The sequence below is a fragment of the Kibdelosporangium aridum genome (assembly GCF_900176515.1).
In the GTDB taxonomy this organism is placed as follows: Bacteria; Actinomycetota; Actinomycetes; order Mycobacteriales; family Pseudonocardiaceae; genus Kibdelosporangium; species Kibdelosporangium aridum.
In genome coordinates, this window is record NZ_FWXV01000015.1 from 1 (window position 1) to 115,343 (window position 115,343).

Annotated in this window: 101 protein-coding genes and 3 pseudogenes (1 of these 104 running past the window's edge); 34 read left to right on the plus strand and 70 right to left on the minus strand. The window is 66.6% G+C overall.

Annotated features, from left to right (window positions below):
* Positions 1 to 289 precede the first annotated feature (289 nt).
* Complete coding sequence (locus tag B9C43_RS49460) at positions 290 to 1,501, minus strand: epoxide hydrolase family protein (RefSeq protein ID WP_143447157.1); 1,212 nt, start codon at positions 1,499 to 1,501, stop codon at positions 290 to 292.
* 83 nt (positions 1,502 to 1,584) lie between these two features.
* Between B9C43_RS49460 and B9C43_RS49465 the strand changes: the two genes are divergently transcribed.
* Positions 1,585 to 2,373, plus strand: a complete 789-nt coding sequence (locus B9C43_RS49465; RefSeq protein ID WP_084434248.1) for a hypothetical protein — start codon at positions 1,585 to 1,587, stop codon at positions 2,371 to 2,373.
* On the opposite strand, the gene B9C43_RS49470 is transcribed toward B9C43_RS49465, so the two are convergent.
* The 4 genes from B9C43_RS49470 to B9C43_RS49485 all read right to left on the minus strand — a co-directional run bounded on the left by B9C43_RS49470 (position 2,341) and on the right by B9C43_RS49485 (position 5,943).
* Positions 2,341 to 3,111, minus strand: coding sequence for a branched-chain amino acid ABC transporter permease (locus B9C43_RS49470; RefSeq protein ID WP_084434249.1), 771 nt, complete (start codon positions 3,109 to 3,111; stop codon positions 2,341 to 2,343). The two genes, B9C43_RS49465 and B9C43_RS49470, sit on opposite strands and share 33 nt — an antisense overlap.
* Positions 3,104 to 3,817, minus strand: coding sequence for an ABC transporter ATP-binding protein (locus tag B9C43_RS49475; protein WP_084434250.1), 714 nt, complete (start codon positions 3,815 to 3,817; stop codon positions 3,104 to 3,106). Before B9C43_RS49475 ends, B9C43_RS49470 begins: the two co-directional genes overlap by 8 nt.
* Position 3,818: 1 nt before the next feature.
* On the minus strand, positions 3,819 to 4,526 hold the full coding sequence (locus B9C43_RS49480) for an ABC transporter ATP-binding protein (protein WP_084434251.1): 708 nt from the start codon (positions 4,524 to 4,526) through the stop codon (positions 3,819 to 3,821).
* 172 nt (positions 4,527 to 4,698) lie between these two features.
* The gene (locus B9C43_RS49485; protein WP_084434252.1) at positions 4,699 to 5,943 is read right to left on the minus strand and encodes an outer membrane protein assembly factor BamB family protein; all 1,245 of its coding nucleotides are present in this window, start codon (positions 5,941 to 5,943) and stop codon (positions 4,699 to 4,701) included.
* A 143-nt stretch (positions 5,944 to 6,086) separates the two neighbouring features.
* On the opposite strand from B9C43_RS49485, the gene B9C43_RS49490 reads away from it, so the two are divergent.
* Positions 6,087 to 9,167: an ATP-binding protein gene (locus B9C43_RS49490; RefSeq protein ID WP_143447158.1), complete on the plus strand. Its 3,081-nt coding sequence runs from the start codon at positions 6,087 to 6,089 to the stop codon at positions 9,165 to 9,167.
* Here the strand turns inward: B9C43_RS49490 and B9C43_RS49495 are convergent.
* The 3 genes from B9C43_RS49495 to B9C43_RS57220 are packed head-to-tail and all read right to left on the minus strand — an operon-like array spanning position 9,122 to position 11,032.
* Positions 9,122 to 9,868, minus strand: coding sequence for an ABC transporter permease (locus B9C43_RS49495; protein WP_084434341.1), 747 nt, complete (start codon positions 9,866 to 9,868; stop codon positions 9,122 to 9,124). The two genes, B9C43_RS49490 and B9C43_RS49495, sit on opposite strands and share 46 nt — an antisense overlap.
* Complete coding sequence (locus tag B9C43_RS49500) at positions 9,868 to 10,815, minus strand: ATP-binding cassette domain-containing protein (RefSeq protein ID WP_084434253.1); 948 nt, start codon at positions 10,813 to 10,815, stop codon at positions 9,868 to 9,870. Before B9C43_RS49500 ends, B9C43_RS49495 begins: the two co-directional genes overlap by 1 nt.
* A gap of 58 nt (positions 10,816 to 10,873) precedes the next feature.
* Positions 10,874 to 11,032 carry a hypothetical protein gene (locus B9C43_RS57220; RefSeq protein ID WP_160097301.1) on the minus strand — a complete coding sequence of 53 codons (159 nt, stop codon included), beginning with the start codon at positions 11,030 to 11,032 and terminating at the stop codon, positions 10,874 to 10,876.
* A 38-nt stretch (positions 11,033 to 11,070) separates the two neighbouring features.
* On the opposite strand from B9C43_RS57220, the gene B9C43_RS49505 reads away from it, so the two are divergent.
* Positions 11,071 to 12,279 carry a cytochrome P450 gene (locus B9C43_RS49505; RefSeq protein WP_084434254.1) on the plus strand — a complete coding sequence of 403 codons (1,209 nt, stop codon included), beginning with the start codon at positions 11,071 to 11,073 and terminating at the stop codon, positions 12,277 to 12,279.
* Between the two features lie 2 nt (positions 12,280 to 12,281).
* The gene (locus B9C43_RS49510; RefSeq protein WP_084434343.1) at positions 12,282 to 12,476 is read left to right on the plus strand and encodes a ferredoxin; all 195 of its coding nucleotides are present in this window, start codon (positions 12,282 to 12,284) and stop codon (positions 12,474 to 12,476) included.
* Here the strand turns inward: B9C43_RS49510 and ispG are convergent, their stop codons facing one another.
* The 9 genes from ispG to B9C43_RS49555 form a co-directional block, all read right to left on the minus strand.
* On the minus strand, positions 12,477 to 13,631 hold the full coding sequence (gene ispG, locus B9C43_RS49515) for a flavodoxin-dependent (E)-4-hydroxy-3-methylbut-2-enyl-diphosphate synthase (protein ID WP_084434255.1): 1,155 nt from the start codon (positions 13,629 to 13,631) through the stop codon (positions 12,477 to 12,479).
* A complete protein-coding gene (locus tag B9C43_RS60010; protein ID WP_084434256.1) occupies positions 13,628 to 16,348 on the minus strand; it encodes a 1-deoxy-D-xylulose-5-phosphate synthase in 2,721 nt (906 codons plus the stop codon). The genes ispG and B9C43_RS60010 overlap by 4 nt, the downstream gene beginning before the upstream one ends.
* Before the next feature lie 4 nt (positions 16,349 to 16,352).
* Entirely contained in the window at positions 16,353 to 17,408 is a 1,056-nt protein-coding gene (locus tag B9C43_RS49525) for a polyprenyl synthetase family protein (RefSeq protein WP_084434257.1), read from the minus strand.
* 29 nt (positions 17,409 to 17,437) lie between these two features.
* Complete coding sequence (locus B9C43_RS49530) at positions 17,438 to 19,381, minus strand: KedN5 family methylcobalamin-dependent radical SAM C-methyltransferase (protein WP_084434258.1); 1,944 nt, start codon at positions 19,379 to 19,381, stop codon at positions 17,438 to 17,440.
* A gap of 21 nt (positions 19,382 to 19,402) precedes the next feature.
* Positions 19,403 to 20,566, minus strand: a complete 1,164-nt coding sequence (locus B9C43_RS49535) for a cytochrome P450 (protein WP_033387467.1) — start codon at positions 20,564 to 20,566, stop codon at positions 19,403 to 19,405.
* Positions 20,567 to 20,577: 11 nt separating this feature from the next.
* Positions 20,578 to 21,387, minus strand: a complete 810-nt coding sequence (locus B9C43_RS49540; RefSeq protein WP_084434259.1) for an alpha/beta fold hydrolase — start codon at positions 21,385 to 21,387, stop codon at positions 20,578 to 20,580.
* Positions 21,384 to 22,418 (minus strand): acyl-CoA dehydrogenase family protein, encoded by a 1,035-nt coding sequence (locus B9C43_RS49545; protein WP_084434260.1) that lies wholly within the window; start codon positions 22,416 to 22,418, stop codon positions 21,384 to 21,386. The genes B9C43_RS49540 and B9C43_RS49545 overlap by 4 nt, the downstream gene beginning before the upstream one ends.
* A 17-nt stretch (positions 22,419 to 22,435) precedes the next feature.
* Positions 22,436 to 23,212 carry a methyltransferase gene (locus tag B9C43_RS49550; RefSeq protein WP_051896541.1) on the minus strand — a complete coding sequence of 259 codons (777 nt, stop codon included), beginning with the start codon at positions 23,210 to 23,212 and terminating at the stop codon, positions 22,436 to 22,438.
* 166 nt (positions 23,213 to 23,378) lie between these two features.
* Positions 23,379 to 24,539, minus strand: a complete 1,161-nt coding sequence (locus B9C43_RS49555; RefSeq protein ID WP_084434261.1) for an FAD-dependent monooxygenase — start codon at positions 24,537 to 24,539, stop codon at positions 23,379 to 23,381.
* A gap of 44 nt (positions 24,540 to 24,583) precedes the next feature.
* Here B9C43_RS49555 and B9C43_RS49560 point away from each other — a divergent pair, with 44 nt between their 5' ends.
* Positions 24,584 to 25,555 (plus strand): UbiA family prenyltransferase, encoded by a 972-nt coding sequence (locus B9C43_RS49560; RefSeq protein ID WP_084434262.1) that lies wholly within the window; start codon positions 24,584 to 24,586, stop codon positions 25,553 to 25,555.
* Positions 25,556 to 25,609: 54 nt separating this feature from the next.
* On the opposite strand, the gene B9C43_RS49565 is transcribed toward B9C43_RS49560, so the two are convergent.
* The 12 genes from B9C43_RS49565 to B9C43_RS49620 form a co-directional block, all read right to left on the minus strand.
* Positions 25,610 to 26,440, minus strand: a complete 831-nt coding sequence (locus B9C43_RS49565; RefSeq protein ID WP_084434263.1) for a phytanoyl-CoA dioxygenase family protein — start codon at positions 26,438 to 26,440, stop codon at positions 25,610 to 25,612.
* A 37-nt stretch (positions 26,441 to 26,477) separates the two neighbouring features.
* Positions 26,478 to 27,665 (minus strand): cytochrome P450, encoded by a 1,188-nt coding sequence (locus B9C43_RS49570; RefSeq protein ID WP_143447159.1) that lies wholly within the window; start codon positions 27,663 to 27,665, stop codon positions 26,478 to 26,480.
* Between the two features lie 12 nt (positions 27,666 to 27,677).
* The gene (locus B9C43_RS49575) at positions 27,678 to 28,838 is read right to left on the minus strand and encodes a macrolide family glycosyltransferase (protein ID WP_084434265.1); all 1,161 of its coding nucleotides are present in this window, start codon (positions 28,836 to 28,838) and stop codon (positions 27,678 to 27,680) included.
* A complete protein-coding gene (locus B9C43_RS49580; protein WP_033387488.1) occupies positions 28,838 to 30,025 on the minus strand; it encodes a cytochrome P450 in 1,188 nt (395 codons plus the stop codon). Before B9C43_RS49580 ends, B9C43_RS49575 begins: the two co-directional genes overlap by 1 nt.
* Positions 30,026 to 30,069: 44 nt before the next feature.
* On the minus strand, positions 30,070 to 31,269 hold the full coding sequence (locus tag B9C43_RS49585; protein WP_084434344.1) for a cytochrome P450: 1,200 nt from the start codon (positions 31,267 to 31,269) through the stop codon (positions 30,070 to 30,072).
* 8 nt (positions 31,270 to 31,277) lie between these two features.
* Positions 31,278 to 32,606, minus strand: a complete 1,329-nt coding sequence (locus B9C43_RS49590) for a cytochrome P450 (protein WP_084434267.1) — start codon at positions 32,604 to 32,606, stop codon at positions 31,278 to 31,280.
* Entirely contained in the window at positions 32,603 to 34,309 is a 1,707-nt protein-coding gene (locus B9C43_RS49595) for a prenyltransferase/squalene oxidase repeat-containing protein (RefSeq protein WP_084434268.1), read from the minus strand. The genes B9C43_RS49590 and B9C43_RS49595 overlap by 4 nt, the downstream gene beginning before the upstream one ends.
* Positions 34,310 to 34,363: 54 nt before the next feature.
* Positions 34,364 to 35,380, minus strand: coding sequence for a class I SAM-dependent methyltransferase (locus tag B9C43_RS49600; RefSeq protein WP_084434269.1), 1,017 nt, complete (start codon positions 35,378 to 35,380; stop codon positions 34,364 to 34,366).
* Between the two features lie 3 nt (positions 35,381 to 35,383).
* Entirely contained in the window at positions 35,384 to 36,385 is a 1,002-nt protein-coding gene (locus B9C43_RS49605; RefSeq protein WP_160097303.1) for an NAD-dependent epimerase/dehydratase family protein, read from the minus strand.
* 4 nt (positions 36,386 to 36,389) lie between these two features.
* Positions 36,390 to 37,451, minus strand: coding sequence for a ParB N-terminal domain-containing protein (locus B9C43_RS49610; protein ID WP_143447160.1), 1,062 nt, complete (start codon positions 37,449 to 37,451; stop codon positions 36,390 to 36,392).
* Between the two features lie 323 nt (positions 37,452 to 37,774).
* Positions 37,775 to 38,503: an IclR family transcriptional regulator gene (locus tag B9C43_RS49615; RefSeq protein ID WP_160097305.1), complete on the minus strand. Its 729-nt coding sequence runs from the start codon at positions 38,501 to 38,503 to the stop codon at positions 37,775 to 37,777.
* A 90-nt stretch (positions 38,504 to 38,593) separates the two neighbouring features.
* Positions 38,594 to 41,497 carry an ATP-binding protein gene (locus B9C43_RS49620; protein ID WP_084434272.1) on the minus strand — a complete coding sequence of 968 codons (2,904 nt, stop codon included), beginning with the start codon at positions 41,495 to 41,497 and terminating at the stop codon, positions 38,594 to 38,596.
* 335 nt (positions 41,498 to 41,832) lie between these two features.
* Here B9C43_RS49620 and B9C43_RS49625 point away from each other — a divergent pair, with 335 nt between their 5' ends.
* A complete protein-coding gene (locus B9C43_RS49625; RefSeq protein ID WP_084434273.1) occupies positions 41,833 to 42,654 on the plus strand; it encodes an AfsR/SARP family transcriptional regulator in 822 nt (273 codons plus the stop codon).
* Positions 42,655 to 42,820: 166 nt separating this feature from the next.
* On the opposite strand, the gene B9C43_RS49630 is transcribed toward B9C43_RS49625, so the two are convergent.
* Positions 42,821 to 43,693 (minus strand): LysR family transcriptional regulator, encoded by an 873-nt coding sequence (locus tag B9C43_RS49630; RefSeq protein ID WP_084434274.1) that lies wholly within the window; start codon positions 43,691 to 43,693, stop codon positions 42,821 to 42,823.
* 91 nt (positions 43,694 to 43,784) lie between these two features.
* Between B9C43_RS49630 and B9C43_RS49635 the strand changes: the two genes are divergently transcribed.
* The 5 genes from B9C43_RS49635 to B9C43_RS49655 all read left to right on the plus strand — a co-directional run bounded on the left by B9C43_RS49635 (position 43,785) and on the right by B9C43_RS49655 (position 50,707).
* A complete protein-coding gene (locus B9C43_RS49635; protein ID WP_084434275.1) occupies positions 43,785 to 45,560 on the plus strand; it encodes a gamma-glutamyltransferase family protein in 1,776 nt (591 codons plus the stop codon).
* A 126-nt stretch (positions 45,561 to 45,686) separates the two neighbouring features.
* Positions 45,687 to 47,312 (plus strand): ABC transporter substrate-binding protein, encoded by a 1,626-nt coding sequence (locus tag B9C43_RS49640; protein ID WP_235039298.1) that lies wholly within the window; start codon positions 45,687 to 45,689, stop codon positions 47,310 to 47,312.
* Entirely contained in the window at positions 47,312 to 48,268 is a 957-nt protein-coding gene (locus B9C43_RS49645) for an ABC transporter permease (RefSeq protein WP_033387509.1), read from the plus strand. The genes B9C43_RS49640 and B9C43_RS49645 overlap by 1 nt, the downstream gene beginning before the upstream one ends.
* A complete protein-coding gene (locus B9C43_RS49650) occupies positions 48,265 to 49,140 on the plus strand; it encodes an ABC transporter permease (protein WP_084434277.1) in 876 nt (291 codons plus the stop codon). The genes B9C43_RS49645 and B9C43_RS49650 overlap by 4 nt, the downstream gene beginning before the upstream one ends.
* A gap of 10 nt (positions 49,141 to 49,150) precedes the next feature.
* A complete protein-coding gene (locus B9C43_RS49655) occupies positions 49,151 to 50,707 on the plus strand; it encodes an ABC transporter ATP-binding protein (protein WP_084434278.1) in 1,557 nt (518 codons plus the stop codon).
* On the opposite strand, the gene B9C43_RS49660 is transcribed toward B9C43_RS49655, so the two are convergent.
* The 3 genes from B9C43_RS49660 to B9C43_RS49670 form a co-directional block, all read right to left on the minus strand.
* Complete coding sequence (locus B9C43_RS49660; protein WP_033387512.1) at positions 50,704 to 50,910, minus strand: helix-turn-helix domain-containing protein; 207 nt, start codon at positions 50,908 to 50,910, stop codon at positions 50,704 to 50,706. The two genes, B9C43_RS49655 and B9C43_RS49660, sit on opposite strands and share 4 nt — an antisense overlap.
* Positions 50,910 to 51,389, minus strand: a complete 480-nt coding sequence (locus tag B9C43_RS49665) for a DUF2975 domain-containing protein (RefSeq protein WP_084434279.1) — start codon at positions 51,387 to 51,389, stop codon at positions 50,910 to 50,912. The genes B9C43_RS49660 and B9C43_RS49665 overlap by 1 nt, the downstream gene beginning before the upstream one ends.
* 208 nt (positions 51,390 to 51,597) lie before the next feature.
* Positions 51,598 to 51,999, minus strand: coding sequence for a tetratricopeptide repeat protein (locus B9C43_RS49670; protein WP_084434280.1), 402 nt, complete (start codon positions 51,997 to 51,999; stop codon positions 51,598 to 51,600).
* Between the two features lie 168 nt (positions 52,000 to 52,167).
* Between B9C43_RS49670 and car the strand changes: the two genes are divergently transcribed.
* The gene (gene car / locus B9C43_RS49675; protein ID WP_084434281.1) at positions 52,168 to 55,605 is read left to right on the plus strand and encodes a carboxylic acid reductase; all 3,438 of its coding nucleotides are present in this window, start codon (positions 52,168 to 52,170) and stop codon (positions 55,603 to 55,605) included.
* Here car and B9C43_RS49680 read toward each other — a convergent pair.
* The 4 genes from B9C43_RS49680 to B9C43_RS49695 form a co-directional block, all read right to left on the minus strand.
* Complete coding sequence (locus tag B9C43_RS49680) at positions 55,602 to 56,372, minus strand: D-Ala-D-Ala carboxypeptidase family metallohydrolase (protein ID WP_084434282.1); 771 nt, start codon at positions 56,370 to 56,372, stop codon at positions 55,602 to 55,604. The two genes, car and B9C43_RS49680, sit on opposite strands and share 4 nt — an antisense overlap.
* Before the next feature lie 131 nt (positions 56,373 to 56,503).
* Positions 56,504 to 57,868 (minus strand): 30S ribosomal protein S12 methylthiotransferase RimO, encoded by a 1,365-nt coding sequence (gene rimO, locus B9C43_RS49685; RefSeq protein WP_084434283.1) that lies wholly within the window; start codon positions 57,866 to 57,868, stop codon positions 56,504 to 56,506.
* 3 nt (positions 57,869 to 57,871) lie between these two features.
* On the minus strand, positions 57,872 to 58,081 hold the full coding sequence (locus B9C43_RS49690) for an uS12 family ribosomal protein (RefSeq protein WP_084434284.1): 210 nt from the start codon (positions 58,079 to 58,081) through the stop codon (positions 57,872 to 57,874).
* Between the two features lie 174 nt (positions 58,082 to 58,255).
* Positions 58,256 to 59,113 carry a M23 family metallopeptidase gene (locus tag B9C43_RS49695; protein ID WP_084434285.1) on the minus strand — a complete coding sequence of 286 codons (858 nt, stop codon included), beginning with the start codon at positions 59,111 to 59,113 and terminating at the stop codon, positions 58,256 to 58,258.
* A 224-nt stretch (positions 59,114 to 59,337) separates the two neighbouring features.
* Between B9C43_RS49695 and B9C43_RS49700 the strand changes: the two genes are divergently transcribed.
* A complete protein-coding gene (locus B9C43_RS49700) occupies positions 59,338 to 60,216 on the plus strand; it encodes a helix-turn-helix domain-containing protein (protein ID WP_084434286.1) in 879 nt (292 codons plus the stop codon).
* Here B9C43_RS49700 and B9C43_RS49705 read toward each other — a convergent pair.
* Positions 60,213 to 61,592 carry an FAD-binding oxidoreductase gene (locus tag B9C43_RS49705; protein WP_084434287.1) on the minus strand — a complete coding sequence of 460 codons (1,380 nt, stop codon included), beginning with the start codon at positions 61,590 to 61,592 and terminating at the stop codon, positions 60,213 to 60,215. The genes B9C43_RS49700 and B9C43_RS49705 overlap by 4 nt on opposite strands.
* Before the next feature lie 175 nt (positions 61,593 to 61,767).
* Between B9C43_RS49705 and B9C43_RS49710 the strand changes: the two genes are divergently transcribed.
* The 5 genes from B9C43_RS49710 (at position 61,768) to B9C43_RS49730 (ending at position 69,881) form a co-directional block, all read left to right on the plus strand.
* A complete protein-coding gene (locus tag B9C43_RS49710) occupies positions 61,768 to 62,160 on the plus strand; it encodes a hypothetical protein (protein WP_084434288.1) in 393 nt (130 codons plus the stop codon).
* 113 nt (positions 62,161 to 62,273) lie between these two features.
* Positions 62,274 to 62,732: a heme-degrading domain-containing protein gene (locus tag B9C43_RS49715; protein ID WP_084434289.1), complete on the plus strand. Its 459-nt coding sequence runs from the start codon at positions 62,274 to 62,276 to the stop codon at positions 62,730 to 62,732.
* Between the two features lie 60 nt (positions 62,733 to 62,792).
* Positions 62,793 to 63,296, plus strand: coding sequence for a DUF6069 family protein (locus B9C43_RS49720; RefSeq protein ID WP_084434290.1), 504 nt, complete (start codon positions 62,793 to 62,795; stop codon positions 63,294 to 63,296).
* Positions 63,297 to 63,532: 236 nt separating this feature from the next.
* Entirely contained in the window at positions 63,533 to 68,992 is a 5,460-nt protein-coding gene (locus B9C43_RS49725) for an ATP-binding protein (RefSeq protein WP_084434291.1), read from the plus strand.
* A gap of 49 nt (positions 68,993 to 69,041) precedes the next feature.
* Positions 69,042 to 69,881 carry an aldo/keto reductase gene (locus tag B9C43_RS49730; RefSeq protein WP_084434292.1) on the plus strand — a complete coding sequence of 280 codons (840 nt, stop codon included), beginning with the start codon at positions 69,042 to 69,044 and terminating at the stop codon, positions 69,879 to 69,881.
* Here B9C43_RS49730 and B9C43_RS49735 read toward each other — a convergent pair whose 3' ends face one another.
* Both B9C43_RS49735 and B9C43_RS56305 read right to left on the minus strand, forming a co-directional pair.
* A complete protein-coding gene (locus B9C43_RS49735; RefSeq protein WP_143447162.1) occupies positions 69,882 to 73,577 on the minus strand; it encodes an nSTAND1 domain-containing NTPase in 3,696 nt (1,231 codons plus the stop codon). It abuts the gene before it with no gap.
* A 245-nt stretch (positions 73,578 to 73,822) separates the two neighbouring features.
* Positions 73,823 to 74,008, minus strand: a complete 186-nt coding sequence (locus B9C43_RS56305; RefSeq protein WP_143447163.1) for a hypothetical protein — start codon at positions 74,006 to 74,008, stop codon at positions 73,823 to 73,825.
* Between the two features lie 366 nt (positions 74,009 to 74,374).
* Between B9C43_RS56305 and B9C43_RS49740 the strand changes: the two genes are divergently transcribed.
* The gene (locus tag B9C43_RS49740) at positions 74,375 to 75,961 is read left to right on the plus strand and encodes an ABC-F family ATP-binding cassette domain-containing protein (RefSeq protein ID WP_084434294.1); all 1,587 of its coding nucleotides are present in this window, start codon (positions 74,375 to 74,377) and stop codon (positions 75,959 to 75,961) included.
* A gap of 6 nt (positions 75,962 to 75,967) precedes the next feature.
* Here the strand turns inward: B9C43_RS49740 and B9C43_RS49745 are convergent, their stop codons facing one another.
* A complete protein-coding gene (locus B9C43_RS49745) occupies positions 75,968 to 76,627 on the minus strand; it encodes a sterol desaturase family protein (RefSeq protein ID WP_084434295.1) in 660 nt (219 codons plus the stop codon).
* Positions 76,628 to 76,709: 82 nt separating this feature from the next.
* Here B9C43_RS49745 and B9C43_RS49750 point away from each other — a divergent pair, with 82 nt between their 5' ends.
* From B9C43_RS49750 to B9C43_RS49765, 4 genes are all read left to right on the plus strand, one after another.
* Entirely contained in the window at positions 76,710 to 77,426 is a 717-nt protein-coding gene (locus B9C43_RS49750; RefSeq protein ID WP_084434296.1) for a FadR/GntR family transcriptional regulator, read from the plus strand.
* 79 nt (positions 77,427 to 77,505) lie between these two features.
* Complete coding sequence (locus B9C43_RS49755) at positions 77,506 to 79,590, plus strand: MMPL family transporter (protein WP_084434297.1); 2,085 nt, start codon at positions 77,506 to 77,508, stop codon at positions 79,588 to 79,590.
* Complete coding sequence (locus B9C43_RS49760; RefSeq protein WP_084434345.1) at positions 79,590 to 80,699, plus strand: sensor histidine kinase; 1,110 nt, start codon at positions 79,590 to 79,592, stop codon at positions 80,697 to 80,699. Before B9C43_RS49755 ends, B9C43_RS49760 begins: the two co-directional genes overlap by 1 nt.
* Positions 80,696 to 81,355 carry a response regulator transcription factor gene (locus B9C43_RS49765; protein ID WP_084434298.1) on the plus strand — a complete coding sequence of 220 codons (660 nt, stop codon included), beginning with the start codon at positions 80,696 to 80,698 and terminating at the stop codon, positions 81,353 to 81,355. Before B9C43_RS49760 ends, B9C43_RS49765 begins: the two co-directional genes overlap by 4 nt.
* Position 81,356: 1 nt before the next feature.
* On the opposite strand, the gene B9C43_RS49770 is transcribed toward B9C43_RS49765, so the two are convergent.
* Complete coding sequence (locus tag B9C43_RS49770; protein ID WP_143447164.1) at positions 81,357 to 81,881, minus strand: EF-hand domain-containing protein; 525 nt, start codon at positions 81,879 to 81,881, stop codon at positions 81,357 to 81,359.
* Between the two features lie 118 nt (positions 81,882 to 81,999).
* Here B9C43_RS49770 and B9C43_RS49775 point away from each other — a divergent pair, with 118 nt between their 5' ends.
* Positions 82,000 to 83,298 carry a family 43 glycosylhydrolase gene (locus B9C43_RS49775; protein ID WP_084434299.1) on the plus strand — a complete coding sequence of 433 codons (1,299 nt, stop codon included), beginning with the start codon at positions 82,000 to 82,002 and terminating at the stop codon, positions 83,296 to 83,298.
* Positions 83,298 to 84,194: an endonuclease/exonuclease/phosphatase family protein gene (locus tag B9C43_RS49780; RefSeq protein ID WP_200826061.1), complete on the plus strand. Its 897-nt coding sequence runs from the start codon at positions 83,298 to 83,300 to the stop codon at positions 84,192 to 84,194. The genes B9C43_RS49775 and B9C43_RS49780 overlap by 1 nt, the downstream gene beginning before the upstream one ends.
* Here B9C43_RS49780 and B9C43_RS49785 read toward each other — a convergent pair.
* A complete protein-coding gene (locus tag B9C43_RS49785; RefSeq protein ID WP_084434301.1) occupies positions 84,175 to 84,582 on the minus strand; it encodes a RidA family protein in 408 nt (135 codons plus the stop codon). The genes B9C43_RS49780 and B9C43_RS49785 overlap by 20 nt on opposite strands.
* A gap of 50 nt (positions 84,583 to 84,632) precedes the next feature.
* On the opposite strand from B9C43_RS49785, the gene B9C43_RS49790 reads away from it, so the two are divergent.
* On the plus strand, positions 84,633 to 85,247 hold the full coding sequence (locus B9C43_RS49790) for a TetR/AcrR family transcriptional regulator (protein WP_084434302.1): 615 nt from the start codon (positions 84,633 to 84,635) through the stop codon (positions 85,245 to 85,247).
* Here B9C43_RS49790 and B9C43_RS49795 read toward each other — a convergent pair.
* From B9C43_RS49795 to B9C43_RS57980, 3 genes are all read right to left on the minus strand, one after another.
* Positions 85,212 to 85,580, minus strand: a complete 369-nt coding sequence (locus B9C43_RS49795) for a cupin domain-containing protein (protein WP_084434303.1) — start codon at positions 85,578 to 85,580, stop codon at positions 85,212 to 85,214. The genes B9C43_RS49790 and B9C43_RS49795 overlap by 36 nt on opposite strands.
* 187 nt (positions 85,581 to 85,767) lie before the next feature.
* Complete coding sequence (locus B9C43_RS57975; protein WP_200826062.1) at positions 85,768 to 85,947, minus strand: hypothetical protein; 180 nt, start codon at positions 85,945 to 85,947, stop codon at positions 85,768 to 85,770.
* 36 nt (positions 85,948 to 85,983) lie between these two features.
* Positions 85,984 to 86,310, minus strand: a complete 327-nt coding sequence (locus B9C43_RS57980; RefSeq protein ID WP_200826063.1) for a hypothetical protein — start codon at positions 86,308 to 86,310, stop codon at positions 85,984 to 85,986.
* Between B9C43_RS57980 and B9C43_RS57985 the strand changes: the two genes are divergently transcribed.
* Entirely contained in the window at positions 86,304 to 86,723 is a 420-nt protein-coding gene (locus tag B9C43_RS57985) for a type 2 periplasmic-binding domain-containing protein (protein WP_200826064.1), read from the plus strand. The two genes, B9C43_RS57980 and B9C43_RS57985, sit on opposite strands and share 7 nt — an antisense overlap.
* Here the strand turns inward: B9C43_RS57985 and B9C43_RS49810 are convergent.
* Positions 86,699 to 88,924, minus strand: a complete 2,226-nt coding sequence (locus tag B9C43_RS49810) for a sensor histidine kinase (protein WP_084434305.1) — start codon at positions 88,922 to 88,924, stop codon at positions 86,699 to 86,701. The genes B9C43_RS57985 and B9C43_RS49810 overlap by 25 nt on opposite strands.
* Before the next feature lie 105 nt (positions 88,925 to 89,029).
* Between B9C43_RS49810 and B9C43_RS49815 the strand changes: the two genes are divergently transcribed.
* Positions 89,030 to 90,511, plus strand: coding sequence for a CehA/McbA family metallohydrolase domain-containing protein (locus tag B9C43_RS49815; protein WP_084434306.1), 1,482 nt, complete (start codon positions 89,030 to 89,032; stop codon positions 90,509 to 90,511).
* A 55-nt stretch (positions 90,512 to 90,566) separates the two neighbouring features.
* On the opposite strand, the gene B9C43_RS49820 is transcribed toward B9C43_RS49815, so the two are convergent.
* The 5 genes from B9C43_RS49820 to B9C43_RS49840 all read right to left on the minus strand — a co-directional run bounded on the left by B9C43_RS49820 (position 90,567) and on the right by B9C43_RS49840 (position 95,993).
* The gene (locus tag B9C43_RS49820) at positions 90,567 to 91,154 is read right to left on the minus strand and encodes a TIGR03086 family metal-binding protein (RefSeq protein WP_084434307.1); all 588 of its coding nucleotides are present in this window, start codon (positions 91,152 to 91,154) and stop codon (positions 90,567 to 90,569) included.
* A gap of 115 nt (positions 91,155 to 91,269) precedes the next feature.
* On the minus strand, positions 91,270 to 93,504 hold the full coding sequence (gene katG / locus B9C43_RS49825; protein WP_084434308.1) for a catalase/peroxidase HPI: 2,235 nt from the start codon (positions 93,502 to 93,504) through the stop codon (positions 91,270 to 91,272).
* 19 nt (positions 93,505 to 93,523) lie between these two features.
* Positions 93,524 to 93,955 carry a Fur family transcriptional regulator gene (locus B9C43_RS49830; protein ID WP_033387557.1) on the minus strand — a complete coding sequence of 144 codons (432 nt, stop codon included), beginning with the start codon at positions 93,953 to 93,955 and terminating at the stop codon, positions 93,524 to 93,526.
* Positions 93,956 to 94,065: 110 nt separating this feature from the next.
* Complete coding sequence (locus tag B9C43_RS49835) at positions 94,066 to 95,214, minus strand: Rid family hydrolase (protein WP_084434309.1); 1,149 nt, start codon at positions 95,212 to 95,214, stop codon at positions 94,066 to 94,068.
* 14 nt (positions 95,215 to 95,228) lie between these two features.
* Positions 95,229 to 95,993: an SDR family NAD(P)-dependent oxidoreductase gene (locus B9C43_RS49840; RefSeq protein ID WP_084434347.1), complete on the minus strand. Its 765-nt coding sequence runs from the start codon at positions 95,991 to 95,993 to the stop codon at positions 95,229 to 95,231.
* A gap of 249 nt (positions 95,994 to 96,242) precedes the next feature.
* Between B9C43_RS49840 and B9C43_RS59825 the strand changes: the two are divergent.
* Both B9C43_RS59825 and B9C43_RS49845 read left to right on the plus strand, forming a co-directional pair.
* A pseudogene (locus B9C43_RS59825) lies at positions 96,243 to 96,473 on the plus strand (oxidoreductase); the annotation flags it as partial.
* A gap of 98 nt (positions 96,474 to 96,571) precedes the next feature.
* Positions 96,572 to 97,237: an oxidoreductase gene (locus tag B9C43_RS49845; RefSeq protein WP_268811633.1), complete on the plus strand. Its 666-nt coding sequence runs from the start codon at positions 96,572 to 96,574 to the stop codon at positions 97,235 to 97,237.
* A gap of 215 nt (positions 97,238 to 97,452) precedes the next feature.
* On the opposite strand, the gene B9C43_RS49850 is transcribed toward B9C43_RS49845, so the two are convergent.
* From B9C43_RS49850 to B9C43_RS49855, 4 genes and pseudogenes are all read right to left on the minus strand, one after another.
* Positions 97,453 to 98,784: a M24 family metallopeptidase gene (locus B9C43_RS49850; RefSeq protein ID WP_235039299.1), complete on the minus strand. Its 1,332-nt coding sequence runs from the start codon at positions 98,782 to 98,784 to the stop codon at positions 97,453 to 97,455.
* Between the two features lie 31 nt (positions 98,785 to 98,815).
* Positions 98,816 to 98,947, minus strand: coding sequence for a hypothetical protein (locus tag B9C43_RS59830; RefSeq protein ID WP_268811634.1), 132 nt, complete (start codon positions 98,945 to 98,947; stop codon positions 98,816 to 98,818).
* A gap of 42 nt (positions 98,948 to 98,989) precedes the next feature.
* Positions 98,990 to 99,313: pseudogene (locus B9C43_RS60315) on the minus strand (hypothetical protein); the annotation flags it as partial.
* Positions 99,314 to 99,362: 49 nt separating this feature from the next.
* A pseudogene (locus B9C43_RS49855) lies at positions 99,363 to 100,304 on the minus strand (ABC transporter permease); the annotation flags it as partial.
* A 58-nt stretch (positions 100,305 to 100,362) separates the two neighbouring features.
* On the opposite strand from B9C43_RS49855, the gene B9C43_RS49860 reads away from it, so the two are divergent.
* Positions 100,363 to 101,052, plus strand: a complete 690-nt coding sequence (locus B9C43_RS49860; protein ID WP_033387576.1) for a helix-turn-helix domain-containing protein — start codon at positions 100,363 to 100,365, stop codon at positions 101,050 to 101,052.
* Between the two features lie 61 nt (positions 101,053 to 101,113).
* On the opposite strand, the gene B9C43_RS49865 is transcribed toward B9C43_RS49860, so the two are convergent.
* Positions 101,114 to 102,622: a sugar ABC transporter ATP-binding protein gene (locus B9C43_RS49865; protein ID WP_084434312.1), complete on the minus strand. Its 1,509-nt coding sequence runs from the start codon at positions 102,620 to 102,622 to the stop codon at positions 101,114 to 101,116.
* Positions 102,623 to 102,769: 147 nt separating this feature from the next.
* On the opposite strand from B9C43_RS49865, the gene B9C43_RS49870 reads away from it, so the two are divergent.
* Complete coding sequence (locus B9C43_RS49870; RefSeq protein WP_456077603.1) at positions 102,770 to 103,117, plus strand: YciI family protein; 348 nt, start codon at positions 102,770 to 102,772, stop codon at positions 103,115 to 103,117.
* A 42-nt stretch (positions 103,118 to 103,159) separates the two neighbouring features.
* On the opposite strand, the gene dmpG is transcribed toward B9C43_RS49870, so the two are convergent.
* The 3 genes from dmpG to B9C43_RS49885 are packed head-to-tail and all read right to left on the minus strand — an operon-like array spanning position 103,160 to position 105,857.
* Positions 103,160 to 104,164 carry a 4-hydroxy-2-oxovalerate aldolase gene (dmpG, locus tag B9C43_RS49875; protein ID WP_084434314.1) on the minus strand — a complete coding sequence of 335 codons (1,005 nt, stop codon included), beginning with the start codon at positions 104,162 to 104,164 and terminating at the stop codon, positions 103,160 to 103,162.
* Positions 104,161 to 105,066, minus strand: a complete 906-nt coding sequence (locus B9C43_RS49880) for an acetaldehyde dehydrogenase (acetylating) (protein ID WP_084434315.1) — start codon at positions 105,064 to 105,066, stop codon at positions 104,161 to 104,163. Before B9C43_RS49880 ends, dmpG begins: the two co-directional genes overlap by 4 nt.
* Entirely contained in the window at positions 105,066 to 105,857 is a 792-nt protein-coding gene (locus B9C43_RS49885) for a 2-keto-4-pentenoate hydratase (protein WP_084434316.1), read from the minus strand. The genes B9C43_RS49880 and B9C43_RS49885 overlap by 1 nt, the downstream gene beginning before the upstream one ends.
* Positions 105,858 to 105,958: 101 nt before the next feature.
* Between B9C43_RS49885 and B9C43_RS49890 the strand changes: the two genes are divergently transcribed.
* On the plus strand, positions 105,959 to 106,717 hold the full coding sequence (locus B9C43_RS49890; RefSeq protein ID WP_084434349.1) for an IclR family transcriptional regulator: 759 nt from the start codon (positions 105,959 to 105,961) through the stop codon (positions 106,715 to 106,717).
* A gap of 828 nt (positions 106,718 to 107,545) precedes the next feature.
* Here B9C43_RS49890 and B9C43_RS49895 read toward each other — a convergent pair.
* The 9 genes from B9C43_RS49895 to B9C43_RS49935 all read right to left on the minus strand — a co-directional run bounded on the left by B9C43_RS49895 (position 107,546) and on the right by B9C43_RS49935 (position 114,366).
* On the minus strand, positions 107,546 to 108,265 hold the full coding sequence (locus tag B9C43_RS49895) for a histidine phosphatase family protein (protein ID WP_160097309.1): 720 nt from the start codon (positions 108,263 to 108,265) through the stop codon (positions 107,546 to 107,548).
* The gene (locus B9C43_RS49900) at positions 108,262 to 108,864 is read right to left on the minus strand and encodes an HAD-IA family hydrolase (RefSeq protein ID WP_160097311.1); all 603 of its coding nucleotides are present in this window, start codon (positions 108,862 to 108,864) and stop codon (positions 108,262 to 108,264) included. Before B9C43_RS49900 ends, B9C43_RS49895 begins: the two co-directional genes overlap by 4 nt.
* 67 nt (positions 108,865 to 108,931) lie before the next feature.
* On the minus strand, positions 108,932 to 110,749 hold the full coding sequence (locus B9C43_RS49905; RefSeq protein WP_084434319.1) for a PEP-utilizing enzyme: 1,818 nt from the start codon (positions 110,747 to 110,749) through the stop codon (positions 108,932 to 108,934).
* A gap of 9 nt (positions 110,750 to 110,758) precedes the next feature.
* Complete coding sequence (locus B9C43_RS49910; RefSeq protein WP_084434320.1) at positions 110,759 to 111,727, minus strand: PEP/pyruvate-binding domain-containing protein; 969 nt, start codon at positions 111,725 to 111,727, stop codon at positions 110,759 to 110,761.
* On the minus strand, positions 111,724 to 111,972 hold the full coding sequence (locus tag B9C43_RS49915; RefSeq protein WP_084434321.1) for a EutN/CcmL family microcompartment protein: 249 nt from the start codon (positions 111,970 to 111,972) through the stop codon (positions 111,724 to 111,726). The genes B9C43_RS49910 and B9C43_RS49915 overlap by 4 nt, the downstream gene beginning before the upstream one ends.
* Positions 111,969 to 112,307, minus strand: a complete 339-nt coding sequence (locus B9C43_RS49920) for a BMC domain-containing protein (RefSeq protein WP_200826065.1) — start codon at positions 112,305 to 112,307, stop codon at positions 111,969 to 111,971. The genes B9C43_RS49915 and B9C43_RS49920 overlap by 4 nt, the downstream gene beginning before the upstream one ends.
* Position 112,308: 1 nt before the next feature.
* The gene (locus B9C43_RS49925) at positions 112,309 to 112,605 is read right to left on the minus strand and encodes a BMC domain-containing protein (RefSeq protein ID WP_033387599.1); all 297 of its coding nucleotides are present in this window, start codon (positions 112,603 to 112,605) and stop codon (positions 112,309 to 112,311) included.
* Positions 112,605 to 113,444, minus strand: a complete 840-nt coding sequence (locus tag B9C43_RS49930; protein ID WP_084434322.1) for a DODA-type extradiol aromatic ring-opening family dioxygenase — start codon at positions 113,442 to 113,444, stop codon at positions 112,605 to 112,607. The genes B9C43_RS49925 and B9C43_RS49930 overlap by 1 nt, the downstream gene beginning before the upstream one ends.
* The gene (locus tag B9C43_RS49935) at positions 113,437 to 114,366 is read right to left on the minus strand and encodes a DODA-type extradiol aromatic ring-opening family dioxygenase (RefSeq protein WP_084434323.1); all 930 of its coding nucleotides are present in this window, start codon (positions 114,364 to 114,366) and stop codon (positions 113,437 to 113,439) included. The genes B9C43_RS49930 and B9C43_RS49935 overlap by 8 nt, the downstream gene beginning before the upstream one ends.
* A 102-nt stretch (positions 114,367 to 114,468) precedes the next feature.
* Between B9C43_RS49935 and B9C43_RS49940 the strand changes: the two genes are divergently transcribed.
* On the plus strand, positions 114,469 to 115,242 hold the full coding sequence (locus tag B9C43_RS49940; RefSeq protein WP_160097313.1) for an IclR family transcriptional regulator: 774 nt from the start codon (positions 114,469 to 114,471) through the stop codon (positions 115,240 to 115,242).
* Here B9C43_RS49940 and B9C43_RS49945 read toward each other — a convergent pair.
* On the minus strand, positions 115,226 to 115,343 hold the 3' portion of the coding sequence (locus tag B9C43_RS49945) for a RidA family protein (protein ID WP_143447166.1). Its footprint extends 281 nt past the window's final position; only the last 118 of its 399 coding nucleotides appear in the window; its start codon lies off the right edge, out of view; its stop codon occupies positions 115,226 to 115,228. The two genes, B9C43_RS49940 and B9C43_RS49945, sit on opposite strands and share 17 nt — an antisense overlap.

A 115,343-nucleotide genomic window follows, 5' to 3' on the forward strand; every position in this document is an offset into this window, starting at 1 on the left:
GTGTGCGCGTTGGTCGATCACCTCGATCGTGGCTGATCGTTTGTGGGGGTCCATGCCGATGATCACCGTCACCGGGTTCCTCCTTGGCTGAGGTATGAGGTGTCAGCAAGGAGGGCACCGCTACTTCGAGCTGGGCAAACCCCTTTTGAGCCTCTCCTCACGCGGTGCCCGGCGAGACCGCAAGCCATGAGAGAGCCACGCCAACCAACCGGCGGGCAGCCGCAATGAGAGAGCGACTCGCCAGGCACCTGGACCGAGTCTGGCCAGACATCGGTCCTACGCCAAGTCTCTAAGTAGCCGCGAAGTGACCACCCTTGTCCACCTCGTTGAAGTAAATCAGCTCGTGGTACGCCCGTTCGGCCCAACTGCGTGGGGCACGGTAGATCTCGCCAGGGAACACCGTGATGCCCGCCGGGATGTCGATGTCCACGGCGTTGAAGTTGTTCGCGTTGTTCTCCCAGTACAACTGGGCCGAGGAGATCGCTGTACCGGTGAGCCAGTACAGCGTGATGTCGTCGAGCATCTCGTCACGGGTCAACGAACGCTCCGGTTCACCACCGCTGTAGGTCCACTGCGCGAACTTGTCGTACATCCACGCCGCCAGCCCGACCGGCGAGTCGAACAGTCCATAACCGACAGTCTGCGGCCGTGTCACCATCATCGCCGAATAGCCGGTGTTCTTGCGGTAGAACTCGTCCAGGGCGTCGAAGGCACGCTTCTCGTCGGGTGCGAGGTTCTTCGGCGCCGGGTCGCCGTTGTTGAGGATCCTGGCGATGACCGGCGGAACCGTCGCCGGCATGTTCACGTGAATGCCCAGCAGTCCGGGCGGTTTCTGCGCGGCGAGCTTGTCGGAGATCACCGCGCCCCAGTCACCGCCCTGGGACACGTACTGCTGGTAGCCAAGGCGCCGCATCAATTCGTGCCATGCCCGGGCGATCCGGTCCGGACCCCAGCCGGGTGTGGTGGGGATTTCCGAGAAGCCGTAGCCGGGCATCGACGGGATCACGAGGTGGAAGGCGTCCTCGGCCTTGCCACCGTGCGCGGTCGGGTCGCTCAGCGGCCCGATCACCTTGAGCATCTCGGCGATCGACCCCGGCCAGCCGTGCGTGAGGATCAGCGGCAACGCGTCCCGGTGCTTGGAGCGGATGTGCAGGAAGTGGATGCCCAAGCCATCGATCCTGGTTGTGAACTGGGGGAACGAGTTCAGTCTCGCCTCGAACCGGCGCCAGTCGTACTTCTTGATCCAGTGTTCGACCAGGGCCTTCAGCTTCGCCAGCTGAACGCCCTGCGACTGGTCCGCAACGGTCTGCTTGATCGGCCACCGCGTCGCGACCAGCCTACGGCGCAAGTCATTGAGTTGTCCCTGCGGGATGGCCACTGTGAACGGCCTGATCGCGGAGTTGGCTTCCGGCGCCGCTGAGGCTTGCCCGGACAGTGACACGGCCGCGATCGCGGCGGCCGACGTGCCGATGAAGGCCCGGCGTGGCATGTCTGTCTGCATGAGACGAATGCTGGCCCCGGAATGTTGACGGCGAATTGATTTTTCGTCTACGCCGATGACACGACACCGGTAATCTCACTGGAATGACGGCACAACCGGGCATCGCGCCCGCGGCGCAGCCAACCGCGGGCACCATGTTCGCCGCACTGTACGGCAAGTTCGTGCCGCATAATTGGCATGACCCCGAACACGACGCCTATTCGCTGTTCTACCACCGGTCGCTCGCCATGGGGTGGTTGGCCGACGGTGAAGCGCCCGGGCTGTGGGCGATGAACGACGCCGGATGGGACCACCCTCTCGCGGCGAACGCCGAGTTGGCCTCGTGGTTCCAAGTCGAAGCCAGTGCGGTGCCGAGTGATCGGCCACTTCCCGTGCAGCCGTTCCTGCGATGCGCCCACGACGCGACATCCAGGGCCGGAACGCTGGACCTTTCCGCGGTGCAGCTTCTCTTGCCGCTTCGAGGTCTGGCCGCCACAACACGCCCCGCGTACGCGAAAGTGCCGTCGATGCGGACAATCCCCTGGTTCACCAACCGCGATCCGCGCTCGGCCACACCTGTGGACGTGCGCGCCGACAGCGGCCAGGATTCCTCGATCCTCGCTGTCACGGACGAACTCGCCAACCGCCTAGGTCATCTGGACCAGGACGTGTTCGTGGGCACGTCTCACCACACCACCAGCCGCAGCGATGTCCTTCTGCCGCCGTTCGACGACAGTTTCTGGAACGGCCCGCCGCTCAACGGTGTGGTGCTGCGCGGGCAGCTTGCCGAGTGGTCGTGCGACGCGATTGGTTGGCTGGCTGAGGTCGTCGCCGAATCTGTCGCGCAGCTCGGCGTTCGTTCACCGTTGTTGTTCACTGTTACCCGCACCTAGTTCGTCAGATGCCATTGGCCGTCCCGGATCTCCAGGACCGCGAGGGCTGAGGGTTGCAGCCCGGAGTGGTTCTCCGCACTGTTCTGAATCCGGCCGGACGTCGATTGTCGCGTCCGGCGGCTGTAGTGGCGCGAGCACGGATCCCGCCGCGGCCGCGAGGGCCGCGGCGAGGCTGAACACGAGCAGTCCCATGCGGTTCGGCGAGATTCCGGTCAGCTGGGCCGCGCCGGGATCCATGGCGCTGGCCCGCATCGCGGTGCCGGTCGCCGTGCGCGTCAAGAAGAACCACAGCAGCGCCACGACGACGATGGTCACCCCGGCGCACCAGAAGTACTGTCGCGGCACGGCAACCCCGGCGAGACGCAAGGGTTCGCCGGGTGTGAACTCCGGCGCGAAACGCGAGTCGGCGCCGAAGATCAGCAGCGCGGCGCCCTGCAGGACAATGGAAACGCCGATGGTCAGGATCATCAACCGGTCGTGACCCGCCCGGCGCGCCGGAGCGATCACCAGCAGGTGTGTGAGGGCTCCGATCACAGTGGTGACGCCGACCGCGATCAGGACAGCGACCGGCGTGACGATGCCGTTGGCCCTCAGCGTGGCGAACACCAGGCCGCTGACCATCACGAAGTCACCCTGCGCGAAGTTGATCACGCCGGTGACCTGGAAGATCAACGCGATCCCGAGACCGACCATGGCGTACGTCGTGCCGGTCGCCAACCCGGTGAACAGTTCAGCCACGCGCTTCTCCCAGGTAGGCGGCGTGCACGCGAACGTCGTCCCGCAGGTCGTCAACTGAGCCGTCGGCCACGACCTGTCCGCGGTCAAGCAGGTAGCCACGTGACGCGACGCCGAACGCGACAGCGGCGTTCTGCTCCACGAGAGCGATCGTGACCCCGGTGTGGACCAGTTGCGTCAGCGCGTCGGCGACCTCACGCACGGCGAGCGGAGCCAGCCCAAGCGACGGCTCGTCCAGCAGAAGCAGCCGTGGACGGCCCATCAGCGCCCGGCCGATGGCGAGCATCTGCTGCTCACCGCCGGACAGCAGGCCGGCACGTTGGCGCCTGCGTTCGGCCAGCCGTGGAAAGAGATCGAACACCTCGGCCATCCGGCCGGTGACATCCCGGCCACGAGCCCGCCGGTACGCCCCGAGCCGGAGGTTCTCCTCGCTGGTCAGCCCGGCGAACACGCGCCTGCCCTCCGGCACCAGGGTCAGCCCTGCCAGCGCACGCCGTTCCGCTGACCAGCGGGTGACGTCCTGGCCGTCGAACACGACCTTCCCATTCCACGGTCGGAGCAATCCGGAGATCACGCCGAACAAGGTGCTCTTCCCGGCCCCGTTCGGACCGACCAACGCCACGGCCTCGTGCGGGGCCACCGTGAAGTCGGCTCCGTGCAACGCCTCGATGGCGCCGTACCCGGCAACGATTCCTTCCGCGTGGAGCACCTCAGTCCTCCTCGCCGAGATAGGCGCGCCGGACGGCGTGATCCGCGACGACTTCGTCAGGTGTGCCACTCGCCAGCACAGTGCCGCGGTCCAGCACGACAACGTGCCTGGAGACGGCCAGCACACTGCTCACGTCGTGTTCGACCAGGACGACGGTGATGCCGTCGTCGGCCAGGTCGGCGAACAGTTCCGCAGCCCGGTTACCCTCCACACGGGACAGTCCGGCCAGTGGTTCGTCGAGCAGCAGAAGCTCGGGTTCGGCTGCGAGTGCCCGCGCGAGTTCTACTCTGCGTTGCAGGCCGTAGGCCAGCGTGCCCGCGAGCCGGTCTGCGTGCTCGGCAATGCCCACCCGGTCGAGGACGGCCAGCCCTGCCGCACGGTCAGCGCCTTTGCCCAATGCCCAGCGCGGGACCAGTACGTTGTCCAGCACCGAAAGGGAGCCGAACACCTGGAGGTTCTGAAACGTCCTCGCGACGCCGAGTCTGGCCACCTTCTCCGGGCCGAGCCTGGTGATGTCGTTACCACGCAACCGGATACGCCCGGAGTCCAATCGCGACACATCGGACAACGCGTTCAGCAGGGTGGTCTTCCCGGCACCATTCGGGCCAATCAGACCTAGGACACCACCTGCGGCATAACGGAAACTGAGGTCGTCAACGGCTCGTACGCCACCGAACCGCATGGTGGCGCGCGTCACCTCGATGTCCATCCTGTGCCAACCTCCACCGAGTGTCTACTTGCGAACACCCGGCGCGGTCGACGGAACTCGCCCCAAAGGACCCGAATGATCATCACGTCTTGCCCCAAGCGGCCAGACGGTAGATTGTCTACAGCGGACAGCGTTCGGACGCCGCATCCCGTGCGGCGCCCGATTCGTGTGGTTAGTTGTTGTGTGTCCCGCTGTGCGGTGCATACGCCCACACAACACCTGCACCCTGCCCGGAGTTTCCGCCGCCGAGCAACACGATGCCGTTGGGCGCGACCGCTGGGCTGGTGTAGGCCACCGTGGGTGTGTGGGAGTAGTACAGCGTCACGCCGGTCTTGGCATCGAACGCCTGCAATGCTCCGCTCGCCCTGCCGCTGGCTTGCAAACCACCCACGTAGGCGACGCCGTTGACGACGGTCGGCGTGGTCGGCTGGTTGTCACCAGCGTCGGCGAGCGCTGTCCTGGCCCCGGTCTCGCTGTCGTAGTAGACGACGTTGACCTTGGTCGGGACGTAGACGATGCCGTCGGCAACCGCAGGTGCCTGCATCCGCCCGCTGTAGGTCGGATCGAGGCCGGTGTCACGGTCCCACCGGACGACGCCAGCGGTCGTCAGCGATACCGCGTGGACCCGGCCCACGCTCGGCGATGTCACGTAGTTGACCGCGGCGTACAGGTGGGTGCCGTTGGTGGCGAGCGTGTCGCTGATCCGGCCGCCGTTGAACTTCTTCAACTCGGTCACGGTCGCCGGGGCACCGCCCGTGGGCGGAGTCACGGCCATGACGCGCCCGTCGGACGTGCCGACGTAGACCTTGCCACCCAGCACGATCGGCGAGCCGAGCAGCGGGTTCTGGGCGTTGGCACCGCCGACGTTCGTCCGCCACCGCGGCGCACCCGTTTCCGCGTTCAAGGCCAGGATGTCGCCGTTGTGGCCCGACACGTAAATCGTGTCGCCGACCAGCACAGGCCCGTTGGCCCAGCCACCGCTCGGCATGGCCTGACGCCACTGAAGATCCGGGTCGGGATCCGTGCTGTCCTCGAACGCACAGACATAGCCGGCGATCGTGGAGACGTACACCTTGGCGTTCCCGACAGCGGGCTTCGAGAAGATGCTGTTGAAGCACTCGTTGGTCGACCAGGTCGGCTGGAACGTGGGCGGGGTCGCCGTCGAGGCGGTCCCCGTCCGCAGCGGAAACTTCGTGAGGTATCCGTTCTCGTCGCCGATGTAGACGAAGTCACCTGCCACAACCGGCGACGCCTGGTACTTGCCGCTGCCGAAGTGGCTGGTCCAGACAGGCGCCAAGTGCGGCGCGGTCGCCGGGCTGGCCGGTGCTGGATCAGCGCCGCCGAGAGACGCGGCGCCAGCGAGTAACGCACCCGTCACTAGCGCGAGCGCTCCGGCTCTGAGCTTTCGTGTGGTCATGGATCTCTCCCCGCGGTCCAGGAATGGGTCGTCTGAACGGATGCGACGGCGACGCCATTTGATACACACGAATTGCACGGGACGGACGAGCGTCTTGACACCATCACGCTCCGGACTGACGCGGCTCCAACTACCCTTGCCACGTGGCCGTCGATCTGATCCTGTTGTCGCGAGTGTCCTGCCGCGGCAAAGAGATCACCGGGCCACGGATGCGCAATCTCTTCGCCGCCCTGGCGAGCGATCTGCGGACCGGGTGCAGCGCGTCGCGCCTGGTGGACGAGCTATGGCCGGACGAGCAGCCGGAGAAACCGGCCAAAGCGCTGCAGATCCTGGTCTCGCGTGCCCGCTCCCAACTCGGCAGTGACCTGATCACCAGCACGCCGACCGGTTACCGGCTGTCATTGGCCGAAGACCAGGTCGACGCTTCCGCCGTACTGCTCAGTGCCGCTGCGAGCGCCCAGTGTTATCGGGGACACGATCATGCCGCCGCGCTGGACCACGCTGAGACCGGCCTCGCGCATTGGGACGGCGCTCAGCTCGGCGCCGAGTTGTTCGATCCACTGTCGACACTGCGGGCCGAGCGGATGAGCACATACCGTTCGCTGGTTCGTATTCGCGCGTTGGCGTTGTCGCGGCTAGGACGTCATGCCGAGGCCGTCGAGCCGCTTGCCGAGGTGTTTCGCGAGCGGCCTCGTGACGAGGAAGTGCTGCTCGAACTGCTGCGTTGTGAGTCGGCCACTGCTGGGCCGTCGGCGGCCATCACTCGCTACGAGACCTATCGGCGTTCGCTGCGTGACGAGCTAGGCACCGATCCGGGTCGCAGCCTGCAGGCCGTGCACCAGCAGCTGTTGCAGGGTTCGGTTCCGGCCCGATCGGGTGTGCCTGTCGAACCGAACCCGCTGGTCGGCCGGGACGCCGACGTCGCCACGGTGACCGGCATGATCTCCGATTCGCGGGTCACGTCCATCGTCGGCCCCGGCGGGCTGGGCAAGACTCGTCTCGCGTACGCCGTCAGCCGCCAGGCGATGCAGCACGCCGTCCATGTCGTCCCCTTGGCGGGTGTCGCGACCGATGACGAGGTCGTCGGCGCGGTCGCGTCAGCTTTGGGCATCGGCGGGACGCCTGCGGAGTTGTTCAACGGCATCGTCAACGCTCTCGGGTACGGCCCGACGCTGCTGGTTCTCGACAACTGCGAGCACGTCGTCCACGGCACCGCCGAACTCGCACAGGCTCTGGTCTCCGTACGCGACGACTTGCGCGTGCTCACCACCAGCCGTGCGCCGCTCGGCATCTCGTCGGAGTCCGTCTACCACCTTCCGGAGCTCAGCCTGGCGGCGAGCGTCGAACTGTTCGTCAGCCGCGCCCGAGCCGCACGCTCTACTGTGGACTTGCATCCCGCCGTGGTCGAGGACGTCTGCCGCAAGCTGGACGGGTTGCCGCTCGCGCTGGAACTTGCCGCCGCGCGGGTCGCGGTCATGTCGATCGCGGACATCGCTGCCCGGCTGGAAAACCGCTTCGCCTTGCTGCGTGGCGGTGCCAGGGACGCCCCTGAACGACACCGCACGCTGCAGGCCGTGATCGACTGGAGCTGGAACCTGCTCGACCACGCCAGCCAGGCCGCGATGCGGGCGTTGTCGATCTTCCCTGGCGGGTTCACCGCCACCGCGGCCGAGCACATGCTGGAGAGCGGCGACGCACTGGACGTCCTGACCCAGTTGACCCAGCAGTCCCTGCTGAAGGTGACCGACACGCCGTCCGGTACGAGATACCGGATGCTGGAGACGGTGCGTGAATTCAGCCTGGCCCGCAGGGAGCCCGGCGAGACCGAGAAGGTGACCAGGCGTTTCGTCGAATGGGCACGGTGTTTCGGGATCGCGCATCACGATTCGCTGGTCGGCGACGACCCCGTCCCGTTCGCGCACCTGATCCGCGCGGAGCAGGACAACCTGACCTTGGCGCTGCGGCACGCGCTGGACCTCGACGACAGCGTGACGGCTGCGGCGGCGACGGCTGTCCTTGGCACGCTCGCGCTCGTGGAGTCCAATCTCGCCCGCATGGCGTGGCTGACCAAGCAGACCGAGTGGATCCTGTCGCATTCCCGGCCGGAACCCGCGCATGTCGGCATCGTCCGGATGGCGGCCGCGGTGTGCGCCGTCTTCACCTACCTCGTCGAGGGTCCAAACGCGACACGGTCGATGGCCGTCCTGCGCCGTCTGCCGCCAGGATCGACGGCCACCATCGCGGGAGCCGTCCAGGCGATCGTGCGTGCCGACCCACCACCCAGCCATGAACCGATGCTGGTGTGGCTGGCCAACGGGGTCGAGAGTTTCCGCCATCAACGGGCCGGGGATCTCACGGATGCGCTGGCATCGGCCGAGCGAATGCTCGAGGCGGCCAAAGCGCTACCGGGCCCGTTGATGGCTGCCGTCGCGCATTCCCGCATCGGTGAACTGTCCCTTGAGACCGACCAAGGCGAGCGGGCGCTGCGGCACCTGGCGGCCACGTTGTCCCTGCTGACCGAACTCGGGGCGAGCGCGGGCTCGATTCGCGGGCGGTGGGCGTTGGCCATGGCCTGCTTGCAGATCGGCGACCTCGACGCGGCCGAACGGTGGATCGAGGAAGCCACGAACCCGGGCGTCGAGGACGTGGTCGGGCTGGCCATGCGCACCGAGCTCATGCTCGCCCGCGGACAGGTTGACGCAGGGCTGAGGTCGTGGCGGCGGGTGACCGACCGGATGAGCACCATCGACGACCCGGCCTTCGGCGTCGACCAGGCCAGTCAGGAAGCCTGGTTTCTGGACGTCCAGGCCACCAGCGTCATCGCCCACGCCCACCACGGACGTCTCGAGGTGGTCGCGGACATCGCCAAGCGGCTGCCGGACGTGCTCGCCGACATCCTCAGCCACCGTCCTTCCACACCGATGTTCCCCTGCTATGGCGCGGTTCTGGCCGCGATCGCGGTGGCGGACATCGCCGACGGACAGGCGCAGCCGGGCGCGAGAATGATCGCGTTGGCGGAGGCTTTCCGTTTCTCACGCGGTTTTCAGCCGACCATGGCACCGGCACGAATCCGTGCGGTCGCCGAGCAAGCCGATGAGCAGGCGTACGCCGACGCGCAGTCGACGTACGCCAAACTCGACAACGACGGCCTGGTCGCCGCCGCGTTGGCGGCCTTGGATCAGCGCACCGGATCGCGGTTGAACAGCGCACGCGCCCAGAGGTAACCGCCCAGTCCGAGCACGAGGCACCAGCCCACCGCGAATATCCCGCTGTTGCCGATCGGTGTGCCGGTCAACAGTCCGCGCAGCGTCTCGATGACCGGAGTGAACGGCTGGTTATCCGTGAACCACCGCACCCCGGCGGGCATCGTCTGCGTCGGGGCGAAGGCACTGCTGATGAACGGCAGGAACACCAAGGGGAAGGTAAGGAAACTCGCCCCTTCGGGAGTCTTGGCCGCCAGTCCGAACGCGACGGTCAACCACGTGATCGCGATGGCGAGCAGGACAACCAGACCCGCCACCGCGAGCCACTGCACGAAGTCAGCGGCCGGCCGGAATCCCATGATCAACGTGACGCCGATGACCAGTGCGACACACACCACCGTCCGGAGCACACTGCCGAAAACGTGCCCGGTGAGCACAGCGGTCCGGCTGATCGCCATCGTCCGGAACCGCGCGATGATGCCCGCCGTCATGTCGTTGGCGACGCCGATCGCGGTCGACGCCACGCCGTATCCCATCGTCAGCACGATGGTGCCGGGCGTGATGTAGTCGATGTACTCGACGCCAACGCTGAATGCGCCACCGAAGATGTACACGAAGATCAGCAACAGCAGGATCGGCACCATCAGCGACCCGAACAGAGTTGTCGGATTGCGCATGGTGTGCCGCAAGTTGCGGCCGAGCATGAGGGCCGCGTCGGACATCATCGGACTGCCTCCTGTGCTGCTGCCGACCGGCCGGTCAAAGCGAGGAAAACGTCATCGAGGTCAGGCGTGTGCACGGACAGTTCCTCGACCTCGATCCCGGCCGTGTCGAGCCGATCCAGCACTTCCCGGATCGACCGGACCCCGCTGTCGCTCGGTACCTGCAAGGCAAGCGCCTCGTCATCCCGTGACACCGCACCAAACACCCGCACGGCGGCGTCGAGGCTTGCCGGGCTGGCGAACCGCAGCCGGATGTGCCCGCCCGAAACCCGGCGCTTGAGCTCGTCAGCGGTTCCCTCGGCGACCAACGTGCCGTGGTCGAGCACAGCGATCCGGTCGGCCAGCTGATCCGCCTCCTCCAGGTACTGGGTGGTGAGGAAGATCGTGACCCCGTCGGCCGCCAGTTCGCGGATGTGCTGCCACATCATCCGCCTGCTACGCGGATCCAACCCGGTGGTCGGCTCGTCCAAGAAGATCACCCGCGGTCGGCCGACCAACGTCATCGCCAGGTCGAGTCGCCGCCGCATGCCGCCGGAATACGTACCCGCCATCTTCCCGGCCGCCTCGGTCAGCTCGAACTGCTCAAGCAACTCCTCGGCACGCCGCAGGCCCGCCTCCCGGCCCAGCCGGTGCAACCCGGCCATCAGAACGAGGTTCTCCGTACCGGTGAGCAACGTGTCCACCGCCGAGAACTGCCCGGTGACCCCGATCGCGGCCCGGACCGCGTCCGGCCGCGTGGCGAGATCATGCCCCGCCACCCGCACCTGCCCCGCATCCGCCCGGATCAACGTGGACAGGATGTGCACGGTCGTCGTCTTCCCGGCCCCATTCGGCCCGAGCAACGAGAAAATCGACCCCTCGGCGATGTCCAGGTCGACGCCGGCCAGCACGACCTTGTCACCGAACGACTTCCGCAACCCAGTCGCCACGATCGCCGCTCCGCTCATCGCCCCTCCTTTCGTAGTGGTGACTACGAGGGTGGAGGAAGGGTGGTTTGCGGCGGTTTCATCGTGGTTTCATGGTGCTCAGGTGGTCCCTTGGCGCCACTGGCCAGCGCACGAACGGCATGACCGCCGCCGTCCAGTCGCCGACCGGTGCGGCCTCGGAACCCCGGTGGAGCACCCAGTCGTCGAATGCGAACACTTCCTGTTGTCTGGTAAGCATTTCGGGAAGATTATGGCCTCCCAGTCAGAGGAAACACGATGACCGAAGCTCCCGAGGTGGCACTGCCGTTCCGGCGTGATCCGTCCTGTCCGTTCAACCCTGCCAAAGAGATCAGCCACCTGCGGGCGGAGGAGCCGGTCAGCCGATTCACCTTGCCGAGTGGGCATCCTGCCTGGTTGATCACGCGGCATGCCGATGTGCGGGCGATTCTTGGCGACAACCGGTTCACTACCGCGGTCAACCCGATCACGTTGTTGCGGGCGTCCGAGGAGGACAGCACGGTCGAGGAGCCGCCGACGCCGCCTGGGATGTTCGCGGCCATGAATCCGCCTGAGCACACGCGTCTTCGGCGGATGGTGGCGGGCGAGTTCGGCGTCAAGCGCATGGAACGGTTGCGGCCCAAGGTCGAGGCGATCGTCAACCAGCACCTCGATGCCATGGCGCAGGCCGGTTCCACAGTGGAGCTACTGGACGCCTTCGCCCGTCCGATCACCGCCATGGTCATCTGCGAGCTGCTCGGCGCCCCCGTCGAGGACCACGAGGACGTCCAGCGCCGCGCACGAGGGGCCGTGGACGGCGACATCGACATGGAGGAAGGGCTCGCGCTCTTCCTGGAAGGCCAGAAGTACATGGCCGAGCTCATCGCCAAGCAGCGAGCGAACCCCGGTTCGGCGATGCTCGGCATGCTCATCCGTGAGCACGCCGACAACCTCACCGATGAGGAACTCGTCGGGATCAGCAACCTGTTGCTCAGCGCGGGTCACGAAGCCACGGCCAACATGATGGCGATGGCCGTCGTCCTGCTGCTCCAGCACCCGGACCAGGCCGCGGTGATCAGGGACCAGCCCGAAGTCACCGAGCAGGCCGTTGAAGAGATGCTGCGGTACGTCTCCATCTCGTTCACCACGCTGATCCGGACCGCTTCCGAGGACGTCACGGTCAGCGGAACCGAGATCAAAGCCGGGGACTACGTATTCGTGCACCTTCCCTCGGCCAACCGCGACGAGACCCGCTATGCCAACGCCGACGTCTTCGACATCACCCGCAACCCTGAGCAGCACCTGGCTTTCGGGCACGGCATCCACCACTGCATCGGCGCTTCCCTTGCCAGGATGCAGCTGCGGATCGCCCTTCCAGCGCTGCTGCGCCGATTCCCCACGCTGCGGCTCGCTGTCCCGTTCGAGGAACTCAGCTTCCGCCCGATGGGCAACGTCATGGGCATCGACGACGTCCCCGTGACGTGGTGACCATGCGGATCACTGTCGACCACGACAAGTGCTGTGGCATCGGCAACTGCACGATGACCGCCCCGGCTGTCTTCGATCAGGACGAGAAGGACGGGACGGTCATCCTGCTACAGCCAAGCCCTCCGGCCGAGATCCATGATCTCGTCCGGAGGGCTGTCGGTGTTTGTCCATGTGAAGCGATCACAGTAGACGAATAGTCAGGACACGGTGACGACGGGAGCGCCGGACTCTTGCCCGGCCTCCCCCATCTCCTCGGCGATCCGCATGGCCTCTTCGATCAGCGTCTCGACGATCTGGTGCTCCGGGACCGTCTTGATCACCTCACCGCGTACGAAGATCTGGCCCTTGCCGTTGCCGGACGCCACGCCCAGGTCAGCCTCGCGAGCCTCGCCAGGACCGTTTACAACGCAGCCCATCACGGCGACCCGAAGTGGCACCTCCATGCCCTCCAGGCCTGCGGTCACTTGGTCCGCGAGTGTGTAGACATCCACCTGGGCACGACCACAGGAGGGGCAGGACACGATCTCCAGCTTGCGCGGCCGGAGGTTCAGCGACTGCAGGATCTGCGTGCCGACCTTGACTTCCTCGACCGGGGGCGCGGACAACGACACCCGGATCGTGTCGCCGATCCCCTGCCGTAACAGCGCGCCGAAGGCCACGGCGGACTTGATCGTGCCCTGGAAGGCTGGCCCTGCTTCCGTCACGCCGAGGTGCAGCGGGTAGTCACAGGACTCGGACAGCAGCTCGTACGCCCGGATCATCACCACCGGGTCGTTGTGCTTGACCGAGATCTTGATGTCGTGGAAGTCGTGCTCGGCGAACAGCGACGCTTCCCACAACGCTGACTCGACCAACGCCTCCGGCGTCGCCTTGCCGTGCTTGGCCAACAATCGAGGATCCAGAGAGCCCGCGTTCACCCCGATCCGGATCGGCGTGCCGTGATCACGGGCCGCCATCGCGATCTCGCGAACCTTGTCGTCGAACTTCTTGATGTTGCCCGGGTTCACCCGCACCGCCGCACACCCAGCCTCAATCGCGGCGAAGACATACTTCGGCTGGAAGTGGATATCCGCGATCACCGGGATCTTGGATTTACGGGCGATGTCCGGCAACGCCTCCGCGTCATCCTGCGACGGACACGCCACCCGCACGATGTCACAACCCGACGCGGTCAACTCCGCGATCTGCTGCAACGTCGCGTTCACGTTCGCGGTCACGGTCGTGGTCATCGATTGGACCGACACCGGGAACTCGCTGCCGACACCCACCGAACCGACCATCAACTGCCGGGTCTTGCGGCGTTCCGACAGAACCGGCGGCGGCAGCGAAGGCAGTCCCAAGTTCACGCTCATCCGACCAGCCCGCTTGTCTCGACGTCCTCGACGGCAGGCCAAGAGGCCGGATCCAGCAACCGGCCGACGATCTCGGCGGCGATCACCTCCGCGGTCAGGCCGCATTCGGCCAGTACCTCGGCTCGCTTTCCCTGTGCCAGGAACTGTTGCGGGATACCGAAGTTCACCACCGGAGTGGTCACGTTCGCGTCCTGCAACTGCTGCCCGAGCAAGGAGCCGAACCCGCCGACGCGGACGTTGTCCTCGACGGTCGCGACCACCTTGAACCGGTGCGCCATGGCAGACAGGAGCGGGTTGACCGGCTTGGTCCACCGTGGATCCACCACAGTCACGCCAACACCGTCCGAATGCAGCAACTCGGCGACCTCCATGCACAACTTGGCCATCGCGCCGACCGAAACGAGCAGCACGTCGTCAACGGGGTCGGGGCGCAGTACGTCGATCCCCGCACACCCGAACGCGGCAGGCACCTCGTCACCGACTTCACCCTTCGGAAAGCGAATGGTCGACGGTCCGTCCACTGTGTCCAAAGCGCCGCGCAGGGCACTGCGCAACGTCGCCGCGTCGCGCGGTGCCGCGATCCGCATTTTGGGCACGACGTTCAACAGCGACATGTCCCACATTCCGTTGTGGGACGGTCCGTCATCGCCGGTCACCCCGGCACGGTCGAGTACGAAGATCACCGGGCAGGAGTGCAAGGCGACGTCAAGCAGCACCTGGTCGATGGCACGGTTCAGGAACGTGGAGTAGATCGCGACGACCGGGCGCATGCCGGCCATGGCCATCCCGGCCGCTGCGGTGACCGCGTGCTGCTCCGCGATGCCGACGTCGACGACCCGAGCCGGATACCGCTCGGCGAACCGGCTCAGGCCAGTCGGATCCTGCATCGCAGCGGTGATCGCGACGACGTCCTCACGCAGACCGCCGAGCCGGACGAGCTCATCGGCGAACACCGACGTCCACGACCGGCCGCTGGCCTTGACCGGCACACCGGTCTGCGGATCCATCGGCTTGATCGCGTGGAACCGGTCGACCTGGTCGTTCTCGGCGAGCTCGTAGCCATATCCCTTACGGGTCAGGAAATGCACGACCACCGGGCCGTCTATCGAGGCAGCCTCGCGCAACGCGTTCTGCACTGCGTCGATGTCATGGCCGTCCACGGGACCGATGTACCGCAGGCCAAGCGTGGTAAAGAACTTGTCCGGTTCGTTGCCTGCCAAGTGGCGGGCCAGCCCGCCGACGGTCGGCGAGTACGACCGGCCATTGTCGTTCAGGACGATTACGACCGGTCGGCCTTCCCCGGCGATGGAGTTCAACGCTTCCCACGCCATGCCGCCGGTCAGCGAGCCGTCCCCCACCACGGCGATCACTCGTCGCCCGGTGACCCCACGCAACGAGTCCGCTTTGGACATGCCGTACGCATAGGAAAGCGCGGTCGAAGCGTGCGAGTTCTCGATGAAGTCGTGCGGCGATTCCTCCTGCGACGGATAGCCGGACAGCCCGTCCCGGGTCCGCAGACCACCGAGGTCCTGCCACCGGCCGGTCAGTACCTTGTGGACATACGCCTGATGGCCGGTATCCCACAGGATCCGGTCGGCAGGCGAGTCGAACACCCGGTGCAGGCCCAGGGTCAGCTCCACCACGCCGAGGCTCGGGCCGAGGTGCCCGCCGGTGCGGGACACCTCCTCGATGAGCAACGTCCTGATCTCACCGGCCAGCCTGGTCAGCTCGGGCGTGGACATCCGGCGCAGATCCGAGGGCTGCCGCACCGACGGCAACAACCGCTCATGGTTACGCTGCGGCATCGAGAAAACGACGTCCTCCACTGCGGTGATGTCCACGTCCACGTCACCGTATCCGTACTCGGCGAGCCGCTCGAGGACCTGCTCTACCAGGACATCCGGCGCGCTCGCGCCGGAACTGACCCCCACGGTGCGCACATCGCGCAACCACTCCTCGCGCAGATGACCCACATCCGGCACGAGATAGCTCCGCGCGCCCGCCTGCCTGGCGACGTCCACCATCCGCTGCGAGTTGCTGGAGTTCTCCGAACCCACCACCAGCACGAGCTCGCATTGCCGGGCGAGGGACTTGATGCCGTTCTGACGGTTCTGGCTGGCGTAGCAGATGGTGTCGCTCGCCGGCTCGGCCACGTCGTGGAACCGCTCGCGGATCCGGGCGACGACCTCGGCCGTGTCATCGACCGACAACGTCGTCTGTGTCAGGTAGGCCACGGGCGTATGCGGCGAAAGACCGAGCCGGTCCACGTCCTCGACCGTCTCGACCACGATCGTCCGCTCTGGCACCTCACCGCGAGTGCCTTCGGTCTCCTCATGGTTGTTGTGCCCGATCAACAGCAGCAGCCGGCCGTCCCTTGTGGCGCGCTTGGCCTGCTGATGGACCTTCGACACGAGCGGGCAGGTGGCGTCGATGACGTCGAGGTTCGCCTGGTCGGCGGCTTCCCGCACGGCGGGCGAGACCCCGTGCGCGGAGAACACGCACACGCTGCCCTCCGGCACTTCGGAGATCTCCTCGACGAACCGGGCACCCCTGCGCTCAAGCGAAGCGACCACATAATGGTTGTGCACGATCTGTTTTCGCACGTACACCGGCGGGCCGTGCATCTCCAACGCACGCTCGGTCATCGCGATCGCCCGATGCACGCCGGCACAGAAGCCACGCGGCTCGGCCAGGACTACCTTCCCCTTGGAAGTCATCGCCTCACCGGTCCCGATCGATGGCCGCTTGGGCGAACCCGCGCAACCTGTCCACACTCGGTGACGGCGGAAGTGCGCGTAACGCGTCGATTGCGTCGCGCGAGTACTGCACCGCCCGCTGGGCCGCGGCGGTGATCGCGCCAGTCCGCTCCAGGATCTCCATCAACGTGTCCCGCCGCACGATCGGATCGCCGTCGTCGACGAGGACTTCCGTGATGGCCTGGCGGCCGTCGGGGTCCGACTCCCAGTACGCCAGGATCACCGGCAGGGTGAGCCTGCCGTTGCGGATGTCGCTGGTGTCCGACTTGCCCATCACGTCGGTGTCCACTGTGTACGACATCACGTCGTCGTGGATCTGGAAGGCACATCCGAGGTTCTCGGCGTACTCCCCCAGCGCCCGTACCATGTGGTCCTCGCCGCCTGCCAACAGCGCGCCGCACTCGCACGCGCCCTTGAACAACGCGGCGGTCTTCAGCTTCACCATCGTCAGGTAGGCGTCGAGGTCGAAGTCCATCCGTTCCCGGATCTCAGCCTCAAGGCTCTGGCCCCGGCACAGGTCGATGCCACACCGAGCGACCACGTCAAGAGCCGCGACGATCCGGTCGGGCTGCGCGCCGGTGGTCCGGCACTCGGCCAGCGCCGCGAACAGGTCGAAGATCAGCGCGTCGCCAGCGACGATCGCGTTGTCGGCGCCGAACTTGTACTGGACAGAAGGCTTGCCCCGGCGCAGGTCGTCGTTGTCGATGATGTCGTCGTGGACGAGGCTCGCAACGTGCCCACATTCCGCGCCGATGGCGGCAGGCAGCACGACATCGGCGTCGCCACCGACGGCCATGGCGGACTCGAGCAGCAGGATCGGCCGGAACAGCTTTCCTGACGGCACCAAGGCATGCGCGCACATGGAACCCAGCAGGCTCGACTCCGCTTGCCAGCGATCCGCGAGCCGTTCACCGACCTTGCCGACAAGCACCGCGGACTGCATGGACCCGGTGGGGACCGACAATTGGTCACGTGGTCCTGTGCCACCCGCGACCGCGTCTATCGTCACATGACCAGGCATGGTTCCTCCTACAGTGCACAAGAGAAGCGTCACGATCGCACGAGCTGCCGTTCGAGCCGGCCCATGTAGTAGATGATTTCCTCGTGGTTGGTCGACGGCAGGAAGCGGTCGGCACCGACCTTGTAGTAGATGGAACTCACGGTTTCGGTGAGCAGGTGCTCATACGGTTCCTCCCGCCGCAACGCGAGAGTCAGCGCCGGTACGTCGTAGCCCTTCCAGACGTCCCGCCACACGTGGTACATGTCGCCGTCGATCTCCACCTGTGGCAGGTTTTCGTTGGCGTACCGGACAGACGGGTCGTTGCCTGGCAAGGTGTACGCGGGCAGCGTCAGCAGATCGTACTCGAACACGCTGTCCAAAAGCGACCGAAGGTCCTTGGGAACGAGCGGTATGACCGACTCGTTCCACCACCGCCGCAACATGTCCTTGGCTTCGTCGGTGCCATAGATCCGGGTGAGAACCGGGGCGAGCACGTCCGAGTCGGTGAACGAATTGACCATGCCGTTGCGGAACGGCTCCACACCCGGGTGCATGTCGTTCTCGAACCAGTCCATCAAGGACCGGATCAACTGGGACTGCGTGATCCCGGCCAAGGTCCGCAACGGGTGCCAGATGTTGCGGAAGACCGGGTTCTCGGCGACCAGCCGGGACACGAAGATGAACCGGTGCATGTACCGGTTGTCCCGGGTGGACATGGTGTCGTGGGACAGCAGGTACTCGAAGTCGTCGGTGTTGCCGCGCACAGTCACCAGGCCGAACCGGTCCCTGTCGGTGTGGTACGTGGTGTTCGGCAGGATCAGCATCGGGTACACCGCGACCCGCGAGACGTGCGCGGCCAGCCGGTCGTAGCCCTTCATGAAGGTCTCGATGGTCTCGCCCGGCGCGCCCCAGATCAGCTCGGCGTAGCAGTCAAGGCCTTCCTTGCCCAGCCACTCCGCGAGGCTCTCCCAGTCGTTGACCTTCATGTTGCGCCGGCTCATCAGATCGAGCGTGTTGTCGTCCAACGACTGCAACGCCAGGGTGAACGAGCTGTGCAGGCCCGCTTCCTTCATCAACTTGACGATCTTGTAGAACACCGCGGACTTGTTCTTCGCCCACGACGTCTCGATCGTCTTGGGATAGCCGTACTTCTGCTTCATCGCGATGACGTCCTCGACGAACTCGAGGTCGATCGGCATCATCCCGAAGTTCGCGTCGCACAGCACCAAGGTGTGCACTTTGTGTTTGGCGAAGAGCTCGATCTCCTCGCGTAACCGCTCGCGGGAGAAGGCCCGCACACGCTGGCCGACGGCGCCGCCCCAGTAACAGAACGAGCACTTGTACGGACAGCCGCGGTTGGTCTCCATCAACGCGACGTCGTACGGGAATTCGCCGTCCTTGTTGGTCAACGGGATGGCGCCGGTGAGGAACGGCGAGGCGATCTCGTCGAGGTTCTCGATCCGCAGACGGTCCTTTGTGGTCACCACTTGGCCGCTCTCGTCGACGAACGAGATTCCCTCGATGTCGTGCAGGCAACGCAACTGCACCTCGTCCAGACGCGCACGCAGCAGGTCGCGGAAGACGAACTCACCCTCGCCGTTGACCACGACGTCGACGTACGGATGTGCGCCGAACACACGGGTGGCCTGCTGCGAGACGTGGTTGCCGCCGAAGATCGCCCAGCCGTCCGGGTTGATCTGCTTGAACGTCTCGGCCAGCGCGGCGAACTCCTGGTAGTTCCAGCCGAGTACGGAGAACGCCATGACATCCGGTGCGCCGTCGGTGAAAAGCTGGTTGGCCATACCGAAGAGCGTGCCGCCGCCGTCGAAGTTGTGGATCTGGATGTCCATTTCGGCCGCGATGCGTTCGTCCTGCAGCGCTGTCGCCTTGAGGTAGCCGGAAGCCAGTGGCATCGACTCGAGCGACATGGCCCAGACACCCTGTTGCACCAGCCAGACCTTCAGCGGCCGGCTATTCGGTGGCCGATCTACCATTCGGGAGTCCCCTTTAAAAGATCACCACGTGACGATCAGTTCGGATGGCCCGTTGTCCAGCGGCAGACCGGTCCACGGAACCTCGTCCAGCGGAACGGTCAGCGCGAGAGTGGGCAGCTGATTGGCCAGCGCGCGGATCGCGGCCGTGACGGTCAACCTGGCGATGGCCGCTCCGACACACCGGTGCGGGCCGTAGCCGAACCGCATGTGCGGGTTGGGCGACCTGGCCGGGTCGAACTTGTCCGGGTCGCTGAACAGCGCCGGGTCCCGGTTGACGCCTTCCAGCCGGACGATGACCATGTCGCCTTCGGCGATGTGGTGCCCGGCGATCTCGACATCCGCGCGGGCGTACCGCGGGAAGGTCTCGCCGCTGATCCCGGCCTGGTGGCGGAAGATCTCCTCGACGGCGAGTTCGAGCTTGTGCTCGTCGGTCAGGCCGGCGAGTCCACCGCCCATCTCGATCAGCTTCATCACGCCGATGGTGATCGCGTTGACCGTCGTCAGCTGACCGCCGGTGAGCAGGCCCGCGGCCGTCTTCAGCAGTTCCGTGTCGTTGAGCCTGCCGTCCTCGGAGTCCCGGACCGCGACCAGTGTGCTGAGCAAGTCGTCCTGCGGCTGTTCGCGCTTGGACTGGACGAGCGCGGAGAGGAACTCAAGCAGTTCGGCCCAGCCCTGCGCCAAGCCTTGTTCCTCGTCGATGATCACGACGGACACCGCGATGGCCCACTTGTAGAACCGCTCGCGGTCCTCCACCGGCACCCCGAGCATCTGGGTGATCACCCCGAGGACCATCGGGTGTGCCACCAGTTCCATCAGGTTGGCTGGCGGGCCTGCCGCCCGCATCTCCTCGACGAGTTCTTCGGCGATGCGGTCGACCTTCGGCTTCAGGGAGTTCATCATCCGCGCACTGAAGCCGTGCGCCATCACGCGGCGGAGCCTGGCGTGGTTCTCGCCGTCGTTGAGCAGTGACTCCACGTCTGGCGGGTCGCCCTCGCGCGTGATGGCGAACCGGCGGTCGGACAGGACGCTCTGCGCTTCCTTCGGTCCGATGATCAGCCACGCCGGTGTGCCTGCGCCAGTCTGCGTGCGGATCACCGGCGAGTCCTTGCGCAGGTCCGCGTACGCGGGTGGTGGTTCGAGCGGGGAAGGCCGGTCGTACGGCAGCTCGAAGTTCAGTAGTTCCATGATCTCCTCAATCAACCCCGGCCGGACAGGCCGTCGAGAAACTGCCGTACCGCGGCCGTGAACCGGTCCGGGTCCTCCATGTTGACCATGTGCCCCACCCCTGCGAACACGTCGAGCTTCGCATTGGGCACAGTGGACACGATCCGGTCGAGCATGTCCCGTACGTCAGTGCACTCCAGCTCGCCGACGATGCCGAGCAGCGGAACGTCGATATCGGACAGACGGTTCCAGGTGTCCGCCGCTTTGCCTGGCATCACGGGGTTCGGTCGTGCGTGGTGGGTCGCGGTGTGCACCGCCATCTCGCGGCACCGCTCACGGACCTTCGGATCGACCTCGTGCGGCTCGCGCCGCGGCCCGTCCACCCACATCCGCAGGAACATCTCGATGTACCCGTCGGTGTCCTGGTTGAACGCGTACTCCATCTGGCGCTGCAGCGATCCCACGATGAAATCGCTCTGCCAGTACTGCTCGGACGTGCCGCACCCGCTGAGCACGAGTCCGGCGACCCGCTCGGGGTGGTCCAGTGCGGTGTCGAGCGCGCTCGTGCCGCCCATCGCCTGTCCCACAAGGTAAGCGGACTCCAGGCCGAGGTGGTCGAGCAGGACGGTCACGTCCTCGCCGCGCAGGTACTCAGTCGTCGGCGTCGACGATTCGCCGTGCCCGCGAGCGTCCACATTGAGCACTCGGTACCCGTCGAAAGCATGCAGCTGCTGGTCCCACACGCGACGGTTGAGCGTGCCGTCGTGCAAGAAGACGACCGGAGGCCCATCGCCTATGTCGTCATAGGCCAGGTGGCCGTCCGAGAATGGCGCCTTGTTCATCCCGCCGACCCCGCAGCGGCCAGCTTTTCCAGCAGTGCCGATTTCACCGCGGGCCTGCTGGCAACCACGAGAGTGAACAGCGATTCACGGGCAAGGCGCTGCGCGTCATGGCTTTGCAGCAACGCACGACCGCCTGCGGCGACAACGAAAGCGTTGCACGCCTGTACCGCCAAGGCCGAAGTCTCCGCGCGGAAGTGGGGCAGGCTGGACATGTCCTGCAGTGCGTCGTCGAACCGTGTCCGCAGTTCGGCCGCGGCCGCCCGGAACGCCTCGGCCATCTCCGGCTGCCCGGCCGAATCCAAGCCGGCCGCCGCCCGTTGGATGAGACCGAACGCGAGGCAGCTGTCGACTCGCAGGCCGATGGCAAGACCGCCGATGTACGCCTCGCGATTGGCGCGAGTGGTCACCATTTCGTCGGCGAGGAACAACTCGTCGAAGACCAGCCGGACGGTGTTGCTTGCCTGTGCCGCGACCAGATCCAGCGGCTGGACCTTCGAAATCCCCTTGCCCGCACGGGCTTCGATGAGTCCGCTGACGACATCGCCGCTCGCCGCGTCGTAAGCCGAGACGTGCAGGACGTCCACAATGCCCCAGCCGCTGACGAACGTCACGTCACCGGACAGCGACCAGCCGCCAGTGGTCCGGGTCGCGTTCACCCGCGGCGGGTCCGGTATGACGCCGGAGAAGGCGCCGCCGCCGCGCAACTGCCCGCTCGCCGCCCGACGCAGGTACTTGTCCCGCAGCTCCACGTTCGGCGTCGTCGCCAGGCTCATCACCACGCCGTGGTGCTGCAGCCAGGTGAAGGTGGTGGTCAGGCACGCGCTCGCCAGCGTCTCGATGACCTGCAGGAAGCCGGCGAAGTCACCGCCGGGGCCGCCGAACTCGACCGGCGCCACCAGACCGAAGAACCCGTCCTCGGCCAGCCGCTGGAAATGACTGTCCGGGATCCGCCCGGTGCGGTCCACCTCGCTGGCGGCGGGCAGCAAGACCTCGTCGGCGACCTTGAGTGCCTTCTGGAGCATTTCGGTCATGGCAGAAACATCCCCATTCACTGCGAGTTCAGCGATGACTTCAGCGGTGTCAGCTCGATCAGGTGCAGGTGCCACGCCGCGTGGCCGTTTCCCGGGTCACCGCCGACCAGATCGGCCGGAAAAGCGTCGGCCAGCGCTTCGGGAATCTCGTCCATCTCGACCTTCTTGAGGATGTTCAGCGTGTAGCCGGTCTCCTTGGCCAGATCGCCGACCAGGGTCGGATTTCCCAGCGCCTCGCCGAACCAGAGATAGACCTTTCCGCTCGGCGTCAGCAGGTCAAGTCCGTCCTTGAGGAACGTCCGCAGTTTCGCGAAGTTCGGGTCGAACATCGTCTCGTGCCAGATCGAGTTGTCGACGAATTCCTCCGGCGCGTCGAAGAACGGCGGGTTCCAATAGATCCCGTCGAATTTCTCACCTGGTTCGACCGCGGAGTAGAGGTCGCTTTCCCGCGCGGTCACCCTGTCCGCGACGCCATGCCGCTTCGCATTCATCTCGGTGTTCCGGACCGCGTTGGGGTTCAGGTCCAGGCCAAGCACTCGCTTGGTACCGGCGAGTGCGGCGAGCACCGACATGATCCCGGTACCGCAGCCCATTTCAAGGAATGCCGACATCTCGCCGAACGGAATCAGGTCGGCGTACAGCTCACCACCCGGGGAATAGGCCGGAGGCCACACGTCGTCCAGCAGATCCCACTGCCGTCCCAGCAATTCGAACACATCGGACCTGGTGTCGTCGGCGTGGTATCGGTCGATGATGTTCTGACCGATAATGAGTTCGAAGTCTCGCGCTTCCATACTGTCCCGTCTTACTTCGGCACCGTCTTACTTCGGCACTGCCTTCACTTCGGCATGCGACACCGAGGAATGAGTAGATATCCAGAAGGAGGCTTTCCCTTGAGTGAAACTCAGTGAAACAGCCTCTCGTGAAATGCGCAACAATCACGCGCGCGAACGGCGTGGGTCAGCCGATCGCCGGTGGCGACCACTGCACCATCGCGTCCATCGACCGCCGGGAAACCGCTTCGGGCAGGAAACCGCCGAGCCAAATGCCGCTGTTGCGGGCCGCGACGGCTATCGGCGACGACAACTCGGCGAACCGGCCCATCCAGCGCGACATCGTGCTCAGCCGGGAAGTCCGCGGCCGCCTGCTCTGATCGTAAGTCGCCAGGCCGGCCTGCAGTTCCGACCACGACTGCGCCTGCGCGACGGCGTATGCCAGCTCGACGGCGTCTTCCAACGCCAGGTTCGCGGAGCCGACATTCGGCGTCATCGGATGCGCCGCGTCCCCCACCAGAACCACGCGGTTGTCGTAGAAGCTGTCGATGGGACGCACGAGTTCCTCGATGCGGTCGAAGAACATGTGCTCCCGCGTCGAGCGCTCCAGCAGCTGGGGAATCGGGTCATGCCAACGCCCGAAAAGCGGCCCAGGGCCGTCCTCGCTGGTACGCCGCCCGCCGAGCTTGGCCAGCGCCGAGAAGTGCACTTCGCCGCCTGGCAGCGGAAGGATCGACAGGCGCAGCCCGGATCCCCACGTCTCGGCTGCCACCAAGGTCAGGCCGTCGGCAGGCACCACACACCGCCAGCTGACCGATCCCGTGCCGCGCAGGCCCGGGTGCTGCGGATGCATCGCCTGCCGGAGGGCAGACCGGACCCCGTCGGCCCCGATGACCAGGTCAGACTCCACCTCCGCGCCGTCGACCTTGATCACCGCACGGGCCTTCGCGTCGCCAGCGGCGACCGGTTCCACACGGGCTCCATAGTGGACAGTCCCGGGCGGCAACGCGTCGGCCAGCGCCTTGACCAGGTCGAGACGTGGCAGCGCACGGATCGACTCGCCGTACCGCTCCTCGATGAACCGCAGGCCACTCCTGGCGATCCATCGGCCGCCCGGAGCCCGCACCCCGCCTTCGTGCTGGGTCACGGCACGAGCGCGCACCGCGTCACCGACGCCGATCGCATCGAGGGCGAGCATTCCGTTGGGAGTGATTCCGATTCCGCCGCCGGTCGTGCGCAGATCAGGACTCCGCTCGAAAACCCGGATCGTCCACCCTTGTGCCGACAATGCGACAGCCGTCGCGAGACCCGCGATTCCGGCGCCTGCGATGTGCGCGGAACGCGTCATGAAAACCCTCCATTCACTCGCACATCCTTGCTACCTTCCGGATTATGCACAGCGCGGCTCCCATTCGGGTCAAAGTTCTGGCGCACATAGAAGCGTGCCGGCCCGACACAATCTTCTACGCGGGCACCGTCGGTTTGAGCGGGGCGATACTCACCAAGCCCGGCGCGGCACCCGGCCTGCTGATTCTGGCGTGGCTCGTCCCGACCCTCGCCTGGATCGCATCGCTGTACGGCGGTGACTATTTCGACCGGGAACTCGACGCACTGACAAAGCCGCATCGGCCGGTTCCGTCCGGCCGGATAAAAGCGGTCACCGCACGCAACATGATGGTTTTCCTCATTGCCTTGAGCGGACTGCTCGCGGTGCTGGTGAACCCCCTGACCGCTCTGCTCGCGATACCCGCCGCCGTCTTCGGCATCGCCTATGCCAGCTGGCTGAAAGGGCGAGGTCTGTGGGGGAACATCAGCCGTGGCCTGCCGACCGCGATGACGGTTCTCTACGGCTCGATGACCGTGCAGACCCTGCCCGATCCGGCATTGGTTCCACTGGCCCTGATGTTCTGGATCCACGACTCCGGGTCGAATCTCCTCGGGGCCCTGTGCGACCGGGACAGCGATCGCCAGGGCGGATATTTCACGTATCCCGTCCTCTACGGCGATGAAGCAACCGCCCGCGGTCTGATCCAGTTCTACGCCGGCTGGGTGGTTCTGGTTCTGGCGTGGCCGGTGTTCTTCAGCGAGCGAGTGGATCTCGTCGCTTACTACGGCCTGATCGCCTGCGCCATCGTTCTCGGCTGGATTTCGCTCAGGAGCGTCATCCGGGCGCCGAGGCCCATTGCCAGGGCCGTGGGATTGCGTGCCCACGAGATCGTGGTCATCGAACGAATCATCCTGGGCACTTTCCTGATCGCCGCCGCGGGCCGCATCGAACTCGCCGTTGTCATCGGCATTCCGTCGCTGGCTCTCACCATGCTCGCCCGGCGGTTGATGCGCCGCCGCTACGAGCCCCGCTCCTAGATTCCTGCCTGCTCGGTTCCGGATGATCAGAACCGAGCAGGCAGAACCGCGTTGTCAAGCCGTGGGGATCGCGTTGCGAGGGTGGCCGCCTTTGTAGAGGCCGAGAACCAGCTCGTGCGAGTAACCGAGCAGCTCCTGCAGTTCGGGATCGAGCTCGGCGGCCTTCTCCGGCGGAACACTGAGCGTGCCGTTCTCGACCTGACGCAGCCAGCCGACCTGGAAGCCCATCGAGAAGATCTGCCGGACGTCGTCCTCGGTGGTGTTCGCGCCGCCCGCGTGGAACAGGTCGGCACGGAACAGCAGCGCGTCCCCCTTCTTCATCTCAGCCTGCACGGCTTCGCTCCAGTCCGGCGGCGGGGCGGTCGCTGGGCCGCTGTGGCTGTCGAGCACCACCCAGGTCGCGCCGTTGTCCACGGTGAAGTCGCTCATCGCAGCCATCACCGTCAGCGCGATGGGGTTCTCGCTCGGCGGGACGCGGTACCACGAGAACGTGTCCAGGTGCAGCTCCTGGCGGAACGCTCCGGGCTTGCGCGCCATGTACTCGGCGATGGTCAGCAGGATGTTGTCCGACAACGGCTTGAGCACCCGGCGAGCGCAGTCGACGATGTCGCGCTGCATCACCATTTCCGGCGCGCTGGGGATGGTGCCGATCAGTCCGTGCAACGTCCCGGTGGTGTCCCCCTGGAAGCCGCCGAGCACCGACTTCGCCGCGTACTGCGCTTCCTGTGGGTTCTCCGCCAGGTACTTCTCGACCTCGGTCAGGAACGTGTCGCACTGGTCGGGCGTGTACGCCCCGGCCAGGATCACCGCACCGCGGTCGCGCACCGCGTCGTCGAGTTCCGCCTGGTCGTACGGCCTGGTGACCCGAGGGACTGTGTTACTCATGAGCAAAGACCTTTCCGATCCTGACTTGTTTCGCTGATCACCAGGCGACCGGCAGCCGCTCGATGCTGACGTCCATTCCTTCGGCCCGCCACTCCACCTGGTGCGGCGGGTCCGCCAACCGGATCTCCGGGATCCTGGTCAGCAAGGTGCCCAGTGCGACAGCCAGCTCCATGCGGGCGAGTGCCGAACCGAGGCAGTGGTGGATTCCGTGGCCGAAAGCCAGATGCGGGCTGCGGTCGGCCTTGACGTTCATCGCGTCCGGGTTGGCGAACTCCGCCGAGTCACGGTTGGCGCCCACACGCGACGCGATGACCGTCTCGCCCATCTTGATCCGCACCCCGCAGATGTCCACATCGGACTGGGCGATCCGCTGGATGCCGATCTCCTCGTCCTGCAGCCGCAGCAGTTCCTCGACGACGTGCTCGATCTCGATCTCGCCTGCCCGCAACCGATCCAGCACCCCCGGGTTGTCGAACAGCCGCAGCAGGCCGTGCGAGATGGCGGACGCGGTGGTCACGTACCCGGCCATCAGCAGACCCATCGCCATCGACGAGATCTCCAGCCGGGTCAGCCCGTCCCGCTGGTCTGACTGACGGGCGAGATCGCTGAGCAGATCACCACCGTCGGGCTTGCCATCCACCAGCTTGACGACGAACCGTTGCAGGTCCATGAACGCCGTCCCGGCGTCCTCGGCGGCACCGCTGACCGAGCGGAGCACGATGTCGGCCCAGCCGCGGAACTGCCCACGGTCCTCCGGCGGAATGCCGAGCAGCTCGGAGATGATCGAGATCGGCAGCGGGTAGGCGAATTCCTCCTGCAGGTCCACGACCGGTCCCTTGGCCAGCATCGTCGCGATGAGACCGTCGGTGATCTCCTGCGCGCGCTCCCGCAACTCGGCGATCCGGCGTGCGGTGAACGCACGGGTCACGCTGCGGCGCAACCGGGTGTGGTCGGGCGGGTCCTTGAGGAACATGAAGCCCGCAGCCAAGTTGTCCACGTCCGCGGTCGGGATCGAACCCGGGTACTGCGTGCCGAAAGCCGGATGTCCCAGCAGAGAACGCACATCCTGGTATCGAGTGACCAGCCATGCCTCGCCACCGCCGAACAGGCGGACCTTGTGGATCGGCGCGTCGGTCCGCAGCCGCGCCAGATCCGGTGCGGGGTCGATGATCGAGTCGCGGACGAACGGGTAGTCGACCAGTTTCTCGGTCACTTGGTCTTGCACGGCAACCACTCCCTAGAACGCGGCTTCGACGGCGTCGGCGAACTGTCCCCCGCTGCGGCCGTCGCGCAGTTTCTGTTGGAACCTCGCCAGGCGCTCGGCCATCTCGGTGTCGTTGGCGACCTGCTTGATCAGGTCGGCCAGTTCGTCGGCGGTGAACGGCTCTCGCAGCCGTACGCCGAGACCAAGCCGTTCCATGCTGTCCGCGACGCCGCGCTGTTCGCCGATCTGCGGGGCGATCAGCACCGGAACACCTTGCGCCAGCGCCTCGATCGTGCTTGTCAGCCCGCCGTGCGTGATCGCGACCGACGCGTGCTGCAGGGTGTCGATCATCGGCAGTTTGGCGCGCAGCAGCACCCGGTCGGAGATCGGGCCGACGGCCTGCGGCGAGACCTTGTTGCCCAGCGCGGCGGCAGCGTGCCAGCCCAGGCGCTCGACGCCTTCGATGCAGGTACGGAAGAACCCGATCTTCTCGTTGAACACGGTGCCGAGTGAGATCACAGCCAAGGGCGACGCCTTGCGCAGCCACGGCAGCTCCGGCGAGTTCTCGGCGGGCCGGATGCACGGGTCGATGAACGTGAACCGGTCGTCGAACGTCTCCCCCTTCGGCTGGATCTCACGGGGGAACAGCACGATGTTGCGCTCGGCCTCGTTGTCGAAGAACTGCTCCGGCGACACTGACGAAGCCAGCCCGACCTCGTCGAGGAACTCGGCCACCGCACCGAAGAACGCCAACATCGACTCGTCAGTGTCCGAGCGGGACTCGTAGTCCTGGTGCAAGGAGAACTCGGCGTTCGACGCGAACACCGGCCACGTGCGGATCACGGGGATGTCGAACGCCTGCCCGAGCAGCCAGCCCGCGGTCGACAGCACGTCGGACACGATCACGTCCGGCCTGTCCTCGCGAACGGCCTTCGCCAACATCGCGTAGGCCGCGCGAGTCTCCTTGAGCATCAACGGCAACACGTTGCCCATATCGGACAGTTCGACTTGCACGGAGTCCATTGGGGACTCGTATGGCACGACATCCACGACCTTGCCGATCTCGGCGGCGAAACTCCCGGATGCCAGCGCACTCACCCGGTGCCCACGCCGGACCAGCTCGGTCAGACCCTCCAGGGCCGGGTATACGTGTCCCCACGCCGGGATCGACGCGTACAGAACGTGCTTTCCCATCAGGCCGTCACCTTGACCATCATCCGCTCGGGGAACCGGTCGCCGAGCATGTTCACCTTCCACGGCACGGCCTTCCACGCCTCCAGCATCTCGAAGTCCAAGCCGCACTCGACCAGCGCGTCGGTCGCGACCTGCAGTTCCAGCCGGGCCAGGTTGGCGCCGAGGCAGCGGTGGATGCCGAAGCCGAACGCGATGTGCCGGATCAGCTTGTCCCGCCGCGGGTTGAAGGTGTCCGGGTCGTCGAACAACGAGTCGTCCCGGTTCGCCGCGATCAGCGGCGCGACGACCTGGTCACCCTTGCGGATGGTGACGTCGCCCAGCTCGAAGTCCTCGGCGGCGAACCGCGGCATCGACTCGCCGTTGTCGCCGGACTGGATCCGCAGCACCTCTTCGACGAACTGCTTGCGCAGTTCCTCGCCGTCCGGGGCGGTCCGCAGTGTGTGGAGCCACTTGAACTCCAGCAGATAACGCATGGCGACGGCGATCGCGTTGGCTGTGCTGACGTAGCCCGCGACCGGAAGCCCGAGGACCATGGTCGCCAGCTCGACGTCGTCGACCGTGCCTTCGTCCTCCTGCACCCGGATCATGTGCGCGATGAGGTCGGTGCCCTCGCGGCCGGTTGTGCGACGCCGTTCGGCGATCAGGTCACGGACGTAGCTGTTCAGCTGCTTCCATCCCTCGATCGCCACCACGCCCTGTGCCTCGGACAAGGGCACCAGCAACTGGTCCGACAGGTGCAGGAACATCGCACGGTCCGGCTCGGGCACGCCGACCACGGCGGCGATCACGTTCATCGTCAACGGTTTGGCGAAATCCGCCATCACGTCGGCCGGCCGGTTCGCGGATCCGATCTCGGCGAGCAGTTCGTCCGCTTTCGCCCTGATCGAGTCGCGGTAGCGGCCGACGTAGCCGACCGCGAACGGCCCGGCGACCAAGCCCCGCAGGCGCGTGTGCTCCGGCGGGTCCTGGAAGATCGACTCGTTCGCCTCGGCCGTTCCGCTGCCCTTCTCCAGGTCGATCGGTGACACGCTGAACACCTGGCTGCCCAGGACTTTCCGGATGTCGGCGTACCGGCTCACCAGCCAGACACCCTCGCCGTCCGGTGCGGTGGTCTTGGACACCGGACAGGTGGCACGCAGCGTCGCCCAGTCCCGTTCGTCGAGGTCGGCCGGCCGGAACCGTTCCACCGGTGGCGGCTTCCTTGACGTTACGGCGTCTGCTTCGGATGAGGTCATGCCGTCTCTCCGTTCCTCTCGGACAACATCAGGCGGGACGGTCCGCGCACGAGCATCCCGGCCTTCCACTCGATCCCGGACTCGGCGGGCGCGAGCCGGAGCCCGGGTGCGGCAGACGTCAGGACCTCAAGCGCCACTTGCAGTTCGAGGCGGGCCAGTGGTGCGCCGAGGCAGAAGTGCGCACCGAAGCCGAACCCGATGTGCGGGTTCGGATCACGGGCGAAGTCCAGCCGGTCCGGGTCGGTGAAGACCCGCGGATCCCGGTTGGCGATCACCGACGCGGGCACCACGGGCGAGCCGGCCTCGATCAGGGTGCCGCTGAGCACGATGTCGCGCACGGCATAGCGAGGCGTCGTGCCGTTCGCCTCAAGCGGCACGTACCGCATCAGCTCCTCGACCGCGGTGGGGACCAGCAAGGGGTTCGCCACCAGGCTTTCGAACCGGGCGCGGTCTTCCAGCAGCACGTACATGAAGTTCGGCAACTGGGTGGACGTGGTCTCGTATCCGGCCACCAGGATGGTCATCGCGAGGATGACCAGTTCGTCGTCCGACACCGTGCCGACGTCCGACTGGACGGCGAGCATGGCCGACATCAGGTCGTCCCGTGGCTGCTTGCGCCGCTCGGCCAGCAACGCGGCCATGTAGTCCCACATCTTCCCGGTCGCGGCCCACCGCTCGTCCTCAGAGATCGACGTGGTCGCCAGACCGGCCTCGGCCCAGTGCCGGAAGTGCTCACGGTCCTCGTAGGGCACGCCGAGCATCTCGCAGATCATCTTGAGCGTGTACGGCAGCGCGAAGTCCTCGACGCCGTCGAAGGTGCCCGCCGACAACCCGTCCTTGATCAGTTCGGTGGCCAGCACCGTGGCACGTTCCCGCAACCGGGAGACTGTTCGTGGCGTGAACGCCTGGCGGCACACCGAACGCACCCGGGTGTGCTCCGGTGGGTCCATCGCGACGATGCCGCCGCTGAAGTTCTCCTCGGTCACCCGTGGCACGTCCCGCTGGAGCGACTCGGCACGGGAGAAAGCCGGATCCGACAGCACGGTCCGGACGTCCGCGTACCGGGTGACCAGCCAAGCCTCCTCGCCGTACGGGAACTTGACGCGGCTGACCGGTTCGTCGTCCTGCAACTGGCGGTACTCCGGCTCGACGTCCAACCGGGACGGACGGGGGAACGGAAAACCCCGGACTGGCATGTCGATCCTCACTCTCGTCCGGCCATCATGTGGTTCTCGGCGATGACCACCTCCGCGCCGCGGCGCGGCACGAGCATCGGTCCCTTGGGGGTGACGCCTTCGGGCGTGGCACTGCGCGGCCGCAGCCGGACGTTGCGGAGGATCGTGCTGATGATCGTGCGCATCTCGATCATCGCGAGCGACGCGCCCAGACACCGGTGACTGCCACCGCCGAACGGCATGAAGTGCGCACTTGGTGGTTCGACCGGGTGGAACCGGTCGATGGAGTAGTTCTCCGGCTGCGGGTGCAGGTCCTCGGACAGGTGCAGCAGGCCAAGGGAGACCGCGAACATCGTGCCCTCGGGGAAGACGTAACCCTCGGCTTTCCATTCCCTGCTGGCGATCCTGCCGATGTCCAATGTGGTCGGGCGGGCCCGGATGGCCTCGTGGATCGCCGCGTCGAGCACCTTCCAGTCCTCGCTGAACACCGCGGCCTCCACCTGCTTGAGCGCGCCAGGTGCACGCATCACGCGCTCGAAGAACCAGGCGAGCTGGGTGGCCGTGGTCTCCTGACCGACCGCCAGCAGAGTGACCATGTGGTCGCGTAGTTCCTGGTCGGTGACTCCCGCGCGGTCCTGTCCCTTGGCCAGCAGGATCGACAGCACGTCATTGCCCCGGCCGTCAGGGTTGACCGCCAGCTCGGCCCGGCGTTCCCGGATCTCCGCGTAGATGATCTCGTCGGTCTCCCGCAGCAGCCGCTGGAACGCCGCCCACGGCCCGAAACCGCCGAACTGCCTGCGCATCGCCGGCAGCAGGATGATCAGCGGGTTGACATCCAGCAGCCTGGGCACCAGTTGGCGCAACCGGTCCAGCCGGGACGAATCGGTGATCCCGAACACCGCCCGGATCATCACCTCGAGCGTGACCCGTTGGAAGACGTTGAGCAGCCGAACCGTCGATCCGACGGTCCATTGCCGGATCTCCTGCTCCACAATGGACCGCATCACCTCGACGTAGGTCGCGACGTTGTTGCCGTGCAACGGCCGCATCAGCACCTTGCGCCGTTCGGTGTGCTCGGCGCCGCCGGACATCAGCAGCGAGTGCTCCCCCACCACGAACCGGATCGACTCGTTGGCAGCGGCCGCGTCGAAGTCGCCGGCGTCGTCGCGCAGGATCCGGCGGATGCCGTCCGGCGTGCTGATGTAGACGACGTCGCCGAAGCCGACGATGCGCGCGGTGAAGAGCGGCCCGTAACGCCGCAGGCAGGCCTTGCCGAACTTGACCGGCGCGACCACCCACATCAGCGTCTGGATCACCGCGGGCAGCTTGGGACCGGGCGGCAAGGTCACGGAACTCACTGGTCGTCTCCACCGCGGTTTACCGCCTTGAGCCACCGGCCGAGCGCGCGCAGCGTGAACGTGTGCGCGATCAGGTCGTCGGTGTAGCACAGGTCGTCGAAGTAGAGCCCGACGTTGCTCGGCCGCCAGGTCCCCTGGTCGTCCTGGTTGTTCACGATCCATTCCATACCCCGCAGCACCGCAGGGCTGTCCGGGCGTTCACCGCCCTTGAGCAACGCGAACACCGCCCACCCGGTCTCTTCGGCCGTGGTGCCCTTCGGCGGGAGCTCGTGCCTCAGCGGCCAGCCGCCGTCCTCGGCCTGGTTGGCCAGCAACCACTTCCGTGCGGCCTCGGCGGTGGGTGCGCTGCCGCTCCTGCTGTCCACGAAGGCCTCCAGCAGGCGGCTGGTGCCGTGGGTGTTGTCACGGAACCACACCGACGAGATCGAGCCGTCGTCCTGCTGGTGCTTGCGCAGGTACGCCATTCCCCTGGCGATCGCCGTGCCGGGCGAGTCCGACACCCCGAACCGTTGCAACGCCATGATCACGTGAGCCGTGACGCCGGGACACGGCCGGTCGTTCATGATGTGGGTGTCCCGGACCCACTCCGACCACGAGCCGTCCTTGTTCTGCATCTTGAGCAGCCAGTGGATGCCGAGTTGCACCGCGGGGTGCGTGCGCGGCACGCCAAGGTCGGCCAGTACGCCCAGCACGACGGCGGTGTCCTCGGTCTCCGGCCAGCCCGACGGGTTGGCCCAGCCCCACCCGCCTGCCGGGATGTTGAACTGGCTGAACGGTTTGTTCCACTGGTTGCGCAGCAGCCACTCGCGCGTGCCTTGCAGCAGCGGCTCGGTGGCCACGTCCTGGAACTCGCTCAACGCCATGATCGAGTACGCGGTCACCGAGATCTCCAGATCCCGGTCGATCGCCCACGATCCGTCCGCTCGCTGGGTCTCCAGCAGATAACGCAGGGACGCCAGCTGCAGGTCCTGTCCGACACCGGCCTGCCGCAGTCCGAGGTAGACGAACCCGGCGATCATCGGGCACTCCTCGATACCGCCGTTGGTCCCGGAGATCTCGCGCAGCCAGTTCAGCGCCATCGGCTCGGCGATCCGGCTGAGGATCCGGCGCAGCGGGTTGCGTTTCATCGTCCGTGCCTGCATCACACCAAGCCCGAGGATGGCGGGCAGCGCGATCGAGACCTTGTTGCGCCAGCGCGGTGGGATCAGCATCGTCTCGACCGGCAGGTCAGGCTGCTGCTCGAAGTCCCGCAGGCCGGTCAGCGCCCAGATCGTCGGCAGGGCCGCGGGCCACGTCTTCGGCGCCTCGCCGGTGAGGCCCGGGATCACGTTCATCCCGTCGTTCTCGTCGATGAACACGCGGGCACGTTCGATGGCGCCATGCGACCTGTCGGGGTCGATCTCATGCAGCGCGGCGAGCCCGAAGGCGGTCATGCCGGGGCTGCTGGGCCACTCGGCGTCGGCCATCGCCCAGCCGCCGTCCTCGCGCTGGTACTGCCGCAACCACTGCACCGCGGACTCGACGCGGTCCTTGTACAGGTGCGGGTCGGCGCGGTTGAGCGACAGTGCGCCGAGCGCGGTCGCGATGGTGGACGACGAGAGCCGGTCCACCCAGGACCCGTCCTCACGCTGCCGGTCCCAGAGGTGGGTGATCGCGCGCTCCGCTGCCTTCTCGACGCGTGCCTGAAGCTGTCCGACGTCCAATGCCTCGCTACCTTCCGTATCACGAAGTTCTTGCTGCGAAGGGGGATCGGCGCCTCAGCGCGCCACCGCGACAATCCGATAGGTGTTGCCGCCGTGACCCCGTGCGGTCACCAGATGCAGAAGCAGGTCCACAGCCAAGGCCAGACCAAGTAAGGGCGCCGCGAGCAGCATCGCGCCCTTCCTGACCACGCGCTCGCGCAGGCTCACTCTCGAACGGCTGAGCCACGGCCACGGTTTGGCCGGTGGCAGGTGGTAGTTGAGGGCGGTCATCAAGGCCGCCATGTTGTCGAACGGCTTGTTGGCCTTGCCGCGCTGCACCTGCGCCACCTCGAAGCCGCTGTCCGCCAACAGGGTGCGCATGTTGCGGTACGGCATCAGGTTCATGTTCTGCGGCGCCAGCCAGCAGTACCAGTACCGGCCGTGCAGGTGCGAGAACGGGCTTTCCGGGTTGACCACCTCGATCAGTGCGACACCGCCCTTGCGCAGCACCTTGTGCACCGCGTCCAGCTCCTGGCGCGGTGAAGGGGTTCGTTCCAAGTAGTGGATCAGGCTGACCACATCGAACTTCTCGGCGTTCTCCCCGGCGAACTCGACCAGTGGCACGCGTGCGGCTTCGTCCACCCAGCCGCGGTCCTGCCCGCGCAGGATCTCCTCGCTGGGGTCCAAGGCCCAGAACTTGGTGTCGGGAAGGAGTTTCCGGGCCTCGCGGCAGAAATGACCGTGCCGGGCACCGACGTCGAGCCAGTTCGCCGGGTTGCCGCCGACCAGCCGGACCCGCTTGCGGTGTGCGGGTTTGGTGTACTCAGCGACCGACGCGTAGTGCTCACGGCCGAGTCCGTCGTAGAAGTCGTGGCAGTAATACGCCAAACCTCGGCCGGTCAGCCGGGGGTTCTGGAAGACGTGGCCGCACGACACGCACTCGTCCATGTTGAACACTCCGGGCTTGCACTGCCGGGTGTCGGCGACCCGGATCCGCAACCCGATGTCCGCGCCACCGCACCACGGACAGGACGTCATCTTCGGGTGGAAGAACCGGCCGTGCCCGCGTGTCAGCTCGTGGTGGTAGTCCATGCGTCATCCGATCCCGCGGTCACGCATGACCGAGTCGATCGTCAGCCGCAGTCCGTCCGCCATGGACACACTGTTCTGAAAACCCAACGACGCCAGTTTGGTCGCGTCACAGTGCTGTCGTTCCAGCGCACTGGGCATGCCCGCACCCGAGACCACCTCGTAGCCGTTCTTGCGGATGGTGTCCGCCCGGTCGCGGTCATAGGGCTCACAGGCCTGCCGCGACTGTTCGATCATCTCCTCGACCAAGTCCAATGTGGTCCGATGGGCAGCGGGCGCCATGTTGAAGACCTCGCCAAGGGCCCGTGGGTCGAATGCGATCGTCGTCAGTGCCCGTACCGCGTCGGTCACGTAGACGTAGTCCCGGCCATGCGCCATGGATCCTTCGTAGATCACCGGTGGCAACGGCCCGGCCTCGTCGAAGAGCCTGCTCAGGGTCCGTGGCACGATCCGCGAGCCGGTATTCGGATCGCCAGGGCCGAAGACATTGCACAGTCGCAATGTCGCGACCGGCACCCCGAACTCATAGCCGTACAGTCGAACCAGGTTGTCCGAGGACAGTTTGCCCACGTCGTAAACGCCGCGCGCGTGCAGAGCGGAACTCTCGACATACGCCTCGCCAGACAGTTCGCCGTACACCTTGTCCGTTGAGGACAGCACGAACCGCTGCAGACCGGTACACGCCACCCGGGCTGCTTCGAGCATGTTCATGGTCCCGCCGATGTTGTCGGCCAGCGATCCATGCGGATCGTTGAAGGCCGAGTCGATCGTCGACGACGCGGCCAAGTGGAAGATCACGGCCGGATCCACCTCTTTGACGGTCGCGGCACAGTCCTCGAACTCCGCTATGTCCAAGCGGATCGACTCGACCGAGTCGTCCGGGTACGCCAGCCGGTCCACGACGACGACCTCGAAGCCCTGCCGCCGCAGGCTTGTGACCAGATGCGTGCCGATGAAGCCGCAGCCACCCGTGACCATCACCGTTCGGCCGGCGCCCGTGTCCGTCATGCCGTCAACGAGCCTGTCCGGCCAGGAAACCGTCGCCATCCTGGTCCAAATCGCCGATCCGCTCGCTGAACTCGGCCCAGAACCGGGCGTTGTGCCGCGCCAGCGCCGCGACCGTGGTGACGCAGTGGGCCGGGATGCCGTCGACCGGCGGGACCGCTTCACTGATCATGGTGTGGTTGTCCAGCCAGCGAAGTAGCGCACGTCCGGTCTCGTTGAACCGCAGCGACGGATCCTTGCGCAGAGTCTGCATGATCACCACAGGGTCAAGGTCAGGCTCGGTACGGTCGGAGACTTGGCGTCGTGGCGCACTCGACGCGGCCCGCGGCCCGCTCTCCCGCTCGCGGCGAGCCGGAACCAGGTCCTCGCCGCACCTGAGCCGGTTGCGCACATCGAGCACAGTGGACGGTGCGATCCCGACCGCCCTGGCGATGTCGCGCAGTGACCTGTTCGGGTCGGCCCGCATCAGCTCGCCGGCCAGTCTCCGGCCTTCCGCACTGTCGATCGGCCGTAGCCTGCCGTCCCGGCCGATCCGGGTGTTCGACTGTCCGTTTCCGACAGTCGAACACTTGCGGATGGTTCCCACTGTGGTCGCGGCAAGGCCGCTCACCGCGGCGATCCACCTGTCCGAACGCAAGGGATGCGTCATGACGATCCGCGCGGCGGCGGCCTTGCGGTCAGCGAGGGACAGTGGCAGGCCGTTGGAGGTGTTCGCCTCTACCGCGAGCACGAACGCGTCGTCCTCGTCGCCGTCGAAGAACCGCACCTCGATGTGGTCGCGCGCGCTCAATTCCGTGGCGCGCAGCCGATGTACACCGTCGATCACCCGCATTGTGGGGCGGTGCACGATGATCGGCGGCATCGGTGTGTCCATTTCGGCGAGAGCTCGCACGTGCGCGTCACTCACGCCGTCCGTTCGGGGTGAAGGCCCGACCCGCAGCACGCCGATCGGGACCATTTCCGCGGCGGCGCGGGTTGACTGTGACTGGTATGCACGCCAAGGCGATGGCGCGTCTGCCTCGGTACCGCCGGAGACATCTGCGATATCCCCATAGCCATGGGGTTTCATCAAAAGCCACCCTTCACTTCACGTTCATCGCAGGACAATGCGCACCGCCGGGGTTCATGACGGGGCTGTCCATGCGCGGGGCCCCTGCGCATGGGCGGCTCTTTTGGCGTCTGCGCCTGCAAAATCGACTGTCACGCCGAACTATTCGCAACCTAGCATCGCGCGGCGCAATGGGTTGGAATGCAAGGGTAATCGGAGAGTATCCACCGCCGGACCCGCGGCGATTACCGACAAGTTACGCACGCGACGTCAGCAAGTTGTCGCATACAGTCGACAATCATGGCGGGCAAGCGGCACCGCTGAAAGAGCGAGCGAATGCGGGGTTACGAGCGCGCCAATTGGCCTAGGCGCCCGGCGAGCTGGCGCAGATCGGCCACCAGCGATTCCCGCAGCGGAGTAGTCAGCCGTGCGGCCAACAATGTGGCGCCGACCGCGGTCGGCGGATTGTCCGAGCCGGACAGCGCGACGCTGATGGATGTGACGCCTTCGGTGCTCTGCTCGTCGTCGACGGCGTACCCGCGTTCCCTTGTGGCGTCCAGATCGCGGCGCAGTGCGTCCATGGTGCGGTGCGAACGCGCAGTGAGCTGCGGCAATTCAGACAACTGGGCCAGCCGCTTGTCCAATTCGGACTCGGGCAGGCCGGCCAGCATCGCCTTGCCCAGTGCGGTGGCCACGGCAGGCAGCCGCAATCCGATGTCGCTGGCCAGCCTGATCGGTTGGCAGCCGTCGTGCCGTGCGATGTAGACGACCTCGGATCCGTCGAGCACGGCCAGCAGAAGCGTTTCGGTCGCGGCTACGGCAAGGACTGCGGACTGCCCGCGGAACTCCGCCACGATATCCGTGCCCGCAAGGAAACCACGGCCGAGTTCGACCAGTTTGTACCCCAGCGTCCACCGGCCGTCCACCCGGCGGATCATGTGGGTGCTCTCCAGCGCGGAGCAGAGGTTGGCCACCGTCGACTTCGCCAGATCCAGTGCCCTGGACAGCTCGGCCAGTGCCATCGGCCGCTGTCTGCGCGAGAGTTCCTCGAGGATGGCGACTGCTCTTGTCACTGCGGGAGACCGGCTGTCGACAGCGCGCAAAGAACGCGGTGGCGCCGACTCGCTCGTTGTCAACGAACGCCTCCCTTTACCCGGGTCGCCTTAGTCTCGCATGTTCTGAACGGCAGCCGACACAGTGTTGCGCCCGCTGCGCAGCACCTTCAGTTCACCGGCGACCCACCGCAGCCGCGCACGGAACCACGCGGGCATCTCGGTCAGTGCCACGTAATATCGCACGGCCGCATCGGCCTGGCCGCGACGGGCATCCCGTGGCACGTCCCCGTTGGTGGCTGGCTCTTCGCGGCCGACCAAGTCACCCATGGAACAACCGGCCATCGCGGTGATGCGTTCCTCTTCTTTGCGGTAATCGGCCAGTAACTCGGCCATCCGGCAGTCGGGCAGCGCGTCGATCCACGCGATGACGTTCGTGCGCTTGGCGGCTCGCAGGGCGAGCGAAAGCTGCGAGTACACGACGTGCCGATCGGGCGGGAACCGGAACTCGTACCGGGTGTCCCCACTGCACGCGTCGACCGCCGACCTGACCAGGAACCCGTGCCGGACAAGCTCGTTCAGGTGGGGCTTGACCTCGTCCTTGGCCCAGCGGCCCGCCGCGGCCACGGCATCGCCCCAGACCACCGGACCAGCCACGGCCGCGTCCTGCAGAACCGACCTCGTCGCGATGGGCAGCCGGTCGACGCGCTCGGCGGTCATCCGTTCCATCACGGGCGGCAGCACGCCGTCGGCTTCCATTGGCGTGGCACCGTTCGGATCCGAGTTGACGGCCTGCTGGATCAGTGCCACGTAGTCGTGAGCGAATGCCGGATTTCCATGGCATGCGACCACAAGCGCACGCGACAGCCAAGCGAGGCCGCCGCCGTCGGGCTGAGTGGGATCGATCCGTTTCGGAATCAGCCCATGGGCGTCGAACAGGTGATCCAGCAGCACTTCCATGTCACTGTCCGGCAGGGGCAGCAGCGTCACGGGCGTGGCATGCCGCTGCGTCTCGGCCCATTGGGGCCGACGGACCACGGCTGCCGGCCGCGCGTCGGCGACGACGAGCACGGAGGCTTCGCTCGATGAGCGCGTGATCCGGCCGACGAAGTCCAGCACGCGGTGGTCAGCGAACTCGACGTCATCCACTACCAACACAATGCAGCGCACCGTGGCGATCCGTTCCAGCATCCGCCACCACGCCGCCATCCGGTCCGCGCGGCGCGTGACCGGGCCCGATGGCGACGTCCGGTGCAGCAACGGCTGGAGCGCGGAGATCATCCACACGGCCTCGACCGCTGTCAGCGCGGTTCGCTTGACGAACTCGTGCAGCTTCCGGTTCGCCGTCTCCGGCAGGTCGTCACCCGTTATCTCACAACACTTGCAGAGCGCGTCCGCCAGCGCCGCATCGTCGAGCACGACCGGCAAGTGCACGACCGGCACGGGCTGGTGGCCGGCAGTGCGGCTGGCGACCAGCCACTCGACCTCGGCAATGAGACGGCTCTTGCCCATTCCAGGATCACCGTGCACCGACACGACCTCAGGCGTTCGTTGCCGCAGGAACCGGTCGACCACGCTCAGCAGCGTGTCGCGCGCCCGCTGATGTCCGATCATCGGCACAGGCCAGCTCTGCGGGGGCGGTCGCACACCGACCGCTGCCCAAGCGACCGATGAGATCTGGGCACGCTCGTACGCCACTGTGTTCTCGGAGGCCGCCCGCGTTTCGTCGGTCACCCAGATTTCGTTGTTGTGCACGAAAGGAAGCAGTGAGTGGCACGCGTCGACGGTCGCACCAGTGATGCTCGGCGGACTGTCGTTCTCCGGACGGAACCGCGCCAGCACCAGACCGGTGGCCACGACCATACGCAGCCGGTCCGCGGTTTCGCCGAAGACTTCCTTGATCGTGGAACGGATCGCCAAGGCACACAGCACGGCGCGCCGGGCGTCGTCGTGATGACTGCGGGGCGCGCCGAAGACGATCAGCCAGTGCGAACCGAGGCGGACCGTGACGACCCCGCCGAACCGCTCGGCCTGCGGCCGGATCAAATCGTCCACATTGGCCAGTGCGTCGTCCAGGTGTTCCGGGTCGACGCAGCAGTCCGTGGACGGATCGACCCGCACCTGCAGCACGCTCACCCGACGGCGTTCGGCGACGATCTGACCGGGCGACTCCGGCTCGACCGGCGCTTCGGCGACGGCGGCGCTGCTCGTGGTCTGCGCGACCGCTTCTGCCACACCGGGACGGCCGGTCAGCAGGAGCGGATCGTTGGCGCGGATCGACCGGTACAGCTCCTTGAGCTCACGGCCGGGCTCGATGCCGAACGTCTGCTCAAGGGTCGCCTCGGCTTTCTCGTACATGCTCAGTGCCTCGGCTTGCCTGCCGCAGCGGTGCAACGCGAGCATGAACTGGCCCAGCAGGCGCTCACGCATCGGCTCAGCCGACGTCAGCTCCTGCAACTCGGTCAGCACCGATTCGTGACGGCCGCGCGCGAGTTCGGCGGCGAAGAAGTCCTCAAGCGCGTCCAGCCGGGTGTTCTCCGCCGCGGCCAGCTCCGGCCACTGAAAACCGGCCTCGGCCAGATCGGCCAAGGCCGGTCCGCGCCATAACGCGAGAGCTTCTCGCAGTAGCGTCGACGCTTCGTCGACACAGTTGTCCGCCTGTACGGTTCTTGCCCGCTGCACGAGCGACTTGAACTGCCAGAGGTCGATCTGCTGCTCGTCGACCGTGAGTTGATAGCCAGGTTCGCGGGTGACCAGACTGACCGCGGGCTGCGATCGGTCCTCAGCCGCAGCGGACAGCGCTTTACGCAACCCGGAAACCGAATTGTGCAAGATCTTGCGCGCCGACGCGGGCCTTCCGTTGCCCCACAAGGCAGTGAGCAACCGGCTGGTCGAGACCACCTGGTTGGGATAGAGCAGCAGATACCCCAGTACGGCCCGGCGGTTGAGTCCACCGAGGACGACCTCGCCCCGATCGTCGGCCATCCGCAGCGGCCCCAAGATCTGAAACAACATCCCTTTCCTAGCCCCCGACCTGATTCCCCAGTCTTGTCGGCGCCGCACCGGACAACCGCTACGGACTGTGCGGTCCGTTTTGCGAATGGAACCACGTCCACTCTACGGAACGCAACGATGACTCAGCGTGCAAGGTGTGCCCGGGCAGGAGATCTTGCACCACCTCCCAACGCCGCGTTCAAGCAATCTGACACGGTGTCGAAACACCGCAGCGCTAGGCCCAGATATGGAACGGTGGACAGTGCGCGGTACGCGGTGGGCGAAAACATGCCAGCCCGTTGCGTGCCCCGATCGTCCATGATCTCGATAGCACCGGTGATCTGAACGGAGGTGTCATGCGGTTTGCGGTGCTCGGTCCGCTTGAGGTGGTGGACGACGGCGTCGCCGTCCCAATTCGCAACGCACGGCTGCGCGCGGCACTCGGCATGCTTCTGCTCAACGCCAACCATGTGGTCACGACGGAGTGGTTGGTGGCCAGCTGGTGGAACGACGGCCCACCACCGACTGCGCGCAAGATGGTCCACAAAACCATGGCAGACGTGCGAACGATGTTGCTGCGCGCCAGTCGCGACTCGTCCGAGACTCCGGCCGTTGTCGCCACGGAGCGTGGATACGTGTTGCGTGTGGCACCTGAGCTGATCGACCTGCCCCACTTCCTGGCGCTGGCCCGCCGCGCCCGCACAGCGCTGGCGACCGGAGCGACGAGCCAGACAGTGGGTGCGCTGCGGGAAGCACTGGCCATGTCCCGTGGCCCGGTCCTGGCAGACCTGGTGGACATGGGCGTCTCATGGCCGGAATTGCGAGCGGCGGACCAGCAACGCTTGGCAACACTGGAAATCCTGTTCGACGCGGCACTGTCCCGCGGCAGGCACCGCGACGTCGTCGGCGACTTGGCGACACTGGTGGAACGAGACAGCCCAACCGAACGATTGATCGGCCAGTGCATGGTGGCGTTGTACCGCTCGGGGCGCCAATTGGACGCACTGAACATCTACCGCGAGATGCGCGCGACCGCCGTCACGCGGCACAACCGCGAGCTGGGCCGCGGATTGCAGCAACTGCACCAAGCCATCCTCAACCAGGAAAGCTCGTTGGAGTGGTCGCACGGCCAGCCAGCGATTCCCGGCGGCCTGCACCTCACCGGCGCTTCCGTCTGATTACTCTGGCGACACTGACGCTAGTCCACACCGCCGAATTGGACCGGGCCATTACCGCGTGTAAATACTGCGGCACTGTCCAAACTGGCCACGACGGTCTCCTGGATACCGGCTGCGGCGGCTGAGGCCAAAGCTTCGTGGACGCCGGTGCGTCGCATGGGTCCTGTCAGGCGCGCAGTGTGGTGTCGATGAAGGCCTGTGTCGCCGCGGTCAACTGGCCACGCCGGTACACGAGCCACTGCGGAAGTCGTTCTGGCGGTGAGAAACGGTACACCTCAGCGCCCGCGCGCACCGCGAGATCCGCCCACCCGTCCGGCATCAAGCCAGCCCCAATCCCCTTGAGCACCATAGGAAGTACGACGCTGCGATCGCCGACCTCGGCTGCGATGGTCATATCGCCGACGGTGGCGGCGAGCCGGTCGAACAGCGCACGGACAGCGGTCGCGGGCTTCGTCACGACGAACTGCATCCCACGCAACTGTGCCGGGGTGACGTCCGGGCCTGATTCGAGTGTTCCCGGTGGCACGACAAGCAGGAATTCCTCGTCCCGCAAATGATGTGCCACGAGTCCGCGTCCGGTGGGCCGTTCCGCGTTACCGCACACGCCCACTTCGCACCGGCCCTGCAGGACCATGGCGATCACCTCGGCCGCCGACAGCGCAGACGAAGTGCTCACGACAACGCCGGGATGGTGCGTGCGCAACTCGGCGATGATGCTCGTCACCGGTTCCAGTGCCGAGGACGACGTCGCCGCGACGTCGACACGGCCGACTGCGCCCTCGCCGATAGACCGTGCGGCGGCACGCATGGCGTCCAGATCACGCAGCACAAGACGCGCTCGGTCGGCGAGCATCTCCCCTGCGCTGCTCAGCACCACGTTACGGCCGACGCGATGGAACAGCTCCACGCCGAGTTCGTGCTCGAGCTTGGTGATGGCCCGTGACAGCGAGGGTTGTGCCACGCGCAACGCACGGGCGGCGTGCGTGAAGCCGCCGTGTTCGACGATCGCGACGAAGTATTCGAGCTGGCGGCGTTCCATAGCAAGACGCTATCGGAATGGTGTCTTAGATGTCTTGGACACACGACCAGACCCGGGTGTGTACTGCCAGACAAGCAGGCGAAAGGACCCGATGTTCACCACCCGGCCCACCTTGCAGGGCACTTTCGGCATGGTGTCCTCCACCCACTGGCTCGCCTCGGCGACCGCCATGGCGGTGTTGGAGGACGACGGCAACGCGTTCGACGCGGCGGTCGCCGCCGCCTTCGTGCTCCACGTGGTCGAACCGCACCTCAACGGACCCGGCGGCGAGGTCCCGATCATCATCGCGCCCGCGGGCGGCAGGCCGCAGGTCCTGTGTGGACAGGGCGGCGCCCCGGCAGGCGCCACGATCGACCACTACACCTCCCTTGGCCTCACGCTCGTCCCGGGAACAGGACCGCTGGCCGCGGCGGTTCCCGGGGCGTTCGACGCGTGGATGCTGCTGTTGCGTGACCACGGCACCAAGCGGCTGGCTGACGTGCTGAAGTACGCCATTGGTTACGCCGAGAACGGCCACCCGGCCGTCGAGCGGATCGGCGCCACGGTCGAGACCGTCCAGGAGATGTTCGAGACCGAGTGGACCACCTCGGCCGCGCTCTACCTGACGAACGGCAAACCCCCGGCGCCCGGCGCCCTGCTCAAGAACCCGGCACTGGCCGGCACATGGCGGCGGGTGATCACAGAGGCCACCGGCCCGAGCCGGGAAGCCGAGATCGACAAGGCCCGTGAGATCTGGCGCGAGGGGTTCATCGCCGACGCCCTCGCCGAAGCCGCCGCACAGCCCACAATGGACACCTCGGGCGAACGGCACGCGGGCACCCTCACCACAGACGATCTCGCCGCGTTCGAGGCGACCTACGAAGACCCTGTCACCTACGACTGGAACGGCTGGACAGTCGCGAAAGCCGGACTGTGGAGCCAAGGACCGACCTTCCTCCAGCAACTCGCGCTACTGCCGGACAGCCTCGACTACGCCACGCCGGACTACTTCCACACCCTCATCGAGGGCACGAAACTCGCGATGGCCGACCGCGAAGCGTGGTACGGCGACAGTACCGACGTTTCCATGGAAGCGTTGCTAGCCAAGGAATACAACGACTCTCGCCGTGCACTCATCGGCGAGTCCGCATCCTTCGACCTGCGGCCGGGAAGCCCGGAGGGACGCGAGCCGCGACTGCCCAAGCTGCTCACCGACGGCAGCCTCTTGGATGTCCCGCAGGTCGCGGGTGTCGGCGAACCGACCGTGGCCAAGAGCGGCCGTACGCGCGGCGACACATGCCATGTCGACGTCGTGGACAAGTGGGGCAACATGGTCGCGGCCACGCCCAGCGGCGGCTGGCTGCAGTCCAATCCGATTGTCCCGAGCCTCGGTTTCCCGCTGGGCACGCGCTTGCAGATGGCCTGGCTGGAACCTGGATTGCCCAACTCGTTGGCGCCCGGGCGCCGGCCACGGACCACGCTGTCGCCGTCGCTGGCGTTGCGTGGCGGTGAACCGGTCATGGCGTTCGGCACGCCAGGTGGCGATCAGCAGGATCAGTGGAGTCTGCATTTCTTCCTCGCCGTCGCCTTGCGTGAAAACGTGCGCGGTGGCCCAGACCTGCAAGGCGCTATCGACGCACCGAACTGGCACACCAACAGTTTCCCGAGTTCCTTCTACCCCCGCGAAACCGTTCCGGGAAGCGTGACGGTCGAATCGCGTGTCGGCGCGGACGTGATCGACGCGCTGACCAGCCGCGGCCACCGGGTGACAGTGGACGAGCCCTGGTCGGAGGGCAGATTGTGCGCGGTGGCGCGCGACCCGGACACGGGCGTCCTCTCCGCTGGGGCGAACCCGCGCGGCATGCAGGGCTACGCCTCAGGGCGATAGTGCCGTACGGGAACGGAAAATAGCGGTCCGTCCGCCGGACCGCTATTTTCCATGCCATTTTTCGAGCGAAACATTTTAACTATTTCGAAATGCAAAATGGCGAATCCGTGTCGTACGTTACTGGCCATGCGACGTTCCCGGGTGCTGGTGATCGCGACAGCCGCCGCCACACTGGCCGCCTGTGTCCCGATCCAGGCGGTCACGTCCAGCGGCGAGCGTACCGACAACTACGGCATACCCATTGGCTCCCAACGGATCCGCGAAGGCGGCGAGCTGGTGATGGGGCTGTCGAACGAACCCGACCGGCTCGACCCGACGACATCAAGCTCGCTGTACACGCGCTACGTGATGAGCACGATCTGCGAGAAGCTGTACGACCTCGACTCCCGCGGCCAAGTCGTTCCGCAGCTCGCGACCGCGCTGCCGACGATCTCCGAAGATGGCCGGACCGTGACGATTCCGGTTCGCACCGGGATCAAGTTCGCCGACGGCAGCCCCTTCGACGCGACCGCGGTGACCACCAGCCTGCAACGGCACCTCACGCTGAAAACCTCCCAGCGCACCAGCGAAATGGGGCCGATCGAAGGCATCCAGGCGACCGGTCAGGACACGGTAGTGATCCGCTACAAGCGCCCGTTCGCACCGATCACGGCGGCGCTCGCGGACCGCGCCGGGATGATCATGTCCCCGGCCGCGCTGAGCGCGAAGGGCGACAACTTCGGCGACGCGCCGGTCTGCGTCGGCCCGTTCAAGTTCGTCCGGCGCGTTCCGCAGACGTCGATCGAGGTCATCCGTGACCCGTTGTACTACGACGCGGCCAAGGTCCACTTCGACTCGATCGTCTACCGGATCATGCCGGACACCAACAGCCGTGCGGCCAACCTGCGCTCTGGGGATGTGCAGGTTGCCGACACCATCTCGCCGCAGGACGTGGACGCGCTGGCCAAGGACCGCTCACTGCGTGTGCTGCAGGCCGGATCCCTTGGCTACCAAGCCGTCACGATCAACACGGGCAATGTGGACGGCGCGGGCAAGCCGCCGAAGCCGATCGACACGCCACTCGCACGCGACCCTCGGGTCCGGGAAGCCTTCATGCGCACGGTGGACCGCGAGACGCTCGTCAACACGGTGTTCAACAACTGGTTCGAAGTGGCCTGCTCCCCCATCGCCCCGCAGAGCCCGTACGCGTCCGACGCCAGCAACACCTGTCAGCGGTTCGATCCCGCCCGGTCACGGCAGCTGCTCGCCGAGGCCGGGGTGCCGATCCCGCTCACAGTGAGCATGCAGGTCACCAACACCCAGGACCAGCTGCGCTTCGCCCAGGCGCTGCAGGCCAGCGCGGCCGAGGGCGGGTTCGACCTGCGGATCGTCCCCGTCGAGTACTCCACCCTGCTGGACGTGCAGAAACGCGGCGACTTCGAGCTGCTGCAACTGGGCTGGTCCGGGCGGATCGACCCGGACGGCAACATGACCCGGTTCCTGGCGACCGGGGCGGCCGCGAACTACGGCGGGTTCTCCTCGAAGGAATTCGACGACCTGCTGGCCCAGGCGTCCCGCACCAACGACGTCAAACAACGTGCCGAGCTGTACGGCAAAGCGATCGGCATCATCCAGCAGCAGAACCCGATCGTCTACACGTACCGGCTGCGCAACCTCACCGTGCACTCCGAGCGCGTCGCCGGCATCGAGGTCTACTCCGACGGTGTCGTGCGGCTCGGCAAGGCCGCCTTCGTCGAAGGTCAGGAGGGATAGTGGCACGCTACCTGTTCCACCGGCTCTGGCAGTCCGCGCTCACCTTGGTGCTCGCGTCGATCATCGTGTTCATCGGAGTCCGTGCCCTGCCGGGTGATCCAGCGTTGGCGATGGCGGGTGAGGAAGCCGATCCGGCGACCGTGGCCGCGGTGCGCGCCGAGCTCGGTCTCGACGAGTCCCTTGTGTCGCAGTACTTCAAGTTCGCGGGCAACACACTGTCCGGCGACTTCGGCGAGTCGGTCCGGACCGGCACCCCGGTCAGCGAACTGCTCGGCGCTACCTTGCCGGTGACCATCCAGCTCGCGATCTACGCGATGCTCATCGCGATGCTGCTCGGATTGGCCGCGGGCGTCGCCGCCGCGGTGTACCGCGGTCGCTGGCCTGAGTGGACGGCCAACGGCTTCTCGCTGTTCGCGTTGTCCGTGCCCACGTTCTGGCTCGGGATCCTCGCTGTGCTCTACCTTTCCGTGCAGCTGGGCTGGTTTCCCGCGTCGGGGTACGTTTCGCCGTTCGAGCATCCGCTGCGCGGGGTCTACTACCTGACGCTGCCCGCGTTGATCCTCGGTCTGACGCACGCGGCCGTGGTGCAGCGGCAGACCAGGTCGTCGATGGTCGAGACGTTGACCGCCGACTTCGTGCGCACCGCACGGGCCAAAGGACTCGGCCGTGGTGCGGTGATCTTCCGGATCGGCCTGCGCAACAGCTTGATCGTGGTGACCACGATCGTCGGCCTGCAACTCGGTGGGCTGATCGCGGGTGCCGTGGTCACCGAGCGGATCTTCAGCCTGCCCGGGATCGGCAAGCTCACCCTCGACTCGGTGTTCACCAGGGACTACCCGGTCATCCAGGCGGTCGTGCTGGTGATCACGGCCGCGTACATCGTGATCAACCTGCTGGTCGACTTCCTTTACACGGTCATCGATCCACGCATGCGTGTCTCTGGGAGGGCTTCATGACCGCCGTCGATCCCGTTGCGCCAGTGCAGTTAGGGCGCGTGCGTGGCCGGGTGCTGCGCAAACTGTGGCACAACCCGTTGGGCGTGATCGGCGGGGTTCTGCTGCTCATTGTGGTCGTCGCAGGGGTCTTCGCGCCGTTGCTCGCGCCCTATCCCCCGGCTCAGGTGCATTTCTCCACGCCGTTCCAGCAGCCGTTCACCGTCGGGTTCGCCCTGGGCACAGACGATCTCGGCCGCGATGTGTTGTCCCGCGTGCTGTACGGAACCCGTGCCTCGCTTGAGGTCGGCGTGTTGTCCGTGTTGCTGGCTGTGGTCGTCGGCGTGCCGTTGGGACTGCTGGCTGGGTACTGGCGATGGCTGGACGCGTTGGTGTCCAGGATCGCCGACGTGATGCTGGCGTTCCCGTTCCTTGTCGTGGCAGTGGGCCTGGCCGCGATCAACGGCGGCGGGATCGGCAACGCGGCCATCGCGCTGGGCATCGCCAACATCCCGACCATGATCCGCGTGGTCCGGGCCGAGACGTTGCGGCTCAAGGAATCCGACTTCGTGCTGGCCGCGCACACGATGGACGCGGGAGCGGTGCGGATCCTCGGCGGGCACATCCTGCCCAACGCCCTGTCCGCGATCATCGTGCAGGCCACCGTGATCATGCCGTCGGCCGTGCTCGGTGAAGCGATCCTGTCGTTCCTCGGGCTCGGCATCCAGCCGCCGGACCCGAGCCTGGGGATCATGTTGTCCGACGCCCAGCAGTACCTGTTCCGCACGGTCTGGCCCGGTGTGTTCCCCGGCGTCGCGATCGCGTTGATCTGCTTGGGGTTCAACCTGTTCGGCGACGCGTTGCGGGACGCACTCGACCCGAAGACCGCACGGTAGGGGAACCAGGATGACTGAGCCGCTGCTGGAAGTCAGCGATCTCGAGGTGGCCTTCGGCGACGTGCCCGCCGTGCGGGGTGCCGGTTTGCGGCTGATGCCCGGCGAACGGATCGCGGTCGTCGGCGCGTCCGGATCGGGCAAGTCGACCACCGCGCACGCGATCATGGGACTGTTACCGGGATCCGGCCGGGTGACGGGTGGCCGGATCAGCTTCCGCGGCGAGGACATCACCCACGCCGGGGAGAAACGGCTTCGCCGGTTACGTGGACGGCAGATCGGGCTCGTCCCGCAGGACCCGATGTCCAATCTGAACCCGGTGGCGCGTGTCGGTCGTCAGGTCGCCGAGACCCTTGTGGCGCACGGATTGGCCGGGCGCCGGGAAGCCAAGGCGCGGGCCGTGGAGATCCTTGCCGAAGCTGGGCTGCCCGATCCTGAACGGCGTGCGCGGCAGTATCCGCACGAGTTCTCGGGCGGTATGCGCCAACGGGTGCTGATCGCGATCGGCCTGGCGTGCCGACCGGATCTGCTCATCGCGGACGAGCCGACATCCGCGCTCGATGTGACCGTGCAGCGGCAGATCCTGGACCACTTGGAGAAGCTGACCCAGGACCTCGGCACCGCGCTGCTGCTGGTCACCCATGACCTCGGGCTGGCGGCGGACCGCGCCGACCACGTGGTGGTGATGTCCGAAGGCAAGGTCGTCGAAGCCGGTCCCGCGCGTGAAATCCTCACCTCGCCGGAACACGACTACACCAAACGGCTTGTCGCCGCGGCGCCTTCGCTCACACGATCCCCGACGCGCGAGCGGGAAGCAGCCGAACCGGTGCTGGAAGTCGTTGGCGTGTCGAAGGAATACAAGATCCGCGGCGGCGGTGGTGTACTGCAGGCCGCGGATGACGTGTCCTTCACTGTCCGGCGTGGCCAGACGACCGCGATCGTCGGCGAGTCGGGCTCCGGGAAAACCACGACCGCCCATATGGTGCTCGGTCTCGTACCACCAACCGCCGGAGCGATTCGCCTGCACGGGACGGAGTCACCGCGCCGCGCGATGCAGGCAGTGTTCCAGGACCCGTACGGCTCGCTCGACCCGATGTTCACAGTGGAACGGTTGATCACCGAACCGCTGCGGATCTTCCGCATCGGTGACCGCGCCTCCCGGCGGGCCCGGGTGGCCGAACTGCTGGACCAGGTCGGGCTTTCACCTGCGATGGCTCAGCGGTATCCGAACGAACTGTCCGGCGGGCAACGACAACGGGTCGCGATCGCACGGGCGCTCGCGCCCGCGCCCCGGCTCGTGGTCTGTGACGAGGCGGTGTCCGCGCTCGATGTGCTCGTCCAGGACCAGATTCTCCGGCTGCTGGAGAGCCTGCAGCAGGAACTCGGGCTGAGTTACCTGTTCATCTCGCACGACCTCGCGGTGGTCCGGTCCATCGCGCATGACGTCGTGGTCATGCGCAACGGCCGTGTGGTCGAGCAGGGACCGGTCGACCAGGTTCTCGACTCGCCGGCCGATCCGTACACGCGGCAACTGCTCGACGCCATTCCGGGCGCGGGCGTCTTCAGTTAGTCGTCGACCCATTCGAGGAGGTCGCCGGGCTGGCACTCCAGCACCCGGCACATCGCTTCCAACGTGCTGAACCGCACCGCTTTGGCCCGGCCGTTCTTCAGCACCGCGACATTGGCGGGGGTGAGCCCGATCTTCTCGGCGAACTCACCCACGCTCATCTTGCGTTTGGCGAGCTCGACATCGATGCGCACGACGATCGCCATCAGATCACCGCTTCCATGTCCGACCGCAGCGTGGTGGCCTGCTGCAGAAGCGCGCGCAACACCACGACCAGCAACACGAACACGGAAACCGCCCCCGTGATCAGCGCGAGCACAATCCCGGTGCCCGGATCGTCCGCGTTGACCAAGACAACACCGGCCATGCCCAAGAGCACCACCCAGCCCGCACCGATCGCCCACAAGATCACATTCACCCACACCATAGCGGCGTCGGTGAAAATGCGGTCTCGCTTGACCAACGTGAGCAACTGCCAGATGCACACGATCACAACCTGGGCGCACACCACCCAGAACACCGTCACGGCAGTCAACGGCCAGCGCAGGTAGGCATGATCCGGCGAGACCCGGGCCATATGGGCGAACTGCCCCGGCAAGGAGACGGTCTCCAGCATCACCATGAGCCCGAACAGCAGAACCAGGAGAACCCTCAGCGGCACAACCGCCCGACGTACTGTGATCATGCATCGAGTGTCGCGCGCTATCTATCGAAAGTCAATCGATAGCTATCGTTAATCGTCCACCAAGAGGGGTTGGAGACGAAAAGGGTGGACGGCGCCGGGGCGGCGGAGTGGCACGACCACAATGCCCACCCTCGGCCCGACCCTCGCAACTGCCGGTCCAAAGTAGACAGGTCATAACCGCCCGTAACCGCCTAGGCGCACGTCAAAATCAGCCAGCCGCCGGCTCGCCTGTCAACGCTGCCGCCAGCCGCAACCACGGGGTCGCCTCATCGTGACGCCCCTGCCTCTGCAACGTGCGACCCAGCATCAGGTGCGCGTAATGCTCAACCGGATCCCGCTCAACCACCTCACGCAGCTGCTCTTCAGCCCGCCGCAACTGCGCCGAGTGGTAGTACGCGCGAGCCAGCAGCAACCGAGGTGCGATCTGCTCCGGAACCTCGGCCACGACCTCCGCGAGGAGGTTCGCTGCCTTGGCGTAGTCCTTCGCGTCGAACAGCAGCGAGGCCCGCTCCCAGCGCTCGGCGATGGTCTCCTCATACTCGTCGTCGAACAGGTGCAGTGCGGTCACCCAGCGGTCCGCCGTCACCCCGCTCGCTTGGTAGTTCGTCACGAATCGTTCAACATTCAACCATCCGGTCGCATTCCCCGGAAATCGATGGCAAGTGTCCGCCTCCCCGGGTTACCTCGGTGGCCGAGCCGACCACATAGCGTTAATTTAGTTGTTGTACGCACCTAAGTGCCAGGTGGACGCTGTGTGACAGCGACAGGAGGCCGGCTCATGTCCGAGGATCGCGAGCGGCACAGGCTGGAAGCACTGTACGAAAGCGACCGGCAAGTCCGGGATGCCCGACCGGACGAGCAGGTCATGGCCACCGTGAATCGACCGGGAATCAGTGTCCCCGAGATCGTCGCCACGCTGGTCGAGGCCTATGCCGACCGGCCGGTGTTCGGCCAGCGGGCAACACAACCAGTTACCGACCCGGCCTCCGGCCGGACGTCGTTGCAGCTGCTTCCACACTTCTCCACCATCACTTACCGTGAGCTTGGTGTCCTGGTGGATGCCATCGCCGCGGAATGGCGGCAGACGCTGCGAGAAGGCGACTTCGTGGCCGTGCTGGGCTTCGGCAGCTCTGACCTCGTCACCATTGACCTGGCGTGCGCGCGGCTGGCTGCCGTCATCGTGCCGCTGCAGGCGAGCGGGACGGCCGCGAGCCTCAAGCCGATCATCCACCAGACCGGCCCGCGCATCCTGGCGTCCAGTGTGGAGTTGCTGGATGTCGCACTCGACGTCGTCGCCGACAGCACGACGGTGCGGCGCATCGTGGTGTTCGACTACCACCCCGAGGTGGATGACGAGCGGGGGCGGCTCGAAGCCGCCCGCGCCCGGCTCACCGAGGTCCAGATCGACACCCTGGCCGACGTGATCGACCGCGGTCGGCTGATGCCTCCGCCGCCGGTGCCCATCCTGGTGCCGGACCGGCTGTCCACGTTGATCTACACCTCCGGCAGCACCGGCACGCCGAAAGGCGCGATGTACACCGAACAACTCGTTGTGGCCCAATGGCAACGGTGCATCCCCCGCCCGGCGGATCTGCCGGTGATCAGCGTCTGCTACCTGCCGCAGAGCCATGTCATCGGCCGTGGACTGGTGGAGATGACGTTGGCCTGGGGCGGCACGGTCAACTTCACCGCCAAGAGCGACCTGTCGACCCTGTTCGAGGACATCGCGTTGGTACGGCCCACCGAAGCGCCATGGGTGCCGAGGGTCTGGGACATGGTCTACCAGCGCTACCAGATCGAGCTGGCGGAGCGGGACGGTGACGCCGCAGCGACCCGCGCCTGGATCCGGGACGAACTTCTTGGCGGACGGATCCTGCGAGCGGTCACCGGCTCCGCACCGTTGTCCGCGGAGATCACCGAAGTGGTCGAAGCATGCCTCGAGCTTCCGCTGCACGACATCTACGGCTCGACCGAGGCGGGCATCGTCATGCAGGATCACCAGATCCTCCAGCCGCCGGTCCTCGAGCACCGGCTGGCCGATGTGCCGGAACTCGGCTACTTCCGCACCGACTCGCCCCATCCCCGTGGTGAGCTGCAAATCAAGAGCGAGATCCTGGTCCCCGGCTACTACAAACGTCCCGACATCACCGCCGACGTGTTCACCCAGGACGGTTTCTACCGCACCGGGGACGTGATGGCCGAGGTCAGCCCGGGCGAGCTGGTGTACGTCGACCGCCGCAACAACGTGCAGAAGCTCTCCCAGGGCGAGTTCGTAACCGTGTCCACACTGGAGGCTCTGTTCGTTGCCGCCGATCTGGTCCGGCAGATCTTCGTCTACGGCAGCAGCGAACGGCCCTATTTGCTCGCCGTCGTCGTGCCGACGCCGGAAGCGCTCGAGTCCGCCGGCGGTGACGCCGACGCGCTCAAGCCACGGCTGATCGAGTCGATCCAGCGGCTGGCCAAGGAGAAGGAGCTCAACTCCTACGAGATCCCCCGGGACATCATCGTCGAGACCGAGCCATTCAGCATCGAGAACGGACTGTTGTCCGGCCTGCGGAAGCTGTTGCGCCCCCAGCTCAAGAAGCACTACGGCCCACGCCTGGAGCAGATGTACGACGAACTCGCCGACCGCGAGATCCAAGAGCTGAACGAACTACGCCAGGCAAGCAACGACCAACGGGTGTCCGACACGGTGGTCCGCGCGGCCAAGGCCGTGCTGGGGTCGACCGTCTCGCTGCCGCCGGACACGCATTTCATGGATCTGGGCGGCGACTCACTGTCCGCGCTGACGTTCTCGAACCTGCTGACCGAGATCTTCGGTGTCGACGTGCCGGTGAGCGTCATCATCAGTCCGGCCACCGATCTACGCTCGCTCGGTGCTTACGTCGAGGCTGCGCTGGCATCCGGCGCCACCCGGTCCACCTTCGAGGCGGTGCATGGCAAAGGCAGCACGTCCGCCCGTGCGGAAGACCTCAAGCTGGACAAGTTCATCGCCCCCGAGACCCTCGCCGCGGCGAAGACGTTGCCGCGACCGGAAAGCCCGGCGCGCACCGTCCTGCTCACCGGCGCGAACGGCTACCTCGGACGGTTCCTGTGCCTGGAGTGGCTCGAACGGGTCGCGGAGGTCGGCGGCAAGCTCGTGTGCGTTGTCCGGGGCGCCACAACGCAAGCAGCCCACGTGAGGCTCGAGGAAGCGTTCGACAGCGGTGACGCCGAACTGCTGCGGCGTTTCCACACGGCCGCGGCCGGCCACATCGAAGTGCTGGCGGGTGACATCAGCGAACCGAACATGGGCCTCGACGACCACACCTGGAACAGGCTCGCCGAGACCGTCGACCTGATCGTGCACCAGGCCGCGCTGGTCAACCACATGCTGCCGTACGACCAATTGTTCGGCCCGAACGTGGCCGGCACGGCCGAGCTGATCCGGATGGCCGTGACGAGCCGGCTCAAGGCGGTCAGCTACTTGTCCACGGTCGCGGTGGTCGCCGAGCAGACGTCGTCCCCCGCGGAAGATCCGGACATCCGGACGACGAGCCCGGTGCGTCACCTCGACGACAGCTACGCCAACGGTTATGCCACAAGCAAATGGGCGGGTGAAGTGCTTCTGCGGGAGGCGCACGATCTGTGCGGCCTGCCGGTGACGACGTTCCGGTCGGACATGATCCTCGCACACAGCCGCTACCGCGGGCAGTTGAACGTGCCGGACATGTTCACCCGGTTGCTGCTCAGCCTGATCGTCACCGGCATCGCGCCGCTTTCCTTCTACCGCAATGACATATCGAACCCGCACTACGACGGGCTGCCGGTGGACTTCACCGCCGAGGCGATCGCGACGCTCAGCAACGTCACGGCGGGCTACCACACGTACAACGTCCTCAACACCTACGACGACGGTGTCTCGCTGGACGTGTTCGTCGACTGGCTCAACGAGGCAGGTCACCGCATCCAGCGCATTGATTCCTACGCCGAGTGGCTGGAGCGGTTCGAGACGGTGCTGCGTGCCTTGCCGGAGAAGCAGAAGCAGCACTCGGTGCTGCCCCTGCTTCACGCGTTCGCCAAGCCCGACGAGAACAACAGCCTTGGCATTCCGGCCGACCGCTTCCGCGCGGCGGTCCAGAAAGCCGGGGTCGGCCCGGACAAGGACGTCCCGCACATCACCAAGGAGCTGATCGGCAAGTACGCCACCGACCTGGCCCAGCTCGGCTTGATCTAGCGGTCGGCTGGCAGCTCTTCCACGCCTTCACGCGACACGCCGCAGCTCGGGGCCGACCAGAACCGGGTGGACCGGTGTGCGACGTGGACATGGTCGTCGTGGCCGACGTAGCCGGGGCCGAGGATCTCACTGAAGCCGTGGTTGCGCGCCTGCCGGGCCAACGCGCAGAAACCCTGCGACCCGGCACCGAGATCGACGGCGTCGCCGTAGAGGTGCCGGCTCGCGGGCGCGCCACCGACCGCGTTGTTGCAGGAAACGCTGCGGAAGCCGCCGTTGACGTCGATCGGCCTGTCCCCCATGGCATGCCGCATGGCCTGCAGCTTCCACATCGACACGAGCGCGTTGGCCCGTGCGGTCGCCGCGGACACGTTGCCGCCTGACCAGTCGGAGTTGCAGTTGTTCAGTTCGTCGTAGGTGAAGTTGACCGGGGTGCAGTCGTTGTCCTGCAACTCGTAGATCTTGCTGAACGTGGCGGGACCGGCGATGCCGTCCGCACCGAGCCCATAGGCCTGTTGGAACCGGGTCACGGCGGCTTTGGTGCCGGGACCGAACTGCCCGTCAAGGGCGAGCACACCGCCATAGCCTGGATAACCCGCCACCCGGATCTGCAGCTGCCGCACGTCGTCTCCCGACGCGCCCTCGGAAAGCGTGCGCCCCCACGTGTAGCAGGCGTCAAGCGGAGCCGGGTCGGCGCTGGCGGGGGTGACAACGCCAGCACCGATCGCGGCCGTGATGGCGAAGAGGGATAACACCGATCGAAGGTTCATCCAGCAACACCTTTCGAACACAGGGAAGTGTCGCCGGAGCGTGGCGAGCCCAGCACCGGATTGTCAAGAAGCAACCAAGTAAATCGCAGGTTCGCGCAGAAGCAACCACTCGGACGGCGCAAGGCGAACAGTCAGCCGGCCAGCTTGGCGTGGAGATCGATGCCGTTGGTGCCAGTGACGATCGCCTTGACGATGTCGCCAGGCTGCAGCCCTTCTCCCCCGTCGATGCTGACTTTGCCGTCGACGTCCGGCGCCTGGTGTTCAGCCCAGCCGTCGGTGCCGGGTCCGACGAGGACGTCGATCACGGCGCCGATGCGTTCTTCGGCACGCTGAGCGCACATCTCGTCAGCGAGGATCGCGAGTTCGTCGGCACGCTGTGCGATCAGCTCGGCAGGCACTTTGTCCTGGAAACCAGCCGCCTCGGTGCCTTCTTCGTCGGAGTACCCGAAGACGCCGATGGCATCGAGCCGCGCCTGCGTGACGAACTGGCGCAACTGCGCGAAGTCCGATTCGGACTCGCCGGGGAAGCCGACGATGAAGTTGGACCGGATGCCCACGTCCGGGTTCAGCGCCCGGATCGACCCGATCAGCTCGAGAAACCTCTCCCGGTCACCGAATCGCCGCATCCGGCGCAGCACCGGCCCGCTCGCGTGCTGGAACGGCAGGTCGAAGTACGGTGTGACGCCAGGGGTCGAGGTGATCACCTCGATCAGGCCGGGCCGCAACTCGGCCGGCTGCAGGTAGTTCAGCCGTACCCGGTCGACCACCGCGGCCAGCCTCGGCAACAGCTTGTCCAGCGCCCGGATGTCACCGAGATCCTTGCCGTAGGACGTGGAGTTCTCGCTGACCAGGATGACTTCCCGAACACCGTGCGCGGCAAGCCACTCCGCCTCGGCCACGATCTCGTCCGGGGTACGCGAGACGAACGCGCCACGGAAGCTGGGAATGGCACAGAAAGCACAGCGGCGGTCGCATCCGGATGCCAGTTTCAGCGGCGCGACCGGGCCGCCGCCAAGCCTGTGCCGCAGTACTCGCGGCCCGCTTGCCGGTGCGTGGCCCGGCACGTGCGTCTCGGATTCCCTGCGTCGCACCGGAGTCAGCGGAAGCAACGTTCTCCGGTCTTGCGGAGTGTGCGCGGGCTTGGCGCGCCCCTCCAGCACGTCGTCGAGACGCTCACCGATCTCGGGATAGTCGTCGAACGACAGCACGGCATTGGCCTCGGGCAACGCGTCGGCGAGTTCCTTGCCGTAGCGCTCCGCCATACAGCCCACCGCGACGACTTTGGCGCCCGACCCGGACGCCGCGAGCATGGCGTCGATCGACTCCTTCTTCGCCGACTCGATGAACCCGCAGGTGTTGACCATGACGACCGCGGCCTCGCCCGGCTCGGCGAGCCGCCACCCGGCTTGGTCAAGCCGGGCGGCGAGCTCATCCGAGTCGACCGAGTTGCGCGTGCAGCCCAGGGTCACCAGGGACACAGTGCGATCGGTCGTCATCGGCTACTCGGCGATCTGATAGCGGGTGGTCGGCTGGTCCGGGCTCTGCACCTTGCACGTGCCAGCCGGACAGTCACCACCCTGGGCGCCAGCGACAACGACGTCCGAACCAACCTCCGGTATCGCAGCGCTCGCGCCGAGATACGCGGTGACGACGAACCCACTGGCCAGCAGGACGCGGGCAACCTTGCGCAACCCGCTCACCTCGTACACACCCACACATTTGCCACGCTGCTCGCCTGCGCGAGCGGGCGGCGGCTGGGTGCGACTGCGGCGTTCTTCAGCGATCTGCCTGATCGTGTTCAGGATTCCCCCTAGTCATGAGGTCCTTCACTACCGTCAAGGCACCATCGCACCGTCTGCTTGCGACATTCTTGTGATCGTCTGTCAGCTGGGTCCGTAGTTCGTCACGCGCCCGCCGACGTTGACGCGCACACCGTTGCGCATCGCGTAACCCCGGTAGGCCTGAGTGCCTTCGTAGAAGGTCCAGCCACCGATGGTCTGGTTGTTCACGCTGATGTGCGTGTTGCCCCGCAGCAACGAGAAGTGCACGTGCGCACCTGTGCTCGACCCGCCGCAGGGCAGCTCGTTGCCGATATGACCGAGGTAGGTCCCCGTCTGCACGTTCGAGCCGTCAGGAAGCGTTGTGAGGTCGTACATGTGGTAGTAGGTCGTGCTGAGCCCGTTGGCATGCACGACTTTCACCAGCGCACTACGGCCACGAATGCAGCTCTTGTAGACCTTTCCGGGCCCAGCGGACAGCACACGACCGTCACCGCCGTTGAAGTCGATCGAGCTGAACGGCCGGCTCTGACCGCTGTTGCCGTGCGGGCCGCCGCCCATCCACCAGGCGACACCTTGCGGCCACGGCAGCCCGAGCCCGGTCTCGGCGAGCGGCTGGACGCCGGTGAACAGCTCCTTTTCGCTGTCGCTGACCACTTCGCGGGGTGCTTGCCGGACAAGTTCGGCGAAACCGGCGGTGCCTTCCAGGCCGATCCGCCATTTCTTGCCGACATTGTGGGCCACGAACAAGGCGCTTCTCGGCGACTCGTGCGCGTCCGCGGGCAATGGCACGGTGCTCGACCCGAAGACCCAGCCGTCATGGGTACGGCTCGGCTCGACAAGCGCGTCGCTCGCCGCCATCGTCTTGCGTACTTCGTCCGTCAAGCTGGGCGCGGCGGCGGCCGCGGGCGTGACAACGAACGCCCCTAATGCGACCACGACCATAGCTCTGACCAGAAACATGTGTCCTCCAGCAGGGATAGGGACACGAGCAGGGAGTGACCGGTCAGCACGAAAGAAATACCCGGGCAGTGTGCGGCGTCAAGCCGTTCGCCCCGGCCAAGCCGCAATCCTTGAACACCCGGTTCAAAACTGTGAATGACCGTGACCAGCGCGGCTGTCTGGCGTTAGATGAACAACGCGCGCGAAGACTGTGTTCGTTCACAGAATCAACCGGGGGTGAACGTATGCCGGAGCAATTCCATTCCGTGCTCAGAGCGGCCATCGAGGACAGCGGGCTGACACTGGACCGGTTGCGCCACCGGCTGGCCCAGCGCGGCATCCAGGTCAGCGTGACCAGCCTGAGCTATTGGCAGCAGGGGCGCAGCCGGCCGGAACGCGCCGATTCGTTGCGGGCGGTGCACGCGATCGAGAACATCCTGGGAATGCCCCGGCATTCGCTGGCCGCGTTGCTGGGCCCGCCCCGGCCTCGCGGTCGCTGGACCAAACGGGACCGGGATTACGACGGGATTCTCGCGCCATCCGACGCGCTGGCCGAGGCCGTCACGCCAATGATCGGCCCGTCGGACTCGAAACTCCGCGTGTTCAGCCAAGAAGACAGCGTGCTGGTCGGCGCCGGCCGGGCAATCCAGTCCGTGCACACCCGTTTCGTGGTCGAGGCGACCGCCGACGGCCCGGACAGACATGTCGCGGTCTATTGCGCCGAACCCGGCACCGATTCCGCAGACATCACCGTGAAAGCCGTGGCGAACTGCCGTCTCGGCCGGGTGCGACGACACCCCGGGGCGGCCGTGATCGCCGCGGAACTGCTCTTCGATCGCCGGCTTCGATTCGGTGAAACCCAATTCTTCGACTACGCCATCACCATTTCCGCACCGGCGGCCAGTTTCGACTACCGCCGCGGCTTCCGGTATCCGGCCGACGTCTACGTGTTGCGGGTCCAGTTCGACGTCCTGCCCGCCCGTGTGCACGGATTCACCCAGGTCAAACCGCACGGGACCGTCACCGTCGAAGACGAGCTGATCGTCACTTCCGGACAGTGGGTGCACCGCGCCGAACGCGCCGTCAAGCCCGGTGTGATCGGTATCGGCTGGGAGTGGGACTAACGCGGCGGGATGTTGTGGTTGACGCGGAACAGGTTCCGGGGGTCGTACGTGGTCTTCACGTCGACCAGCCGCTGGTAGTCCGCGTCCGCGTATCCCCGGCGAACGGCTTCGGATGTCGTGTCGTCGTTGAACATGAACCCAGGCAGCATCCGCCCGGTGTCCCACGGCCCCAGCACACGGACCAGCTCGGACAGCGTACGGAGAACCCTTTCCCGGTAGTGCGTGGCGTTCATCCGCGCGGGCAGGCTGGCGAACATGTGGAACGCCGCGTCCTGCCTGCCGACGGCCGCGTCCCGGGTGAGTGGGCGGGCCAGCGCGCCACCGAGGTGACGCAGTTCGACGCCGCCGAACGGGACGTCGTTGTCCGGTCCAAGCAGGCCGATCAACTTCTCGACGGCGGTGTCGTCGAGGTCGGTGAGCAACGCGGACCGGTTGTTGGCCGGGGTCGGCCGGAACGGGTCGTGGTAGATCTCTTCAATGTCCGCATAGGACATGTCCGCGACTTCGTCCAGCTCCGGTCCCAATGCCCGCAACGGCGCGACCAGCCGTTCGCCCTCGGCCGGGTCGCCGGCGTACGCGATGCGCACGGTGGTGAAGAACCGGCCGCGGATCTCGGCGGGCATCATCGGGATGTCCGGGTAGCGGATGAAGATGATCGACGAGGTCATCTCGTCCGGCAGTGTCGACGTCCAGTCGATGTACGTAGGCAGCACCCGCTCGGCGTGCTTGCCGTCGAAGAACAAACTGCCGCCGTAGATCCGTGGCAGGTTCAGCAGGTCGATCTCCGCGGCGACCACCACGCCGAAGTTGCTCTTGCCGCCCCGCACCGCCCAGAACAGGTCCGGTTCGCGCTCAGGCGACGTGGTACGCAACTCGCCATCAGCGGTGACGACGTCCAATGACCGCACGGTGTTCGCGGCGAACCCGTACGTCCTTGCCAGCACCGGGAGTCCACCACCGGTGAGGTACCCCATGACGCCGATGTAGGTCGACGAGCCGCACAGCGGCGCAAGGCCATGGCTGATGGCGGCTTCGATGACCTGCCCCCACCGCAACCCGGCTTCAATACGGGCAGTCCTGGCGTCGCTGTCCACGGTCACGCCAGCGAGGCGACTGGTGTTGATGTACACAGCGCCATCCGCGGGCACTGAAATGCCGTGCCCGGTTGACTGAACCGCGATCGGCAGGTCCGCACGCGACGCGTATCGCACGGCCTCGACGACATCCGCCGTGTCCTCCGCGAGGACGATCACCTCGGGGTGGTGCTCGACCGTGAGGTTCCATCCGGTACGAGCCTTGTCGTAGTCCTCGTCCCCCGGCAGCGCGATCCGCCCGCGTAACGCCGCGCCCAGACTGGCCGGACTGTCAATGGTCACAAGGATTTACCCTACGCACGCGGCTTTCCCGTGCAAGGAAGCACTTGTACGCCGTCCACAGACGAACAGCTGTCCATAGTGGACAAGATAGCGGCGGCTACGCCAAGCGGACGTACCATTCGGGTCGATGATCGACTACTCTGAGTTAGGTCAGATGAGAAAGGAGCAGGTACCCATGGCCATCATCACCGGTGCACCGACCTGGACGATCACGGTTGCCGGTGACATCGTCAGCTTCGACTACACCGGTTCGGACCGGTATTCGGTCCCGAGGGTCTGGGCAGGCCGAGGCCTGGGCATCACCCAGGCCGACCTCCCCGAGTTCGTTCAGGCACTGGCCAAAGTGCCGGACTACGAGAGCCTGGTGCCCTCGCAGGACGACCGGGCGGAGGGGAACGAGCCAACCTGGTCGAAACCCAGGTACGACCCCGATGAAGCGTTCGTCTATGTCACCGGCCCATGTCAGCTGCCCGTCCCACTTCCCGGTTACGCGCCGACGTCGACGTTCACCATCAAACTGCGCCACGTCGCCGCGCTCCGGGCCCGGCTGACCGCATACCTGCGCTGACGAGACGTTCGCCGACGCACGCCGCGATCACCCGGGCGGCCGAACCCGTCGCCGGTTGAACAGCACGCCGGGCCTTTAGGATCAAGGGGCCGTCACCTACCCGAAGGACTGCCTTGACCACCAGCCAGGAGCTCGCAGCACAGGAAGAACAGCTGCAGTTCGACCGATTCGACAACGCCACCGCGATCGCACTCGGCCAGCAGCTGCTCGCGGCCGCGCAGGAGCGCGGGCTGCCCCTGGTGATCTCGGTGCGCCGCAACGGTCAACGACTGTTCCACGCCGCACTGCCCGGCACCTCGCCGGACAACGACGCCTGGGTCGAACGCAAGTCCCGAGTCGTCGACCGGTACGGCCACAGCTCGTTCTACGTGGGCACGCTGCACCGCGAGTCCGGCAGCACCTTCGAGGAGAAGTCCCGGCTGGACCCGGATCTCTACGCCGCCCACGGTGGCGTGTTCCCGGTCGTCCTGCGCGGTACCGGTCCTATTGGGACGGTCGGTGTGTCCGGTTTGCCCCAGGCAGAGGACCATGCCTTCGTCGTCGAGCAGCTCACCAAGTTCCTCGGCAGCTGACCGAGCGGACTGCCCCGAACCGGGTGACAATCGAGAGTGTCACCACGAAGGGACGGGGTCATGGCCGACATGGAACGCCCTGGGGTCAACGCCGCACGGCTGTGGGCGAGCGGTCTGGCGACGGCGGTGGTCGCCGCACTGCTCGCCATCGTGGGCATCATGATCGCCAGAGGGATCCTCGACGTGCCTGTGCTGGCGCCGAAAGGTGAGGGTGTCTGGGGCAACGCGAACACGTTCACCTACGCGTTGCTGTCCGGTGCGGCGGCGTTGCTCGCCACCGGCCTGATGCACCTGCTCGTCCTGGCGGTCTCCACGCCGCGCCAGTTCTTCACGTGGATCATGGTGCTCGCCACGCTCATCGCGGTCGTCCTGCCGCTGACGCTGACCGTCGAACCGGGGGCGAAGGTCGCGACCGCGGTGATCAACCTGGCGATCGGGCTGGCCATCACGATCATCATCAACAGCGCCACCTCGGCCGCGCTGGTCGTCCGGCGCGATCGCGGGGCGACGGACGCTGCGACCAGGCAGTGGAACCAACCGCCGAACACGTACTACGACAGCTGAGTCCCCCTATTCGGTGATACACAGTCGGACGGCATTTTTGTGTGATAGGGGGCACTCAGAGCCGTCTGGCTCGGTTCAACGCGGCCGTTTTTTGGCGGATCCCTACAAAGGCGGGGGCACGGCATGATCCCCTGACGACATTTCGTTACCGGCCAGTAGACGAAAGGCTGTACCAGCGCGCGAGGGGTTGCCGTCCGGTGGCGTGCGCACAGTCAACAGCGAAAGGGCTCGGTCGAGTGTTCAGTCGTGTCGCCATCGTCAACCGTGGAGAAGCCGCGATGCGGCTCATCCACGCCGTCCGGGACCTGGCTGCGGAGACCGCGACTCAGATCGAAACCATCGCGCTGCACACCGACGTCGACCGAACCGCCACATTCGTGCGCGAAGCCGACATCGCCTACGACCTCGGGCCCGCGTCCGCGCGCCCGTATCTGGACCTGAAGACGCTGGAGCGCGCACTGGTCGAGACCAACGCGGACGCCGCGTGGGTCGGCTGGGGCTTCGTCGCGGAAGACCCGGCGTTCGCGGAGCTGTGCGAGAAGGTCGGTGTCACCTTCATCGGCCCGAGCGCCGACGCCATGCGCAAGCTCGGCGACAAGATCGGTGCGAAGCTGATCGCCGAAGAGGTCGGCGTGCCGGTCGCGCCGTGGAGCCGCGGCGCGGTCGAGACGCTCGAGGCCGCCACGCAGGCCGCGGCCGAGATCGGTTATCCGTTGATGCTGAAGGCGACAGCGGGTGGCGGTGGCCGCGGTATCCGCGTGATCACCAGCGAAGCCGAACTGGCCGACGCCTACGAGCGCACCAGCCAAGAAGCCGCACGGGCCTTCGGCAGCGGCATCGTGTTCCTCGAGCGCCTGGTCACCGGTGCGCGGCACGTTGAGGTCCAGGTCATCGCGGACGGCCAAGGCACCGCGTGGGCACTGGGTGTCCGCGACTGCTCGGTGCAGCGGCGCAACCAGAAGGTCATCGAAGAGTCGGCGTCGCCGGTGCTCAGCCCGGAGCAGGCGGCCGAGCTCAAGGCTTCGGCCGAGCGGCTCGCGGTCGCGGTCGGTTATCGCGGCGCGGCGACCGTCGAGTTCCTCTACCACCCCGGCGACAAGCTTTTCGCGTTCCTCGAGGTCAACACGCGGCTGCAGGTCGAGCACCCGATCACCGAGGCGACCACCGGGTTCGACCTGGTCAAGGCCCAGCTGCACGTGGCCTCCGGCGGCAAGCTCGAAGGCGCGCCGCCGCCCGAGCGCGGCCACGCCATCGAGGCGCGGTTGAACGCCGAGGACCCCGACCGCGACTTCGCGCCGTCCCCCGGCCGGATCGCGCGGCTGGACCTGCCCGCCGGACCCGGCATCCGGGTGGACACCGGCGTCAGCGAGGGCGACACGATCCCGGCCGACTTCGACTCGATGATCGCCAAGATCATCGCCTACGGCCGTGACCGCGACGAGGCGCTCGGCAGGCTGCGCCGTGCGATGACCGAGACCACCGTGATCATCGAGGGCGGTGCGACGAACAAGAGCTTCGTGCTCGATCTGCTCGACCAGCCGGAAGTGATCGACGCCAGCGCCGACACCGGCTGGATCGACCGGGTCCGCGGCGAGGGCAGGCTCGTTTCGCACCGGCACTCCGCCGTCGCCGTCGCCGCGGCCGCGATCGAGGCGTACGAAGACGAAGAGCAAGTCGAGCAGCAGCGACTGCTGTCGACCGCGTTCGGCGGACGTCCGCAGGTGCAGCACGAAAGCGGCCGGCCGCTGGACCTCAAACTGCGCGGGGTTGGCTACCGCGTGCGGGTCGCGCGCGTCAGCGCGCATCGCTTCCGCGTCGGTATCGAAGCGGGTGAGGACGTCCGCGCTGTCGATGTCGAGCTTGAGCGCTTCGACGAGCACACCGGCCGGATCGTCGTCGACGGCACGCGTTATCGCATGCTCACCCACACGCACGGACCGATCCACCTTGTCGAAGTCGAGGGCGTGACGCACCGCGTCAGCCGTGACGAAGGCGGTGTCGTTCGCTCCCCCGCGCCCGCGCTCGTCGTCGCGACGCCGGTGCAGGTCGGTGCCGAGGTTGAGGCAGGCGCGCCGGTGCTCGTGCTGGAAAGCATGAAGATGGAAACGGTGCTGCGGGCGCCGTTCAAGGCACGGCTCAAGGAATGCGTCGTCTCCGTCGGCAGCCAGGTCGGTACGGGCGCGCCGTTGCTGCGGCTTGAACCGCTCGCCGACACCGACGCCGACGAGACTTCGCAGACGGAGTCCGTCGAGCTGGATCTGCCCGCTGCGCCTGAGACGGTGCCCGTGTGGGAACGCGCCGCGCGTGGCCTGGAGGGCCTGCGTGGGCTGCTGCTGGGTTTCGATGTCGACCCGCACGACGAACTCCGGGTGCTCGACGACTACTACACCGCGCGCCAGGAGTCCATTGCGGACGGACACCGGCCGCTGGCCGAGGAGCTCGAGCTCATCGGCGTGTTCGCGGATCTGGCCGAGCTGAGCCGCAACCGGCCGTCCGGTGAGGACGCCCCGGACGACTCGCACGTGCACAGCGCCCGCGAGTACTTCCACACCTACTTGCAGAGCCTGGACGTCGAACGGGCCGGGCTGCCGGAGTCCTTCCAGGCCAAGCTTTCCAAGGCGCTCGGGCACTACGGTGTCGGCGAACTGGAGCGCACCGGCGAACTCGAAGCCGCGGTGTTCCGGATTTTCCTCGCACAGCAACGCGCGTCCGCTGACGCCACGGTCATCACGAGGTTGCTGCGTTCGTGGTTGCAGGAGCCGCCGCCGGACGAGACGCTGCGTGAGCCCGCCGGTCTCGCCTTGGAGCGGCTGGTCTCCGCGACTCAGGTGCGGTTCCCCATCATCTCCGACCTCGCCCGCGGCGTGGTGTTCGCCTGGTTCGGCCAGCCGTTGCTTCGCCGCAACCGTGCCCGTGTCTACGCCGATGTCCGCAAGCACCTGCGCTACCTCGACGCGAACCCGCAGGCGCCGGACCGTGCCGAGCGCATCGCCGAGATGGTTCGCAGCACCGAACCGCTGGTGCGTGTGCTCGGTCAGCGGCTTGTCCGTGCCAACTTGGACAACTCGGTCATGCTGGAAGTGCTGACCCGGCGTTACTACGGCAACAAGGGCCTCACCGGCGTACGCACCAGCCATGTCGCGGACTGCACGTTCGTGATCGCCGAGCGCGAAGGTTCGTCGCTGGTCTCCTCCGCGGTCGCCTTCGACGCGCTGGGCAGCGCACTCAGCGGCTTGGCGGAGCTGGCCAGCAGCACGACCGCTATCGACGCCGACATCTATGTCGCGTGGGAGAACCAGCCTGAGGACTCCGACGCGATGGTCGCCGCGCTGCTCGAGGTCATCAGCGCGCACCCGTTGCCCGAGCAGGTCCGCAGGCTGACCACGACGATCGCGGGCGCGGGTGGCGCGGTCATGCACCACCACGTCACGTTCCGCCCGTCGGCCGCCGGGATGACCGAGGAACGGCTGATCCGTGGGCTGCACCCGTACATCGCACAGCGGATGCAGATGGAACGGCTCAGCAAGTTCGACCTCACCCGGTTGCCGTCCTCGGACGAAGAGGTCTACCTCTTCCAGTGCGTGGCGCGGGAAAACCCGTCGGACGACCGGCTCGTGGCGTTCGCCCAGGTGCGTAACCTGACCGAGCTGCGTGAGCACGACGGCAGGCTGGTCGCACTGCCTGCCGCCGAGGACATCATCGCCACGTGCCTGGACTCGATCCGCAACGCGCAGGCACGGCGGCCGTCGAAGAAACGCTTCAACACCAACAGGATCGTGGTGTACGTCTGGCCGCCGAGCCAGATCACCCGCGCCGAACTGGAGATGATCGTCAAGCGTGTCCTGCCGACCACGGCGGGCGCCGGGCTTGAGGAAATCCTGTTCATCGCACGGCAGCGGGACGAGAAGACCGGTGAGCTGAGCAAGAGCTCGGTGCGGATCGTCTTCAACGTCACCGGCGGCATCGAGCTGACCGTCGGCGAGCCGCCGACCGACCTGGTCGAACCGCTGGACGACTACCGGCTGAAGGTGTTGCGCGCGAGCAGCCGTAACACGGTGTACCCGTACGAGCTGACCAACCTGCTGGGCGAGTTCGTCGAGCACGACCTCGACGAGAACAACGCGCTGGTGCCTGTTGACCGGCCCAAGGGACGCAACAGCGCCGCGATCGTCGCCGGGGTGGTCACCACGAAGACCAAGCGTCATCGTGAGGGCGTCGTGCGCGTCGTGCTGCTCGGTGACCCGACGAAGTCGCTCGGTGCGTTGTCCGAACCCGAGTGCCGTCGCGTGATCGCCGCGCTCGACCTCGCTGAGCGGATGCGCGTTCCGGTGGAGTGGTACGCGCTGTCCTCGGGTGCTCGTATCTCGATGGAATCGGGTACCGAGAACATGGACTGGGTGGCCGCGGCGCTCAAGCGGATCGTCGAGTTCACCCAGGACGGCGGCGAGATCAACATCGTGGTCAACGGCATCAACGTCGGCGCCCAGCCGTACTGGAACGCCGAAGCGACAATGCTCATGCACACCAAGGGTGTCCTGGTGATGACGCCGGACTCCGCGATGGTGCTGACCGGCAAGCAGGCGCTCGACTTCTCCGGTGGCGTGTCGGCCGAGGACAACTTCGGCATCGGTGGTTACGACCGGGTGATGGGCCCGAACGGGCAGGCGCAGTACTGGGCGCCGGACCTGGCCTCCGCGCGTGACGTGCTGATGTCACACTACGACCACACGTACGTCGCGCCCGGTGAGGACGCACCCCGCCGCGCCAAGACGAAGGACCCGGTCAACCGGGACATCTCCGACTTCCCGCACAACGTGGCGGGCAGCGACTTCACCACGGTCGGCGAGATCTTCTCCGCTTCGGCGAACCCGGACCGCAAGAAGCCGTTCGACATCCGGACTGTGATGCGTGCGCTGTCCGACCAGGACCACCCGGTGCTGGAGCGGTGGGCGGGCATGGCCGACGCGGAGACCGCGGCCGTGCAGGACGTGCACCTCGGCGGCATCCCGGTGTGCCTGCTCGGCATCGAGTCGCGTTCGGTGCCGCGCCGCGGTTTCCCGCCCACCGACGGCCCGGACGCCTACACCGCGGGCACGCTGTTCCCCCGGTCGTCGAAGAAGGCGGCGCGGGCGATCAACGCGGCCAGCGGCAACCGTCCGCTGGTGGTGCTGGCGAACCTGTCGGGCTTCGACGGTTCCCCTGAGTCGATGCGCAAGCTGCAGTTGGAGTACGGCGCGGAAATCGGCCGGGCGATCGTGAACTTCCGCGGCCCGATCGTGTTCTGCGTGATCTCCCGGTACCACGGCGGCGCGTTCGTGGTGTTCTCCAAGGCACTGAACCCGAACATGACCGTACTGGCACTGGAAGGCTCATTCGCCTCAGTACTCGGTGGCGCTCCAGCGGCGGCGGTGGTGTTCGCCGGTGACGTGAACGTCCGCACCGCGGCAGATCCCCGCGTCCGCGAGCTCGAAGCCCGCATCGCGGCGGCCTCGGGCGCTGATCGCGCGGCACTGACCGCGGAGCTCGACGAGCTTCGTTCGTCCGTCCGCGCGGAAAAGGTCGGCGAGGTGGCCGCGGAGTTCGACCGCATCCACAACATCCAACGCGCCGTGGAGGTCGGCTCGGTGGACGCGGTCATCAGCGCCGCCGAACTGCGCCCGAAGATCATCGAGGCGATCGAGGCGCGCCTGACGTAAGCCGGAAACTGTCGTTGACGGTGAGCGCACAGCGCTTTAGTTTCCGTGCATGACGACTTCGGCGCGATCGGTGGACATGCCGTCCGGGGACAGCATCCCCGCACTCGGGCTCGGCACGTGGTACTTCGCCGAGCGTGCCGACCGGCGCGCGCAGGAGATCGCCGCCCTGCGGCTGGGACTCGACCTCGGCATGACGCTGATCGACACGGCGGAGATGTACGCCGACGGGGCCGCGGAGGAACTGGTCGGCGAGGCGATCGCCGGGCGGCGGGACGAAGTGTTCCTTGTGGACAAAGTCCTGCCGCACCATGCGACCCGCAGCGGTACGGTCAAGGCGTGCCAGGCCAGCCTGGCGCGCCTTGGCGTCGAGCACATCGACCTGTACCTGCTGCACTGGCGTGGCCGGATCCCGTTCGAGGAGACCATCGCCGGGTTCGCTGACCTGATTGAGGCAGGCCTCATCCGTCATTGGGGCGTGAGCAACCTCGACCTCGACGACATGCGTGAACTGACAACCGTGTCCGACGGCTGCCAGACCAACCAGATCCTCTACAACCCGGCCCGCCGAGGCCCCGAGTACGACCTGATCCCCTGGCTGACCGAGCAAAGCATCCCGGTGATGGCTTATTCCCCCATCGAACAAGGCCGGCTGCTGGTCAACCCGGCGTTGGACAAAGTCGCGCGACGGCACAACGCCACGGCAGCCCAGATCGCACTGGCGTGGGTGTTGCGAATGGACGGTGTCAACGCCATCCCCCGTGCCGCTGATCCTGAGCACGTCAGGCAGAACGCGGCCGCAGCCGACATCGGTCTCACCGCCGAGGACATCGCCGAGATCGATGCGTCGTTCCCGGCGCCAACCAGGCCACGGCCACTCGAGATGCTGTAGTCACCGACACGGCAGGTTACTGTCCACTTCGGGAAAGTACGTCCCCCAGTCCATTGCGTCCATCCGTGGATACGCTGTGCCGCAGATGCGTTCGGCGACGCGGTCGATGTTGAGGTCCCACAGGCGGATGGCCCGGTCGTCACCGGCGGTGGCGACGACATCTCCCGCCGGACTGAAGGCCACGGCTCGAACCTGGGCTTCATGTCTTTCCAGGGTGGCGATCTCGACAGGCGCGCGAGGATCGGACACGTCGAAGACTCGTGCCACGGAATTGTCACTGGCCACGACGAGCACACGGCTGTCAGGACTGAACGCCAAGGGCGGACCGTTGTCGCTCAACCCGGCTGTCGGCACGGAAATTGTCGCCAGTCGCTCTGGCGTCCCGTCGGTGCGCCAGAGTTCCACAGCGTTCTGGTCGCCGATCCTGGCCAACAGGCCCGTCGCGCTGAAGGCCAGCGCGGACAATTCCAAGGTGCGGAACGCCGTTGCCCGCTTCGGCCGTTCGCCATCGGTCAGGTCCCACAACGATGTCGCCGCACCGTTGGAGATCGCCATGAGCCTGCTGTCCGGCTTGAAGGCGGCGGCCACTGCCCACTGCTCGCCGTCCAGTTGCGTCAGCCGACGCGGACTCGCGAGGTCCGAGAGGTCCCACACCTCAGTTCCTTTGACGAGCAACCGGCCGTCAGGACTCAAGCTGAGCGGACCGATTCCCTCCCCTGCCGGGATTTCAGCGATCTCACGCGGTTGTGGCTTCAGCTGCCAGACCGTTGTCCTGCCCGCGAGATCCGTTGCCACAACCTGGTGATCGGGTCCGGCTTCCAGCGAGAACATCTCCTGACCCGTGCGCGCGACGGCGGTCGGCTTCGGCGCGAGCCGATCGGTGACATCCCAGGTGCGCAGCGTCTGATCGCGTCCACCGCTGATCAGGGTTTTACCGTCCGGGCTGAAAGCGAACGCGGCCACCGGATTGCTATGGCTCGCCAAGGTGAGTGACGAAAGGTCGTGCAGCATTTCCCCGTCGCTCGACGCCGCGAGCACCGCGCCATCAGGGCTGAACGCCAGGGACGAAACGTTGTCCTTGTGGTGGATCGCGCGAAGCTGGTTCGGTGCGTTGCTGTCGGAGACGTCCCACAGCCGGGCGGTCCGGTCGGTGGAGCCGGTGACGAGAAGCGGAGCGGTCGGGCTGAACGCCACCGACGTGATCGGGTTGGTGTGTCCGGTGATCACTGCTTGCGGACGCGGCGCCAACGGGTCGGATACGTTCCACAGCCGGACAGCCAGGTCCTCCGCCGCCGTGGCCACGGTTGCGCCATCGGCACTGAACGCCACGTGCCTTGTCGGACCGCCATGTCCCGCCATGACACCGAGTTTCCGCGGCTGACGGGGATCGGCGATGTCCCAGAGCTGCGCGGTGGTCCCAGAGCTCAACGTGGCCAGGATGGGTTGCCGTGGACTGAAAGCGACCCACCTTCCTGGCGGGGTGTTCTCTGTGCCGTCCCCCGGCAGGGTGGCCAGCAGGCTTGGTGTACGTGGGTTTGTGACGTCCCACAACCGGACCGTCCGGTTGATGTCCACGGTCGCCAAGTTTTTCCCGTCGGGGGCGAACACCACTGAGGTGCCGAGCGCCCCCTCGGGCTCGCCGCGGACGTTACCCAGCACCGCGATCTCGCGTGGACGAACCGGATCGCTGACGTCCCACAGGCCTGCATTGCCGCGGTCACCGGCCTCCGCGACGGCGAGCAGGCGTCCGTCCGGGCTGAATGCCACCGACTTGGGGCTGCGCCGGAGAGTGGCCAGGTGCCGAGGTCGCAGCCGATCCCGTACGTCCCACAGCTGGAGGCCGACCTTGGTGTCCCATCCACCCATCGCGAACAGGTCACCGACCGGACTGAACGCGATGCTGAACACCCGGCTGCCGGTGTCCGGGCGAAGCCGGGTGACGTGCGGTGCCGAACCGATGTCGATCAGCCGGGATCGGGCGGCCGGCGTTGGATCGAGGCGATAGGCCGCGAGCGTGAGCTGGGCGGCCAACGCGGGGTTGCTGGCCCTGAGCTCCGCCGCTTCCCGGATCACTTTCTGCGCCAACGCGGCATTTCGCTGCTTTGTCGCCGCGTTGTTCGCCTGGACCGCGACGACCGTTGTCGTGGCGGCGAGCAGCAACAGGACGGTCAGCAGGGCGACCAGTCTTCGCAGCCTTCTGGCGGTCCGCCGCGCTTGGTTCTGCTCGTGTGTCGCCAGGGACCGGCTGGCGGCCAGGAACTCCTTCTCCCGTGAGGTGAGCACGTCCTCATGTGCGACCGCCCAGTCCTGGATTCCCGCCAGCCGCGCACCCCGGTAGAGCACGCCTTCGTCGCGGTGCAGCGATTCCCAGGTGTTCGCGGCGTCGGTCAACTGCCGGTGCAGCCGCAGGGTGTCCCGGTCCTCGGCAAGCCATCCGGCCAGCCGCGGCCACACCCGGATCAGGGCTTCATGTGCGATCTGCGCGACATCCCGATCCAGTGTGAGCAGCCGTGCGTCCGCGAAACGCTCAAGGACGAGCGCCGTTTCCGTGTCGTCGGCGTCCAGTTCGGTGAGACTGAGCGTCCGTTTGGTGTCCTCGGTGCCTTCGCCGACGACCACCAGCCGCTGGAACAGCAAGCGCGCACGGTGTTTCTGCGATTCGGTCAGCGACGAGTAGACGTGCTCAGCCGAATGTGCGAGCGCGTGCTGCACTCCGCCCGTCGCCTCATACGCGGCCAGCGTCAGCGTTGCTCCTTGGCGCCTGCGCCAAGTTTCCCGCAACGCGTGGGACAGCAGCGGCAACGCTCCGGCTTGACCAGTGGTTTCCGCGATCAACCTGGCGACAAGCGCGGTCTCGACCCGCAGGCCGCTGCCGATCGCCGGCTGCGTGATGGCTTCTCGCATCTCGTCGCTGCTCATCGGCCCCACGAGGACTTGGCAGTCCTGCAGCACCGCGGCCAGTTCGGGATATCGCACGCAGTGGGCGTAGAAGTCCGCCCGTACGGACAACACGATCCGGCTGTCGCCTTGTGCGGCTGTGCGCAGGTACTCGACGAATCGGCGCCGCTCTTGCTCGTCGCGGCACAACGTGAACAGTTCCTCGAACTGGTCGACGATCAGCAGCAGCCGGGTGGATTCGCTGCCGTGGGCCAAGCCGTGGGTCAATGAATCGAAGGGATGCGGGCCCGGCGTTATCACCACGTCGTGGAAACCGCCGGACCGCACCGCGGGAACGAGCCCGGCACGGACGAGCGAGGATTTTCCCGCGCCGGAAGCGCCGACCACGAACACGATGTGCTTTTCGGTCACCGCTTCGACGAGCCGGGCAATGAGCTTGTCGCGGCCGTGAAATCGGTCGGCGTCCTCCGGGCCGAAAGACGCCAGGCCGACATACGGCGCGTGTCCGTCCGGTTCATCGCGATTTCGGAGGTGCAAGTCGGCCGCGAGTTCTCGCCAGCGAGCTTCCCACGCGGCCACATCACCAGCACACGCTTCGACGTACGCCACAGTGACGGCCAGACTTGGCAGTCTGCGGCCGTTTGCCGCCTCGGACAACGTGCCAGCCGAGTAATAGGCGCGCCGAGCGAGTTCGCGATAGGGCGGACTACCCGCTTTCTCCCGCAGAAGCCGCAGGTCAGCGGCGAACTGGACGACCGCGTCGGCGCCGGCGTCCAGTGGCTGCTCGTGGCGAGGCACCCACACCCCCTTGGGTCGCGTTCATTGTTCAGACGTTGATGTTCGGTGTCCACCGTGTGACACCGAACAATCTTTTCGCGCTAGAACAGAGATCGCCGGCCGTTGGCAGAGGGGGACACGGCCGGCACCACAAGCCCAGCCGCCGGCTCGACTGCCCTTGCCGAGTCGATCGTCCCCAGCAACTGGCGGCCTGGAGAAGGTTTCCGCGTCGGCTCCCTGGGGGTGGCCGACGCGGAAACCAGAATTCACTGCCGGGGCGTTTCACCCTCGTCGTAAGTACGCCAAACCGCGAAACACGTGGCGCTGTACCCGTGGTACACCGCATCCTCATCCGAAGTGGGCACCTCGGCTCGCGTGCGGACGGCGAAAAAGCCGAGCACTGCCGCCACGAAGGCATCGAGCCGGGCCAGCCACGAACTCACTGCGGACATCATTTCCCCCTTGGTAACGCAATCCCGTCGAAGAGTGTGCACCAGACAGCCCTCGATGTCGTTACCGTTCAGCGCACGGGCACACCAGAGAGTGCTGTCTTCGCACCAGCGCCGGTTCGCAGAACATGGGCACGGTAGACGTGGTGGCGACCACCCGCAAAGGGCTGGTCCCGGCCAGTTGGCCCCGAAGATCTCCGGTGTCACGGAAATTCGGCTGACGGGCCTGACGGCGATGATCTACCCTGCCTGACGTGATACAGCAGCTGTTCTTCCTCTGAGGAGACGACGCCTCCACCGGTGCCGCGGATCGCGGTGCCGCTGTTCGTCCTTCCCTCTGTATCACCTCTTGCTGGAGGCAGTTTCTTCATGTCGTCTCGAATTTCGCTCGCCCCTGCGCGCGCGGCGCACGTTCGCGCGTCCGGTGTTCATCTCTCCTTCGGCGGGCGGCCTGTGCTCGCTGGGGTCGACCTTGTCGCCGCCGCGGGCGATCGCGTCGCCTTGGTCGGTGAGAACGGCCGGGGCAAGACCACTCTGCTCAGGGTGCTTGCCGGTGACCTTCTCCCCGACCGCGGCGAAGTGCACCGGGCGGGCTCGCTTGGGGTGGCTGATCAGCAGATCCTGCTCGGTGGCACCGTTGGTGACCTGATCGACGTCGAGCTGGCGGCGGTACGGCGTGCCCTGGCCGACCTGGAACAAGCCACGGAGGCGCTTTCCGAAGATCGTCCGGGCGCCGATGACGCCTTTGCTGCCGCGCTCGCGGATGCTGAGGCGCTCGACGCGTGGGACGCCGATCGGCGTGTCGAGGTCTCGCTCGCCGCGTTGAATGCGGTGAGCGACCGCACACGTCCACTCGAGACCCTGTCCGTCGGGCAGCGTCACCGCGTACGGCTCGCTTGTTTGCTTGGTGCACGGCATTCCGTGTTGTTGCTCGATGAGCCGACCAACCATCTGGACGCGGGTGGGCTTCAGCACTTGACTGAGCAACTGCGCGCCTACACAGGTGTGGTCGTGATCGTCAGCCATGACCGGGCTTTGCTTGCGGATGTGGCTACGACGGTGGTTGACCTGGATCCGTCAAGCGACGGCAGGCCACGGGTGTACGGCGGTGGTTACGCCGCTTACGTCGAGGGCCGGCGTGCGGAGCGGGCGCGCTGGGAGTCGTTGCACAGTGAGCAAATGGCTGAGCGCCAGCGGCTGGCTGACGACCTGTCCGCGGCGCAGAACCGTTTGCGTGACAACTGGCGGCCGGAGAAGGGCCACGGCAAACACACCCGTGCCACTCGGGCGCCCGGTCTCGTTCGGGCCGTGCACCGCAGGCAGGAGGAGTTGGAAGCGCATGTGGTCGCGGTGCCGCCGCCACCCAAGCGGTTCACCATGCCGGAACTGCCTGAGTACCGCGGCGCGACCTTGTTGCGGGCTGACGACGTGACGGTCGCGGGGCGCCTTGAGCGTCCCGTCGCCGTGGCGTTGGATTCACGAGACCGCCTGGTGGTCACGGGACCCAACGGCGCGGGCAAGTCGACGCTGTTGGCTGTGTTGTCAGGCGACCTGGAACCGACCACGGGCACGGTTACCCGGGCACGGCCCGTACGGATTGGACGGTTGGGGCAGGAGTCTGAGCCGTCAGGTCGCCGTACCGCGATGGAGCTGTACGCGCAACGGGCGACCGAGTCCGCGCCTGGGTTGGGCGAGCTGGGCCTGTTGGACCGCAATGACGTGCACCGGCCGTTGGCCGAGTTGTCAGTTGGCGCGCGGCGACGGTTGGATTTGGCTCTGGTGTTGGCAAGTCAGCCGCATGTGCTGCTGCTCGACGAGCCAACCAACCACCTGTCGGCAGCGCTTGTCGACGAGCTGACCGAAGCGCTCGGGGCGACCTCGGCTGCAGTCGTGCTCGCGACGCATGACCGGCAATTGCTGCGGGACACGGCATCGTGGCAACGACTCGCTCTCTGAGCAGCCTCACAAACCGTGCAATGCCTTTGCCGTAGGAGAACTGGGGACGTCGGCAGGATTCGGGTGAGTGCCCAGAACCCTGTCGGCGGTTCCAGACGTGGTGACGGTGAACCAGTAGTGCTCGTTCTTGAAGTGGTGCAACCGGTGGTTACGCCACACCGCCCGGAACGCCTTGGTGCGAGGTTTGTAGTCGCTGTGCACCAAATAGTGCGTCCACTCGTAACCGATGCCAAGCACGCCAAGGAACGTCAAGAACGTCAACCCCGTCGCAGTACTGGGAAATGCGAACAGCCCAATGGCGATGACAGCGGGCAGCAGCCACAGCAACGTCTGCCACGGGATGAAGATCAGCGGAACATCGCGCGGATCGGCGTGGTGCTCACGGTGTTTGCGCGCCAGCAGGGAGTCCACTGTGAGCGAACCGACGCGCCGTGGCCGCCAGTGCAGGATCACGACGTGCACGATCCACTCGAACAGCGGGAACGCCACCAGCATGATCGCAGGGATCAGCGCGTCGGCCGGACGCCAGTCGCCGAGCGCGACGCGTGCGATCGCCGCGGCGACGAGCACCCCGCTGATCATCCAGGGCGACGGATAACGCCAGAAAACCCGGGCGGCATCGGCGAGTGAGATCTGACTGCGTCGTGATCCCGTGTCCACGTCCATGGGCCATCCTCCCGGCAAGTGGTCAAGTGGTCTGACCACTGTAGCAGTGGTATGACCAGTTGACCACGGGTAGCGTGGCGCTGTGGCATTCAAGCGAGTCGAGCGCAGATCAGTCCCCGACGAGGTCTACGAGCAGCTGCTCGACGACGTGGTGGGTGGCGAGCTCGCACCCGGCAAGAACCTCCCGGCCGAACGGCAGCTCGCCGAGGTGCTCGGCGTCTCGCGCCCGGCGGTCCGCGAGGCCCTGCAACGGCTCGCGCACTCAGGACTGCTCGCGGTTCGTCAAGGTGACGGCACCACCGTGCTGGACTACCGCAAGCATGCCGGGCTCGACCTGTTGCCGCGCCTGCTGATCCGCGGCGGCAAGCTGGACTTCGGCGTGATCCGCAGCATCGTCGAGGCTCGCCTGCTCATCGGCCAGGAAGTCGCCGCGCTGGCAGCCGCAAGAGCCGGCGCGGACCTGGAAACACCGCTACAGCAAGCAATCGACGACCTTGCCGCGGCAACCGACCCAGTCGCCCAGCAACACCGTGCGCTCCTCTACTGGGAGCACGTGGTCGACGGTGCCGACTCCATCGTCTTCCGCCTGATGTTCAACAACCTGCGCGCGTCCTACGAACCTGCGATCGACGCGCTCGCGAACGTGCTCAGCGCCGAAGTCAGCCGCGTCGAGAGCTACCGGCACCTGGCCGCGGCCATCACGTCCGGCGACAAGGACCGCGCCAAGCAGTCGGCCGCCAAGCTCCTGCACCTGGCGACCGACGAGCTGCTCGGGGTGATCACCCAACTCGAGGGCTGACGCTGTACTGCGATTTCAGTACGCGAAGTGTCTGCGGGCGCATGACGACAGCTGGGTTCGCGGCGACGAACCTGACCAGGTGGCTAATTTCCTGTACCGGCTGGGCTGTTTCGCATTTCGACGGCGCTGGCATGTCGTTGTGGCGTGGGTGCTCGTCCTTGGCGTTGTCGGTTTCGCGTCGAGCACGGCGTCGGAGCTGCCTGATGATTCGCAGTCAATGCCGGACATCGAGGCGCAGCGCGCGTTCGAGCTGATGCAGCAACGGTTTCCTGGCAACGCCGGGAATCCTGACATGGCCACGGCCCGGATCGTGTTCGTCGCCACTGCGGGCGAAAAGGTCACCGACACGGAAAACCGCGCGATCATCGAACGTGTCGTCACCGAAGTCACGCACGGAAGCCAAGTTGCCGGTGCGGTAAGCCCTTTCCAAGGCCGTGCTGTCAGCGGGGACGGATCGACGGCGTACGCGACCGTCACCTACACCGCAAGCGCCGACACGATTTCCGACGATACGAAACAACGCCTACGTGATGCCGTCGACCAAGCACGGACAGCAGGTTTGACGGTGGATGTCGACGGACCGATCCTGGCAAGCGAACCGTCGATCGGCGGAGTCAGTGAACTGGTCGGCATCCTGCTCGCCGCGCTGGTCTTGCTGATCACGTTCGGGTCGGTCGTGGCCGCCGGGCTGCCCCTGCTGACCGCCGTACTGGGGGTCGGCATCAGCCTGCTGACGATCTTCGCCGTCGGCAGTGTCTTCGGCCTGTCCTCGACCAGCAGCACGCTGGCGTCCATGCTCGGGCTGGCGGTCGGCATCGACTACGCGCTGTTCGTGGTCTCCCGTTATCGCGAGGAACGGGCCAACGGGCATTCGCCGCAGGAGGCCACAGGTCTGGCGGTGCGTACGGCCGGTTCGGCGGTGGTCTTCGCCGGGCTCACCGTCATCATCGCGTTGGCCGGGCTGTCGGTCATCGGTATCCCGGCGGCGGCCATGATGGGCGTTGCCGCGGCCGGAGCTGTCGCGGTCGCGGTGCTCATCGCGTTGACGTTGGTTCCCGCGCTGCTGGCGTTCTGCCCGAACACCGTTCTCGCCCGGCGGCGCCCCAAGAGCAGTAACGGTGCTCGGTGGGTGGGGTTCGTCCTGCGGCGGCCAGTGTTGGTGCTGCTGGCGTCGGTCATGGGGCTGGCCGTGCTTGCCTTGCCGGTGCTCGGCCTGCAGCTCGGTATGCCCGGGGACGAATCCAAGTCGACCGAGACCACCGAGCGCCGGGCCTACGACGCCTTGGCCAACGGGTTCGGACCCGGGTTCAACGGTCCGCTGACCATCGTGGTGGACGCCCAAGGCACGCCCGATCCCAAGGCAGCGGCGCAGTCCGTCGCCACGAAGATCGCCGGCACGCCTGGCGTGGCGACCGTTTCGCCACCCCGGTTCAGCCCCGCTGGCGACACCGCGCTGTTCACGGCGATCCCGGCCACCGCTCCGACCAGCGAGGCGACGAAGGATCTCGTCCGGCGGATCCGTGCCGACCGGACCTCCACGTTCATGGTCAGCGGCACCACAGCCGTGAACATCGACGTCGCCCAGAAGGTGCTGGACCGGCTGGCGGTGTACCTCGCGCTCGTGCTCGGCCTGGCTTTCCTGCTGTTGCTGGTGATCTTCCGGTCCCTGCTCGTGCCGCTGAAGGCCGTCGCCGGGTTCCTGCTGTCGGTGTTCGCCTCACTGGGCGTGGTTGTCGCGGTCTTCCAGTGGGGCTGGGGCGCCGAGCTGATCGGGCTGCACCAGACCGGGCCGATCATCAGCATGATGCCGATCGTTCTGGTGGGCATCATCTTCGGCCTGGCCATGGACTACGAGGTGTTCCTGGTGGCCAGGGTGCGGGAGGCGCACACGCGCGGCGAACCCGCCCGCCAAGCCGTGGTCACCGGGTTCCGGCACAGCAGCCGGGTGGTGGCGGCCGCCGCGCTGATCATGATCGCGGTGTTCGCCGGGTTCGTCGGCGGCGACTTGCCGATGATCAAGATGATCGGGCTGAGCCTGGCCGCCGCGGTCCTGTTCGACGCGTTCGTCGTCCGGATGACCATCGTGCCCGCTGTTCTCGCGCTGCTGGGCGAACGAGCGTGGTCACTGCCACGGTGGCTGGACCGGGCATCATCGAGGGTGTGATGAGGACCAGCTGGCGTCAGTACGCCAACGACCATCCCCGTGTCGTCGACGCGGCCTTGATCGCCTTGTTGCTCCTGGCTGAGTCCGGCACCGCGACGCTCAACAGCAACCTGCCGGACGCCGTCGGCGACCTGGGCTGGTCGTCCGCTCTTCCACTGGCTGCAGCCGCCTCACTGGCCCTGCTGTGGCGACGCAGCCATCCCCGGGCGGTCGTCGTGTTCACGGCACTGTGCGTCACGGCTATGGGAGGAGTGGGCTACCTGATCACACCCTTGAACCTCGCACCGGTCATGGTCGCGTTGTACGAGTTGGCCATGCGCGTTCCGGGCAGGACAACGCGCCTGTACTGCGTAGGTGTCACCGCGTTGATCGTTGCCGCGTCAGTGCTGGGCAATCAGTACGGCTATCCGTGGCCACTGGTTATCCTCAGCCCGATCTTCTTCCTGCCGCTGCCAGTCGTTCTTGGCGCGACCGTGCAGCTACGCGCGCGCCACCATGTCACCGAAGAACGCCTACGGATCGCACGCGAGCTGCATGACGTCGTTGCCCATCACATGGCATTGGCCAACGCCCAGGCAGGCACAGCAGCGTATCTCGTCCGCTCGCGGCCCGATCAGGTCCAGCAGATCCTGACCGAACTCACCGGAACCACAGCCACCGCACTGCGCGAACTGAAAGCCACGGTCGGCTTGCTGCGGCACACCGACGACACGAGTTCGCCCCTCGAACCCGCGCCGGGACTCGGGCGGTTGCCGGAGCTGACCGCGTCGTTCGCCTCAGCTGGACTGACCGTCGAGGTCACCATCGACGGCATGCAACAGCCGCTGCCCCCGGACGTCGACTTGGCAGCGTTCCGCATCATTCAGGAGGCACTCACCAATGTCACCAAACACGCCGAAGTGGACACCGCGGGCGTTCGTCTGTCCTATCGCGACAACCGGCTGACGATCACTGTGGACAATCACGGCAAGCCTGCCACCGTGGGCGCGGGCTTTGGCCTCATCGGCATGCGCGAGCGTGCCCGTTCCGCTGGTGGCCAGTTCCGCGCCGGGCCACGTCCCGAAGGCGGGTTCACCGTCGTCACCGAGCTGCCGATACTGAGCCGATGACCATCCGCGTCCTGCTCGCCGACGACCAAGCACTGTTGCGGAGCACTTTCCGGATGCTGATCGAGTCGAATCCGGACATGGACGTTGTCGCCGAGGCCGCGGACGGCGGCGAAGCCATCGCGCTGACCCGGCGACACCGGCCTTCTGTCGTTCTGATGGACATTCGGATGCCCGGCACCAATGGTCTGGCTGCCACCGCCGAGATCTGCGACGACCTGAGCCTGTCCACCACTCGGGTGTTGATCCTGACCACCTTCGAAACCGACGAATACGTCGCCAAGGCTCTGCGTGCGGGCGCCAGTGGCTTCCTGGGCAAGGATGTCTCAGCCGACGCGTTGCTCGACGGCATCCGTACCGTCGCCGCAGGCGAAGCCCTCCTGTCCCCTGCTGCCACTCGAGCGCTGATCGCCCGGTTCCTGGCCACACCCGAACCGGAGGCGCCCATCGCGGAACTGGCCGCACTCACCGCCAGGGAACGTGAGGTCATGGTCATGGCGGCGGAAGGCAAGTCCAACACGGAGATCGCCGGCCACCTGGTCGTCAGCCCGCTGACGGTCCGCACTCACATCCAGCGCGCGATGCGGAAACTGCACGCCCGAGACCGCGCCCAGTTGGTCGTGATCGCCTATCAGACCGGCTTGGTGCGGCCGCGGTGACTCACGCCGCGAGCGGGCCGAAGACCAGAGTGCCTGGCGCGTCGGCGTTGTCGCCCGCCCAGAACTCCAGCCACAGGGTGCTGAACTCGGCCCGCGACAATCTGCCGTCGCCGTCGGTGTCCAATGCCGGGAAGATCGAGTCCGTGTCGGTGGCCTTGCCGTTCCACGCCTCGATCATCTGACGGTACTCGCTCGCCGAGACATATCCGTCCCGATCCGCGTCGATCGCCTCGAACATCGCCGCCGCGGTCCCGACCACCGCGTCCGGCATGTCCGGCAACTGGTCCACGACAAGCAAGACCTCATCGAGGGTCACCTTGTCGTCCCGGTTGGTGTCCGAAGCGGACAGCAGGGTCTGCCACCAGCCGAGCATGATCCGCGACAGCAACTGCGCGTCCCCGCTGCGCAACGCCGTCCACCTGTCGGCTAATGCCTGGAAGTCGCGTTCTTCAAGGAATCCGTCGCTGTCCACGTCCATCGCGGTGAAGACGCTCTTGACCTTGCGCCGTTGCAGATCGCTCGCCATATCGCCCACCGTAGGCCGAACGGAGCAAAGCCCGCGTCGGCCAATCAGGCGAACGGTCTGGCTTGAAGTGAAAGATTGACTCCTTTCGTAGGAGAACTAGTTGCTGTATGACGAATGTATGCGCAAGCTGTTGGTCCCTGCCGTCCTCATCCTCGCCTTCAGCAGCACCGCCGCCGCGGACCCGGTGATTGACACGGTGACGCCCGTTTCGGCGATCAACGCCGATTTCCCAGACCCGGACGTGCTTCAGGTCGGGTCCACTTACTACGCCTACTCCACCAGCAGTTGGGCGGGGCGCGTCCCGGTCGCCACCGCCCCGTCACCTGCCGGGCCATGGTCGGTACAAGGCGACGCCTTGCCTGCCAGGCCATCCTGGGCAGCTGGCGACCACGGGTTCTGGGCGCCGGACGTCTCCCGCCGCGCGGACGGCCTGTACCTGATGTATTTCACCGGCAGGAGCACCGCCAACGGCCGGATGTGCATCGGTGCGGCGACGTCCGCTGGTCCAACCGGTCCTTTCCAGGCCACCGGCAACAGTCCGCTTGTGTGTGACCCCGCTGAGGGCGGCGCCATCGACCCGAGCAGCTTTGTGGACAGCAATGGCGCGCGGTACCTGCTGTACAAGAACGACGGCAACGCGGTGCAAAGGCCTGCGATCGTGTGGCTGCAACAGGTCGCGGCGGACGGCGTGAGCCTCATCGGCGGCCGGACCGAGTTGATCCGCAACAACCACCCGGACGAGCATGGCGTCATCGAGGCACCGGTTCTCGTCCGCCGCGCTTCGCAGTACGTCCTGTTCTACTCGGGCGGCGTGTTCACTGGGAACAGCTACTTCACGAGCTATGCCGTGTCACGGGGGATCAATGGCCCGTACACCAAGGCATTCCGGCCGCTGATGACCACCCAGACGGTCAACGGCGCGGTACAGGGACCGGGTGGCGCGGATGTGCTCGGCGAACGGATTTTCTTCCACGGCTGGGTGGATCGCACGCGGTGGATGTACGTCGCGGAGCTGGGCTGGGCCAACGACTATCCGGTCGTGCGCGGCAGCCGGGTCGTCTACGAAGCCGAGCGGGGCGCGATCAACCACGCCGAGATCCGCCGGAACGTGCCCAACGCGTCGGACGGCGCGGTGGTGGCCAAACTGGACTTCGCCGACAGCTGGGTGGACATCACGGTGTACGCCCCAGGTTCGGGCAACTACACCGTCCACGCCCGGTACGCCGCCGGTTTCGGTGACGCGCAGCACCTCGTAACGGTGAACGGCGGGACACAACATGTGGTGAACTACCCGAATTCCGGCTGGGACAACTGGCGAGTGGCCGCCCTGGACGTCAACCTGGTGCCTGGCTGGAACACCTTGCGGTTCCAGCACCTGACCAGATGGGCGGAACTAGACCAGATCGAGGTGGCCTGATGCTCCTGCGCGTCGTCGGTGCCGTACTGGCCGGCTTACTGCTTTTCCCTGTCACACAGGCATTCGCGGCCGAGAACCCGGTGATCGGCCCGGCTCGGGGCAACGCGCTGCACGTCATGTCGTTCAACCTGCGGTACGCCTCGGACAGCGAGCCGAACTCGTGGCCGGCTCGCCGTCCGGTGATGGCCCAGTTGCTGCGCCGCGAACAGCCGACCGTGATCGGCACTCAGGAAGGCCTGTACGGGCAGCTGAAGGACATCGAGCGGGACCTGCCGCAGCACTACGACTGGATCGGCGTCGGGCGGGCCGGTGGCAGCCGTGACGAGTTCATGGCGATCTACTACGACACCCGCAGGCTCGAACCGATGGAGTTCGACCACTACTGGCTGTCCGACACGCCGAACGTCGTCGGCTCGAAGTCATGGGGCAACAACGTGATCCGGATGGTCACCTGGGTCCGGTTCGCCGATTCGCGCTCTGGCAGGCAGTTCGTCGTGGTCAACACGCACTTCGACCACGAGTCGGAGAACTCACGCCTGCGCAGCGCCGAATTGGTGCGAGACCGGATCAACGCGATCGCACCGGGCCTGCCGGTCGTGCTCACCGGCGACTTCAACGCCGCGGCGCAAAGCACGCCGACGTACGACATCCTGATGTCGGGTGCCGGATTGACCGACACGTGGCCCGCGGCGGCCGAACGCCGGACACCGCTGTACGCCACGTTCCACGGCTACCGCCCATTGGTGCCCAACGGTCCCCGGATCGACTGGATCCTCACCCGCGGCGGCATGACGATCCAGGCCGCGGCCATCAACACCTACGCCAGCAACAACCAGTTCCCGTCCGACCATCTTCCTGTGCAGGCGTTGGTAACCCTCAGTCCAACACAGCCGTAGCCTCGACTTCGACCAACAGATCCGGTTCGCCCAACGCCGACACACCGATCAACGTGATCGGCTTGACCGGATCCACCCCGAGCTTTTCCGCGGCGCGGGCAACCCCTTCGCCGAGCAACGGAAACTTCTCCGGGCTCCAGTCGACGACATAGACAGTCAGCTTCGCCACGTCGTCGAACGAACCGCCGATCTCGGACATCGCCCGGCCGATGTTCAGATAGGCCTGTTCGACCTGCGCGGCCAGGTCGCCCTCGCCAACGGGGTTGCCCTCGGCGTCCCGGGCGACCTGGCCTGCCATGAACACCATCCTCGATCCCCGCGCGATCGAAAGCTGCCGGTAGACATCGGGTTTCGGCAGGCAGTCCGGGTTGACCAGCTCGACGGCCATGTTTCCTCCTCAGCTCGCTGCCCTGACTATAGCATTGCTATGCTATGGATATGGTCAGGACCAAGGATCCGGCGGTCCGGTCCCTGCTGATCGCACGGGCCGCTCACATGCTTCGCGTGCGCGAGCCCGTCACGCTGCGGTCCCTTGTCGACGGAACCGGTGTGTCCACAATGGCCGTGTACACGTATTTCGGCAGCATGGACGGATTGTGGCGAGCGGTTCGCCAAGAAGGTTTTCGCAGGCTGGCCACCCGTCTGGAGACAGTCGGCAAGACGCGCGACCCGGTCCGTGACCTCGCCGCGCTGGGAGCTTCGTACATTTCCCACGCGTTGGCCGAACCCGACCTCTACCGGGTCATGTTCGACGCCGGGTTCGAACTCGAGGATCCCGAGCAGGCCGACCAGACCTTGCACCACCTGGTCGAGACCGTGGAGCGAGCGCAGTCCGGCGGGCGGTTGCACGCCGAGGCCGACCCGTTGACGCTGGCGACGCAAAGCTGGGCCATCGGACACGGCCTGGCTTCCCTGGTCACGGGAGGTCCGCTCCCCCACGACGCGCTCGCCAACGGCGTGCCGATGCTGACAGCGCTCTACGTCAGCAACGGGGACGATCCTGTCCGATGTCGACGGTCAGTCGCCCGTGGCTGGCGGGACATGGCCGCCTAGGTACTTCAATTCGATCAGCCTGCAGTGGTACGGGGTCGTGCCGCGGTTGGTGAGCATGTGCACCTCGCCGGGCTCGCGGTAGACAACACCGCCGAGTGGCTCGTGCACCAGCCTTGGCTCGCCACCGTCAAAGGGATCGATCCGGTTGTCGGCAGGCCCGAGGGAGATCACCACGTACGGGTTGAGGTGCTGGTGCCACGGCTGCTGCTCGCCCGGCTCGAGCACGATCTCCCACACCCGGACGTGTTCGTTCTCGAACACGATCGTCTGGCCGACCGGGGCGAGGGTCACCTGCGAGCCGTCGGACGCGGTGACGACGGTTCCTTCGGACATGGGTCTCCTTCCAGCGGGGAACTGGCCTGCCGACAGCGCCTTCGTACAGTTCCGCAGCGACGTCGTGATCCGCCTGCGGATCGAACGCCGCCAGTGGATCATTCCGGCGCACGATCGCCAGACCGGCGACCACAGTCTTGCCGAAAAGAATCACCGCTTCCAGGCCGGTCCCTGGAAGCGGTGCTCGTCAGACGAGGCCGATCTGCTGGTAGAACGTCTGGTTGTCCCAGAACAGGAACTCTTCGTCCATCGTTCCGCGCCTGTTCCAGATGCCTACCGTGGCCATGTTGATCGCGTACTTCCTGCCGGTCGGCTGGATGAAGCCGCCTTTCCCGTCGGGCATCGGCCGGGTGAAGGTGCCCTGCATGACGCCGGTGACCGCGGTGAGCTCGTTCGTGGCCAGTCACAGCGGATGCGAGAGGATCCGGGTGTCCGGAGCCCATACGAACAGCGCAGCCAGATCCTCGATGTGCTTGTCGATGCCGTCCGTGTAGTGCCCGTCCGGCCAGTGCACACGCACGTGCTGAGCGTGGCTCTCGCCGAGGCGGTCCCACTTCGCGTGCGTAAAGACGTCGAAATCCAGTTCGTCGAACGTCTTCAGGTGCGCGCGCTCTTCCCGGCTCAGGTTCTTGGGCAACGGCGGGTTCGGCACCGGGGTTGTCGCCGGATCAGGCATCGGGTTCCACCGGTGCTCCGATGTCGCCTCGGCGATGCTGGTCCCGCTTGCCACAGCTGTACCTCCTGCACTGGCGCGACGAGGAGTTCGTGCTGATCGGCAAGCGCGGCGAAGCTCCGTATGATCCGACGGACAACGCCCGGCGGTTCGTCGGTTATTCGGAGTCCATGCCCATGGCGCGCCGCTACTTCCGCACGTGCTGGGGTATCGCCGCTCCTGCACCCGTGCTGACCGTGCCCGATATGCGGACCGTGGCGTCAGCCGTTCGCGCGGGAGCGGGCCTGGCAGTGGTCCCGATGTACATAGCACAGCAAGGGATCGCCGACGGGAGCCCTCGAAGTGTTGCACACTCCGCCGAAGCCGGTGCTGAACTCGCTTCACCTGGCTACGCGCCGTGGACGGGAACACGAACCCCGGGTGCGCGCGGTGTTGAACCACCTCGTCACGTGAGCTGCCAAGTCGCCTGAATCCACCACCGGTCGCCGCTCTGCATTGCCGAGATGCTCACGCCGTCCGTGTCCGATGTGGACGTGTACGGCTCACACGCGGCCAGCACGCTGACTGTGACCGTCTCGTCTGTTCCCGTGACGGTCACGCGTGCTTTGCCTCGCGCGGTGGCCAATGCGGCGATGGTGGGTTCGGTCAGGCGCCTGCGGATCTGCGCGGGCAACGTCGGCCGCGTTCCGCGTTCGGCGAAGGAGACCGGGACACCAAGACGTTCGGCCGTCTCGATACACGCTCGCAATTCGTGCAGCAACGGGTCGCTCACCGTACTGCCCTCTGCGAACAGGCGGCGCATCCTCGCCGCCTCGACCGCGCAGGACCGCCGTACGGATTCCTCCGCCGGATCCAGCTCTCCAGAAGCCAAGCCCTGCAACAGCGGTACGGTCGTCTCCGCCAACCCCGCGTACCGCTGCTTGCGGTCCTCGTGCAGTTGCCGCGCGACGGCCTCGGCCGTGCGCAGCTGTTCCTCGTCGCGCGCGACCTTCGCTGAGCGAACGGCAAGTCCTCGCAACACCGCCGCGATCATGGCGATCGCCAACTGATACGTCAGCACAGCCCAGGTCGCGTTCACCACACCCACGACGGACAACGCCGCCTGCCCGGCGACCACAGCCACGCCGAACGTCATCAGGTACTGCGCGACAAGGACACTGGCGAAGACCACCACCCGGCTGTCCATCATCAGCAGCACTACCTGCCAACCGGCGTCACCTTCCGACCAGTGCGCGGGGCCTAGCAGGTACTCCGGTTTTACTGACACGGCACCGAGAATCGACAGGGCGAACACGAACGCCAACAGCACCCAGCGCGACCTGCCCAGCGGTTTGTCACGCCATGTCGCGACCGCCACCACAACGGTCACCGCGAGCAGACCAAGCCAGGTGACGTACTGTGGCCACATCGCGTGATAGGCGTCCTGGCTGGACAACAGCCTTGGCAAGTCGAGACCCAGCAGGATCGCCGTGCTCATCACGATGACGCCCCAGCGCAGACCGCGCTGGAAGGACGTGCCGATCAGTCTCGCGTCGTCACCCGACGGTTCCTCACGCCGCAGCGGGCACGTCATCCGGACCGTGGTTCCGCTGCCAGGGCTGCTGATGATCTCGGCGTTGCCACCGGCGCGTTTCGTCCGTTCCACCAAGGAACGGGTGACGCCATAACGATGATCCGGAACTTGATCGGGCGAGAATCCCTTGCCGTGGTCGGAAATCTCGACCGTGACAGTGTTGTCGTCCTTGAGCACGTGGATCTCCGCACGATCGGTGTCCGCGTGCCGGACCACGTTGGTCAGTGCCTCGCGTACCCCACGACTGAACAGGACCGCGTCCACCGCGGGTAATCGCACATCGGTGCCGCTCCAGGAGATCTGCAAGGTCGTGTGCGCGGCCACGTCCCGCAGGAGCTCCAGCAGGCCGGTCTCAGCGGTAGGTTCGACCTGCGATCCGCTGACCTCACGCAGATCGCGGGCCGCTTGTTCGGCAAGCCAGGACTCCCGCCCTTGCACCACCCCCGCGCCGACCATCAGCAAGGTCGCCGACGCGGTGTCATGCAACGCAGCCAAATACTCCCGTTCGTCGGCACGCCGCGCAGCCGAGACCGCCGCTTCACGACGCAACGACTCTTCCCGCTCGACAACCCGATCCGCCGCCCGCGCACTGCGCCGCACAAAGCGATAGAGCGCCCATGACAACACGACCTCGACGACCGTCCACACCACTACCGCTTCGCTGACCAGCCAACCACCCGGATCCGCCAGCCACGTCCCGGCGTAGTGCAGACCCACGAGCAGCACAGTGATCACGGCGAGAACCAGCCCACTGACCAACCAGGGATACGTGATCAAGGTGATCGCCATCGCGATCAACACCCATGTCCCGCCGGCCCGCGGATCAGACGTGACCGTCCAGAACTGGGTCAGCACGACCCCGGACAAGATGGCGACGTCCGCGGCCACCCACCAGTACCGCCGTGCGGCACGGGCCAAAATGTAGGCGTACCAAAGGTTCCAGACGTTGAGCCCGAGCACGACGGCCGTGGTGATCGCCTGGTTGGGCGCCGAGCCGAACAACAGCGACCACAGGCTGGACGTGCCGACCAGTACGAGCCGCAACCCCAAGGCGTAGCGCATTCCCCGCGGAAGCAGCTCACGCTCTGCCGAGCCCATCACACGCAGATCCTATCGACAGACCTGGTTCACAGGGCGTTCAAGATCGCAGCTGATACTCGCCCGGCCGCGTGTCGGCGCGGCGCGTATGAGGAGAGGAACACGATGACCGAGCAACGACGTCCCGGGCTTTCCCGGCGTCAACTGGTCAAATACGCCGGAGTCGGTGCGACGTTCGTCGCGTCGGGTGCGGCGGCCACGAGCGGTTCGGCTTGGGCTCAGGACGACGATGACCGCACCAGACATGGCGATTCGCGTAACCGGTCGTGGCGCGCGGGCGACCACCACGTGCATTCGGAGTACAGCGGCGAGTTCGACACGTCGGTCACGCCACCGCGGTTCCACAAGGGCGCCGACGCGGTGTACCCCATTGTCACCAACGCCATCATGGCCAAGCACTTCGGCCTGACCTGGGCGATGTGCACCGACCACGGCGGCCCGACGCACTCCAAGGTCAACCTTGAGCTCGCCTACCCCGACCTGCTGCGGTCACGCCAGCTCGTCCCCGAGGTCCTGCAGTTCTGGGGCATGGAGTTCGACACGCCCAAACTGGACCACCACACGCTGATGATCCCCCGGCACGACGACGAGGCGAAGCAGCTGTTCGAGCTGGAGAGCCGGTTCGCCAAGTTCGATGCGTTCCCCACGGACCCGGCACGGGACACCGAGGCCAAGATGATCGAGTTCCTCAAGGCCGCCAAGGACATGCGCGACAAGCCGCTGGTGATCGCACACCACACGTCCCGCTCGGCGACCGGTCTCGGTGTTTACGGCCAGGACACGCCACGGGAGTTCCGTAACGGCAACAACATCGCGCCGGAGATCTACGTCGGCTTCGAAGGCGCTCCCGGCCACCAGGCGGCTCCGCTGAACGGCGGAGCGCGCGGCGGTTACGGCAACCACCCGACGTACGGCGGCTACGACCAGATGACCGCACGCGTCGGCGGCCTATGGGACTCGTTGCTCGGCGAAGGCCGCAAGTGGTGGATCACCGCGACGTCGGACTCACACGTGCACTGGACCCGCGGTGGCGCCGACTTCTGGCCCGGCGAGTACAGCAAGACGTATGTGTTGGCGCGGCAGGACTACGGCGACATCATGGACGCGCTGCGCAACGGCCGGATCTTCGTCACCACCGGTGACCTGGTCACGACACTCGACCTGACCGCCAAGGGCCGTGGCCGCGAAGCGATGGTCGGCGAGACACTGATGTTGAGCCGTCGCGACCGCAACGACGTGGAGATCGAGATCAGGTTCCGTCCACTGCAAGGCAAGAACGGCAACGGCGAGCGCCCCGAGGTCCGCCGAGTCGACCTGATCGTCGGCAACGTCACCGGCGTCAACGCCAACCTGGACGCCGACACCAACCCGACGACGAAGGTCGTCGCACGCTTCGGCCCACGGGACTGGCGTCGCCAAGGCTCGGAGTACGTCATCCGCCACACCCTGCGCAACGTCGAGCAGGACCTGTACGCCAGGGTGCGTGGCACGAACACCGACGAGCTGGAGCCGTTGGCGGACGGCAAGGAGAACCCGTGGACTGACCTCTGGTTCTACTCCAACCCGGTCTTCGTCCGGGTCAGCTGACCCAAGAAGGTGAAGAGGCCCGTCCGGCTGTCGGACGGGCCTCTTCAGGCGGAACCTACGCCGCGACAGGCTCCCAGGCCGCGCGTCCCAAGAACGCCAGCATCCAGGTCTGGTCGTCGGCGTCCCCGGGAGCGGTGAGCTCAGGTCCGAAGAAACCCGGACGGCGCACCACGTTGCGGCGCCCCCAGTCGAACGCGATCGCCACCAGCGCCGGATCCAGCTGGACGCCCAGCCCGATCCCGTGGGCGATGTCCCACGTGTGCGTGACGGTGTCGGTGATCATCAGGGAGAGCAGTGCCGCCAACGACACCTCGCCGATCCCGGTGATGGTTGTCGTTCGTGCGAGCGCCTCCTCGGTCAACGTCGGCACCGAAGCCGCGCGCGCCGCCCGCCATGTCTCCACGGGGTCTTCTCCGGCCATCACACCTGGGTTCGGCGAGCCCGGGGCGCCTGCACGCTCCGTGTAATCCGCGCCAGTGGCCCAGGCTCGCAACTGGTGCTGGCCCCAGATGAGGTGGCCTGCCACATCCCGGACTGTCCACTCCGAACACGCCGAGGGCCCGTCCCACTGGTCCGGGCCGACCGCGCTCAACACCGAGTCGAGCTTGTCCTGTGCCTGCTGATACGACGTCATCGTGTCCATGGATTTCATCCCTTCCTTGAAGCGAACACATCCCAAGGACGAGCGATCCACCCGCGACTCGACACAAAAAGATGCCCAGGTCCGCAAAGACCTGGGCATCCGGTTTTTCAGCAGATCAGACGAGGTCGTACCGGTCGGCGTTCATGACCTTGACCCACGCGGCGGTGAAGTCCCGCACGAACTTCTCCTTCGCGTCGTCGCTGGCGTACACCTCCGCGACGGCCCGCAGCTCGGAGTTCGACCCGAAGATCAGGTCGACGCGGCTGCCGGTCCACTTGACCTCACCGGTGGCGCGGTCGACGCCCTCGAAGATCTCCCCGTCGCCGTTGACCGGCTTCCACTCCGTGCCCATGTCGAGCAGGTTGGCGAAGAAGTCGTTGGTCAGCTGGCCCGGCGTCGAGGTCAGCACGCCAAGCGAGGACTGCTGGTAGTTCGCGCCGAGCACACGCAGACCGCCGACGAGCACGGCCAGCTCGGGTGCGCTGAGGTTGAGCAGGTTCGCGCGGTCGATCAGCAGGTACTCCGACGGCAGGCGGTTGCCCTTGCCACGGTAGTTGCGGAAACCGTCGGCCTTCGGCTCGAGCGGGGCGAACGACTCGGCGTCCGTCTGCTCCTGCGAGGCGTCCGTGCGACCAGCGGTGAACGGCACCTGGACGTCGTAGCCGGCGTCCTTCGCGGCCTTCTCGACCGCGGCAGTGCCACCCAGCACGATCACGTCGGCGAGCGAGACCTTCTTGCCGGTGCTCTGTGCCTTGTTGAACGACTCCTGGATCTCTTCCAGCGTGCGCAGCACCTGGGCGAGCTCGTCGGGCTCGTTGACCTCCCAGCCACGCTGCGGCTCCAAGCGGATGCGGGCACCGTTGGCGCCGCCGCGCTTGTCGCTGCTGCGGAAGGTCGAAGCCGACGCCCACGCCGTCGTCACGAGCTGCGAGACCGTCAGGCCCGAGTCGAGGATCTTGCGCTTGAGCACGGCGATGTCCGCCTCGTCGACCAGCTCGTGGTCCACGGCCGGGACACGGTCCTGCCAGATCAGCTCCTCCTGCGGCACCTGCGCGCCGAGGTAGCGCTGGATCGGGCCCATGTCGCGGTGGGTCAGCTTGAACCACGCACGGGCGAACGCGTCCGCGAACTGGTCCGGGTTCTCGTAGAACCGGCGGGAGATCTGCTCGTAGATCGGGTCGAAACGCAGCGCAAGGTCGGTGGTCAGCATGCCGGGCGTGCGGTTGAGCGAGCCGTCCTCGGGGTCCGGCACGGTGTTGCGGGCCTTGCCGTTCTTCGGCGTCCACTGGTGAGCGCCGGCCGGGCTCTTGGTCAGCTCCCAGTCGTACTCGAACAGGTTGTGGAAGAACCAGTTGCTCCACTGCTTCGGCGTCGGCGTCCAGGTGACCTCGAGGCCACTGGTGATCGCGTCACGGCCCTTGCCGCTGCCGAACGTGTTGCGCCAGCCGAGGCCCTGCTCCTCGATGGAGGCGCCCTCCGGCTCGGGGCCGACGTACTTGTCCGGGTCGGCCGCACCGTGGGTCTTGCCGAACGTGTGGCCACCGGCGATCAGCGCGACGGTCTCCTCGTCGTTCATCGCCATCCGGCCGAACGTCTCACGGATGTCGCGAGCCGCGGCCAGCGGGTCCGGGTTGGCGTTCGGGCCCTCCGGGTTGACGTAGATCAGTCCCATCTGGACAGCGGCGAGCGGCGCCTCGAGCTGGCGGTCGCCGGTGTAGCGCTCGTCGCCGAGCCACGTGCGCTCCGGGCCCCAGTACACGTCCTCGTCCGGCTCCCACACGTCCGCGCGGCCACCGGCGAAGCCGAAGGTCTTGAAGCCCATGGTCTCCAGCGCGCGGTTGCCCGTGAAGATCATCAGGTCGGCCCACGAGATCTTGCGGCCCCACTTCTTCTTCACCGGCCACAGCAGGCGGCGCGCCTTGTCCAGGTTGCCGTTGTCCGGCCAGCTGTTGAGCGGAGCGAACCGCTGCATGCCCGCACCCGCACCACCGCGGCCGTCCTCGACGCGGTACGTACCCGCGCTGTGCCACGCCATCCGGATCATGAAGGGGCCGTAGTGGCCGAAGTCGGCGGGCCACCAGTCCTGCGACGACGTCAGTACGGCGTCGACGTCCTTCGCGAGCTCGTCGAGGTCGACGGTCTTGAACTCGGCGGCGTAGTCGAAACCCTCGTCCATGGGGTTGGCGACAACCGAGTGCTTGCGCAGGATCGCCAGGTTGAGCCGGTTCGGCCACCAGTCACGGTTGCTCCCACCCTCGGTGGGGTGGTTGAAACGCCCCGCGGAAACCGGGCACCCGCCGGCTTCCGGCTCGTTCATCTCACCAACGACGGCGTCAGGCTTGTCGGACACAGGAATCCTTCCAGGGTGTTCAGGAACTTGGAGAAGTGCGGCAGGCAGGGCACAGGCCCCAGTAGATGACCTCGGCTTCGTCGATCTGGAAGCCGTGGTCGTCGGACGCGGTCAGGCAGGGCGCGTGGCCGACGGCGCAGTCGACGTCGGCGATAGCGCCGCACGATCGGCATACGACGTGATGGTGGTTGTCCCCGACCCTCGCCTCATAGCGCGCCACTGAGCCCTGCGGCTCGATCCGCCGGAGCAGTCCGGCATCGGTCAACGCGCGTAACACGTCATAGACGGCCTGATGGGACACGCCGCCGAGTTCGTCACGCACAACACCGATGATCGAATCGGTGTCGGCGTGCGGATGGGCGTACACCGCGGACAACACGGCCAGCCGCGGGCGCGTCACACGCAGTGCGACTTCCCGCAACATCCGCTCGTAGTCCGTGGTGGTGGGCACGGCCGACAGTCTGCCCTGTTTTCTGGAATGAATCAAGTTTAGGAACGTGGTGTGTTTTCGCCCGATTACGGAAGCGGGGCCGACCTTAGCGAGTCGTCGATCATGGGCCGTCAGGCGGGCAGGTCATCCGGCACGATCGCAGTCGCGGCGATCTCGTGCAGATAGCCCTCCATCCACAGGCCCGGCACCGCGGCCGCGGTCCACGCGGGCGAATTCTCGCCGAGGTACTCGCGCGCCACCGACAGCACGCCTGGCAACGAGCGCGGATCCTTGTGGTACGAGTTGATTTCCACGATGTCGGCCATGGTCGCCCCGACGCCCGCGAGCGCCTCGCGCATGCATTCGAAGATGTAGACCGCCTGCTGATCCGGGTCTCCCGGCGCGTGGATGCTGGCATCCGGGTTGCACGCCACCTGACCGGCGACCGTGACGACACGGCCCTGCCGTTTGCGTGCCGCACCCGCGATCGGCAGCACGCCCTTCCACCAGATGCTGTCCGGCGTACAGCCCACCCGGCCACCACCGGACAAGTCGGCCAGCGCGTGGAACGTCCCCAGTGCGCCACGGACCATCAGGCCGGTCGATCCCAGGTGACTGGTCGTGGCCGACAGTTCGGTGTCCACTCCGGCCATCACCTCCGGGATGTACACGTCGTCCATTGTGGGCAGTGCACCGCGGATGTCCTCGTGGAACGAGGTGAAGTCGAGGACATCCGCGAAGTCCGCACCGGCCTGCTTCAGGCACTCCAGCATGCCCGCGTAGCACTCGCGGGCCTGCGCGACGTGGTCGAAGGGCGGTTCGACCGTACCGTCGAGTTTGGTCGCGAGCTGACCGCCGACGAAGACAAGCGGTCCTTTCACCACGGCCGCCGACATCGGGTAGTCGTCACGCCAGGTCTGCGCGTGGGGCGTGATGCACCTCTTGGGCTCGTCGCCGAGGTACGCCACCGCACGGATCATCACCAGGGCGTCCGGTGACCACGCGGAGCCCGTCAGTCCGGCAAGTGTCCACGCAGGAGGGTCGTGCGGGAAGAAAGGCCTTGCCACTTCGAGCACATCGGTGCACCAGCGCGGGTCCTTCACGAACGCCGTGACGTCCACAATGTCCTGCAGGCCGGCGTCGAACGTGCTGAGCAGTTCCTCGATGAGCCGCAGCACTTCGGTTGTCTGCTCACAGATGTCACCGCCCGCGGCCGGCGCGACCTGGCCGGAGACGAACACCAGGTTGCCTTCCCGGCGGACTGCGCTGAAGGGGTTCATGGCTTCTCCTTGGGTCAGCACGCGGCGTACCCACCATCCACGACAAGCGACGCACCCAGGACGTACCGGGACAGATCGGATGCCATGAACACCACGGCGTTCGCGATGTCCTGAGGTTCCCCGATCGCGCCGACCGGCGTCGCGTCGAGGGCTTCCCGTTCGAGCACCGGGTCTTCGAGACGCTTGGTCATCTGTGTCCGGGTCATGCCCGGCGAGACGATGTTCACCCGGATGCCGCGGGGCGCGAGTTCGATCGACAACGCCCGTGCCATGGCTTCGACGCCGCCTTTGGTCGCCGAGTACGCCGCCGTCTGCGGCCAGCCGATGGCCGTGACGTTCGACCCGACGAAGACGACCGACGAGCCTGCGGCCAGGTGCGGCAGCGCGGCCTGCGTCAGCACGAACGGCGCCCTGACATTGCTGCGGAACTGGGAGTCGAGACTGTCGACTGTGGCCTGGTCGAACGGCTTGAAGTCGAAGGTTCCCGCGTTGTTCACCAGGATGTCGATCTTCCCGAACCGTTCGACGGCGTGCCCGACCGCCCGTTGTGGACCGTCGTCTGTGGTCAGATCGACCGGGAAGGGCGAAGCCACGCCGCCGTCGGCCTCGATCGTGGCCGCGACCGCGCGCAGGCGCTGCTCGTCGCGCCCCAGTAGGACGACGTTGGCGCCACAGGCGCCGAAGGTCTCGGCGACGGCGACTCCGATGCCCGCGCTCGCACCGGTCACGACCACGGTGCGGTCACGCAGATCCACGTGAAGACGGGGGTCGGGAGACATCAGCACTCCTGCGGGCTCATGTTCAGCAAGACTGTTCAGTTCTGATGAACATAGCACCGTGTGGCGGGTTTGTGTAGCCCGCACCACCTCACCAAACCCTTGTTTCGTTCGCTATGGTTGAACACCATAAGGTAGTCACTAAACAGTGACTATATTCGGCTGACGAGGAGAGAAGCACCCATGACCAGCCCGTTCGAACCCGTCAAGCTCGGTGATCTGGTGCTGCCGCATCGCATCGCGATGTCCCCCATGACCCGCAACCGCGCCTACGGTCAGGTCCCCAACGACCTGATGGCCGAGTACTACGCGCAGCGTGCGAGTGCCGGAATCATCATCACCGAGGGCACGCAGCCGTCCGTCGTCGGCCAGGGCTACCTGAACACCCCGGGCCTGCACAGCGAGGAACAGATCCGCGGCTGGCGCAAGGTGACCGACGCCGTGCACGCACGCGGTGGCCGTATCCTCGTTCAGCTCATGCACAGCGGCCGGGTCGGACACCCCAGCCTGCTGCCCGACGGCGTCAGCCATGTCGGCCCGTCGCCCGTGCGCGCGACATCCAGGTCTTCATCGGCGACGGCATGGGTGCCGCACCGGTGCCGGTCGAGTTGTCCGAAGCCGACATCGCCGCAACCATCGAGGACTACGCCAACGCTGCCGCGAACGCGGTCGAAGCGGGCTTCGACGGCGTGGAACTGCACGGTGCCAACGGTTATCTCATCCACCAGTTCCTGTCGACGAACGCCAACCAGCGGACGGACAAGTGGGGCGGTTCTCGCCACAACCGCGTCCGGTTCGCCGTCGAGACAGCGAAGGCCGTCGCCGACCGGATCGGCTCACACCGCGTCGGTATCCGCCTGTCCCCTGGCGTGACCAACAACGACATCCACGAGGCCGACCCACACGAGACCTACGCCGAGCTCATCGACGGCCTCAAGCCACTGGGTCTCGCGCACCTGCACGTCTTCGAAGGCCCTTACCGGGACATCACACTCATGCTGCGCAAGGAGTTCGACGGCACGTTCATCCTCAACCCGTCCACCCCCGGCGCGTTCACCAGCAAGGAGAACCTGGACCTGATCGAGGACGGCACGGCGGACGTCATCACGTTCGGCGCCCTGTTCCTGGCCAACCCGGACCTGCCACGGCGCCTGGCCGAGGACAAGCCGCTCAACACACCCGACCCCACCACCTTCTACGGCGGCGACCACCGCGGCTACACCGACTACCCGACACTGTCGGACTGAACAGAAACCATGAGGCGGGCTGCGCAGAGCACAGCCCGCCTGATCATGGGTGCCACCACCGCCGTGTCCACCTTTCCGACACCACGAATCACCCGTTCCAACACCACGAGATGCACTTTCCGGCACCATGAAATGCCTCTGGCTCGGGGTGCCAGGGCATTTCATGGTGCCGGAAAGGTCGACACGGGGTGCCGGAAAGGTGGACACGCCTAGGTTTATTCGCCGCGGCCTGCTGTCGTGTTCAGGTGGGACTGCGCCTCACGCAGCAGGTTCATCGGGCCGTCCACAGTGTAGTACCGACGCCCGCCCGCGACGAGCAACTGCTCGGCCGGGAACTTGGTGATCACCTCGCAGCCGTCCGCCGTGACCACGACTTCCTCCTCGATCCGGGCCGCGCCCACACCGTCGGCCGACGGCCAGTACGTCTCCAGGGCGAAGACCATGCCTTCCTCGATGGTCTCCGGGTGGTCCAGGGACACCAGCCTCGAGAAGATCGGCTTCTCCCAAATGGACAGTCCGACGCCGTGACCGTACTGCAGGCCGAACGCCGCTTCCTCGTCCGCGAAACCGAATTCCGTGGCCGTTGGCCACAACCGGACGATGTCCGCGGTGGTCACGCCGGGTTTCACCGCGGCGATCGCGAGATCCATGTACTCACGTGCCCGCGTGTACGCGTCCCGCTGCGCGACGCTGGCGGAGCCGACCGCGAAGGTCCGGTAGTAGCAGGTCCGGTAGCCGTTGAAACTGTGCAGGATGTCGAAGAACGCCGGATCGCCCGGCCGGATCAGCCGGTCCGAATAGACGTGCGGGTGCGGTGAACACCGCTCACCGGAGATCGCGTTGACGCCTTCGACGTACTCCGAGCCGAGGTCATAGAGCTTCTTGGCGACCAGGCCGACGGTCTCGTTCTCCCGCACGCCGGGCCTGAGGAAGTCGTACAGGTCCTCGTACGCGGCGTCCACCATCGCCGCCGCGTGGGTCAGCAGCGTGATCTCCTCCGGCGTCTTGATCCGGCGGGCCTCCATGAAGACCTGCTGCCCATCGACCACGTTGATCCCGGCTTCCTGCAACGCGAACAGCACAGGCGGCTCGACCACGTCGATGCCGAGCGGCTCACCGGACAGGCCGTGCGCGTCGAGTTCCCGCTTGATCTTGGCCGCGACCTCACGTGCGATCCCGGCGTCCGGGTGGAACGCGCCCCGCAGCGTCGAAATGCCCGCACGAGCCCGCGGCTCGCCTTCACCGTCCATCAGCCACGGGTTGTGCAGCTGGTGGTGGCGCGCCGCCGAACCGAAGTCCCACGAGATGGGCTTGCCCGTCCGGGTCAGCAGGCTGAACCGGATCAACTTGTCCATCGCCCAGGTGCCGATGTGGGTCGCGGTCATGTACCGGATGTTGGAGAAGTCGAACGCGAGGACCGCGCCCAGCTCGGAACGCTCGAGCTGGGCGCGCAACCGGTCGAGGCGGCCGCGCCGCAGCCGGTCGAAGTCCACCCGTTGCTCCCAGTCCACGGCCATCGTGCCCGATGTCGCCGTCGCACTGCTCACGATTCTCCCCTTTTCCTGTGGAGTGACACGATCACTGGCTTGCCGAGGCAGTGAATCCTTCCGGGTACAGATCGGCGTTCGCCGTGGGCGAGCCGACGTCCGCCTTGCTGAGCGCGGGCGCGGGCAGGCACGTGGTCGCAGGCGGTTTCTCACCGTTCAGCACGCTGACGGCCCTGGCCAGGGTGATGTAGCCGAGCTTGACGTTCTGCACCGAGGTGGTCGCGGTCAGGCTGCCGTTCTGCAGTGACTTCATCGCGGTCGGCTCGTACCCCGTGGTGATGAACGGAATTCCCTTGAACTGAGCGGGAATCGACTCCGGCAGCAGCTGGTAGTAGTACACCGAGTACACCCACTTGATGCCGGGGTTGGCCTGCGCGGCGTTGGTGAAGTCCTTCAAACCCTGTGCCGGGTCCACCGGCTGCGTCGGGGACGCCACGATCTTCAGGTTGGGGTACTTGGCTTTCAGCTGGTCCTCGAACCCGGCGACCCGGCGCAGCGACCACGTGGTGTTGGCCGGTCCCGCGATCACGACGCACGCGCCGCCTTGCCTGCGTCTGGGCGAGCAGGACGGCCAGCACCAGCACGCCGCCGGTGATCATCTGCTGGGTGAACTCGTCCACCGCGCTGATGTCCAGGCCGGTCGTCAGCACGGTGAACAGCGAGACGCCCAGCACGACACCGAACAAGCGCCCGACGCCGCCGCCGATGACCACGCCGCCGATCACCGCGGCGGCGATGGACAGCAGGTCGTAGCTGAGTCCCAACGCCGCCTGCCCGATGCCGACGCGGGCTGACAGCAGAAGCCCAGCCAACGCCGACAGCACACCGCAAAGGCAGTAAGCCGCTGCCTGGACCGCCGCGACCGGGACACCGGCGAGCTTGCTCGCTTCCGTGCTGCCGCCGACCGCGAAGAGGTAGAGGCCGAAGCGCAGGCGTGCCGTGATCACCCATGCGACGACGAGCACGATGATCGCGACTCCGACACCTGCGGGCAGCACTCCCCCGCTGCCGAGGTACTTGGTGAAGACCGGATCGAGGCCGGACACCGATTGCCCACCGGCCAACAGGTTCGCGTAGCCGGTCAGGAACGTCAGCATGCCGAGCGTGGCGACGAACGGACTGATTTTGAAGTACGCGATCAACACGCCGTTGACGGCACCGACCACCGCACCGCAGCCGATACCCGCGGCGATCGCTGTGCCCGGCGCGGCGCCGTTTTGCATCAGCAGCGCGGAAATCGTGCTGGCGAAGCCCATCGTGGCGGCGACCGAGAGGTCGAACCCGCCGACGACGAGCGCGAACATCTGCCCGACCGAGACGACCAGCAGGATGCTGCCCTCCCGCGACATGTTGTCGAGGTTGGTCAGATCCGCGAACATCTCCCCCTGGCTGACGGTGAAGTAGCCGACGAGCACCACGAGTGCGACGAGGATCTGCAGCTCTGCCCGTCCGCCCCGAAATACCCGGGTTAAGTTGAACTGAACGCCCGGCCGCACCGCCGAGGTTTCACTGTCCACCATGGTTGAACACCATGCGCCTGTGTACGATGAAAGTCAACAGTCCGGGAGGAGACGAACCGTGCAGCTGTCACGAGTAGCCGGCGACGAGGCCGAACGCGGGAACGTACTCGGGGATATCGGCTCCCGGCTGCGAAAAGGCCGCACCGACGTCGGTATCAGCGTCCGCGAACTGGCCCGCAAGGCAGGTGTGTCGGCCAGCCTGGTCAGCCAGATCGAGACCGGCAAAGCCCGCCCGTCGGTAGCGACGCTGTACGCCCTCGTTCAACACCTGAACCTGACCGTCGACGAACTGTTCGAGCAAACTCCGGCAGCCGAAGCCACGCAGGCACCTAGTGCCCCGGAACCCGCCCCGGCCGCCACCACCCCGCCCGCCGGCTTCGCCGTGATGCGCAAGCTGATCAGCGCCCCGCTGGTGCAGCAGGCGGAGAGTCGCGGGCTGCTGAAGCTCGAGGGCGGCATCACCTGGGAGCGGCTCACTCCTTGCGACGTGCCTGGAGTGGACTTCCTCAAGATCACGTACGACGTCGGCGGAGCTTCGTGCGCGGACGGCTTGCGCCAGACGCACAACGGCCACGAGTTCGGCTACCTGCTCAGCGGCCGCCTCTGCGTCACCGTCGGCTTCGACACGACGGAGATCGGCCCCGGCGACTCGATCTACTTCGACTCATCGACCCCTCACCGGTTGTACAACCCCGGCAATGAGCCTGCTGTCGGGATCTGGATGGTGCACGCGCCTTTCGCCGAATGACCGGATTCTCGCGAAGCCACCACGGCAGGACCAAACCCGAGCCCTCCGATCTCCCGCCGTTCTACGGCAACGCGTGGTGCAGGATTTCCCGATAGCTCGTCGCATGGCCGTCCAGGCGCGCCACGATTCGGCCTGCGCGCATCACCAGGATCTCGTCGGCGAGGCCGATCAGGTCTTCGAACTCCGACGCGGCCACCACCACACACCTGTCTTGGCTTGCCGCGAGCCTCAGCAAGGCGCGGATCTCCGCTTTCGCGCCGACGTCGACGCCCTGGGTCGGCTCGTCGATCAGGAGAACGGCGGGGTCGGCCGCGAGCGCTCTGGCCAGTGACACCTTTTGCTGGTTGCCGCCGCTGAGCGTTCCCGCGGTTTGGTGGACGTCGCGGCACCAGACAGCGAAGTCCCTTACGTAACCGCGCGCGATTCGCGCCTCGGAGCGCAACCGCCGGATGCCGAACCGGCGTGTGCTGCGGTCGGATCGGGCCGGCAGGGCGAGGTTTCGCTGGATCGACATCCCGCCGACGATGCCCGCGCCTCGTCTGTCCGAAGGTACGAGGGCCATCCCGGCTCGATACGCCCGCGCCACCGAGCCCCGGCCGACAACCGAGCCCGCGACGCGGACGGTTCCGCTGTCGTAAGCGTCCTGACCTGCGATTGCCGCCAAAAGCTGGCCCTGGCCCGAGCTTTGGACACCGGCGATGCCCAGAATCCGGTGTCCAGCGACGTTGAACGAGATGTCCTCGAAGCGTCCCTCCGAGTTCAGGTCACGGACCTCCAGCAGCACGGGACCGGCCGCGATCGACGGCCTGTCCTGGACTGCCAAGGACTCCTCGGTCCGCTTGGTCATCAGCTCGACGATCGTGGCACGGTCGAACTCCGGCCGTTGGAAACGGCCAACAACCTGGCCGTTGCGCAGGACTGTCACCACGTCGGCCAGCCGGGTCACCTCGCTGAGCCGGTGCGAGACGTAGACGATGGCTTTCCCGTGATCCCGCAACGCTTCCAAGCGCTCCAGCAGGTGATCGGCGTCCGCCGCGGACAGTGCCGCCGTCGGTTCGTCGAGCACGACCACCTGGCCGGTGCCGATCAGCGCGCGGGCCAACTGAGCCAGCCGCAACTGCGGGACGCTGAGATCCGCGGTCGGCGCCGACGCGTCGAAATCGGCTCCGACCTGCATCAACGCCGCCTCGACGACCTCGCGCTCGGCGGCCGACAGCACCGACTTCCGAGCCATGCCGTGTTCAAGGCCGAGCAGCACATTGCGGCCGATGGACAACTGAGGCACGAGGACGACGCCCTGCGGGACCGCGGTGATTCCGGCATCCCGCGCGGCGCGAGGCGAATGGAGCCGCATCGACCGGTCACCCAGCACGATCTCGCCGCTGTCCGGCTGGATCACCCCGGTCAGCACCTTGATCAGCGTTGATTTCCCGGCGCCGTTCTCGCCGAGTACGGCGTGCACCTGACCTGGCTCGATCCGGAGGGATACATCCTGCAGCGCGTGCACACCGCCGAACCGCTTGTGAATGTTCCGCAGCCGCACCGGACTGCTTAACGCCGTGACGTCCATACTCCTCACCTCCGTTCAACGTGACTGTACGGTTCGAGGTGAACACGGTCAACGCCCGGCGATCGGGTAGAACAACGGTGTCGAGATCCGGCGAACTCGTTCGTCTTCAGATCGGACGAACGCGACGGGAGGAGACCCGTGAAGTACATGCTGCTGATCTACAACTGCGACCGGCCAGCGCCGACGGATCCAGGCTTCGACGAGGCCTTGGCAAGGGTGAACGCATTCGTCGAGGAGTGCCGTCGCCGAGGCACGTTCGTCAGTGGGCATCCCTTGCTTCCGGAGAAGACCGCCAGGACGGTGAGTGTGCGCGAGGGCAAACCGTTGATCACCGACGGTCCGTTCACCGAGACCCACGAGCACCTAGGCGGCTATTACATCCTCGACTGCCGTGACTTCGACGAAGCCCTCGAACTGGCCGCACTCTGCCCGATGGCCGCGGTCGGCTCGATCGAGGTCCGCCCGGTGGCCGAGGTCCCTGGTGTCAATCATTGACGGCTGGACGAGCGAACCGAGGCAGTCGATTCCGGCGCTGGCTCACTGAGCGAGTTCGAGGGCAATGTCGATGATCATGTCCTCTTGCCCACCGACATACCGGGCCTCACCGACACGCCGCAGGATCTCGTGCGCCGGAACGCCATACCGTTCGGCCGCACGCTCGGCGTGCAACAGGAAGGACGAGTACACACCGGCGTAGCCTTGAACAATGGCGTTGCGGCCCGCCCAAGGACGTCGTGGGATGAACGGGAGCACGACTTCCTCCGCCGCGGCAAGCAAAGTGGGAACGTCCACACCGGTCTGAATGCCGACCTTGTCGAACACCGCCGCCAGCACCTCGATCGGCGCGTTGCCGGCGCCCGCGCCGAGCGCGCACAGCGTCCCGTCGACCTGACGAGCGCCTGCGTTGTAGGCAGCCAACGAATTCGCGACGCCCAGGCTCAGGTTCTGATGCGCGTGGATGCCGACCTCGGCATCGTCGCCCAGCTCGTCGATCAGCGCCTGCACCCGAGCGGTCACGCCATCAGGCACCAGCGCGCCGGCGGAATCGACCACGTAGACACATTGGCAACCGGCGTTCGCCATGATCCGGGCCTGCTTGGCCAGATCCGAGGGCTCGATCATGTGGGACAGCATCAAAAAGCCGACTGTTTCCATGCCGAGTTCCCGTGCCGCACCGAAATGCTGGATCGAGACGTCGGCTTCCGTGCAGTGCGTGGCAATCCTGGCCACGCGCGCACCGGCGTCGTATGCCTGACGCAGATCGTGAACGGTGCCGAGGCCGGGCAGCAACAGCACAGCGATCTGTGCCTGCTTCACGGTTTCCGCCGCGACTGCAACCAATTTGATGTCGTCCACGGCGGAAAAGCCGTAGTTGAAGCTGGATCCGCCGAGACCGTCGCCGTGGGTCACTTCGATGACCTGGACACCGGCGTTGTCCAACGCGGAGCTCACCGCGCGGACCTGGTCTTCGGTGAATCGGTGGGACATCGCGTGGCTTCCGTCGCGCAATGTCGTGTCGGTCAGCCTGACGTCGTACTTCATCGGGTCACCGCTCCTGCCTTGCCGGTGGCGATCAGGTCACCGACGCGGGCGGCCGCGGCGGTCATGATGTCCAAGTTGCCCGCCCACTCCGGCAGGTAGTCGCCGTTGCCACGGACTTCGAGGAACACGCCGATCCGGGCGTTGCCGCCCCAGTCGGCACGTGGCTCGTCGAACTGCGGATCGGCGCGCAGCGTGTAGCCCGGCACGTAGTGCTGGACCTCTTTGACCATCCGGTGGATCGAGTCGGTGACCGCGTCCCGGTCCACGTCCGGTGACACCGCGCAGAACACGGTGTCCCGCATGATCATCGGCGGTTCGGCCGGGTTGAGGATGATCACGGCCTTGCCCCGGCCGGCGCCGCCGATCTCCTCGATGGCCTTGGCCGTGGTCTCGGTGAACTCGTCGATGTTCGCCCGGGTGCCCGGTCCGGCTGAGCGCGACGCGATGGATGCGACGATCTCCGCGTACGGAACCGGTGTCACACGGGACACCGCGTGCACGATCGGGATGGTCGCCTGCCCGCCACAGGTGATCATGTTGACGTTCGGCGCGTTCAGGTGCTCAGGCAGGTTCACCGGCGGGCATACGAACGGGCCGACCGCCGCCGGGGTCAGGTCGACCGCCTGGATTCCAGCCTCGGCGTACAGGACAGCGTTGACCTCGTGGGCTTTCGCGCTCGTCGCCTCGAAGACGATGTCCGGCAGTTGCGTCTGCTTCAGCAGCCAGGGCACGCCTTCCGCGCTGGTCTGGATCCCCAGCTTGGCGGCACGAGCCAGGCCGTCCGACGCCGGGTCCACCCCGACCAGGTACTGGATCTCGATGACGTCGCTGCGCCGCAGTTTGGCCAGCAGGTCCGTCCCGATGTTGCCCGGCCCGACAATGGCCGCCGTCACCTTGCTCATCAGCCGCTCACCTTTCCGAACCGTGCTGTCACCGTGCCGAGCCCGTCGAACGTCGCAGTCACCACGTCTCCGTCGGAAACCGGGACCGCGGCGGTGACCGATCCGGGCAGTACGACGTGTCCCGCTTCCAGCCCCACGCCTCGCTCACCAAGGACGTTCGCCAGCCACGCCACCGCACTCAGCGGATTGCCGAGCACCGCACTCCCCTTGCCGGTGCCGACCACCTCGTCGTTGACCTTGAGTGCGCCGGTCGTCGCCACAACATCCACATCGGACAGGGCGACCCGCGCGGCACCGAGCACAACACCGCCGGAGGACGCGTTGTCGGCGATCGTGTCCACAATGGAGATGCGCCAGTCACGGACCCGTGAGTCGATGATCTCCAGCGCGGGAACGACCGACTCGACGGCGTCGGCCACGTCCTCGACCGTGACACCCGGGCCGGTCAGCGGCTTGCCGAGAACGAAGCCGATCTCCGGCTCCACCCGTGGCTGCAGGAACGCCGAGATGTCCACGACCTGGGACTCGTCGTGGAACATCCGGTCGGTGAGGTGACCGAAGTCCGGCTGGTCCACTCCGAGCTGCTGCTGCATCACGGCCGAGGTCAGGCCCACTTTGTGTCCTTTGACGACCGCGCCCTCGCCGAGCCAGTGCTCGACCTGGGCCAGCTGGATGGCGTAGGCGCCGTCGACGTCGAGCCCTTCGAACAGGTTGACCAGCGGCTCGACGGGTTCGCCGGTGCGGTAGGCCCGCAGCAGCGTCGCGGCCGCGGCCGGTACGTCCAGTGTCATCAGTTCTCCACAGTTCTCCACAGCGATGGGGCTTGGTGCCAAGGAAAACCTCGCTGACACCCTGATTGCACCCTGCGCCCACGAGGGCGACAATGCAACGCATGCGTTCCACTCAGCTGAACGCCCGGAGCGTGCTCGACCGAGCTTTCGCGATCCTCGGCGCCTTCACGACCGAAGACCGCGAACTGGGCATATCCGAACTCGCCCGGCGGACGGACATGGCGAAGTCCACAGTGCACAGGCTGGTCACCGAACTCGAGGCCCACGGAATGGTGGAGCGTCGAGGCAAGTCCGTGGTGCTGGGCCTGCACCTGTTCGAGCTCGGCGAACTGGTGCCACGCAAGCGGCAGCTCCGCGACGCAGCGCTGCCGTACATGGCGGATCTGCGAGGCGCCACACGCCAGACCGTGCACCTGGCGGTCCTGGACGGCACCGAGGTGGTCTACGTGGAAATCCTGCGACACAGCGACGCGCCCGCGCTGCCGTCCCGCGTCGGCGGCCGGCTACCCGCCCACGCCACAGGCGTCGGCAAGGCGATTCTGGCGTTCGCCCAACCCGAGGTCGTCGAGAACGTCATGCGAACGGGCCTGCCCCGGCTCGCCGAACGCACCAAGACCGTCCCCGGTGTCCTGCGCCGTGAGCTCGCGGTGATCCGGGCGACCGGGATCGCGTACGACTACGAGGAATCCCGCGCGGGCCTGGTGTGCGCGGCGAGCCCGGTGACCGGACCCGATCACGAGGTCGTCGCGGCGCTCTCGGTCTCGGGCTGGACCGGCAGGCTCAATGTCCGGCGGATGGCCCCCGCGGTCCGCACGGCCGCGCTGGCCCTGTCACGAGACCTCGGCGCACCTCGCCACTGACTCGACGCCGCGGCCGACGCCCGACACCGGCTCTGACCTTGCGCCGCGGACCCGACGCCCGGCACGGCTCTGACCACGCACCGCGGACCCGACGCCGACTCGACACGGCCGACTCGCCACCACGGAACCCACCCGCGCCGCCCCACCCGGCGGCGCGAGGTCAGAGCGCGCCGCCTCCGCAGCCGAACCACCCAGCCGAACCAACCCAGCCGAACCACCCCCGACACCGCTGGAGCCGACACCGGCTCTGAGCTCGCCGCCACTGAGCCACTGACCCAACACTGCGGACTTCACCCGCGCGCCGCGGGTCCGACGCCGGACCCGCGCTCGCCGGATCCGCGCTGCTGACCCGACACCGCCGCCAACCCGACGCGTCGACGGCGGCCGAACCGACGCCATTGGCCTCACTCCCGCGCCGGCCTCACTCCCGCACCGGCCTCACTCGCGCACCGCCGAACCCGGCCCCGAACCCCGCCGCCAGACCCACGCCGCCGAACGCTCGAGCACCGACCCGACACCGGATCCTCGCCGCCCAGCTCCACGCCGAACGCCTCGCCCCGACCTCACGAGGCCGGGGCGGAAGTGCCGCCGAACCTCACGCCGCCCAGTCCCACGCCCACCACCAACCTCACGCCCCTCACGCCGCCGAACCTCACGCCACCCATACCCACGACGAACACCTCGACACCGACCTCACGCCACCAGCCCCACGACGAACCTCGACACCAACCTCACGCCGCGGAACCTGCGCCGAACGCCTCGTCCGCCGCCCAACCCGCGCCGCCCTCACGCCGCCGGACCCTCGCGCCAGGACCTACGCCGCCGACCTCACTCGCGCGCCACCACCACTTCGCTTTTACCACACCCCTCTGACAATTCTGCCTCGCAAACCCACTCACCAGGGACTTCCAGGTTCACGGTGATATCGCGGAACGTGACGTCGATCCGTCCCGAGTCGGTCACCAGCGTGACCTCCTCGGCGTTGGCGGGTTCACCGGGATCCAGGCCCCAGGCCCACGCGACGATCGCCCGCATGCAGCCAGAATGGGTGGCGACGACCAAGTGCTCCGTCGAACCCCGGCCAACGGCCGCGCGCACGAACCGGGCCACAACGTCCGCGGGACTTTCGTGCCACAGCAGCGGGGTGGTGAGCCAGAAGCCCATGGCGTCGCCGCGCTCGTGGGCTTCCCAGAACCTGCGGGCCTCGACCGCCCAGCCGCGTTCCCCCGCGGTGCTCGCCATGGCGCGGACCTGCGTTGGCTCGTGGTCCACGCCATCCACGCGGACCTGGAGGTTTCGGAACTCCGGCATCGCCACGCAGTTCCCAAGGCGGAACTTGCCCTCTTTGCGCAGAGCGGCGCGCAGTACGGTCGCGGTCTGGCGTGTTCGTTGCGTTGGCGCGTAACCGATCTGGACCGAGGCGCCTTCGGGCAGGGTTCGCCGCAGGACTTTGCCCCGCGCGGCGGCCTGTTCGATCCCTAGGGAGGTCAGTCCGGCGTCGGTGGCGTAACTGCTGGTTTCGCCGTGCCGGATCAAGTGGACGATCATGGCCGGAACACCCGCCTTGTGCCGTTTGACGGCGGGATCCCGACTCGGTCGAGGATGCGGCGCACCGATCCGGCGGGATCGGTGACGTCGAACAGTTCGACGTTCATGCCGACGGCCTTGGCACCGGCGAGGTTGCTTGGCAGGTCGTCCACGAACAGGCACTTGGCCGCTGGCTCCTTGAGGTGCGCGAGCGCCCATCTGAACACGGCGGGATCCGGTTTCAGCACGCCCGATCGCGCGGCTTCCAGCAACAGGTCGAACCTCGTGAACTCGGGGAACCGATCCATCCACTGCGGACCGAACCAGTGCGCCATGTCGTTGGTCAGCGCGACGACACGAACGCGCCCGCCGACGGTGGCCAACATCGCCTTCACCTCCTCACGTACTGCCAGCCGGGTCCGCATCAGCAGACCGATGTCCAGATCCGGCCTTGCGTCGGCCAATGCGGCCCAGTAGTCGCGTTCCTGCACTCTGCCTTGCTCAACTCCGGCATAGAGCTGATCTGTGCCGAATGGGCCGCGTGGGAATGTCGGGTCGTCGACCACTTCGAACAGAGTGGGCACGACCACTCCGCCAAGATCGAGGACGATCGTGGTCACGCCAAGCCAGTTGGTGCCACCGCGGGCCCGAACCGCCGCCGTGCGCCGAAGCACACGGCGCCGCTGTTCAGGCCAGGATGGTGACGACACCGGTGTTCCCATCGACTCGAACGCGTTGCCCGGTACGAAGTGTCGACACCGCCCGGCCCGTGCCGACGACCGCGGGCAAGCCGTATTCCCGGCAGACGATCGCGGTGTGGCTCATGATCCCGCCGACATCGCTCACTGTCGCGGCGATCCGGGAGAACACCGGCGCCCATGCGGGCGATGTGGCAGGGCAGACCAGGATTTCGCCTTGCTGGATCTCGCCGAGTTGATCCGCCGACTGGACAACCCGGACCGGACCTTCGACAACTCCGGGCGAACCGGCAACCCCGCGCAGTGTGCCGGGTTCCGCGGCGTCCTCGAGCCAGCCCGCGACGGAGTCGGTGGTAATGCCCCACAGCATCACTGTCAGCGGTTCGGTGACTGCTTGCGGTGGCGGTCCGAGGGCCGGAGGAGGTTCCCACGCTTCGAGTGCGGTGAAGATCTCGCGCCGTCGAGCGATGATCGGCGCCCAGTACGCACGGCCGCGCCCTGGCGCACCGGTCGACCACGCGGCGACCGTGTCGAAGATCAGCTCGCCGACTTCGCTGCGGCGCAGGAAGAACAGGTCCTCCGGGTCAGCCAGGACGTCCATCTTGTGCAGTGCGCGGCCCAGTTCCTTGGACTTGCCCCAGAACGCCGCCCACATCCAGTGTTCGATGTAGAGCACGTGCTCCTCGATGTACACGAACACCTTGCGGGCCAGGGCGAGCAGACTGTCGAACGCGGACACATCGTCCGGGTTGAGCAGGTCCCGGTACTCTCCGGTGATCCGGTCGCGTTCTGCCAGCACCTGCTCGGTCGGCCGGTCGATGACCTCGCCGTTACGCAGCCGCCGGACGTAGTCCTGCACTGCGGCATAAGGAATGCCGAGGTGGTCGTCCCATGTGCCGAACCGGTGGTCGCCGCCGGGATGGCCGGGGTCGCTGTTGATCTGGAACCACGGGTCACGGGTGGCTTCCCAGTCCTCGACCCACTTGCGGCCGTCCTCGCTCGTGGCCAGCTTCTCCACCGCGGTCGTGGCGTCGGCGTGCGCCAGGATGATGTCGCCGACGCCGAGTTGTTCGGCGTTCTTGGCCAGCCGTTTGAGTTCGTCGTCCGGCCGGTAGAGCTCGACGTGCAGACCGCCGACCATCCGGGACACCGACTGGTCGCCGATGCCCGGAAACGCCTGCTGGCAGAACTGGAAGAAGGTGAGGTAGGCCGCGTATCCGATGTTGAGCAGCTCGAAGTGCCACTGGTAGGTCTCGTACATCGTACTGATCATCAACGCGAAGTCGCGTTCCCACCGGAAGCCGGCCGAGTGTCCGATATGGCCGGTCACTGTCTCGATCGGTTCCCGCTCCGGCAGCGGCTGGAAGTTCAGCGACCGCACGAGGTTGACGCGATCGAGGACCTTCTCCTTCCACTCCCCGTAGATCGCTTCCCAGTTCTCATAGTAGTGACCCGCACGCTCGGCGAATTCCTCGGCGCGCGCCGGGATGTCCGCTTCGGGCGCCGCGACAGGGGAAACGTACAACCTGCCGTTGAGAATCCGTTGCTCCAGGCCAAGGGCCGGTGGTACTGCGAAGATCCGGGTGTTCATCGCGCCGAGCGCCTGCCACCAGCACTCGCATTGGATCTCGTCGTACGGGTGCATCACATACGGGTGGTGCAAGGCGTCCTGGAACCAGAATTTGGTTTCGTCGGCTTCACGGCGGTCCTCACCGAACAGGTGGTACCAGTTGTACATTGACTCCCAACCCTCGGCGCCGGGTGGGGGTTGGACGTCGAATGGGCTGGGGAAGGACGAATCGGCCATCGGTTGTCCTCAGTTCTTAGGCTTGGTACCGGTCATCACACGCAGGACATGCGCCATGGCATCGGTTTTGCCGTCCGTGACACGATGCGTAGGTTTGGCGCTCCACACGGTTTCCGGACGCGCCTGCACCAGATGGATCCCCGAGTCATCGATCGCGAACTCGCCGTCTTGTGGCGTGCCCGCGTGCCGCTCGACGGTTCGCGCGATGTCGAGCAGTTCCAGAATCTCGTCGTCGGTGAGTGACGGCCCGACCTGGCCGGAGGCCACCTCGCGGGAGATGATCTCGCCGGACACCTTGTCGACCACGAACCTGTCCGGCGTGACCTCGCCGCTCACCAGCGGCTCCCCCAGGCCCCACACGGACTCGACGACCACTTTGGACCGATCGCCGTTCACCGGATTGAGCGTCATGAACACGCCGGCCGCCCGTGCGTCAACCATTCGTTGCACGACAACAGCCATCGCATCCCCCGCCACGCCTTCGCGCGCCCGGTAACTGATCGCACGAGCCGTGAACAGGCTTGCCCAGCACCGCCGGACCGCGTCGCACACCTCGTCCTCGCCCACGATCCCTAGGTAGCTGTCGTGCTCACCGGCGAAACTGTGCTGCGCCGAGTCCTCAGCCGCCGAACTCGACCGGACAGCGACCGCTCGATCGCCTTCCCTGGTGAGCTTCTGATAGGCGGCGCGGATCTCCGGAGCGGCGCTGTGGCCCTCGGTTTGCGCGAAAAGCCAGTCCCGGATGGACTGTGCCGCCGTTTCGAACTCGGTCATGTCCGCGTCGGGCCGCAGTCGTGCCACCCGCCGATCCAGCTCCGCCGCCAACGTTCCGCTGACTGCGGCACGATAGGCCTCTGTGGTCACAACGAACGCCGCTGGAACGCGCAAACCCATGCGTGCCAAGGTGTCGAGCGATCGGCCCTTGCCGCCGGCGAGCTCGGTGGTCAGCCCGTCGCCCACCCAGACGATGTGCTTCATGCGCCCTCCTCGTAATCGCTGACGAGCGCGACCACGGCCGCGTCCACACAGGACACGCCGGACGCTGCGGCCGCGGCCTCGTCCGTCGCCACCAGCACCGTGACACCGACTCCCACGTCGAGCAGGTCGACAGCGACTGTTGTTGTCCCCGCCGAGAGGTCGTTGACCAACAGGAACCGGTGCCCGGCCAGGGCGGGCACCTGGCGATCGGACCACGCTCGGCCGACGACCCTGCCGAGGATCATTGCCCGGTCCCCGCTGGCAAAGCCTCCCGGAACGTCGTCGAGCGCCGGGTGTCGAGCAGTTGCGCGGACTCGCTGCTCGGCCGTGGATAGATCTGGGCGGCACGCAGCTCGCCGTACCGCTTCACCGCCGACGTGCCCGCTTCGAGCGCCTGGCGCACGGCAGCGAGCTGGCCTTGGATCGCGGCGACCAGGTAGCCGCTGGACACTCGGTCCACCGCGATGCACCGCACGTCCGCAGTCTTCATCATGGCCTCGATGCCCGCGGTCAACGCGACGATCCCGCGAGTCTCCAGCAGGCCGATGGCAAGGGTTTTCCCAGAAGTCATCTCAGTCATGTCAGCTGCCTTCGAGTAGTCCGGGGTGGGCGGCGAGCGCGGCGACGGGATCGCACGGGTTGGCGAACACAATGGAGCTGACCGATCCGCCGGAGATGGCTTTCGCGGTCTCCTCGGCGATCTCGGACGCTTCCTCGACGGTCGCCAAGTCGCCGCTGATCGCGACGGCGACCAGTCCGCCGCCGAGCCGCACGACGCCTTCGACGACCACGTTGGTCGCTTTGACCATCGCGTCGACCGCGTCGAAGATCGGCACGAACCCTTCCGCCTCGATGAATCCGACCGCTTGATTGGCCATCAGTTGTCCCTTTCGAAACTGGCCGCCGGCCAGTGCACGACGGCGGCACCCGTCCCCCAGATGGGGCCGTATGCGAGAAGTTCGGCCGGTTTGCCGAGCACACCGGCACCGAGCAGGAACGCCAGTGCGCGGAACTGGCTGTCGGCGGCGGCTTCTCGTGCGAACCCCTCGCGCAGCCGCAGCGCCTCGTCGGCGTCGCCGTCGACCACAGCGGCCAGCATGCGACGGTTCCACGTGTCCTGTTCAGGCGTGGCGATCCGGTCCTGCGACGGTTCGATCCACTGCTGGATCAGGCCTGCCGACAGCCCGGAGACCACCACGACGCCGATCCGCCTGCCGACGCTCGCGGCGGCGGCCACGCCGGTCGCGCCGAGGCTGGCGATGCTGTCCACTTCGGCGTAGAGGTTGCACGACACCAGCGCGAACTTGAAGCGCCTGCCGGGGTCGAGCAGGGCGGAAACGGTCACCGTGCCGGTGTCGATCGGAAAGCCCGCGTAGTGGGTGCGTCGTGCCTGCATTCCCCGCGAGGCCGTCTGTTCGACCCAGCGCTCGGTCAGTTCGGTGTCGATACGCAGGTCGTAGTCGATATGTCCGTAGTCGTAGGCGTACCAGTTCTCGTCGAGCCGTTGCCCACGCGGGTTCGGGTCCAACTGGAATTGGTGACCCAGCACAGTGAACCACTGCGTGGACAACAACACGACCGTGTCCACGTTGGACGCATGGAACCGGTCGCCGACTTGCTCGACGCCTGACCGCAGGTCCGCCCAGCTCGCCGCCGGGTCCTTGGCGAGCAACTGGGGCATGCCGGGCAGCAGCGCGGCACTGACCACTTCAGACATCTTGGCCCCGCCATTCGATAACGGCGTTGCCGGTGCCGATGATGGTTCCGTAGCCAAGGATGTCTCCTGTGGTGGCAGGCCAGTCCAATGCGGACAGCAACCAGGTCAGGCTGCCGGACTTCGTCTCGGCTTCGCTGGCCTTGATGTGCTCGGGGATCGCGGTCTTCAGAGCCGAGGAAGGCTTGGTACGAACGGTTTCCAGCAGCGTCATGTCCGCGCGGTACTGGGAGTTGTTGTACGGGTACTCGCGGCCCATGTCCTCGGGCAGTTCCGTTTCCCGGTCGAAGTGCAAGTGCGACAAGGAGTTCGAGGCGAGCAGCACCGCGCGCCTGCCGGTCTGCTCAATGGCCTTGCGGGTGGCGCGGCCGAGCACTTCCATCTGGCCGAGTTCGGCTTCGGCGTAGAAGTACGGGTTGTTGTTCGCACTGATCGAGACAACCGGAATGTCCCATTTCGGGTTCACCATGTGCAGCGCGCCGATGGTCGCGTAGTCGACCCGCACACCTTCCTCACGCATCGCCCTGGCGACAAGGCCGTGGTCCTCGAAGCTGGTCACGAGGGCTTCGGCGAGCTCGACATCGGTACGGAAGTCGTAGTGATAGCGGAACAGGTGCGGGAAGATCGGCTCCACCGACACGCCACGCGGGTGCGGGACACAGTTGACGTGGTGGCCGACCATCGTGATCCAGTGCGGTGCGTGCACGACGAGCACGTCCGGCTTCATCGCCCGCACCCGGCGACGGACCTCGTCGTACGCCCAGCGCAGCACTTCCCAGCCGCCGGTGCTGCGCGGCTCGTTCTGCGGTGGGTTGTCGGCGTAGATCAGGTGCGGCGGATGCGGCGACAGATAGCCGGCGATGATGCCGCCCTTGGCTGGGGCGCGCTCCGGAGCACCGGGCTCGAGGCGGAAGACGCGTGACATGACGTGGACGCTAGCTGCGGAAACGCGGCTCGTCTGCCCGGCCGTCCCGTGCCACGGGACACAGTTCGCGCGATCTGTCGGGTGTCGTCTTACAGTCTGATCGTGCAACAGAGTGGTGTGGCCCCGGTCGTCAAAGCGATCAAGGTGCTGAGGGCGTTCACTCCCGCGGTCGGTGCGCTGTCCGTCCGGGAAATCGCTACCCGCACCGGCATCCCGCGCAGCACCGCGCATGCGCTGTGCCAGACCCTCGTGACCGAGGGCATGCTGCGCAAGTCCGACGACGGCTACCAACTCGGGCCACTCGTGCTCGAGCTCGGCGGGCTCGTGATCGAACGGACCGGCCTTGTGCGTGCCGCCGAGGGGATCCTCGAACGCCTCGGGCGCGTCCCTGAACAGGAGGTTCACCTGGGGCAGCTGACCGAGGGCTGGGTGGTGTACCTGAATCGCAACGCCGGGTCACGCCGGCCGGAGATGCACAACCGAGTCGGCCAGCGGGCGCCGGCGCACCTGACCGGCTGCGGCAAGGCGGCGCTGTCGGTGCTGCCGTTCGACGAGGTGATCGGTCATGTGCAGCGGTGCTGCGCGGAAAGTGCCGTCCCGATGCCGGACATGGCCGCGTTGGAAACGGAACTCGCGCAGGCACGGCGGGATGGTTTTGTTGTCTCGCAGTCGTTCCAGCGTGGCCGGACGTCCGTGGCCTCGGCCATTGTGGATGGTTCCGGACAACCCGTCGGCGGGGTCTCCCTGGCCGGGCCCGGCGGGATGTTCTGTTCCGTGGTCATCGCGTCGTCGCGGGCCGCAGTGATCGAGGCGGCCGAGGTGATCAGCTCGCGGCTGCTCAACGGGTCGCTGACATGGGCTACGCGCTCGGCTTGATCGCGACCGCCTGGATCTCGATCAGCAGGTGCGGATGCGGCAGCTGGTGCACGGCGACCGTCGTCCTGGCTGGACCGGTTTCGTCGAAGTACCGGCCGTAG

Coding starts and splice junctions, on each gene's coding strand:
- B9C43_RS49770 (WP_143447164.1), bottom strand. CDS start 81,881: ATGGCGAGCGATCTGCAACGGCGCAAGGTCAAGAGCGTCTTCACCGCG.
- B9C43_RS49890 (WP_084434349.1), top strand. CDS start 105,959: ATGCGTTCCACTCAGCTGAACGCCCGGAGCGTGCTCGACCGAGCTTTC.
- B9C43_RS49740 (WP_084434294.1), top strand. CDS start 74,375: ATGTCGTCTCGAATTTCGCTCGCCCCTGCGCGCGCGGCGCACGTTCGC.
- B9C43_RS49785 (WP_084434301.1), bottom strand. CDS start 84,582: ATGGCCGTCGAGCTGGTCAACCCGGACTGCCTGCCGAAACCCGATGTC.
- B9C43_RS49840 (WP_084434347.1), bottom strand. CDS start 95,993: ATGTCTCCCGACCCCCGTCTTCACGTGGATCTGCGTGACCGCACCGTG.
- B9C43_RS49930 (WP_084434322.1), bottom strand. CDS start 113,444: ATGTCTGAAGTGGTCAGTGCCGCGCTGCTGCCCGGCATGCCCCAGTTG.
- B9C43_RS49920 (WP_200826065.1), bottom strand. CDS start 112,307: ATGACTGAGATGACTTCTGGGAAAACCCTTGCCATCGGCCTGCTGGAG.
- B9C43_RS49700 (WP_084434286.1), top strand. CDS start 59,338: ATGCCGGAGCAATTCCATTCCGTGCTCAGAGCGGCCATCGAGGACAGC.
- B9C43_RS49680 (WP_084434282.1), bottom strand. CDS start 56,372: ATGAACCTTCGATCGGTGTTATCCCTCTTCGCCATCACGGCCGCGATC.
- B9C43_RS49895 (WP_160097309.1), bottom strand. CDS start 108,265: ATGATCGTCCACTTGATCCGGCACGGCGAAACCAGCAGTTACGCCACC.
- B9C43_RS57220 (WP_160097301.1), bottom strand. CDS start 11,032: ATGCTTACCAGACAACAGGAAGTGTTCGCATTCGACGACTGGGTGCTC.
- B9C43_RS49500 (WP_084434253.1), bottom strand. CDS start 10,815: ATGAGCGGAGCGGCGATCGTGGCGACTGGGTTGCGGAAGTCGTTCGGT.
- B9C43_RS49820 (WP_084434307.1), bottom strand. CDS start 91,154: ATGGACACGATGACGTCGTATCAGCAGGCACAGGACAAGCTCGACTCG.
- rimO (WP_084434283.1), bottom strand. CDS start 57,868: ATGACGACCGATCGCACTGTGTCCCTGGTGACCCTGGGCTGCACGCGC.
- B9C43_RS49905 (WP_084434319.1), bottom strand. CDS start 110,749: ATGGCCGATTCGTCCTTCCCCAGCCCATTCGACGTCCAACCCCCACCC.
- B9C43_RS49640 (WP_235039298.1), top strand. CDS start 45,687: ATGCGACGTTCCCGGGTGCTGGTGATCGCGACAGCCGCCGCCACACTG.
- B9C43_RS49880 (WP_084434315.1), bottom strand. CDS start 105,066: ATGAGCAAGGTGACGGCGGCCATTGTCGGGCCGGGCAACATCGGGACG.
- B9C43_RS49915 (WP_084434321.1), bottom strand. CDS start 111,972: ATGATCCTCGGCAGGGTCGTCGGCCGAGCGTGGTCCGATCGCCAGGTG.
- ispG (WP_084434255.1), bottom strand. CDS start 13,631: ATGAGCGTGAACTTGGGACTGCCTTCGCTGCCGCCGCCGGTTCTGTCG.
- B9C43_RS49835 (WP_084434309.1), bottom strand. CDS start 95,214: ATGAACCCCTTCAGCGCAGTCCGCCGGGAAGGCAACCTGGTGTTCGTC.
- B9C43_RS57975 (WP_200826062.1), bottom strand. CDS start 85,947: ATGCAGGGCACCTTCACCCGGCCGATGCCCGACGGGAAAGGCGGCTTC.
- B9C43_RS60010 (WP_084434256.1), bottom strand. CDS start 16,348: ATGACTTCCAAGGGGAAGGTAGTCCTGGCCGAGCCGCGTGGCTTCTGT.
- B9C43_RS49585 (WP_084434344.1), bottom strand. CDS start 31,269: ATGCCAGTCCGGGGTTTTCCGTTCCCCCGTCCGTCCCGGTTGGACGTC.
- B9C43_RS49635 (WP_084434275.1), top strand. CDS start 43,785: ATGTTCACCACCCGGCCCACCTTGCAGGGCACTTTCGGCATGGTGTCC.
- car (WP_084434281.1), top strand. CDS start 52,168: ATGTCCGAGGATCGCGAGCGGCACAGGCTGGAAGCACTGTACGAAAGC.
- B9C43_RS49720 (WP_084434290.1), top strand. CDS start 62,793: ATGGCCGACATGGAACGCCCTGGGGTCAACGCCGCACGGCTGTGGGCG.
- B9C43_RS49600 (WP_084434269.1), bottom strand. CDS start 35,380: ATGGACTACCACCACGAGCTGACACGCGGGCACGGCCGGTTCTTCCAC.
- B9C43_RS49480 (WP_084434251.1), bottom strand. CDS start 4,526: ATGGACATCGAGGTGACGCGCGCCACCATGCGGTTCGGTGGCGTACGA.
- B9C43_RS49495 (WP_084434341.1), bottom strand. CDS start 9,868: ATGTCCGACGCGGCCCTCATGCTCGGCCGCAACTTGCGGCACACCATG.
- B9C43_RS49545 (WP_084434260.1), bottom strand. CDS start 22,418: ATGACCGAAATGCTCCAGAAGGCACTCAAGGTCGCCGACGAGGTCTTG.
- B9C43_RS49745 (WP_084434295.1), bottom strand. CDS start 76,627: ATGGACGTGGACACGGGATCACGACGCAGTCAGATCTCACTCGCCGAT.
- B9C43_RS49625 (WP_084434273.1), top strand. CDS start 41,833: ATGCGGTTTGCGGTGCTCGGTCCGCTTGAGGTGGTGGACGACGGCGTC.
- B9C43_RS49550 (WP_051896541.1), bottom strand. CDS start 23,212: ATGGAAGCGCGAGACTTCGAACTCATTATCGGTCAGAACATCATCGAC.
- B9C43_RS49780 (WP_200826061.1), top strand. CDS start 83,298: ATGCTCCTGCGCGTCGTCGGTGCCGTACTGGCCGGCTTACTGCTTTTC.
- B9C43_RS49555 (WP_084434261.1), bottom strand. CDS start 24,539: ATGACGCGTTCCGCGCACATCGCAGGCGCCGGAATCGCGGGTCTCGCG.
- B9C43_RS49655 (WP_084434278.1), top strand. CDS start 49,151: ATGACTGAGCCGCTGCTGGAAGTCAGCGATCTCGAGGTGGCCTTCGGC.
- B9C43_RS49695 (WP_084434285.1), bottom strand. CDS start 59,113: ATGTTTCTGGTCAGAGCTATGGTCGTGGTCGCATTAGGGGCGTTCGTT.
- B9C43_RS49560 (WP_084434262.1), top strand. CDS start 24,584: ATGCACAGCGCGGCTCCCATTCGGGTCAAAGTTCTGGCGCACATAGAA.
- B9C43_RS49870 (WP_456077603.1), top strand. CDS start 102,770: ATGCTGCTGATCTACAACTGCGACCGGCCAGCGCCGACGGATCCAGGC.
- B9C43_RS49815 (WP_084434306.1), top strand. CDS start 89,030: ATGACCGAGCAACGACGTCCCGGGCTTTCCCGGCGTCAACTGGTCAAA.
- B9C43_RS56305 (WP_143447163.1), bottom strand. CDS start 74,008: ATGTCCGCAGTGAGTTCGTGGCTGGCCCGGCTCGATGCCTTCGTGGCG.
- B9C43_RS49925 (WP_033387599.1), bottom strand. CDS start 112,605: ATGGCCAATCAAGCGGTCGGATTCATCGAGGCGGAAGGGTTCGTGCCG.
- B9C43_RS49795 (WP_084434303.1), bottom strand. CDS start 85,580: ATGTCCGAAGGAACCGTCGTCACCGCGTCCGACGGCTCGCAGGTGACC.
- B9C43_RS49885 (WP_084434316.1), bottom strand. CDS start 105,857: ATGACACTGGACGTACCGGCCGCGGCCGCGACGCTGCTGCGGGCCTAC.
- B9C43_RS49610 (WP_143447160.1), bottom strand. CDS start 37,451: ATGAAACCCCATGGCTATGGGGATATCGCAGATGTCTCCGGCGGTACC.
- B9C43_RS49460 (WP_143447157.1), bottom strand. CDS start 1,501: ATGCAGACAGACATGCCACGCCGGGCCTTCATCGGCACGTCGGCCGCC.
- B9C43_RS49605 (WP_160097303.1), bottom strand. CDS start 36,385: ATGACGGACACGGGCGCCGGCCGAACGGTGATGGTCACGGGTGGCTGC.
- B9C43_RS49775 (WP_084434299.1), top strand. CDS start 82,000: ATGCGCAAGCTGTTGGTCCCTGCCGTCCTCATCCTCGCCTTCAGCAGC.
- B9C43_RS49790 (WP_084434302.1), top strand. CDS start 84,633: ATGGTCAGGACCAAGGATCCGGCGGTCCGGTCCCTGCTGATCGCACGG.
- B9C43_RS49730 (WP_084434292.1), top strand. CDS start 69,042: ATGACGACTTCGGCGCGATCGGTGGACATGCCGTCCGGGGACAGCATC.
- B9C43_RS49485 (WP_084434252.1), bottom strand. CDS start 5,943: ATGACCACACGAAAGCTCAGAGCCGGAGCGCTCGCGCTAGTGACGGGT.
- B9C43_RS49865 (WP_084434312.1), bottom strand. CDS start 102,622: ATGGACGTCACGGCGTTAAGCAGTCCGGTGCGGCTGCGGAACATTCAC.
- B9C43_RS49620 (WP_084434272.1), bottom strand. CDS start 41,497: ATGTTGTTTCAGATCTTGGGGCCGCTGCGGATGGCCGACGATCGGGGC.
- B9C43_RS49565 (WP_084434263.1), bottom strand. CDS start 26,440: ATGAGTAACACAGTCCCTCGGGTCACCAGGCCGTACGACCAGGCGGAA.
- B9C43_RS49535 (WP_033387467.1), bottom strand. CDS start 20,566: ATGGAACTACTGAACTTCGAGCTGCCGTACGACCGGCCTTCCCCGCTC.
- B9C43_RS49650 (WP_084434277.1), top strand. CDS start 48,265: ATGACCGCCGTCGATCCCGTTGCGCCAGTGCAGTTAGGGCGCGTGCGT.
- B9C43_RS49935 (WP_084434323.1), bottom strand. CDS start 114,366: ATGTCACGCGTCTTCCGCCTCGAGCCCGGTGCTCCGGAGCGCGCCCCA.
- B9C43_RS49525 (WP_084434257.1), bottom strand. CDS start 17,408: ATGCCTGGTCATGTGACGATAGACGCGGTCGCGGGTGGCACAGGACCA.
- B9C43_RS49505 (WP_084434254.1), top strand. CDS start 11,071: ATGACCGAAGCTCCCGAGGTGGCACTGCCGTTCCGGCGTGATCCGTCC.
- B9C43_RS49510 (WP_084434343.1), top strand. CDS start 12,282: ATGCGGATCACTGTCGACCACGACAAGTGCTGTGGCATCGGCAACTGC.
- B9C43_RS49810 (WP_084434305.1), bottom strand. CDS start 88,924: ATGGGCTCGGCAGAGCGTGAGCTGCTTCCGCGGGGAATGCGCTACGCC.
- B9C43_RS49540 (WP_084434259.1), bottom strand. CDS start 21,387: ATGAACAAGGCGCCATTCTCGGACGGCCACCTGGCCTATGACGACATA.
- B9C43_RS49530 (WP_084434258.1), bottom strand. CDS start 19,381: ATGGTAGATCGGCCACCGAATAGCCGGCCGCTGAAGGTCTGGCTGGTG.
- B9C43_RS49575 (WP_084434265.1), bottom strand. CDS start 28,838: ATGGGAAAGCACGTTCTGTACGCGTCGATCCCGGCGTGGGGACACGTA.
- B9C43_RS49765 (WP_084434298.1), top strand. CDS start 80,696: ATGACCATCCGCGTCCTGCTCGCCGACGACCAAGCACTGTTGCGGAGC.
- B9C43_RS49630 (WP_084434274.1), bottom strand. CDS start 43,693: ATGGAACGCCGCCAGCTCGAATACTTCGTCGCGATCGTCGAACACGGC.
- B9C43_RS49465 (WP_084434248.1), top strand. CDS start 1,585: ATGACGGCACAACCGGGCATCGCGCCCGCGGCGCAGCCAACCGCGGGC.
- B9C43_RS49665 (WP_084434279.1), bottom strand. CDS start 51,389: ATGATCACAGTACGTCGGGCGGTTGTGCCGCTGAGGGTTCTCCTGGTT.
- B9C43_RS49710 (WP_084434288.1), top strand. CDS start 61,768: ATGGCCATCATCACCGGTGCACCGACCTGGACGATCACGGTTGCCGGT.
- B9C43_RS49660 (WP_033387512.1), bottom strand. CDS start 50,910: ATGGCGATCGTCGTGCGCATCGATGTCGAGCTCGCCAAACGCAAGATG.
- B9C43_RS49845 (WP_268811633.1), top strand. CDS start 96,572: ATGGGTGCCGCACCGGTGCCGGTCGAGTTGTCCGAAGCCGACATCGCC.
- B9C43_RS49910 (WP_084434320.1), bottom strand. CDS start 111,727: ATGAAGCACATCGTCTGGGTGGGCGACGGGCTGACCACCGAGCTCGCC.
- dmpG (WP_084434314.1), bottom strand. CDS start 104,164: ATGAAGTACGACGTCAGGCTGACCGACACGACATTGCGCGACGGAAGC.
- B9C43_RS49760 (WP_084434345.1), top strand. CDS start 79,590: ATGAGGACCAGCTGGCGTCAGTACGCCAACGACCATCCCCGTGTCGTC.